Annotated in this window: 81 protein-coding genes and 1 pseudogene (1 of these 82 running past the window's edge); 43 read left to right on the plus strand and 39 right to left on the minus strand. The window is 71.0% G+C overall.

Translation table 11 applies throughout. The annotated features are described in order from the left end of the window. Window positions 1-2817, plus strand: partial view of an RICIN domain-containing protein gene (locus KCH48_RS07805; RefSeq protein ID WP_210571396.1) — the 3' portion only. Its footprint begins 339 nt before the window's first position; 2817 of the gene's 3156 nt are visible here — the last part of the coding sequence; the start codon falls outside the window, past its left edge; it ends in the stop codon at window positions 2815-2817. Between the two features lie 1540 nt (window positions 2818-4357). On the opposite strand, the gene KCH48_RS07810 is transcribed toward KCH48_RS07805, so the two are convergent. The 3 genes from KCH48_RS07810 to KCH48_RS07820 all read right to left on the minus strand — a co-directional run bounded on the left by KCH48_RS07810 (window position 4358) and on the right by KCH48_RS07820 (window position 6266). Then, window positions 4358-4831, minus strand: a complete 474-nt coding sequence (locus KCH48_RS07810) for a hypothetical protein (RefSeq protein ID WP_210571397.1) — start codon at window positions 4829-4831, stop codon at window positions 4358-4360. 89 nt (window positions 4832-4920) lie between these two features. Beyond that, complete coding sequence (locus tag KCH48_RS07815) at window positions 4921-5658, minus strand: hypothetical protein (RefSeq protein ID WP_210571398.1); 738 nt, start codon at window positions 5656-5658, stop codon at window positions 4921-4923. A gap of 41 nt (window positions 5659-5699) precedes the next feature. Further along, window positions 5700-6266, minus strand: coding sequence for a TetR/AcrR family transcriptional regulator (locus tag KCH48_RS07820; RefSeq protein WP_210571399.1), 567 nt, complete (start codon window positions 6264-6266; stop codon window positions 5700-5702). A 95-nt stretch (window positions 6267-6361) separates the two neighbouring features. Between KCH48_RS07820 and KCH48_RS07825 the strand changes: the two genes are divergently transcribed. Together KCH48_RS07825 and KCH48_RS07830 are read left to right on the plus strand one after the other, a co-directional pair. After that, window positions 6362-7105: an SDR family oxidoreductase gene (locus tag KCH48_RS07825; protein WP_210571400.1), complete on the plus strand. Its 744-nt coding sequence runs from the start codon at window positions 6362-6364 to the stop codon at window positions 7103-7105. 318 nt (window positions 7106-7423) lie between these two features. Then, window positions 7424-8443 carry a LacI family DNA-binding transcriptional regulator gene (locus tag KCH48_RS07830; protein WP_210571401.1) on the plus strand — a complete coding sequence of 340 codons (1020 nt, stop codon included), beginning with the start codon at window positions 7424-7426 and terminating at the stop codon, window positions 8441-8443. A gap of 113 nt (window positions 8444-8556) precedes the next feature. On the opposite strand, the gene KCH48_RS07835 is transcribed toward KCH48_RS07830, so the two are convergent. Beyond that, window positions 8557-12477 (minus strand): glycosyl hydrolase, encoded by a 3921-nt coding sequence (locus KCH48_RS07835; protein WP_210571402.1) that lies wholly within the window; start codon window positions 12475-12477, stop codon window positions 8557-8559. Between the two features lie 207 nt (window positions 12478-12684). On the opposite strand from KCH48_RS07835, the gene KCH48_RS07840 reads away from it, so the two are divergent. The 4 genes from KCH48_RS07840 (at window position 12685) to KCH48_RS07855 (ending at window position 17707) form a co-directional block, all read left to right on the plus strand. Beyond that, on the plus strand, window positions 12685-13965 hold the full coding sequence (locus KCH48_RS07840) for an MFS transporter (protein ID WP_210571403.1): 1281 nt from the start codon (window positions 12685-12687) through the stop codon (window positions 13963-13965). A gap of 49 nt (window positions 13966-14014) precedes the next feature. Then, window positions 14015-15499 carry an L-fucose/L-arabinose isomerase family protein gene (locus KCH48_RS07845; protein WP_210571404.1) on the plus strand — a complete coding sequence of 495 codons (1485 nt, stop codon included), beginning with the start codon at window positions 14015-14017 and terminating at the stop codon, window positions 15497-15499. A 144-nt stretch (window positions 15500-15643) separates the two neighbouring features. Beyond that, window positions 15644-16375 (plus strand): ferritin-like domain-containing protein, encoded by a 732-nt coding sequence (locus tag KCH48_RS07850; RefSeq protein ID WP_210571405.1) that lies wholly within the window; start codon window positions 15644-15646, stop codon window positions 16373-16375. 126 nt (window positions 16376-16501) lie between these two features. After that, entirely contained in the window at window positions 16502-17707 is a 1206-nt protein-coding gene (locus KCH48_RS07855; protein WP_210571406.1) for a cysteine desulfurase-like protein, read from the plus strand. 78 nt (window positions 17708-17785) lie between these two features. On the opposite strand, the gene KCH48_RS07860 is transcribed toward KCH48_RS07855, so the two are convergent. Continuing rightward, window positions 17786-18076, minus strand: a complete 291-nt coding sequence (locus KCH48_RS07860; protein ID WP_210571407.1) for a hypothetical protein — start codon at window positions 18074-18076, stop codon at window positions 17786-17788. A 355-nt stretch (window positions 18077-18431) separates the two neighbouring features. Between KCH48_RS07860 and KCH48_RS07865 the strand changes: the two genes are divergently transcribed. Continuing rightward, the gene (locus tag KCH48_RS07865) at window positions 18432-18686 is read left to right on the plus strand and encodes a hypothetical protein (RefSeq protein ID WP_210571408.1); all 255 of its coding nucleotides are present in this window, start codon (window positions 18432-18434) and stop codon (window positions 18684-18686) included. Window positions 18687-18899: 213 nt separating this feature from the next. Here the strand turns inward: KCH48_RS07865 and KCH48_RS07870 are convergent, their stop codons facing one another. Further along, window positions 18900-20519, minus strand: coding sequence for a DEAD/DEAH box helicase (locus KCH48_RS07870; RefSeq protein WP_210571409.1), 1620 nt, complete (start codon window positions 20517-20519; stop codon window positions 18900-18902). 100 nt (window positions 20520-20619) lie between these two features. Next, a complete protein-coding gene (locus tag KCH48_RS07875; RefSeq protein WP_023544341.1) occupies window positions 20620-20823 on the minus strand; it encodes a cold-shock protein in 204 nt (67 codons plus the stop codon). 253 nt (window positions 20824-21076) lie between these two features. Here KCH48_RS07875 and KCH48_RS07880 point away from each other — a divergent pair, with 253 nt between their 5' ends. Continuing rightward, window positions 21077-21982, plus strand: coding sequence for a helix-turn-helix transcriptional regulator (locus KCH48_RS07880; protein WP_210571410.1), 906 nt, complete (start codon window positions 21077-21079; stop codon window positions 21980-21982). 25 nt (window positions 21983-22007) lie between these two features. Here the strand turns inward: KCH48_RS07880 and KCH48_RS07885 are convergent, their stop codons facing one another. Further along, window positions 22008-22823, minus strand: a complete 816-nt coding sequence (locus tag KCH48_RS07885; protein ID WP_210571411.1) for an SAM-dependent methyltransferase — start codon at window positions 22821-22823, stop codon at window positions 22008-22010. 423 nt (window positions 22824-23246) lie between these two features. Here KCH48_RS07885 and KCH48_RS07890 point away from each other — a divergent pair, with 423 nt between their 5' ends. The 4 genes from KCH48_RS07890 to KCH48_RS07905 all read left to right on the plus strand — a co-directional run bounded on the left by KCH48_RS07890 (window position 23247) and on the right by KCH48_RS07905 (window position 28138). Beyond that, entirely contained in the window at window positions 23247-23735 is a 489-nt protein-coding gene (locus KCH48_RS07890) for a hypothetical protein (protein ID WP_210571412.1), read from the plus strand. 59 nt (window positions 23736-23794) lie between these two features. Then, window positions 23795-25228 (plus strand): tol-pal system YbgF family protein, encoded by a 1434-nt coding sequence (locus KCH48_RS07895; RefSeq protein WP_210571413.1) that lies wholly within the window; start codon window positions 23795-23797, stop codon window positions 25226-25228. Between the two features lie 135 nt (window positions 25229-25363). Beyond that, window positions 25364-27166 carry a serine/threonine-protein kinase gene (locus KCH48_RS07900; RefSeq protein ID WP_210571414.1) on the plus strand — a complete coding sequence of 601 codons (1803 nt, stop codon included), beginning with the start codon at window positions 25364-25366 and terminating at the stop codon, window positions 27164-27166. Window positions 27167-27349: 183 nt separating this feature from the next. Then, a complete protein-coding gene (locus KCH48_RS07905; protein ID WP_210571415.1) occupies window positions 27350-28138 on the plus strand; it encodes an FHA domain-containing protein in 789 nt (262 codons plus the stop codon). A 15-nt stretch (window positions 28139-28153) separates the two neighbouring features. On the opposite strand, the gene KCH48_RS07910 is transcribed toward KCH48_RS07905, so the two are convergent. After that, window positions 28154-30061, minus strand: a complete 1908-nt coding sequence (locus KCH48_RS07910; RefSeq protein WP_210571416.1) for a serine/threonine-protein kinase — start codon at window positions 30059-30061, stop codon at window positions 28154-28156. A gap of 276 nt (window positions 30062-30337) precedes the next feature. On the opposite strand from KCH48_RS07910, the gene KCH48_RS07915 reads away from it, so the two are divergent. Both KCH48_RS07915 and KCH48_RS07920 read left to right on the plus strand, forming a co-directional pair. Further along, a complete protein-coding gene (locus tag KCH48_RS07915) occupies window positions 30338-31123 on the plus strand; it encodes a polysaccharide lyase family 7 protein (protein ID WP_210571417.1) in 786 nt (261 codons plus the stop codon). 214 nt (window positions 31124-31337) lie between these two features. Next, on the plus strand, window positions 31338-32816 hold the full coding sequence (locus KCH48_RS07920) for a glutamate-cysteine ligase family protein (RefSeq protein WP_210571418.1): 1479 nt from the start codon (window positions 31338-31340) through the stop codon (window positions 32814-32816). Between the two features lie 5 nt (window positions 32817-32821). Here KCH48_RS07920 and KCH48_RS07925 read toward each other — a convergent pair whose 3' ends face one another. From KCH48_RS07925 to KCH48_RS07935, 3 genes are all read right to left on the minus strand, one after another. Then, window positions 32822-33934, minus strand: coding sequence for a Gfo/Idh/MocA family protein (locus KCH48_RS07925; protein WP_210571419.1), 1113 nt, complete (start codon window positions 33932-33934; stop codon window positions 32822-32824). After that, a complete protein-coding gene (locus tag KCH48_RS07930; RefSeq protein ID WP_210571420.1) occupies window positions 33904-34614 on the minus strand; it encodes a ThuA domain-containing protein in 711 nt (236 codons plus the stop codon). The genes KCH48_RS07925 and KCH48_RS07930 overlap by 31 nt, the downstream gene beginning before the upstream one ends. Window positions 34615-34725: 111 nt before the next feature. Continuing rightward, on the minus strand, window positions 34726-35565 hold the full coding sequence (locus KCH48_RS07935; protein ID WP_210571421.1) for a class I SAM-dependent methyltransferase: 840 nt from the start codon (window positions 35563-35565) through the stop codon (window positions 34726-34728). A 73-nt stretch (window positions 35566-35638) separates the two neighbouring features. On the opposite strand from KCH48_RS07935, the gene KCH48_RS07940 reads away from it, so the two are divergent. From KCH48_RS07940 to KCH48_RS07955, 4 genes are all read left to right on the plus strand, one after another. After that, window positions 35639-36082, plus strand: a complete 444-nt coding sequence (locus KCH48_RS07940) for a helix-turn-helix domain-containing protein (protein WP_210571422.1) — start codon at window positions 35639-35641, stop codon at window positions 36080-36082. A gap of 22 nt (window positions 36083-36104) precedes the next feature. Further along, complete coding sequence (locus tag KCH48_RS07945; RefSeq protein WP_210571423.1) at window positions 36105-36281, plus strand: hypothetical protein; 177 nt, start codon at window positions 36105-36107, stop codon at window positions 36279-36281. Between the two features lie 244 nt (window positions 36282-36525). Continuing rightward, window positions 36526-36876, plus strand: coding sequence for a hypothetical protein (locus tag KCH48_RS07950; RefSeq protein ID WP_210571424.1), 351 nt, complete (start codon window positions 36526-36528; stop codon window positions 36874-36876). Between the two features lie 64 nt (window positions 36877-36940). Next, window positions 36941-37408 carry a DUF6069 family protein gene (locus KCH48_RS07955; protein ID WP_210571425.1) on the plus strand — a complete coding sequence of 156 codons (468 nt, stop codon included), beginning with the start codon at window positions 36941-36943 and terminating at the stop codon, window positions 37406-37408. A 63-nt stretch (window positions 37409-37471) separates the two neighbouring features. Here the strand turns inward: KCH48_RS07955 and KCH48_RS42870 are convergent, their stop codons facing one another. From KCH48_RS42870 to KCH48_RS07975, 4 genes are all read right to left on the minus strand, one after another. Next, window positions 37472-38173 carry a CPBP family intramembrane glutamic endopeptidase gene (locus tag KCH48_RS42870; RefSeq protein ID WP_210571426.1) on the minus strand — a complete coding sequence of 234 codons (702 nt, stop codon included), beginning with the start codon at window positions 38171-38173 and terminating at the stop codon, window positions 37472-37474. A 41-nt stretch (window positions 38174-38214) separates the two neighbouring features. Then, entirely contained in the window at window positions 38215-39021 is an 807-nt protein-coding gene (locus KCH48_RS07965; RefSeq protein ID WP_210571427.1) for an SAM-dependent methyltransferase, read from the minus strand. 84 nt (window positions 39022-39105) lie between these two features. Continuing rightward, the gene (locus KCH48_RS07970) at window positions 39106-39357 is read right to left on the minus strand and encodes a DUF397 domain-containing protein (protein ID WP_210571428.1); all 252 of its coding nucleotides are present in this window, start codon (window positions 39355-39357) and stop codon (window positions 39106-39108) included. Next, window positions 39354-40229 carry a helix-turn-helix transcriptional regulator gene (locus KCH48_RS07975; RefSeq protein ID WP_210571429.1) on the minus strand — a complete coding sequence of 292 codons (876 nt, stop codon included), beginning with the start codon at window positions 40227-40229 and terminating at the stop codon, window positions 39354-39356. The genes KCH48_RS07970 and KCH48_RS07975 overlap by 4 nt, the downstream gene beginning before the upstream one ends. 269 nt (window positions 40230-40498) lie before the next feature. Between KCH48_RS07975 and KCH48_RS07980 the strand changes: the two genes are divergently transcribed. The 3 genes from KCH48_RS07980 to KCH48_RS07990 all read left to right on the plus strand — a co-directional run bounded on the left by KCH48_RS07980 (window position 40499) and on the right by KCH48_RS07990 (window position 42285). After that, window positions 40499-40939 carry an ATP-binding protein gene (locus tag KCH48_RS07980; RefSeq protein ID WP_210571430.1) on the plus strand — a complete coding sequence of 147 codons (441 nt, stop codon included), beginning with the start codon at window positions 40499-40501 and terminating at the stop codon, window positions 40937-40939. A gap of 48 nt (window positions 40940-40987) precedes the next feature. Continuing rightward, on the plus strand, window positions 40988-41695 hold the full coding sequence (locus tag KCH48_RS07985) for a class E sortase (protein WP_210571431.1): 708 nt from the start codon (window positions 40988-40990) through the stop codon (window positions 41693-41695). 89 nt (window positions 41696-41784) lie between these two features. After that, window positions 41785-42285, plus strand: coding sequence for a hypothetical protein (locus KCH48_RS07990; RefSeq protein ID WP_210571432.1), 501 nt, complete (start codon window positions 41785-41787; stop codon window positions 42283-42285). A gap of 18 nt (window positions 42286-42303) precedes the next feature. Here KCH48_RS07990 and KCH48_RS07995 read toward each other — a convergent pair whose 3' ends face one another. The 3 genes from KCH48_RS07995 to KCH48_RS08005 form a co-directional block, all read right to left on the minus strand. Beyond that, window positions 42304-42759, minus strand: a complete 456-nt coding sequence (locus tag KCH48_RS07995; RefSeq protein WP_210571433.1) for a (2Fe-2S)-binding protein — start codon at window positions 42757-42759, stop codon at window positions 42304-42306. Between the two features lie 10 nt (window positions 42760-42769). Next, window positions 42770-44836: a molybdopterin cofactor-binding domain-containing protein gene (locus tag KCH48_RS08000; protein WP_210571508.1), complete on the minus strand. Its 2067-nt coding sequence runs from the start codon at window positions 44834-44836 to the stop codon at window positions 42770-42772. 178 nt (window positions 44837-45014) lie between these two features. After that, window positions 45015-46529, minus strand: coding sequence for a protein kinase (locus KCH48_RS08005; RefSeq protein ID WP_307840833.1), 1515 nt, complete (start codon window positions 46527-46529; stop codon window positions 45015-45017). A 206-nt stretch (window positions 46530-46735) separates the two neighbouring features. Here KCH48_RS08005 and KCH48_RS08010 point away from each other — a divergent pair, with 206 nt between their 5' ends. The 3 genes from KCH48_RS08010 to KCH48_RS08020 all read left to right on the plus strand — a co-directional run bounded on the left by KCH48_RS08010 (window position 46736) and on the right by KCH48_RS08020 (window position 52287). Continuing rightward, window positions 46736-48349: an FAD-dependent oxidoreductase gene (locus tag KCH48_RS08010; RefSeq protein ID WP_210571434.1), complete on the plus strand. Its 1614-nt coding sequence runs from the start codon at window positions 46736-46738 to the stop codon at window positions 48347-48349. Continuing rightward, window positions 48346-48987 (plus strand): Rid family hydrolase, encoded by a 642-nt coding sequence (locus KCH48_RS08015; protein WP_210571435.1) that lies wholly within the window; start codon window positions 48346-48348, stop codon window positions 48985-48987. The genes KCH48_RS08010 and KCH48_RS08015 overlap by 4 nt, the downstream gene beginning before the upstream one ends. 117 nt (window positions 48988-49104) lie before the next feature. Then, window positions 49105-52287, plus strand: coding sequence for an amidohydrolase family protein (locus KCH48_RS08020; protein ID WP_210571436.1), 3183 nt, complete (start codon window positions 49105-49107; stop codon window positions 52285-52287). Here the strand turns inward: KCH48_RS08020 and KCH48_RS08025 are convergent, their stop codons facing one another. Both KCH48_RS08025 and KCH48_RS08030 read right to left on the minus strand, forming a co-directional pair. After that, entirely contained in the window at window positions 52288-53007 is a 720-nt protein-coding gene (locus KCH48_RS08025; protein WP_210571437.1) for an FAD binding domain-containing protein, read from the minus strand. It abuts the gene before it with no gap. A 123-nt stretch (window positions 53008-53130) separates the two neighbouring features. After that, on the minus strand, window positions 53131-54036 hold the full coding sequence (locus KCH48_RS08030) for a MurR/RpiR family transcriptional regulator (protein WP_210571438.1): 906 nt from the start codon (window positions 54034-54036) through the stop codon (window positions 53131-53133). A 111-nt stretch (window positions 54037-54147) separates the two neighbouring features. On the opposite strand from KCH48_RS08030, the gene KCH48_RS08035 reads away from it, so the two are divergent. The 9 genes from KCH48_RS08035 to KCH48_RS08075 all read left to right on the plus strand — a co-directional run bounded on the left by KCH48_RS08035 (window position 54148) and on the right by KCH48_RS08075 (window position 62821). Beyond that, complete coding sequence (locus KCH48_RS08035) at window positions 54148-55305, plus strand: C45 family peptidase (RefSeq protein ID WP_210571439.1); 1158 nt, start codon at window positions 54148-54150, stop codon at window positions 55303-55305. Between the two features lie 76 nt (window positions 55306-55381). After that, window positions 55382-57025 (plus strand): ABC transporter substrate-binding protein, encoded by a 1644-nt coding sequence (locus tag KCH48_RS08040; protein WP_210571440.1) that lies wholly within the window; start codon window positions 55382-55384, stop codon window positions 57023-57025. A 6-nt stretch (window positions 57026-57031) separates the two neighbouring features. Then, a complete protein-coding gene (locus tag KCH48_RS08045; RefSeq protein WP_210571441.1) occupies window positions 57032-57985 on the plus strand; it encodes an ABC transporter permease in 954 nt (317 codons plus the stop codon). Beyond that, window positions 57982-58833 carry an ABC transporter permease gene (locus KCH48_RS08050; RefSeq protein ID WP_210571442.1) on the plus strand — a complete coding sequence of 284 codons (852 nt, stop codon included), beginning with the start codon at window positions 57982-57984 and terminating at the stop codon, window positions 58831-58833. The genes KCH48_RS08045 and KCH48_RS08050 overlap by 4 nt, the downstream gene beginning before the upstream one ends. Window positions 58834-58839: 6 nt before the next feature. After that, a complete protein-coding gene (locus KCH48_RS08055; RefSeq protein ID WP_210571443.1) occupies window positions 58840-59862 on the plus strand; it encodes an ABC transporter ATP-binding protein in 1023 nt (340 codons plus the stop codon). A gap of 5 nt (window positions 59863-59867) precedes the next feature. Then, complete coding sequence (locus KCH48_RS08060) at window positions 59868-60668, plus strand: ABC transporter ATP-binding protein (protein ID WP_210571510.1); 801 nt, start codon at window positions 59868-59870, stop codon at window positions 60666-60668. Between the two features lie 181 nt (window positions 60669-60849). Then, on the plus strand, window positions 60850-61482 hold the full coding sequence (locus KCH48_RS08065; protein ID WP_210571444.1) for a hypothetical protein: 633 nt from the start codon (window positions 60850-60852) through the stop codon (window positions 61480-61482). A 128-nt stretch (window positions 61483-61610) separates the two neighbouring features. Then, window positions 61611-62294 carry a class F sortase gene (locus tag KCH48_RS08070; protein WP_210571445.1) on the plus strand — a complete coding sequence of 228 codons (684 nt, stop codon included), beginning with the start codon at window positions 61611-61613 and terminating at the stop codon, window positions 62292-62294. 113 nt (window positions 62295-62407) lie between these two features. Beyond that, entirely contained in the window at window positions 62408-62821 is a 414-nt protein-coding gene (locus KCH48_RS08075; RefSeq protein ID WP_210571446.1) for a VOC family protein, read from the plus strand. A gap of 17 nt (window positions 62822-62838) precedes the next feature. Here KCH48_RS08075 and KCH48_RS08080 read toward each other — a convergent pair whose 3' ends face one another. The 4 genes from KCH48_RS08080 to KCH48_RS08095 form a co-directional block, all read right to left on the minus strand. Continuing rightward, window positions 62839-63522: a DUF4328 domain-containing protein gene (locus KCH48_RS08080; RefSeq protein ID WP_210571447.1), complete on the minus strand. Its 684-nt coding sequence runs from the start codon at window positions 63520-63522 to the stop codon at window positions 62839-62841. Between the two features lie 96 nt (window positions 63523-63618). Continuing rightward, window positions 63619-65064, minus strand: coding sequence for a glyceraldehyde-3-phosphate dehydrogenase (locus KCH48_RS08085; protein ID WP_210571448.1), 1446 nt, complete (start codon window positions 65062-65064; stop codon window positions 63619-63621). Between the two features lie 140 nt (window positions 65065-65204). Next, window positions 65205-66272 carry a glycerophosphodiester phosphodiesterase family protein gene (locus KCH48_RS08090; protein WP_210571449.1) on the minus strand — a complete coding sequence of 356 codons (1068 nt, stop codon included), beginning with the start codon at window positions 66270-66272 and terminating at the stop codon, window positions 65205-65207. Window positions 66273-66376: 104 nt separating this feature from the next. Further along, complete coding sequence (locus KCH48_RS08095; protein WP_210571450.1) at window positions 66377-68608, minus strand: cation-translocating P-type ATPase; 2232 nt, start codon at window positions 68606-68608, stop codon at window positions 66377-66379. A 165-nt stretch (window positions 68609-68773) separates the two neighbouring features. Here KCH48_RS08095 and KCH48_RS08100 point away from each other — a divergent pair, with 165 nt between their 5' ends. Then, window positions 68774-69706: a hypothetical protein gene (locus KCH48_RS08100; protein ID WP_210571451.1), complete on the plus strand. Its 933-nt coding sequence runs from the start codon at window positions 68774-68776 to the stop codon at window positions 69704-69706. 54 nt (window positions 69707-69760) lie between these two features. Here the strand turns inward: KCH48_RS08100 and KCH48_RS08105 are convergent, their stop codons facing one another. Genes KCH48_RS08105 through KCH48_RS08120 form a run of 4 tightly spaced genes read right to left on the minus strand, consistent with a single transcriptional unit; the run spans window position 69761 to window position 75744 of the window. Beyond that, a complete protein-coding gene (locus KCH48_RS08105) occupies window positions 69761-70822 on the minus strand; it encodes an iron-siderophore ABC transporter substrate-binding protein (protein WP_210571452.1) in 1062 nt (353 codons plus the stop codon). After that, window positions 70822-72633 carry an ABC transporter ATP-binding protein gene (locus KCH48_RS08110; protein WP_210571453.1) on the minus strand — a complete coding sequence of 604 codons (1812 nt, stop codon included), beginning with the start codon at window positions 72631-72633 and terminating at the stop codon, window positions 70822-70824. The genes KCH48_RS08105 and KCH48_RS08110 overlap by 1 nt, the downstream gene beginning before the upstream one ends. Next, window positions 72630-74324: an ABC transporter ATP-binding protein gene (locus tag KCH48_RS08115; RefSeq protein WP_210571454.1), complete on the minus strand. Its 1695-nt coding sequence runs from the start codon at window positions 74322-74324 to the stop codon at window positions 72630-72632. Before KCH48_RS08115 ends, KCH48_RS08110 begins: the two co-directional genes overlap by 4 nt. A gap of 52 nt (window positions 74325-74376) precedes the next feature. Further along, window positions 74377-75744 (minus strand): lysine N(6)-hydroxylase/L-ornithine N(5)-oxygenase family protein, encoded by a 1368-nt coding sequence (locus KCH48_RS08120; RefSeq protein ID WP_210571455.1) that lies wholly within the window; start codon window positions 75742-75744, stop codon window positions 74377-74379. Between the two features lie 85 nt (window positions 75745-75829). On the opposite strand from KCH48_RS08120, the gene KCH48_RS08125 reads away from it, so the two are divergent. Continuing rightward, window positions 75830-76777 (plus strand): methionyl-tRNA formyltransferase, encoded by a 948-nt coding sequence (locus KCH48_RS08125; RefSeq protein WP_210571456.1) that lies wholly within the window; start codon window positions 75830-75832, stop codon window positions 76775-76777. Between the two features lie 15 nt (window positions 76778-76792). Here KCH48_RS08125 and KCH48_RS08130 read toward each other — a convergent pair whose 3' ends face one another. Genes KCH48_RS08130 through KCH48_RS08140 form a run of 3 tightly spaced genes read right to left on the minus strand, consistent with a single transcriptional unit; the run spans window position 76793 to window position 79789 of the window. Further along, window positions 76793-77674, minus strand: a complete 882-nt coding sequence (locus KCH48_RS08130; protein ID WP_246884927.1) for an ABC transporter ATP-binding protein — start codon at window positions 77672-77674, stop codon at window positions 76793-76795. A gap of 4 nt (window positions 77675-77678) precedes the next feature. Next, window positions 77679-78761: an iron chelate uptake ABC transporter family permease subunit gene (locus KCH48_RS08135; protein WP_210571457.1), complete on the minus strand. Its 1083-nt coding sequence runs from the start codon at window positions 78759-78761 to the stop codon at window positions 77679-77681. A gap of 2 nt (window positions 78762-78763) precedes the next feature. Next, window positions 78764-79789: an iron ABC transporter permease gene (locus KCH48_RS08140; protein ID WP_210571512.1), complete on the minus strand. Its 1026-nt coding sequence runs from the start codon at window positions 79787-79789 to the stop codon at window positions 78764-78766. A gap of 186 nt (window positions 79790-79975) precedes the next feature. Between KCH48_RS08140 and KCH48_RS08145 the strand changes: the two genes are divergently transcribed. After that, a complete protein-coding gene (locus tag KCH48_RS08145) occupies window positions 79976-101884 on the plus strand; it encodes a non-ribosomal peptide synthase/polyketide synthase (RefSeq protein ID WP_307840834.1) in 21909 nt (7302 codons plus the stop codon). Beyond that, window positions 101881-102090: an MbtH family protein gene (locus KCH48_RS08150; protein ID WP_210571459.1), complete on the plus strand. Its 210-nt coding sequence runs from the start codon at window positions 101881-101883 to the stop codon at window positions 102088-102090. The genes KCH48_RS08145 and KCH48_RS08150 overlap by 4 nt, the downstream gene beginning before the upstream one ends. A 2-nt stretch (window positions 102091-102092) precedes the next feature. Here KCH48_RS08150 and KCH48_RS08155 read toward each other — a convergent pair whose 3' ends face one another. Beyond that, window positions 102093-103928 carry a glycoside hydrolase family 15 protein gene (locus KCH48_RS08155; RefSeq protein ID WP_210571460.1) on the minus strand — a complete coding sequence of 612 codons (1836 nt, stop codon included), beginning with the start codon at window positions 103926-103928 and terminating at the stop codon, window positions 102093-102095. A gap of 112 nt (window positions 103929-104040) precedes the next feature. After that, entirely contained in the window at window positions 104041-104820 is a 780-nt protein-coding gene (locus tag KCH48_RS08160) for a DeoR/GlpR family DNA-binding transcription regulator (RefSeq protein WP_210571461.1), read from the minus strand. Window positions 104821-104944: 124 nt separating this feature from the next. Here KCH48_RS08160 and KCH48_RS08165 point away from each other — a divergent pair, with 124 nt between their 5' ends. Both KCH48_RS08165 and KCH48_RS08170 read left to right on the plus strand, forming a co-directional pair. Beyond that, window positions 104945-105826 (plus strand): SIS domain-containing protein, encoded by an 882-nt coding sequence (locus tag KCH48_RS08165; RefSeq protein ID WP_210571462.1) that lies wholly within the window; start codon window positions 104945-104947, stop codon window positions 105824-105826. An 11-nt stretch (window positions 105827-105837) separates the two neighbouring features. Then, complete coding sequence (locus tag KCH48_RS08170) at window positions 105838-106692, plus strand: class II fructose-bisphosphate aldolase (RefSeq protein ID WP_210571463.1); 855 nt, start codon at window positions 105838-105840, stop codon at window positions 106690-106692. On the opposite strand, the gene KCH48_RS08175 is transcribed toward KCH48_RS08170, so the two are convergent. Both KCH48_RS08175 and KCH48_RS08180 read right to left on the minus strand, forming a co-directional pair. After that, window positions 106667-107431, minus strand: coding sequence for a class I SAM-dependent methyltransferase (locus tag KCH48_RS08175; protein ID WP_210571513.1), 765 nt, complete (start codon window positions 107429-107431; stop codon window positions 106667-106669). The two genes, KCH48_RS08170 and KCH48_RS08175, sit on opposite strands and share 26 nt — an antisense overlap. 11 nt (window positions 107432-107442) lie before the next feature. Continuing rightward, on the minus strand, window positions 107443-108576 hold the full coding sequence (locus KCH48_RS08180; RefSeq protein WP_210571464.1) for a methyltransferase: 1134 nt from the start codon (window positions 108574-108576) through the stop codon (window positions 107443-107445). A 152-nt stretch (window positions 108577-108728) separates the two neighbouring features. On the opposite strand from KCH48_RS08180, the gene KCH48_RS08185 reads away from it, so the two are divergent. Further along, the gene (locus KCH48_RS08185; RefSeq protein ID WP_210571465.1) at window positions 108729-109370 is read left to right on the plus strand and encodes an alpha-ketoglutarate-dependent dioxygenase AlkB; all 642 of its coding nucleotides are present in this window, start codon (window positions 108729-108731) and stop codon (window positions 109368-109370) included. A gap of 223 nt (window positions 109371-109593) precedes the next feature. Continuing rightward, a complete protein-coding gene (locus tag KCH48_RS08190) occupies window positions 109594-110838 on the plus strand; it encodes an ROK family protein (protein ID WP_210571466.1) in 1245 nt (414 codons plus the stop codon). Between the two features lie 113 nt (window positions 110839-110951). Here the strand turns inward: KCH48_RS08190 and KCH48_RS08195 are convergent. From KCH48_RS08195 to KCH48_RS08205, 3 genes and pseudogenes are all read right to left on the minus strand, one after another. Continuing rightward, window positions 110952-111454, minus strand: a pseudogene (locus tag KCH48_RS08195) (leucine zipper domain-containing protein); the annotation flags it as partial. A 17-nt stretch (window positions 111455-111471) separates the two neighbouring features. Further along, window positions 111472-112644 (minus strand): 4-hydroxybenzoate 3-monooxygenase, encoded by a 1173-nt coding sequence (locus tag KCH48_RS08200; protein WP_210571467.1) that lies wholly within the window; start codon window positions 112642-112644, stop codon window positions 111472-111474. A gap of 126 nt (window positions 112645-112770) precedes the next feature. Then, window positions 112771-113556: a helix-turn-helix domain-containing protein gene (locus KCH48_RS08205; protein ID WP_210571468.1), complete on the minus strand. Its 786-nt coding sequence runs from the start codon at window positions 113554-113556 to the stop codon at window positions 112771-112773. A gap of 134 nt (window positions 113557-113690) precedes the next feature. Here KCH48_RS08205 and KCH48_RS08210 point away from each other — a divergent pair, with 134 nt between their 5' ends. After that, window positions 113691-114482, plus strand: coding sequence for a siderophore-interacting protein (locus tag KCH48_RS08210; protein ID WP_210571469.1), 792 nt, complete (start codon window positions 113691-113693; stop codon window positions 114480-114482). The last annotated feature ends 58 nt before the right edge of the window (window positions 114483-114540 follow it).

Below are 114540 nucleotides of genomic sequence, written 5' to 3' on the forward strand. Positions count from 1 at the left end.
TTCTGGAAGGCCCCCGCGGGCACCACCAGGGAAGACATGGACTGGTGGAACCCCGGCGACCCCGACCACTGGAACTGGGCGGCCGACACGAACCAGCGCTGGTGGGTGGACCAGATCAAGGACAAGGTGACCCGCTGGGAGGCGTTCAGCAACTCGCCGCCGTGGTTCCAGACGGTCAGCGGATACGTCTCGGGCGGCTTCGACGCGAGCGCGGACCAGATCCGCGCGGACCGCGTCGACGAGTTCGCCACCTACCTGACCCGGGTGACGGACCACCTGGAGAAGAAGCACCGCATCAGGTTCGACACCATCGCCCCGCTCAACGAGCCCAACACCAACTACTGGGGCACCCAGTTGGGTCCCGACGGCCAGCCCGTCGGCGGCCGTCAGGAAGGCGCGCACGCCGGGCCCGAGCTCCAGCAGAAGGTCGTCCAGGCCCTGAGCCGGGCCCTGGCCGACGCCAGGACCCGCGCGACCGTCTCCGCGATGGACGAGACGAACCCGGGCATCTTCGTCCAGAACTGGAACGCCTACGACAGCGCCTCGCGCGCCGCCGTCGACCAGCTCAACGTGCACACCTACGGCACCGGCATGCGCACCAGCGCCCGGGACAGTGCCAAGGCCGCGGACAAGAAGTTCTGGATGAGCGAGGTCGAGGGCACCTGGGGTAGCGGCACCGACTTCACCGGCATGGAGCCGGGCCTCGGCATCGCCACCCGGATCGTCGACGACATGCGGGAACTGGAGCCTTCCGCCTGGGTGTTGTGGCAGCCCGTCGAGGACTCGATACCGCAGGCGCAGGCGGGGAAGAACTGGGGCAGCATCCACATCCCGTTCAACTGCACGTCCACGGACACGCCGGAGACCTGCCCGATCCGCACCAACACCAAGTTCCACACGATCCGCAACTTCACCCACCACATCCGGCCCGGCGACCACTTCGTGAAGGTCGACGACCGGTCGAGCGTCGCCGCGGTCCGCGGGTCCGGGCGCGGAGCGACCGTGGTGCACGTCAACAACGGCACGACCGAGCGCGCCGTGACCCTGGACCTCTCCCGCTTCCGGCACATTGCGCCCGGCGCCAAGGTGACGCCTGTGGTCACCAGCGCCGACGGGGCGCTCGTCCGGGGTACCGCGGTGAAGGTGACCGACGACTCGGCCACGCTCACCGTGCCGGCGAAGTCGGTGACGTCGTTCCTCGTCGACGGTGTCTCCGGCACCGACAAGGACGCCGCGCTCGTCCAGCCCGGCCACACCTACCGGCTCCAGGGCGCGCACAGCGGCAAGTCCCTGGCCGCGTCCGACGACGGCAACGGCGTCGTCATCCGCACGAGCGACCCGAACGCCGAGTCCCAGCTGTGGTCGGTGCGCAAACTGACCCGCGGTGACGGCAACCGTGAGCGCTACGCCCTGGTCAACGCGGCGACGGGCAAGCGCCTCGCCGTGCGCGACAACGAGGCCGTCCTGGAGGACACCGGCGACTCAGGGCCACAGGCGCAGTGGATCATGTCGACGACCGGCGACGGCACCTGGACCTTCGTCAACGCCGCCACCGGCCGCCTGATCGACGTCGTCGGGCAGTCCACCGCGGACGGCGCCCGCGTGTCGGCGTACCTGCCCACGTCCAACGCCAACCAGCGGTGGACCGTGATCGACGAGACCGCGCTCCGCACCGAGCCCGCGACGGCGTTCACCGTCCCCGGCCGCGCACCCGAACTTCCCGAAACCGTCACGCCCGTCTACCGGGACGGCGCCCGTGGTGCCCTCCCCGTCCAGTGGCAGGTCCCGTCCGACTCGCGGTGGCGCACGCCCGGCACCGTCCGCGTGAAGGGCGAGGCGATCGACGTACGCGGGCGCACCATCCCGGCCGAAGCGGTCGTCACCGTCGACACGATCGCCGCCACCCTCCCCGCCCGCGCCAAGACCTACACCGGCGGACGGCCCGACCTGCCCGCCACGGTCGTCGGCGTCGGCAGGCACGGCGGCGCCCCCGACCTCCCCGTCACCTGGGACCCGGCACCCGAGGGCGCCTTCGACGGCGCCGGAGTGACGACCCTGCGCGGCACCGCCCGCATCCCCGACGGCACCACCGTCCCGGCGACCGCACGTGTCCAGGTCACGGAACCCCGTCACACGAACGCCGCGCGCGACGAGAACGTGACCGTCGGCGCCACGTTCACCGAGAGTGGCTACTCCGCCGACCGCCTGCGCAACGGGGACCTCACCGAGAAGGCCTGGTCGAACTGGAAACCGGGCACGAAGAACCCGTCCGACACCGTCACCTTCACGTTGCCTCAGGCCCGCGACGTGACCCGCGTCGTCACCCATTTTCACCGGGACGGTGGCAACGCCAGCTTCGCGCAGTCCCTGAAGGCGCAGGTACGGCAGACCGACGGCACGTGGGTCGACGCGAGCGACTCCGTCGAGGTCGGCACCGAGGGCACACCCGTCGTCGACGTACCGGTGCAGGCCGACGGACCGGTGAACGCGGTGCGCGTGGTCATGACGGCACCGCCGGGCGGTTACATCACCCTCGGCGAGATCGAGGTGTACGCCAAGGCGCCCGGCGCCTCCTCGGACGCCGCGGCCGCGTCGATCGAGGTGGCCGGAGTCCCTGTCACCGGCTTCGACCCCGACCGGACCGACTACCGCGTGACGGCCGAACGCCCGGATCGGGCCCAGGTCACAGCCACCGCACGCGACCCGTATGCGACGGTGACGGTCCGCAAGGAGGCGAGGACGACGTACGTCGCCACTGTGACCAGCGAGGACGGCTCACGGACACAGGAGTACAAGGTCACACTGACCCGCGGCTGACCCAGGCAGGGTCTAGGGTCTCATCGGCCGTGACATGTCGATCTTGTATGACCTGGACATTTGCTGTTTGTCTCACGGGATGCCGTACCGGCCGAGTCTCACTTCGGTGGCATTTCTTCGGTGGCGGTGCTTCTCCGCGGTCTCGTGTTCGCCTTGCTGGGCTGACCCCGTCCGGGGCGAGCCAGGCGCGGGATGCTCGGCCCGCTGTCGCGGCGGAGCGGGAGCCGGAGTCCAGTTGTGGAGCCAGGACCGGGCGTACCGGCGCCTCGTCAAACAACAGTGATCACATAGGCGGGTTCTCGGATGGGTGCGTTGTCCCGAACCCGGGACCGGTCACGCCGTAGATGCTTGGGCAGCGTGAAGCAACGCGGGAGACGGCGGCGGACGGTGGCCGTCCCCGAACGCGACTCCGCGCACGTAGTACCGCCTGGTGTTCCGCTTCAGACCTTCGCAACACTGACTGTCCCGGCAGCGAACACTGGCTCTGACCTGTGGAAAAGAGCGATCTCGTGGGGTGGGAGGGTTGGGTTCCCGGAACTTCACGGCCGATCCCGCAGGGCGGGCACCCGGCGACAACGTCGTGCCCACCTGCGGACATCCCCGAGACCATGCAAATCCTGCGCGACCCCCAGTCACATGCGCCTCACACACCCCGAAAACCGCCAGCATCTCCGTCCTCCACATCAGCCGCTTCCGAGTCGCCTTCACGTGGCGTCCGGCGCGACCGGCCGGGCGGGGGCGTCTGCCCCCGCTGCCGGAGCGGCGTCCGGTGGGGGTCGCGGCGCATCTGCCGCTTCAAGACGTCGCCACTACCACCTGTGCACTTGTCCCATCCGGGCCGGGCGAGACCTTCTGCCACCAGTCCAGGGGACAGCCTCTGACGATGTAGCCGAAGGTGTGGAGGTGCATCGGTAGATCTTCTGACAACCACGCGGCGTTGCCGCTCGCTGATGCGATGCAGTGGGCCGTTCTTCCAACGTCGATTCATGTCCGAATGGCACCTGGCACAGAGGGGAGGGGAAGGCACGCCTCCATGCAGCCTCTGGGACCGGTACTCGTAGACCTTCGCGACTTGCTTCCTGAGCTTCGGCCAGGCCCAATCGACTTGCGCGTAGACCTCGGGCCGCCCCGAAGGCGGTCCGGGGATGTGCGTCTTAACACAGGACAAGAATCGAGCAGTGGCTCTCACCACCCCTACAAGCTCTTGAGCTACTGCCTCCAGGTGGGCTTCGCCGCCCGCTTCAAGGAGCTGCGCCGCCAGAGTCGGCTTCTCCTGGAGGAACAGTAACGGGTCAAATAACCATGAACCTTTCCCGCAAGGGTGAGGAACGCTCGCTTCCGTCCTGAAAGATCCCAGGTAACTTGACCGAAAAGCGCTTCCTCCACCTGCCGATGGTCCCGCCACCTGCCACAACGCCTGTTACTGACGGGCAGGAACGGCCGCAGGCGTTCCGACTCCGCATCACTCAGATCACCCCGCCCCATGACAGGAAGGACGACCCGGACACACGCCGGTCACAAGATCACACGAGCCCTGACCCTACTCCGCGATGAAAGGTGTATATCCAACCGGGACTTCGCTCACCTGAAGGTCGGAGAAGAGCAAGGTCAGGTTGTGTGCGTTGGTCTCAATGCGTACCTCGTGGAAGTCGATGCCGAGGGCGTTCGACCAGCGTCGGGTGGCCTCCGACTCGGGGAGGAGCTTGGCTCCCGGGTAAAGGCAGTGCCACTTCACGCCCCAGACGTATCCGTCGAGGTCGGCACCGGTTTCGTGGTCGATGAGCCGGTCGTCCAAGGAGACCCGCCAGGTCTCGGCCGGCACTGATGTCTCGCACCGCGCCTCAACGCAGTACCTGAAGAGATACCGCAGGTGGGACGGCGTGATGCCGGTACGGGGATCAGCCGTCGCGTAGACGATGACCTCGTAGTCGCGCATGTAGTTGGTGTATCCGTGGTGCACGACAGCGTGATCGAAGGTCTCATCCAGCATCTGTTCAAGAACGGCAGCATCCATGCCGCCCTTCTACCTCACTCGGCGAGACCTTCGGCAACGAGATTCACGAGTGTCAGGCGCCGTTGCGTCAGAGATCGCCCGGACAAGTCCTAGGCGCCATGGTCACCAGCTCGCAGTGCGGGGAACCCCTTACTTGCGCAGGGCGAGGCGAACGGCGGCGCGGCTGACGTGTGCACGGCCGGCGATGGCCTGTAGGGACAGGCCGTCCTTTCGTACCAGATCCGCCATTGGAGGGCGCGCCGGGCGGTGTTCTGGGTTTGGAGGAAGCGCGGAGGGCTCCAGTCGACGGGGTGTTCCGCGAGCAGGTAGCGGGCGTGGGCTGTGGTGGCGCCCAGGTCTTTCGCGAGACGGGCGATGGAGAAGGCTCCTGTCGGGGCGAGCCGTTGGACCTGGTCGGGCGTGATGCTGGACGGGTCCGGGCCAGGCAGAATCAGCTCTCCCATGAGGTGGCCGGGCAGTTGGGGACTCCACCGCGCCGGTTCGTCGAGACGGTGCGGGTCCAGGAGTTCAAGTGCCCGCTGGTACAGGAGGTCTGCTTCGGCGGGCAGCAGGTGCCAGCGGAAGCGCTGGCAGTAGCCGTAGTCGGCGGCGGTGGCCGGGGCGAGTGCCGGATGGGCGAGGCGGATGGTAGATCCGGTGAGGGTCTCGAAGAGCCAGCGTTGGGCGTGCAGGTGCGTGCCAGCCGGGTTGGAGCGCAGCGTCTTCTGCAGGCGCGTCCACCGCTGCCGGTCGAGGAACGTCTCGCGGGAGCCGAACAGGGCTCGCCGGCGGGCGTAGTCGATGGGCGAGCCGTGGACGTCAAGGTCGTCGGCCAGGGCGGTGATCACGTGCAGGACGTCGGCGCAGTCGTCGCGGCTGGTCAGGTCGGTCAGGAAGTTCGATCCGCGTCCTGTCGGCGAAGGCCCTCGAGGATGACGTTCATCAGAGGCCGTGCTGTTGGTTCCCATTCATCTCGGTCCAGTCGGCCGAGGTAGGCGATGAGTAGGAGGACTCCGCGGGCGTCCACGTCCGTGCGGATGGAACCAGCTGCTTTCCCGGCGTCCAGCAGGTGGCTGAGAGCGCCTTCGATGGGGTTCTGGCTGTGGGCGACAAGGTCTTGCCACGCTGTCGGCTCGAGCACCGCCAGGACGCCGTACTTGATCTCGGCGTAGTCGATCACTCGGTCGAGCCAGTGACGCAAGGCTTCCACGGGCTCGTGTTCCGCCAGGAGAGCGGAGGCGGCGGTCACGAGTTCTTCGACGTCGCGCCGGTAGACCTCGGCGAGGAGCGCTTCGCGGTTGGGAAAGTTCCGATAGAGCGTTCCCTGTCCCACACCGGCGCGCTTGGCGATCTCCTTGAGGTGGACGTGGTCGGACTCGGCGAGGGCTGCGCGGGCGGCCTCCACGATGCGGGTCCGGTTCTGCGCCGCGTCCGGACGGCGTGCCGGTGTGTTCATAGGCGTCCCCTGACGTTCCGTCCATCACAAGTGGACACGAGTCCGGTAGGGTGGGTCACGCACCGGACACGTGTCCACTTTATCTGGAGGCAGTAGTGCCCTCTCTTCATGACAAGATCGTCGCGGTCACCGGAGCAAGCGGCGGCATCGGCGAAGCCACGGCCCGTCTCCTCGCCCGGCGCGGTGCCGCAGTCGTCCTCGCAGCGCGCCGCAGCGAGCGCATCGGCGCCATAGCGCAGGAGGTCCGGGAGCAGGGCGGCCGTGCCGTCACGTGCGTCGTCGACGTCACCAAGGCCGAGGACCTGCAGCGCCTGGTCGCCACCACCATCGACCAGTACGGCCGTATCGACGTACTGGTGAACAACGCCGGCATCGCCCCGATCAGCCCGATGGCCGACCTCGACACCGAGAGTTGGTCGGCCATGATCGATGTCAACCTTCGCGGCATGCTCAACGGCGTCGCCGCCGCGCTGCCCGCCTTCCGCGAGCAAGGCTCGGGCCACCTGGTGAGCATCGTCTCCGTGGCCGGCCTGTCCGGCGTGTCCCCCTCGATGGCTGTCTACGCTGCGACCAAGAACGCGGTGCGTACCGTCCACGAGGGGCTGCGCGGGGAGTCCACCGACGGGGTGGTGCGCACGACAGCCATCTCGCCGGGATACATCCGCACCGAGCTCGCCGACTCCATGGCAGACCCGAACATCCGCGAGCAGACGCGCAAGAACATGGACGCGGTGGGCATCCCTCCGGCGGCGGTCGCCCGCGCGGTGGCCTTCGCCATCGAGCAGCCCAGCGACGTCGAGATCGGCGAGATCAACGTCCGCCCCACCGTCCAGGCGTGACACTTGCCGTCACCGGTCAAGTGAGACGGCCGCCAGCCGCTTGCACAACGCCGCTGTCTGGCCGGGCGTCCCGACGAGCAGAACACAACTCCGGACCTGGCTCCCGGCCTCAACGGGAGCGGCGCCTCCCGGTGAAGTGAGTCATCGGTCGTGAGATTCGGCCACGGGATCTGAGATCCCACACAGAGGGCCGGCACACCGGCCCCCTCCACCGGGAACGAACCCGTGCGGAAAATCGTTTTATGCGCAGCCGCGCTATACTTGCGTCGCCCATGAGGACCACTGTCGTGCCTGGTCGCACGCGCTCATAGCGAGGGGGTGGACGCCATTTCGGCACGCCCCGCCCGCATCCAGGAGGTCGCCGCCGCGGCCGGCGTCTCGGTGTCCACGGTGTCGAACGTGCTCAACCGGCCCGAGCGGGTCAACGCCCAGACCGCCGAACGCGTCCGCAGTGTGATCGCGGCGCTCGACTACGTCCCCCATCCCGGCGCCTCCGGCCTGCGCAGCGGGCACTCGTCCTCGATCGGGCTGGTCCTGCCCGACGTGGCCAACTCCTTCTACGCGCGCATCGCACGGGGCGCCGCCGACGCGGCGTACGACCACGGCTATGCGCTCGTGCTCTGTCACAGCGGGGACGCGCCGGAGCGCGAACAGGGCTACTTCACCATGCTGGTCGAGCAGCGAGCCGTCGGCGTCGTGGTCGTGCCGCTCAGCGCCGACCCGGGACGGCTGACCCGGCTGCGTGATCGTGGCATCCCGCTGGTCCTGGCCGATCGCGCGATGCCGGAGCGGGAAGGCTGCTCCGCCTCCGTCGACGACATCGCCGGCGGGCGCATCGCCGTGCAGCACCTGCTGGACCGCGGGGCGCGGGACATCCTCGTCGTCAACGGAGAGCGCGGGATCCGCCAGTGCGCCGACCGCTACCAGGGCGCCCGGCAGGCGGTGCGCAGCCGACGGGAGGCGCGCTGTGACCAGGTCGTCGCCCAGGAGATGACGGTGGCGTACGGCATGAAGATCGCGGACCAGCTCACCGACCTCCCCGACGGGGTCTTCTGCACCAACGACTTCCTCGCCGCGGGACTGTGCCGCGGACTGACCGACCGGGGCGTGCGCATCCCCGAGGACGTTCAGGTGGTCGGCTACGGCGACCTCGACATCGCGAGCTTCGGGGCGACGACCCTCACGACGGTCCGGCAGCCGGTCGAGGAGCTCGGCCGGGCGGCCGTCGAGATGCTGCTCGACGAGATCGAGGCCCGCGCCGAACACGTCCACGAAACCCGGGTGTTCGCGCCCGGCCTCGTCGTACGGGACTCGACGCTGCCGCCGGCCGACCTCTGATCACGAGTGCGCGGTCGGCAGCGTCACCCGGTCCGGTACGGTGCGCGTCCGGCGGCGCCGGGCAGTGGCAGGCGTACGGCGCGCAGGACGCCTGGCCGACCGCCGGCTGCTGATCACGGGCCCGCGGTCCGTAGCGTCACAGGTCCCAGCAGACCCGACGGGAGCTGGGACGGGAAGGCCCAGGCGGTCGGTGTCGCCTCGGCAAGATACGGCGCCAGGGTGTTGTAGACGGTCACCTCGATCCGCACGGTACGGCTGGCGGCGCCGGGCAACGCGAAGCGGTACGGCGCGCAGAACGCCTCGCCGACCACCTCACCGTCCAGCGCGACCTCGACGCTGCCCCGCGCCCGCCCCAGATCCAGCACCGGGTCCGGCCCCGGCGGCACATCGAGCACCCGCGCATAGGCCACGCCCCCGCTCCAACTGCCAAGTCCCCGCACGCCCCAGTCCCCGAGAGCCAGCGGCGCCGGCACCGTACGCACCCGCGCGGGCCCGCGCCACGCGGAGCCCGCGCGCAGGAGGGCCGTCGGCGCGGTGACGACCTCCAGCTCCGTGGGTTCCCCCAACGGCCGGTCCAGCGTGAGCACGTGGCCTTCGAGGGGGCGCTCCGCGCCGTTGCCGACCCGCACCCGCGCAGGAATCTCCAGCGGCAGATCGATCGAGACCGTGCCCGCGGGCACGGTGAACCGGAAGCGTTGCGCTGAGGCGTGCACGTCGTCGGTGGACCGCATGGGGGGCATGCGGCTGCCGAGCACCGGCGGGCCGCCGAGCCACTCGGTGTCCGGCAAGGGGTGCGACCGTACGGCGGCGTGGCAGTGCAGCAACTCACCGCGTCTGACGGTGTCTTCGACGGTACGTCCGTGCCAGGCACCCGACTCCGCCTCCCAACCGGCGCCACTGACCAGTGCCGTCGACTGCGCCACCAGATCGACGAAGACCGCCTCCCGGTCGCCGTCGGTCACCACGTCGAGCACATGCTCGCCCGCCCCGAGCGCCACCTCGTGGCGGAAGAACATCGGCACAGCGCCCCAGTCCGCCTCGTAGTACTCCACCTTCTCCTGCCGCGCCACGACAGCGCCGTCGAGCAGCACGGTGACCGCCGCCGCGGCACCCACGACGAGCACCGCCCGCACTCCCTCCCGGGGCAGACGCAGCCGTGCGCGGTACGTCACCGGGCCGTCCGGCCCCACTCCGTCAGGCAGACGCATGAACCGCGGGCGCGCCGCGAATCCGTCCGGCTCTGACAGGCAGAAGTAGCTCCCGAGCGGTGTATCGGCGGCGGCCCCAATCGTCGACGGCCGGCCCTGGGCGCCGGACAGTTCGTACTCCAGCACATGGCGAGCGCGGGCCACCGTCACCGCCGCGGAGGCCACATACCCGCGGCCCGTGTCCAGCAACTCGCCGTCCCACCAAACGCGCTTGACCGCCTCCGCGGCGACGTGCAGGTCGGCAGGTCCCCGGTGACCGGTCTCCACGATCGCCCGGACCCGGGCGACCGATCCGCCGCCGGGCACGGGGACGCGTACGAACTCCTCGTTCACCAGGCCCTTGGTGCCGAGCAGCCCGCCCGGCTCCGGGATCCCACGGCTCGACGAATACACCGCCACGTCCCACCCCGGCGCGAGGGGCAACTCGCCGTCCAGAACCCGCTTGACGGACTCGGCGTCCAGCGGCTCGGGGGCGTCGCCGGCGGGAACCGGCGGCAGGACGCGGACCCGGTTGCCGTAGGTGGCCCGCGTCCGCCGCCACACCGCGTCCGGCGCCTCGGTCTCCGTCCACGCCATGTCCCAGATCTGCGGCTCGGCCACGGACGACCCCGCGGGCAGCGCCAGGTCGCCCCACCGGTTGTCCATGGTGGGGATCAGGCGACCCTGCCAGCCGGCAGAGACATCGATGACCGCCTCGTCCGACCCCGGAGGTACGGCCGCGCGGCTCGTCGGCGGGCCTTCGCGCCATACGACGAGCACGGCGGGGGCGCCGTCCAGGCGTACCTCGATGGTCGACACGCCGTCCTCGGAGACGGTGACGTGTGCCGGGTTCCGGGTGCCGTTCGCCGGGTTCCAGACCTCGGCCTCGGCGACCGGGGTGCGCACGGTGACGGACGAGGTGCGGGCGTAGCGGGAGGGGTCGGTGGTGTGGTTCCGGGCGCCCCGTTCACGTACGCAGGCGTCGGGGAAGGCCCCCGTCACCAGGGCGACCGCCGCGTTCCCCTTCCTCCTGACCAGCAGCGGCACGTCGCCGGTGGCATGTCCGGCCGAGTCGGCCACCGCCGCCGCGCCGGCCTCGGCGTCGCACACCCGCTCCAGCCGTGGATGGGACACCAGCGCCGCTACGACCGAGTCGTCACCGGCCACACCGGCGGCCGTCGCCGGAGGCCGCCCCACGACCACGACCCGCCCGCCGGCATCGAGCAGTTCGGTCAGCCGGCGTGCCGTCTCCTCCTCCAGGACGCTCGCCGAAGGCAGCAGCACCGCGCTGTACGCCAGGTCCCTGATCCGCAGGGCGCCGTCGGCGGCCTTGGCGCGCTGGAGGGAGTCGTCGTCGACGACGTCGAACGAGACGCGCCGCAGATCCAGTGCCCCTGCGCGGGGGCGCCGCCAGTCGTTGGTGCCGCACAGGTCCAGGTAGTGCCGCTGTGTCTCGTCGGCGTCGGCGTGCGGGGCGCCGAGCCAGCCGTCGCCGAAGTGGTGGACGGGCGCGTCCAGGGGGAGGAGGGACTGCATGGTGGCGGTGGGGTGCAGGACCGCCACGTCGGCCTCGTAGCTTCCCCAGGACATGATCGAGCAGATCCGGGCCACGGCCCGGGAGAAGGCCGGGTACTGCTTCCAGTACGGCTGTCGCCAGTCGGTGGAGGGCGGTGCCCACTCGAACCAGCCGCCCGCGGTGCCGAAGTAACTGGCGTGCGGGTTGTAGAGGTTGGCGCCGCTGCGCAGGAACGGCAGCAGCCAGTCGTAGGTGTCCTCCAGGGTGCCGCCCCAGCCGGAGGAGTGGAACGCCTCGATCCAGACGCGCTCGTGGCCGTAGAGGTGCGCCATCGAGGAGTGGACCTTGGCGTCGCCGTGGTGGTCGCTGCCCGCGGCGCTGTACCAGCGGTGGGTACGGAAGTAGTCCGTGTAGAGCTGCGTCGACTGGGCCGGGTAGCCCGCGCGGGCCGGGTTGCTCTGGTCGCAGCCCAGGAGCAGGCCGCGCTCGCGGTGCCAGTCGGCGAGCGGGCGGAACAGGGCCTCTTCGGTGAGTTCCGCGCGGACCGCGTAGTAGTCGGCGCGGATCTTCGCCGCGTCGTCCGTGGTGCGGGTGCCGAAGAGGGCCGGCAGGTGGTCGAGCAGGTCGTAGCCGCGCCGGGCGCGGAACTCCGCTGAGAAGCGGCGGCTCCAGGAGTTGGTGCCCGGCAGTTCGTCCTGGAAGCTGCCCGCGATGACGGTGCCCAGGTACTTGGGCACACGGCGGTCGTACTCGTGATGGACGGCGTCCATCAACGCGCCGACGGCATGCGGGTCCAGGTAGTCGAACGCCGTGGGCACCGCGGTGACCAGCTGCACCTGGGTGCCGTCCGCGACCCCGACCGGATCAGGCAGGCGTCCGCCGTCGGCGTCGTAGGCGCCCACCAGGGTCTCGCCGTCCCGGAGAGCGACCGTCCCCCCGTGCACGGTCGCCGTGCGGGTGCGCAGGGCCAGGCCCGCGGCCTCGGGGTGCCGTCGGGTGACGCCGCCCTGGACGTTGGCGCCGGAGAACCCGATCTGGTCGTAGAACCACAGGCGCGTGCCGAGTCGGGCGGCGATCTCGCAGGCGTCGGTGAAGCGGGCCCACCACTCCTCGCCGAACCACGCCGGTTCATCGGCGCGGGCGCCGAAACTCGGTCCCGTCGGTGCCAGGTTGATCACCACGAGGTTGTGGACGCCGCCGTCCGCGAACGCCCGCATCTGCCATTCCAGGCGGTCACGGGTGACCTCGGCGCCCGACCACCACCACAAGGGGGTGGGGCCGAAGTCGCGGGGCGGATCCTCGAAGAGCTGCTGAAGTTCTGGGGAGAGCACGGGTGCGGTCCTTCCCCTAAAACGTTTTTAGATGGCCAATACGGTAGGGGACATGGAAGGTTCGCGCCATGGCCGTGGGGGCGCCGGGCGCAGTCGGCGGACATGCCACGGATATCTGCGCGGCATCTTGTTGGAACGTTTTTCGCGCCCTATATTCTCTGCGATCCGGCCCGGAACCGCGATGTCACGAGACGACGGAGTCGCATCATGGCCGAAGAACCCGTCCCCAAGCACCTGTGGAAGGCCGCGGCCCTGTCGGGCATGGCCTCCTACCTCGACGCCGGACTGATCGTCAGCATCTCCGTGAACCTGGCCATCTACCGCGACAGTTACGACATGGGCGTGTGGATGGCCGGCGCGATCAGCGCGATCGTCACCATCTGCATCGCCGTCGGATCCCTCGTCGGCGGATGGCTCGCCGATCTGTTCGGGCGTCGCCGTGTCTACAACTGGGACATCTTCTGCTTCGCGGTGGGTGCGCTCGTCATCACGCTGGCGCCCGACGACATCGTCCTCCTGGTCGGCGTGCTCATCGCGGGACTCGCGGCGGGCGCCGACCTGCCGACCTCCCTGGCCGTGGTCTCGGACGCCGCCCCCGCCCGGGCCCGCGGACGTCTCGTGGCCTTCACCCAGGTCATGTGGATGCTGGGCATCACCGTGGCCATCTTCCTCGGCTTCGTCCTGTCCACCACGGGCATGACCGGAGCCCGCATCATCACCGGCCAACTGGCCCTCGCCGCACTGGTCACCTGGCTCCTGCGCGCCCGGCTGAAGCTGTCGCCCGAACAGGTCGCGGAGGAGGACCGGACCGCCGCACAGCAGACGGAGGACGCGCCCGGCCCGCACGGCATCGCGTTGAAGAACGTGTGGACGCGTGCCGCCCTGCTGCCGATGGCCGCGACCTTCGTCTTCTACGTCACCTGGGGGCTCGGGGCCAACACCTTCGGCCAGTTCGGCACCTATCTCCTGGTCACCGTCAGCGACGCCTCACAGAGCCTGGCGACCGGGATCAACCTGGCTTTCATCCCGATCGGGGTACTGCTGACCATCGCCTTCGTCCGCGTCGCCGACAGCCCCTGGCGCGACCGGCTGTTCTACGTGGCCGCCGCCGTGCAGGTCCTCGCCTTCGTGATCGCGTCCCTGACCGCCGGTGCCCTGGTCGGCATGCTCGTCTTCTTCGTCCTCTACCAGCTCTCCAACCCCTTCGCCGGCGAGGCGAATTACAAGGTCTGGTCGCAGCTCACCCTGCCCGCGGACACCCGCGGCACCACCCAGGGCCTCACCTACGCCCTGTCGCGCGGAGTGTTCGCGGTCGCGGCGTTCTTCACCCCTGCCCTGCTCGACTACAGCCCGGCCGTCCTGCTCTGGTCCATCACCGCCTGCATGGCGCTGGCCGCCTTCGCCGGCGCCTACATCGTCCGTGTCCTCGTCCCGCGTTCACCCAGCGCCGCCCGCACCCGGAAGGACCTGCGGATCGCCAGCGCCTGAGCCGGGGCCCACCCCGTCGGCGTACAAAGGAGCAAAGGAGCACCAGCCAATGGCTACGACCGCCCCCACGACGGCAACGACCAGGGGCCGCACCGCCGAACGGGACGCCCGGCTGCGCGAGTTGCTTCCCCCGGTGGCCCGGCGCCGCACCCGGATCGGACTCGTGGCCGGCGGACTCGGCACCTACTGGCCGCAGTTCCCCGGGCTCCTCCCGCAACTGAAGGAGTCGGCGAGTTACGTCGCCGACCGCTTCCGGCAGATGGACGCGGAGGTGACCGACGTCGGGTTCATCTCCGACGCCGGGGAAGGCGCGGCAGCGGCCGAGAAGCTCCGCCAGGCGGACTGCGACCTGATCGTGCTGTTCCTGACGACGTATCTGACCTCGTCGATGGTGCTGCCGATCGCCCAGCGCTCGCACGCCCCCGTTCTGGTCATCGACCTCCAGCCGACCGAGCGGATGGACCACGCGTCCTTCGACACCGGCGCCTGGCTGGCCTACTGCGGACAGTGCCCGGTGCCCGAGGTCGGCAATGTCTTCCGCCGGGCCGGTATCCCGTTCCGGTCGGTCTCGGGCTGGCTGCGCCAGGAGAGTGCCTGGCGGCGCATCGAGCAGTGGATCCGGGCCGCCCACGTCCGCGCGGCCCTGCGGCACGCCCGGCACGGCCTCATGGGCCACGTGTATCCGGGAATGCTCGATGTGTCGACCGACCCCACGCTGCTGTCCACGACGTTCGGCTCGCACACGGAGGTGCTGGAGTTCGACGATCTGCGGCACCGGGTGGAGCAGGTGACGGAGGCGGAGACCCGCGAACGCATGGCGCTCGCACGGCAGGTCTTCACCCTCGACGACAGTGTGGTGGACGAGGACTTCGCCTGGGGAGCGACCGTGTCGGTCGCCCTCGACCGGCTCGTGGACGACTTCGGCCTCGACACCCTCGCCTACTACCATCGCGGCCTCGGCGGGGAACTCCACGAGCGGCTCGGCGCCGGCATGATCCTCGGCGCCTCCTTGCTGACCGCCCGGGGCGTGCCCGCGGCCGGTGAGTACGAACTGCGCACCAGCGTCGCCCAGTTCGCCTCCCAGAGCGTGGGCTCCGGCGGCTCGTTCACCGAGATCCAGGCCCTGAACTTCGAGGACGGCGTGGTGGAGATGGGCCACGACGGCCCCGGCCACCTCGCCGTCAGCGCCCGCGACCCGCTGCTGCGCGGGCTGGGCGTCTACCACGGCAAGCGCGGCTGGGGTGTGAGCGTGGAGTTTGACGTCCAGCCCGGCCCCGTCACCCTCCTCGGCCTCGGCCAGGACGCCGACGGCAGCCTGTCCTTCGTCACCTCCGAGGGCAACGTCGTCCCCGGACCGCTCCTGGAGATCGGCAACACCACCAGCCGGGTCGACTTCGGCCGGGACCCCGGCGAGTGGGTCGACGCGTGGAGCGCCACAGGCGTCGGCCACCACTGGTCCCTGTCGGTCGGCCACCACGCGGCGGACTTCAGGGCCGCGGCGAGTCTGCTGGGGATCGATCACCGGGGGGTGTGATCGGGGGCGGGTGCGTACGTCCGCGGGACCGGCCCGGATCGTACGTGTCCATCGCCGTGCGGCCTTCCAGGGAACGGTTCGGTGCCCGCCAGGCGTCGTCCCTCTTCAGGGCACGGTGGCCGTGTCCGGAAGAGGAGTGACCGGGTGCATGCGGATGGATTCGCCAAGTGGACGCAGCGGTTCGAGGACGAGCGGGAGCGCCGGGACGCCGAAGGGGACCCGGACTGGGGGCAAGGGGCGACACTGCATCCGGCGCTTTCGGCGAGCGTTCAGCGCTTCCAGGTCGGCGAGGACGGTGACGGCGCCAACCTCGTCGCCAAAGCGGACCAGGCCGGCGACGCCGACTACGCGCGGGCTGTCCGGCTCTTCGTCGCCGAGGAACAGAACCACGCCCGTCTGCTGGCCCGGTTGCTGGCCGCGGGTGGCGTACCGACGCTGACCGGCCACTGGAGCGACACCGTCTTCGTACGCTTGCGGCGCCTCATGGGCCTGCGCCTGGAACTGCTGGTGCTGATGATCGCGGAAGTGGTGGCGCTGCGCTATTACCGTGCCCTGCGCGACGGCACCGATGACCCGCTCACGTCGGAGGTGGCGGGACGGATCCTCGCCGACGAGGAGCGCCATGTCCCGTTCCACTGCGAGCGACTGCACACTTCCCTGGCCGAACTGCCGCGCCCGATACGCCGCCCGGTGATGGCCCTTTGGCGGGTGCTCCTCCTCGCGGTCTGCCTCGTCGTCGCCGTCGACCACGGCCCGGCACTGCGCCGACTCGGCATCGGCCGCCTTCGTTTCGTGTCCGACGTCATGGCATCGGCCGACGCCGTGGTCTCCGCGGTGCTGGCGCCCCGCCCGGACGCGTGGTCGAGCGCGCGCTGACACCCAGGCTGCTCCTCGGGGAGCGGCGGTTCGCGCCGGCGGTGTCGTGAACTACCGTCGTCATCGCCTCGACGAGGTCCCGGTCGGCCGAACCCCCACCGTGCCCGAGCAGCGACAGGAGCTTCCGTGACGTACGACGTAGCCGCTCTCCGTGCGCAGTTCCCCGCCCTCAGTGCCGGGATCGCGCACTTCGACGGTCCCGGCGGCACACAGACACCCCGGCCGGTCATCGAGGCCATCGCCGACGCGCTGGCGCGGCCGCTGTCGAACCGGGGCCGGATCACGCCCGGGGAACGCAATGCCGAGACCATCGTCACAGAGAGCCGCCGGGCCCTGGCGGACCTGCTGGGCGCGGAACCGGCCGGGATCGTCTTCGGCCGCAGCGCCACCCAGCTCACCTACGACGTCTCCCGCACCCTCGCCAAGACCTGGTCGCCCGGCGACGAGGTGATCGTCACCAGGCTCGACCACGACTCCAACATCCGCCCCTGGATCCAGGCCGCCGAGCAGGCCGGGGCGACCGTCCGGTGGGCCGACTTCAATCCCGCCACCGGTGAGCTGGGCGTCGAGGACATCCGTGCCGTGCTCTCCGAGCGGACCCGGCTCGTCGCGGTCACCGCCGCCTCCAACCTGATCGGCACGCGGCCCGCGATCACCGCGATATCCCGTACGGTGCACGAGACCGGCGCGCTCCTTTACGTCGACGGAGTGCACTACACTGCCCACGCCCTGGTCGACGTCGAGCAGCTCGGCGCCGACTTCTACGTCTGCTCCCCGTACAAATTCCTCGGCCCGCACCACGGCGTCCTAGCCGCCCGGCCCGAACTGCTGGAGAGCCTGCACCCGGACAAACTGCTGCCCTCGACGGACGCCGTCCCGGAACGCTTCGAACTCGGCACCCTGCCCTACGAGTTCCTCGCGGGCACCCGCGCCGCGGTCGACTTCCTCGCCGGCCTCGACACCGGCGCCACCGGAACTCGCCGCGAGCGGCTGGCCTCCGCGTTCGCGGCGCTGGAAGAGCACGAGAACGTCCTGCGCGCGCGGATCGACAAGGGACTGTCCGCCCTGGAGCAGCAGGTCACGGTGCACTCCCGCGCCGCCGACCGCACCCCCACCCTGCTGCTCACCTTCGAGGGCCACAGCACCGCCGACGCGTACGACTTCCTGGCGCAACGCGGTGTCCAGGCGCCCGCCGGCTCCTTCTACGCCCTCGAAGCGTCCCGCCGACTCGGCCTCTCAGACACCGGCGGCCTCCGCGTCGGCCTGGCGCCCTACAACGACACCGAGGACGTCGACCGGCTCCTGGAGGGCCTGTCGGACTTCCTGAAATGAAAGATCCCGGCACCGGGCCTGAGGCCCGGTGCCGGGATCTGTTCTCTGCTCTCGGCCGCCTGCGCGACCGTACGGTGCCTAGAAGGCGCTGTTGCTGCAGCCCATCTCCGAGCCCAGGTGGGTGCCCTGGCTGCCCGAGGTGCCCTCGCCGTTGAGACCCTGGCCCAGCAGGCCGTTGAGGATCCCGACCTGGCCGAGGATGTCGAGGTTCAGGTCGTGCGACTTGCATTCGGTGCTCTGCAGGACGCTGTAGTTCCCGCCGCCCTTGCCGTGACCGTCGCCGCCGTTGGCGCTGGCGGTGCCCGCGCCCAGGAGCCCGACGCTGCTGAGAGCGGCGACCAGGACGGCAGCCTTGTGAAGCTTGTGCATGTCATCTCCGGTGAGTGAGGTGAGTACGATCCGTGGAAGATCGACTTCGTACTGTGACCGAAGATTAGAAGGAAAAGTGATTGACCAGCCGGTGTGGCACGCCGGACTTCGCGATCTCGCGGCGAAAGCACTCTGACGCCGTAACGCGTGAGCGACCCTCGACTGCGCTCTCCTGACGGGTTGTCAGTTCGCGTCGGGCGTCGATGTCCGGCCCGCTGGCGGCACTTGGGGCTCGCCCTCGATCCGACACGGCACGCGGAGGCACCGGAGATCCAATACCGCAACGTTTTGTGTGCTTATGATCACATTACGTAACCAAGCGAGGGCAACTGCCCACGTAAGAAAGGGTCTAACTATGCGCAAGATTCAGCGAGTTGCGGTCGTGGCGGTAGCGATCGCGGGGCTGTCCACCCTCGGTGCCGGCGTCAGCTTCGCGGGCGGCCACGAGAAGGAGAAGGACGCCACGGACATCACCGCGGTGGCCGTCTCGCAGTCCAACGCCGTCGCTTCGTGGGACGCGCCGAACGGTGGCAAGCACGGCGACAAGGGTGGGCACGACACGCCGGAGCAGGCCATCGACCAGTTCGCCCTTCCCTACATCGCCCGCTAGACAGGCGGGGCGGGTGGCTTCGTACTCCGCCGCGTAGCGGCCCCGTAAGTCGCGACACCCCCGTCAGCTCGGCCTCGACGGCCATCGCAGCCCGGACGCGCAACAGCAGCCCCACCAGGGCGCGCGCCCGGGCTGCAGCTGTGCCGGGGGCCCGCTCGCCCGATGGCGCGCGGCGACGGTCGCACAGCGCCGGCGCACGCCGGCGCCACGTGGTCAGCGGGGTGAGCGTTGCCGGCTGCTCCGGGGTGCGGGGACGCGGCGGGCGCCGGAGGCTCCGGTCGCGGTGGTGCCAGTGGTGGTACCGGTCGGCGTCGACCGGCGGCCCGATCGGCGGGGGGTCTTGCCGGAGGCGGCACCGGTCGAGGCGGTGTCCGTGGCTCGGCGGTCCGGGGTCCGGCCGCCGGTCGTGCCGGGGGCAGCGCCTTTCGCCGCTCCGGCCGCGCCGTTGCCGTTTCCGCGGCGGCGGTTGGAGCGCTTGCCGGGCTCGGTGCCGGGCTTGCGGTTCGGGCGGGAGGCCGTCGGCGCCTCCTGCTGGGGGACCGGGAGGGTGACGGCGATGCCGGACGGCTCACGGGCGCCGGTGATGGTGGACAGGTGGGGGTCACTGGACGTTATGCGGGCGGTACGGGCGCGGATGCCCGCGTCCGACAACAGGCGGGTGACGTCGCGCTTCTGGTCGGGCAGGACCAGGGTGACCACGCTGCCGGAGCCGCCTGCGCGGGCCGTGCGGCCGCCGCGGTGGAGGTAGTCCTTGTGGTCGGTGGGGGGATCGACGTTCACGACGAGGTCGAGGTCGTCGATGTGGATGCCCCGGGCCGCGACGTTCGTCGCGACCAGAGCGGTGACCTGGCCGTTCTTGAACTGATCCAGGGTGCGGTTGCGTTGCGGCTGGGACCGGCCGCCGTGCAGGGCCGCCGCGCGGACACCGACGGCCAGAAGCCGCTTGGCGAGCCGGTCGGCGGACCGCTTGGTGTCGAGGAAGAGGAGGACCCGGCCGGCACGGGCGGCGATGCGCGTGGTGACCGCCTTCTTGTCGGTCTCGTCCAGGAGGTGGAGAACGTGGTGCTCCATCGTGGTCACCGCTCCCGCGGACGGGTCCACGGAGTGCACCACGGGATCGGTCAGGAACCGCTGCACCAGGCGGTCGATGTTGCGGTCCAGGGTGGCCGAGAAGAGCAGTCGCTGCCCGTCGGGCCGTACCTGCTGGATCAGCTTGGTGATCTGCGGCAGGAAGCCCATGTCGGTCATCTGGTCGGCTTCGTCGAGCACCGTGATGCCGACGCTGCCGAGCACACACTCCCCGCGTTCCACCAGGTCGTTGAGGCGGCCGGGGGTCGCCACGAGGACCTCGGCGCCGCGCCGGAGCGTACCGGCCTGCTTGGTGATCGACAGTCCGCCGACCACGGTGGCCAGCCGGAGATTCACCGCGGTCGCGTACGGAGTCAGCGCCTCCGTCACCTGCTGGGCGAGCTCGCGGGTCGGCACCAGCACGAGGGCGAGAGGCGCCTTGGGCTCCGCGCGCTGCCCGGCCGTACGGGCCAGGAGCGCGAGCCCGAACGCCAGGGTCTTGCCGGAGCCGGTGCGTCCACGGCCCAGCAGATCGCGGCCGGCGAGCGAGTTGGGCAGGGTGGCGGCCTGAATGGGGAAGGGGGTCGTCACACCCTGCGCGGTAAGGGTCTTCAGCAGCCCCGCGGGCATGTCCAGACCGGCGAAGTCCTCGACGGCGGGAAGTGCGGGAGTGGTGTTTTCCGGCAGCCGGAATTCCCTGGGCGACGCCGCGGGCTGCGGGGGTGTAGACGAGCGCCGGTTCGGCTTATTGGGCCTGCGGGACATTGCGGTTGCCTGCCTTCCTGGAAAACACACTGGAAACAGCACTCACCGGGGTCCGCACCGTGACGGTGCGGACCCCGGTGAGCCGATACGCGTGCGGCGATCAGGCGGGGACGATGTTCTCCGCCTGCGGGCCCTTCTGGCCCTGCGTGACGTCGAAGGAGACCCGCTGGCCCTCCTGCAGCTCACGGAAGCCCTGGGTCGCGATGTTCGAGTAGTGGGCGAACACGTCCGGGCCGCCGCCGTCCTGCTGAATGAAGCCGAAACCCTTTTCGGCGTTGAACCACTTCACAGTTCCCTGTGCCATGACTTTCTCCTTCTGTAGGCAGAGGCCCCATCCGGAGATGCCGGGAAAACAACTAATGCGCCTGAAGGAGAAACATTCCCGTCAGGCGCACATAGGTTCATGGGTACCACAACTGCAACGCGGAAACCGTAGCACAACCCGGCGGCCGTGCCACTTGGCGCGATCCGGAGATCATGTACCGGACAGGCCCTAGGATGGCTGGCTGCCGCGCTCGTACGCGTGCAGAGTTGCGTTCACCGCAGGGAGAATGCCGATGGGCAGTAAAGAGGCCGCACGTACCCCGTCCGACAGTGCGGTGGGGGGCGGCGGGTCGGCCGGCCCCCTGGTGCCGCGGCTGGTGCTGGGCGCACGGCTGCGCGGGCTGCGGGAGGGGCGGCACATCTCGCGTGAGGCCGCGGGACATGTCATCCGCGCCTCCCGGTCCAAGATCAGCCGGCTGGAGGGTGGGCGCCACGGGTTCAAGCCGCGGGACGTGGCCGATCTGCTCACCCTCTACGGCGTCACCGACGAGGCCGAACGCGCCACTTTGCTGGCGCTGGCCGAAGAGTCCAACACCCCCGCCTGGTGGCAGCACTACAGCGACGTGGTGCCCTCCTGGATGCAGACCTACCTCGGGGCCGAACAGTCGGCGAGCGTCATCCGCTGCTTCGAGGTCCAGCGCGTTCCCGCCCTGCTGCAGACCCCCGACTACGCGCGTGCCGCCGTCCGGCTCGCCCACCCGGGCGCCGGTACGGAGGAGATCGACCGGCGAGTCGGACTACGCATGACCCGCCAGCGGATCCTGCACCGCCGTCCCGGGGCTCAGTTCTGGGCCGTGATCGACGAGGCGGCGCTGCGTCGCCCGGTGGGCGGCATCGGCACGATGCGCGCCCAGCTCAGGCATCTCATCGAGATCTGCGGACTCCCGCAGGTCACGGTCCAGATCATGCCGTTCCACGCCGGCGGCCACGCCGCGGAAGGCGGTCCGGTCACCATCCTGCGGCTGCCCGGCGGCCGGCTGCCCGACGTGGTCTGCCTCGAGCAGCTCACCACCGCGCTCTACCCCGACAGGCCCGCCGACATCGAGTGCTACTGGGATGTCATGAACCGCCTGGTGGTAGAGGCCGAATCACCGGACGAGACTCCGACGACCCTCCATCGCATCCTCCAGGAAACCTGATCCACGGACCGGCAGCCGGCAGGTGTCAGCGCTTGAGGGCGACACCGCCGTACTGGTGCACCTCCGCGGGCAGGCCCAGGGCCGCGGCGTCGGGGCGCCAGCGCGAGCATGACGCGACGCCCGGCTCGAGCAGTTCCAGCCCGTCGAAGTAGCGCTGGATCTGCTCGGGGCTGCGAAGGATGTAGGGGATCGAGCCACCCTCGTTGTACTGCTGGATGGCCTGGACATACGACTCACTGGTGCTGGTGCTGTCGTAGTGCACGAGGTAGCTGCCGGCTGGCAGCGCGTCCACCAGCTGCCGCACGATCGAGCGTGCCTCGTCGAAGTCCTCGATGTGGCCCAGGATGCCCATCAGCATCAGAGCGATGGGCTGGTCGAAGTCCAGTGTCTTCCCGGCCTCCCGCACGATGGTGCCCGGCTCGCGCAGGTCGGCGTCGACATAGTTGGTGACCCCTTCCGGGGTGCTGGTGAGCAGCGCGCGGGCGTGTGCCAGCACCAACGGGTCGTTGTCGACGTAGACGATCTTGCAATCGGGAGCGACCCGCTGGGCGATCTCGTGGGTGTTGTCGACGTTGGGCAGCCCGGTGCCTATGTCCAGGAACTGCCGGATGCCCTCCTCGGCGGCCAGGTGGCGCACGGCGCGGGCGAGGAAGTACCGGGCGGCGCGGGCGCCGGTCTCGATGCCGGGGAAGATCTCGCGGAAGGCGTCACCGGCCACCCGGTCGACTTCGTAGTTGTCCTTCCCGCCCAGCCAGTAGTTCCAGATCCGGGCCGACTGCGGCACGGTGGTGTCGATCTTGGAGAGCGTCTCCTGCTCGGAGTTCGCTGCCTCATCAGTCATGGACGCTCCTGTGCGCACGTAGGGACAACCACGAAACCGTCGAACATCAGTCGTGGCTGCCCACGCTATTCCTCGGGCCTCGTCCCCCGTGCGCCCCCACCCCCAACCTGCCCGTGTTTTAACGCCTGTTGGCTGGATTTCGTCCCCTCACCGGCGGACGGTACGGGGCCGCGCCGACCGGAAGTACGCGCGGCTCGGAGACACGGGCCGTGCGCCCGCCGCGGCAGAAGCGGAGGACGCACCGATCGTGATGAAGAGCAGGAGATACACGAACTGGGTCATCGCCGGGTCGTTCACGGCGATGGTGGCGCTGATCAGTGCGGAAAGGATGTGCGGCCGGAGCCGGCGGCGCCGGTCCGTGCCCCGGATCGTCCGGCCAGGGTCCCGGGACCCCTCCCGGACGGGACACCGCATCGTGATGGCATGCCTAAGGTCATGCGTGTCGTAGCCGCCGTCATGGGGCTGGTGGTGCCCGTCGTCGCCGGCTGCTCCTCCGAACCGGGTTCACCGAAGGAGGAGTTGATCCGGAGCGCCGACGAGACCTGCCGTGAGATCACCGAGCGGTTCACCGGCGACCTGGCGTACGGCGCGGGCGTCGGCGTTGGCGACGTACCGAAGTTGCGTGAACGGGTCGCCCTGCTGAAGGACTTGCGCGCGCAGGTCCGCAAGATGCCGAAGCCGGAGACCGGCCAGAAGGACCTGGACGCCTGGCTGGGCAAGCTCGGCCTCTACATCGGCGACCTCGAGGACCTGAGTGGCCAGTTGGAGAACTACCGGCCCGGACAGGACTTGCTGATCGCGATGCAGATGTCCATCAACAAGGCGGCGGCGAAGGAGATCGCGTCGCCTGCGAAGCGCTTCGGGTTCGAGGACTGCGCGGCCACCAAGAAGTGGGAGTACATCGCTTCCTGACGCGTCAGCGCAGGGATGGGGCCACTCCAGGCCACCTCACGGAACGGGAGGAGATCAGCATGGATGAACCGACCTACCTCGTGCGGGAACCCGAGCCGTACGGAGCCAGGGCGCGCGATCCGCTGGCCGTCGCGATCGGCAACGCCTCGCTGCTCGGCGTCGGCTATCTGATGCTGCGGCGGTGGGGCTTCGCCGTGTTCTCCGTCGCCGGCACCGTCGTGGTCGTCTCGTTGGTCGCGTCGACCGCCCGGACGTCGTACGAGATCGTGGCGCTGGTGTGGTGGGTGGCCGTCACCGTCCACGGCTGGTTCCTGGCGCGCAAAAGCGCCGGCCAGGGCGGTTCGGTGCGCGGTCAGCGGCTGGTTGCGCTCGCGGTGACGCTGCCGGTGCTGCTGGCGGCGGGACTGCTGCGGTACGACGCGTCGAGGATCGGCGACAGTGTCACCGAGGCTCGCGAGAGCGGTGACTGCGCAGAGGTGTCGGCCGCCCAGGACAGGGTGTGGTTCGGGCACCGGATTGCCGACGCCCCGCTGTCCGCCCGTGGCGACGAGGTCGTTGAGGACTGCCGTCGGCTGGACACGGCCCGGGCGCAGCTCGCCTCCTCGCTGACCGGTGACACCGACGCACTGGAGCGGGGCTTCAAGACGCTCGCCTCCGTCCTCGCCGAACCCGGTAACGAGAAGACGGTCGAGGCGACCCTCAACGGCTTCCTGCGCGCCCTGCCCGCAGAGGACCCCTGCGACACCGTCACCCTCACCTACTGGCTCCGCGACCGCGAGAGCAGCAACGACATACTCGACCGGTCCGCCGAGACGGCCCGGCGGACCGCGCCCGCCGCGCTCGTCGAATGCGGCGACGATCTGATGGGCACCGAGGACTGGAGGCAGGCCCGCGCGCAGTACGAGCGGCTGCTGGACGAGTACCCGGACGACGGGCTCGCGAGCAGGGCCCGGAAGGGAGCCAGGAAGGCCACGCTGAGCATCGAGCTGGACAACGTCCGCAGTCTCCTCGCGGGAGGCGACGACTCACAGCCCGAGTACTGCTCCAACCCGGCGAAGTACAGCGGCGCCAAGCCCCTGAGCAAGGGCGCCAACCGCGCCCTCTACTACGGTCACGACGAGTACAGCGAGGACTACGCGGCGAAACTTCCCGGCTCCTGGAAAGCCAAGGACCCCACCGACGCCGTCCTGGTGGTCTGTATGGGCGAGGAGACCTTCGGCAGTTCCGTTGAGACCTGCCCGTACCAGGCCCGGTCCTCCGGGAAGACCACCTATGTGACCTTCTACAAGATCGCGCTCCCGGTGAAGGTCTACGAGCTGCGCACCGGCAAGCTCGTCGCCAACCGCAAGATCCAGATCAGCGGCAGCAGTTGTCCCGCGGTCATCACGTACTACACCAGCGGGGATACCGACCCGGGCCCGTCGTCGGCCAGGTACGTCAGCGAGTCGACGTCCGATGTGCGGGCCGCGTTCCGCTCCTTGATCAATAGGTGAGGGGCGCACAGGACCTGACGCTCCGTCATCGGCCGTGGTTCGTGCCGTATTTCGGGAGGGCTCCCGGGCGGACGGGGTGAGCATGGCGGGGCGCTCTGTGAGGTGGCGCGCGCACGGCCGAGGGGAGAGACGCTGGTGGCAGGGGAGCGGGAGCAGGTCATCGCCGGGCGGTACCGGCTGCGGCAGCGGCTAGGTTCCGGCGGTGGCGGAAGCGTGTGGCTGGCCGAGGACCAGGAACTGCGGGTGCAGGTCGCGGTCAAGGAGATCGACGTACCGCAGACCGCGGAGGCCGGCCTCGGCGACCCCGCCGGCAGGGGCCGCAAGGAGGCCCTGAAGGCGGCGCAGTTGCGCGAGCACCCGAACGTGATCACGGTGTACGACGTCGTGGAGGCCGACGACCGGCCGTGGATCGTGATGGAGTACCTGCCGGGGACGCGCGACCTGAGCGCCGTACTGACGGAGCGCTCCCCGCTGCCGAGCGACGAGGTGGCCCGGATCGGAGCCGCCGCGCTCGACGCGCTCTCCGCCGGACATCGGCTCGGCATCATCCACCGTGATGTGAAGCCCTCCAACATCCTTTTGGCGCCGGACCATTCGGGCGTCGCCGACCGCCGGGTCCTGCTCACGGACTACGGCATCTCGCTGCGGCTGCGCGAGACCCGGATCACCCAGAGCGGCATGGTCGTGGGCACGCCGGGCTATGTGGCGCCGGAGCGGCTGTCCGGCGGTGAGGCGACCGCCGCGTCCGACCTGTTCTCGCTCGGCGTCACGCTCTACGCCGCCGTCGAGGGCACCGCCCCGTTCGAGCGGGACACCCTCGACGCCACCCTTCTCGCCGCGCTGAACTCGGAACCCTCCGTGCCGCAGCGGGCCAGCGATCCGCTCAGCCGCGTGATCATGGGCCTGCTGGCGAAGGACCCGGCGGACCGTATGCCGGTCGCGGAAGCGGCCGAACTGCTCGCCGAAGCCGAAGCGGCAGCGACGGGGACGGGGACGGGGACGGGGAGCGTGCCGCCGCCCGAGCCGTCCGCGAGCGAGACTCAGGAGCCCCGCACCCCTGCCTCCCGCAAGCCGGCGGGGCGCACCACCGTGGTGCTGGCGCTCGCCGCCGTGCTGGTCGGCGCCGGAGGGTTCGCGCTCGGCGCCACCACGTTCCGCGACACCGGGGACCCCGTGAAGAAGCCCGACGTCGAGGCGAAGGTCGCCGCGACTCCCTCCCCGTCGGTCACCCGTGGCGCATACCCGTACGGCAAGCAGGTGCGGCTGCGCGAGGAGCTCACGCCGGGCCGGTGCGTGGACGCCGACTGGAAGAAGGGCGAGGAATACCGGGGACGGCCCGGCCTCAAGCTCGTCGACTGCTACGACGACGACCCCGAGGGACAGGTCATCACCACGGTCGCGGCGGACAGCACCGAGGACGTACGGGGCGAGTGCACCCGGCGCACCGCGGAGCTGCGCGGCACCATGGCCGATCCGGTGCTGTACGTCCTCACGCCCGAGAGCGGGCAGAGCGAGCCGCCTGCCGCGGCCTGTCTGCTCTTCCTCAAGAACGCCACGATCGGCGGCCCGCTCGGCCACTTCCGCAAGTTCGGCGACCAGGTGTACGTCACCCAGCTGGGCCCGGGGGACTGCATCAACTCCAAGGAGGACGACGACGGTTCGGTCACCGACACCCTGGTGAACTGCGACGAGCCGCACCATGAGCAGGTCGTCGGCTGGACCTGGGCCTCGGGCGACGGCTCGGCGGACAGCGTCGACAAGGGAGACCTGTGCCAGGAGAAGTACGGCGTCAACTGGGCGCGCGGGGAGGGACACGAGATGTGGGGCTGGTACTCGACGGACGAGGAGTGGGAGGCCGGGTTCCGCCATGTGCTGTGCACTGTCGCGCGGGAGGACGGCAAGAAACTCCCCGGCGGAGCGGTGAAACCGGCGTACTGACCCGTGCCGTCGCCCACGCATGCGCGCTGGTGGACGACGGTTCCGCTCCCTCCCCGGAACCGTCGTCCTTGCACGCTCCCTTTATACGGGGGCAGTTTGGGGAGGGGTCCCGGAGGTGATGCCGGATCCTGTAACAGCGCCCGTACGCGTGTCGAGAACACCCCCGATCCAAGGAGCACCGCGATGACCCTCTCCGCCAGCCTCGCGCGCGGAGTCGCGCCCACCCAGCCCGGCACGCTGCATGTGCGCTCGGTCACCGGCGACCTCAGCGCCCCGCCCCGGCCGGGCCTGACGATCTCCTTCGGCCGCGGCGAGAAGCCGGACGTGGACCTGGGCGTCGGCGTGGACGACCTGCGGGTGAGCCGCCGGCACGGCGAGCTGACGTACCGCCAGGGGTACTGGTGGCTGCGCAACATCGGACAGCAGCTCGTCCGGCTGCCCCGCGGCCGGATGATGCACCTCACCACCGAGCCGATCCCGCTCGCCACCGGCTACACGCCCCTGTTCGTGAAGGGCTCCGGCTACCGCGAGCACCTGGTCGAGCTGTATGTGGCGAGCCACGACGACCAGGGGCCGGTGTCGCGGCGCCGCGCCGAGACCGCGCGGCCGGAGACCTGGGCGCTCGACGACGACGAACGGCTGCTTCTGGTCGTGCTCGGCCAGAGGTATCTGCTCTACGAGGAGGATCCGCGCCCCCTGACCTACGCGATGGCGGCCAAACAGCTCGCGTATCTGCGTCCGGACGCGCGCTGGAACGACCGCAAGATCGAGTACCGCGTCGAGGCCGTACGCCGCCGCCTGGACCGCACCGGCTTCAAATACCCGCTGATGCACGACAAGGCGCAGGGCCGCCCCGCGGACAACGGCCTGCTGCACAACCTGCTCAAGGGGCTGGTCGAGTCAACCACCCTCGTCCCGCCGGACCTGGACCTGATGGAGGACGAGGCGACCTGGCCGGACTGCCCGCACTGAGCCCCGCCCTCCGTGTCATCGCGCGGGGAGAGCGCCGGCGGCGGAGCCGGCGAGCCGGGTGGCCATCTGGCAGAGCTGGTCCGTGGAGCGCTCGCCGCCGACGTCCAGGCGCACCATCTCGGCCGCCGTCTCGGCGTCCTGGCCGCTGTACTGGCGGTACTCGACGAAGGCGGAACAACTGTCGCCGTCGTCGTCCGGCTCGACGACCGTGCGGTATCCGCTGAGCGTGACCTCGTCGCCGCCGTCCGCAGCGGACCTCGGCTGGTCACGGAAGAAGGCGATCTCCGCGTCCAGGTCGTCGACATCGCTCGACCACTCGCAGCTCCAGTCCGCGACACCGACGACCGGTACGTCGACCTTGAGGCCGGGAACGACGGACAGCGCCTTGGCGTCGAGCAGTTCGCAGGCGTTCATCCACGCCAGCGACGTCCGCTTGTAGCCGGGGTCACGGCGGGCGACCGGACCCTCGTTGAGGACGTTCGCGACGCTCTGAGCGGTCTTGGTGGCGACCGTGCACAGCGTCGCGTTGCCGCCGTTCACGGACCCGTCGCCCATGTTGACGCGGATCCCGACGAGGGTGTCCTCGGTGTCGCCGCCGGCCGTCAGCAGCAGCTTGCACTCGTCGCTCTCAGCCTCCTCCTCCCGGATGCCGATCCTGCCGATGGTGCTGGAGGGTTTCGACGTCTCGGGCGGCGAGCCCCGGCGCAGTTGGATCGACACATCGATCCGGGTCTTGGAGTCGACGGTCACGAGCATGTCGCAGCGGTCGAAGTTCCCGTAGTCCACGTCGATTTCGGCGGTGCCGAACGGGTCGAGGGAGTCCGTGTCGGCCAGGGCGCACACGTCGGCGGTGTGCGGATCGCCGATCAGGGCCGACGCTTTGGCGTTCGCGGCCTCTTGCGCCACCTTGCTCGGGCCGGCCCCGTCGGCGGCGGCCCCGCCGTCCCCGTCGTCGGGGAGGGCGACGAGCGCCAGGGCCAGCGCGGCACTGAGGCCGAGAGCGGCGGCGAGCGCCCGGCGGCGCCGGTGCGGGAGCCGGGCGGTGTCCTGCGTGGTGTCCGACTCCGGTCCGGCGACGGCCTCCAGGAGCCGCTTGACCTCGACGGCGTCGGGGCGCTGCCGGGGGTCGCGCTGCAGCATGGCGGTGAGCACGGGGTACAGCGGTCCCACGGCGTCGGCGTCCATCTCGACGACGCCCTGCTCGGCCTTCCAGTACCGCAGGCGGTCGGTGTCCTCCGAGTCCGCGCCCTCCCAGCGGTCACCATCCTGCTCGGTCTGGCCGCCGCGTGGGGGCGAACCGGTGACCAGCGCGTACAGGGTGGTGGCCAGGCAGAACACATCCGAGGCGGGCCGAGGCACATTGCCCCGCGCCAGCTCGGGGGCGGCGAAGTCCGGAGTGAAGCTGAAGGGCCCGTTGGCCGTGATGGTGTCGGTGCCGCCGACCCGGTACGCGGCACCGAAGTCCAGCAGCTTCGCCGCACCACGGCGGCTGAGACCGATGTTGGCGGGTTTGACGTCGCAGTGGACGATGCCTTCTTCGTGTAACGCGGCGAGCGCGTCGGCGAGTTGGGCACCCATACGGGCCACCCGCACCGGAGAGACCGGGGGCAGTCGGTCCAGGCCGCCGCCGGGAACGTACTCCATGACGAACCAGTAGGTGTCCGAACCCCCGCCGTCCGCCGGGACCTTCACGACGTCGAACAGGGTCACCACGTGCGGATGGTCGCGGAACTTGCCCATCGCGCGCGGCTCGCCCAGCAGATGCCGGACCGCGGTCTCACGGTCCTCGTCGACCCGCTCCGGTTTCAGCGCGACGTCCTGCCCCACCACCGAGTCATGGGCCAGCCACACATCGCCGCTCCGCCCCGCGCCGATGACCTCCCTCAGCACATAGCGGCCGGCAAACTCGTCCCCGGAACGCACGGATCTTCCCCCTCGTTCGAGTCCAGAACGCATACGACCGTGGCCGTGCGCATAGATCGAACCTACTGCGCCGGACGGGCCGTACGCAGTGTCTACCCAGAGCCTTCATCAGTCGCACGCAAGGGTAGAGCCGACGAGGGGGAGGGAGGTGGGGTGGCCGGGGCTTTCGGCCATGGTCAACAGTGAAGCGGAGGCGCTTCGGGACCGGTCCCGACGACGACACATACGGTACGGGACGGCCAGAACCGAGCATCCGAGAGAGGGAGGAAACCCTCCATGCCAAGCACTCCGACCAGCGTGCTGGCGGGCGTCATCACGGCCTTGTCGACCGCCGCGCTCACGCTGTCCGCGCAGCCCGCCGCTCCGGCGGCCGCGCAGGAGCGGGCCGCCGACCGGTGCAAAGCCCCGTCCGACGTCCTCGACCTGTCCGACTGGAAGCTGACCCTGCCCACCGGCGAGGACGAGGACCCCACCGAGATCACCCAGCCCCAGCTGAAAGGATTCTCCGCGTCCCCGTGGTTCCGGGTCAGCGGCAAGTGCGACGCTGTCCGGTTTCGGGCCGCGGTCAACGGCGTGACGACCGGGGGCTCCAGTTATCCGCGCGCCGAACTGCGGGAGATGACCGACGGCGGCGAGGACGAGGCCGAGTGGTCCACGACGGAGGGCACCCACACGCTCGTGGTCGACGAGGCGTTCATGGCACTGCCCAAGGAGAAACCCCAGGTGGTCGGCGCGCAGGTGCACGGCGGGGACGACGACGTCACGGTCTTCCGTCTCGACGGCAAGAAGCTCTACATCACCGACGGCGACGACAGCCGCCACCACCTCGTCACCGACGACTATGAACTGGGCACGGAGTTCGAGGCCAAGTTCGTGGCGCAGAACGGGGAGATCGACGTGTACTACAACGGCGAGCTGGAGACCACGATCTCCCACGACGGCGACACCAACTACTTCAAGGCCGGCGCCTACACGCAGGCCAACTGCGACAACTCCGCTCCGTGCTCCAGCAAGAACTACGGTGAGGTCCGCATCTCCGACATCAAGGTCACCCACTCCTGACCTCACGGTGGTGCGCAAACGAACCTCGGCGCCGGTCGACGGGGCCGGGGTTCGGGCAAGCTCACCGTGTGCGCTGCGGGTGAGCACGCTCTGTGACCAATGAGGTGAAGTACGGCATCCGCGTCGACTGCGGCTGTGCGCTGACTGTCCGGGTTGCGTCTCAGGTGCGACGCTGGGAGCACAGGTATCCGCCGAGGGAACTCGGGAGGGCACGATGGGACGTGATGTGCCGGCCCTTGTGTTCACGCGGGAGGACCGGCGTCAATACCGGGAGAAGATGCACACCTGCCTCGATGTGCTGGCGCAGATGCTGCGCGAGTCGGCCTTCGAGAGCGAGCGCCCCCAGGTCGGGCTGGAGATAGAGCTCAACCTGGTGGACGGCGACGGGCGGCCGGCGATGCGCAACACGGAGGTGCTCCAGGCGATCGCCGATCCCGCCTGGGCGAGCGAGCTGGGCCGCTTCAACCTGGAGATCAACATCCCGCCCCGGCGACTGACGGCCGGCGGCCCCGGCGCCTGGGAACAGGCGATCCGCGACGCGCTCAACCACGCCGAGGAACGCGCCTCGGCGGTGGGCGCGCACCTGATCATGATCGGCATTCTGCCCACGCTGGGGGAGTCGGACGTGGGCGAGGCCGCCCTCTCCGGGGATCCCCGGTACCGGCTGCTCAACGAGCAGATCTTCGCGGCACGGGGCGAGGATCTGCGGATCAGAGTGGACGGCGTGGAGCGCCTGTCGATGTACGCCGACGTCATCACCCCCGAGGCGGCCTGCACCAGCACCCAGTTCCACCTCCAGGTCGACCCGAAGGAGTTCGCGGACTACTGGAACGCGGCCCAGGCCATCGCGGGCGTGCAGATCGCCCTGGCGGCGAACTCGCCCTTCCTCTTCGGCCGGGAACTGTGGCGCGAGTCCCGTATCCCCCTGTTCGAGCAGGCCACCGACACCCGCCCACAGGAGATCAAGGCCCAGGGAGTACGACCGCGGGTGTGGTTCGGAGAACGATGGATCACCAGCGTCTTCGACCTCTTCGAGGAGAACGTGCGCTACTACCCGGCGCTGCTGCCGCTGTGCGACGACGAGGACCCGCAGGAGGCACTCGACACGGGCGACGTGCCGCAACTGGGCGAACTGACGCTGCACAACGGCACGATCTACCGCTGGAACCGCCCCGTCTACGCCGTCACCGACAGCGGCCCGCATCTGCGCATCGAGAACCGGGTCCTGCCCGCCGGTCCCACCGTGGCCGACGTCATCGCCAACGGCGCCTTCTACTACGGCATGACGCGCGCCCTGGTCGACGAGGACCGGCCGGTCTGGACGCGGATGTCGTTCACGGTCGCCGAGGAGAACCTCCACACCGCGGCCCGTGACGGCATCGACGCCCGTCTGTACTGGCCCGGGATGGGCGAAGTGCCGGTCACGGAACTGGTGTTGCGGCGCCTGCTGCCTCTCGCCCATCGCGGCCTGGAGCTGGCCGGCATGGACGCGACGTGGCGCGAACCCATGCTGGGCATCATCGAGCAGCGCTGCGTCACCGCCCGCAACGGCGCCCTGTGGCAGGCGGAGACGGTGCACCACCTGCAGAAGGGCCTCGCCTCGGACCGGGGGGAAGCGCTGCGGCAGATGACGACGACGTACATGGACTACATGCACCTGAACGCGCCCGCGCACACGTGGCCCGTGGACTGACGGTCTCACCCAGCCGGGGCTCTCCGCCACTCGTCGGCGGCCGTCAGCGGAACCAGGACGGGTGGCTCCACGGATGTCGTCAGCTCGATGCGCCGCCCCTCGGCGGACGAGCGGAGCAGGGCACTCATCGTCTCCAGCACGTGCAGGGCGAGATCGCCGTTCGCGCGGGGCGCCCGCTGGCCGTCGGCGGCGATGAAGTCGAGCAGACCGATGCCGCGTGCGCCGGCGGCGTAGCCCGCGGACGGCGGGAGCGGGTGCCACTGGGTGCCGCCGAGTTCGTGGAGCCGCACCTCGCCGTCGAAGTGGTTCGGATCCGGGACCGTGAGGGTCCCCGTCTCGCCGTGGACCTCGATCGGCGCGGCGGTGGTGGCCACGCCGTCGAAGCTCGTCGTGAGCGTCGTCAGGGCGCCGCTCGCGTGCTCGAGGACACCGGAGACATGGGTGTCGACCTCGACGGGGATCCGCTCGCCCGCGCGCGGACCGGAACCGATCACGCGCTCGGCGCGCAGCCGGCCGGCCGCACCTATCACGGCACGCACCGGACCCAGCAGGTGGACCAGGGACGCCAGGTAGTACGGGCCCATGTCCAGCAGCGGGCCACCCCCGGCGGTGTAGTAGAAGTCGGGGTGCGGATGCCAGCGTTCGTGCCCCGGTGTGACCATGACCGCCGAGGCGGACAGGGGGCGTCCGATGGTCCCCGCCTCGACCGCCGCCCGCGCCGTCTGGATGCCGGTGCCCAGGACGGTGTCCGGGGCGCACCCCACACCGACACCGGCCTTCGCGGCGGCCTCCAGCACGGCGTGCGCGTCGGCGAACTCGGCGGCCAGGGGCTTCTCCCCGTAGACGTTCTTCCCGCGTCCGATGGCGCCGAGGGCTATCTCGGCGTGCGCGGCGGGAACGGTGAGGTTCAGCACCGTGTCCACGTCCGGGCTGCTCAGCAACTCCTCGACGGTCAGCGCCTCCACGCCGGGCTGTTCGGCGGCGACCGCGGCCGACCGGGAGGCGTCGAGGTCGGCGACCGCGGTGAGGCGCACGGCGGGATGGCCGGCGAGTGTGTCCAGGTACGCGCGGGAGATGACGCCGAGCCCTATGACGCCGATGCGGTGCGCGTCGCCCACAGCATGCCCCTCTCGATGACGGTGCGGACGTTCGGGTTCTCCAGCACGTCGAGGCTGTGCCCCGGTGTCGTCACCACGATCCGCCCGGCGCCCCAGCGGCGGGTCCAGACCGCGGGCGAGGTGACCGGGCGGTCCCAGGGCTGCCACGGCCGGGTGGGATGGGTGGTGGTGGCCAGTACGTCGATGAGGTCGTCGTGGAGCACCCAGTACTGCTCGGTGCAGAGGTCGAAGTCCTCGATGCCGGCCGTGACGGGGTGTTCCCGGCCGAGTTCCGTGAGGGTGACGGTGTGGGGAAGGTAGTTGTCCTCCTGAACTCCCTTGCGTTCGCAGGGCTCTTTGCCCGGGTGCGTCGCGAACTGCCCTCCCACCAGGTGGAGATAGTCGGAGGAGGCACGGAACGAGTCGGCGATGCCGCCGTGCCAGCCGGTGAATCCGGTGCCGGCCTCGACCGCCGCGCGCAGTCCCGCCAGCTGCTCGGCGGTGATCTCCGACATCGTGATGCACTGCACGACGAGATCGGTGCCGGCCATCACGGCGGTGTCGGCGTACACGTCGGTCGATTCCTCGATCCGGACGTCGTATCCACTGCCTTCCAGGAAGGGCAGGAACAGCTCCGTGGCCTTGACCGGCTCGTGCCCCTCCCATCCGCCTCGGACGATCAGGGCGTTCTTCCGCGTCATCTGGTTCCTTCGTCGGGCCCGTAGAACAGCGCCATCACTATGCGTCAACCGCCCGGGTCCCGAAAAGGGTTGGTGGATACACGAAACTTTTCGCGGTGACCGGCCCCGACATCAGGCTTGGGCGCCGACGAACCAACAGGCCCCGGTGAAGCGGACTTCCGTGCCGTGCACAAAGGGGTCGAAGGCGGCGCGCACCGTCTCGACGACCTGGGCGCGGGTCTGCTCGTCCACCTCGGGCAGAACCTGGCCGACGGGACCGAGGCGGGTGAAGTAGGGGACCAGTTCGCTCTCCGGCAGGACGCATTCCACGTCGATCGGCCGGATGTCGATGCCGGTCCACCCGCTCTCCTCCAGGATGCGGTGGACCCGGTCACGGTCCGCGAAGGCGAACTGTCCCGGCTGGTCCGGCAGGCGGGCGGGGAGGTTCGGCAGGAACGGTGCCGCGGCGCATTCGGCGGTCGTCATGAACGGGTTCTCTGCGGGGCCGCGCCACGCGATGCACCGGAGCTCGCCCCCGTCCCGGACGGCACGCCGGAGATTCGCGAAGGCGCGGACGGAGTCGCTGAAGAACATGACGCCGAAGCGCGAGACAACGGTGTCGAAGATGGCCGGTTCGAACGGGTGCTCCTGTGCGTCGGCGTGGATGAAGGAGGCCCGTGTGCCCTCGCGCTCGACGCGTGCCCGGGCGGCGGTGATCATCGGTTCCGAGATGTCGATGCCGACGCAGTGGCCTTCCGGGCCGAGGCGTCGTGCGACGGCCAGCGTGGTGCTGCCGGTGCCGCAGCCGACATCGAGCACACGGCCGCCGCGCTCGGCGGACACCGCGTCGACGAGCAGATTCTCATAGGGCCTGAGCAGCTCGTCCAGCACCGCCTGTGCCTCGACCCAGGCGTGGCCGGAGGATCCGCTCCAACGCGCCGCCTGTTCGTCGGTCCTGCGCGTGACGTCCATGATCGTCTCCTCTGCTTGCCTTCGTCGGACCGGGATGACAGCGTTCTACTTCAAGTCCACTTGAAGTCAAGGGGTGACAGACCTGGACATCGCCGAGGTGGCGCAGCGCGCCGGGGTCCCCGCCTCGACGCTGCGCTTCTACGAGGAGAAGGGGCTGATCGCCTCGGTCGGCAGACGGGGCCTGCGCCGCCAGTACGATCCCGGCGTACTGGAGCGCCTGGCGCTGATCGCGATGGGGCGCACCGCGGGGTTCTCGCTCGACGAGATCGCGCACATGCTCGCCCCGGACGGGCAGCCGCGCATCGACCGCGAGATGCTCGCCGCCAAGGCGGACGAGCTGGACCGGAAGATCCGTGAACTGGCTGTCCTGCGCGACTCCCTGCGGCACGCCGCCGCCTGCCCCGCGCCGAGCCACATGGAATGCCCCACCTTCCGTCGCCTCCTCAAGGCCGCCGTGTCGAGGAAGCGGGCGCATCCCTGGGGAACATCGCCGTATCGCCAGGAGTTGAACGGGTGAAGCTCGAAACGGGGAGGACCGGATGATCCAGGAAGAGACGAACGTGGACGCTGCCGAGACAGCGCGCAGGGCGCGGTTCGGCGCGCTGCCGGAGCGGGTTCGGTTGGAGGACACGGTCGAGGAGCACCCGGCCACGGCGCCGGATCCGGCGCGGGACGCGTACAACGAGGACGAGTGGCTCGTCCGCTACGCCCTCTGATCACCTCCGAACAGGACGTGGGCGGTTTCGTCACCCCCCGCTGACGGTACCCCCGCCCACCTGGTGTCGGACCGCACCGCTCCCGCGGCCCTGCGCCGAGGCCGACCTGCTGCCGTGGCCACACAGACGCGCACGCTGCCCGCGGTGGCGGCACGGGCCGGCAAGGTCGGCGTCGCCGCCCGCGGTACGGCTGCGCAGGCCGACAACGTGGGCGCCGCCCGCCTCCACACGCCCGTCACCGCGCGTGCCCGACCCGCTCCCGGGACGCCAACTGCCCGCCTACAGCGACGAGTTCGACGGTTCGTCCCTCTCGCCCGACTGGACCTGGGTCCGCGGCCCGGCCGCCGGCACCGCGACGGGCGACGGGGTGCTGTCCTGGCCGACCCAGAACGCCGAGCTCCACCTCGGCACCAACACCGCCTCCGTGCTCACCCGGCCCGCACCGCCCGGCGACTTCACCGTGGAGACCAAGCCTGTGGACGCTGCCCGACGAGCAGCCGCTCGGAATCGGCCTGGTCTCCCTGAACACGGCAGGAGCCACCGCACGCTTCGACTACGTACGCACTTCGCAGAACTTGCCCCGGTGACCGCTTAGTTCTGCGGGGCAGCGCGGTCTAACTCCATGAAAGGCACACCGAGCCCGAACAGGAGAACATCCCATGAGCGTGACCGCGTCCCAGGCCCAGACCCTCGCCCAGTCCCCGTCCCCGACCCGCATCGCCGGCACACGCCCCGTGTGGCTGGTGGGTGTCCTGGCGACCCTCGCGGGCGCCGTCGTGACCGAGGTGTTCGGCCTCGTCTGCCGGGCGGCGGGTGTCCCGATGGAGGCTGCCAGTCCCGGCGAGAAGGAGGCCGCGGCGATCCCGGTGGGCGGCTTCGCCGGGGGCGTGGTGTTCTGGGCGATCGCCGGGATCGTCCTGGCCGTGGCCCTCGCCCGCTGGGCCAAGCGGCCGGCCCGTACGTTCGTGGTGGTCACGGTGGTGCTCACCGCGCTGTCCCTGGCCGGCCCCGCCGCCGCGCCGCACACGGCCACCTCCACCCAGATCGTGCTGGCCGTGTCGCACATCGTGGCCGCCGCCGTGATCATCCCCCTGCTCGCGCGGCGCCTCGCCCGCCGGACCCGGTGACCCGTCCGAGGCCGACGCCCCCCGACCAGCCCCGCCCTCAGGAATCCACCGAGGGCGGGGCTGTCAGCTGTCGAGCCACCACCGCGCCGCCGCCCAGGCCAGCGCGTAGCCGAAACCGTTGACCGACCAGTGCAGGGCCATGGGCACCAGCAGGCTGCCCGAGCGGCGGCGCAGCTCGCACAGGACGACCCCCGCGACAGCGGTGACGACGACGGCCGCGGCGACGGTCGCCGCCACGGCCGCCGAGCCCTCCCCGAAGGCGGCGCCGACAGCGGCATTGGAACGGTTGAGGCCGCGGGAGGGCATCACGTGCCAGAGCCCGAACAGCACCGATGACACGGTCGTGGCCCACGCCGTGCCGTGGCGGCGCCGGATCATGGCCCACAGCACGCCACGGAACGCGGCCTCCTCCAGCAGCACGGTGCCGAACGGCACCCGTACCAGCACCCCCCACAGCAGCCGTCCCACGGACAGGTCGGCCGCCCGGGCGTCCCGGAATGCCTCCCGGCCCGCCGGAACGGCCAGGACGACCAGCAGGACGAGGAGCACGACTGAGGCGAGGACAGGGGCCCAGCGCAGTCCCCGGCGGATCCCCGCCTTGTCCAGTCCCAGCTCGGCCGGGGTGAGACCGTCCCAGCGGGCGATCATCAGCAGGACGGCCGTGGCGGTCACGCAGGTGATCACGTACATGACGGGGTTCCGCGCGAGCCAGTTGTTGAGCAGGTTCGCGACGGCCAGGACGGCAAGGGCACCCACGATCGGCATCGGCTACAGAATCCACCACAGCGGTGCCGCCCGCCGCACGGTCACGGCTTGATGCCCACCCCGGTCCACAGGCTGACCTCGGCGTCCGAGGCGCTCGGCTCGTCGTCCGGGCGCCAGCGGTGGCCGACCGTGATGCCGGGTTCCAGCAGGTCCAGGCCGTCGAAGAAGCGGGCGACGTCCTTCTGGGTGCGGAACCGCACCGGCGTGCCGGCGTTCGTGTAGATGTCGGTGACCTTCTGCCAGGTGTCCGGATCGAAGTCGGGGGTGCAGTGACTCAGGGCCAGCGCGCTGCCCGAGGGGAGAGCGGCCAGCAGACGGTTCACGATGCCGTACGGGTCCTGGGCGTCCGTGACGAAGTGCATCAGGGCGTTGAGCGACAGGGCCACGGGCCGGTCCAGATCGAGGACTTCGGCCAGCTCGGGGGCGCTCAGCAGCGCGTCCGGGTTGTTGACGTCGGCCTCGATGTACGTGGTACGGCCCTGGGGCGTGCTGCGCATCAGGCGCTCGGCGTACTTGAGGACGAGGGGATCGTTGTCGGCGTACACCACCCGCGCCTCGGGGACCGCGGCCTGGGCCACCTGGTGCAGGTTCGGCTCGGTGGGGATGCCGGTGCCGATGTCCAGCCACTGGCGGATGCCGTGCTCCTGGGCGAGGACGCGGGTGGCGCGGTGCATGAAGGCGCGGTTCTCGCGGGCGCAGACGAAGATGCCGGGGTAGGCCGCCGCGACGGTCTCGGCCGCCTTCTTGTCCACCTCGAAGTGGTCCTTGCCGCCGAGGTAGTAGTCGTACATCCGGGCAGAGTGGGGCCTGCTGGTGTCGATGTCCCGGGCGGCGTGGGGGGTGTTCATCCTGTCCCTTTCGGTGTGGTGCGTGGGGGTGCCGGGCAGGTCGTGGCCGGGGGCGGCTCGGGTCCTTCCCGCTGGTGAGAGGGTTCAGCCGGCGGCCAGATGGTCGGCGAGGCCGCGCTTGACTCCCGCGACGAACGCGGCGATCTCGGCCGGGGTGTAGATCAGGGCGGGACCGGCGGGATCGGTCGACTGCCGCAGGGCCACGCGGCCGTCGGCGAGCTGCTTCGTCTGCACGCACTGGCCCCCGTTGGGGCCGCTCCACGGAGACTCCCAGCCCTGCTCGCCGAGGTCCGAGGCGGGCATTCCGTTGTAGACGCGACCATCGACGGTCGTCATGAGTACTCCTTGCGCATGCGGTTCAGGAGTGCCCTGCTGTCCGCGTCGGACGTGAGCAGGGACATGCGGTTGTGCGCCTCGAGATGCGCCGCGACATCGGAGCGCTGGTCCAGGTACATGGCACCGGACAGGATCTCCGTGTAGACGATGTCGGGCAGTTCCGGTTCCTCGAACCGGAAATACGTGTACGGGGCGCACACCCCGACATGGGCACCGGCGGTGAAGGGCACGACATCGACGCTGACGTGCTCCAGTTCCGAGACCTCCAGGAGCCGTTCGATCTGCTCCCGCATGACCTCGGGGCCGCCGACCACCCGGTGCAGTACGGCTTCCTCCATGACCACCCACAGCGTGGGCGCGTCGGGTCTCTCCAGCAGGCCCTGGCGACGTAACCGCAGGTCCACTCTGCGCCGCAGGTCCTCGTCGCCGGCGCCCGGGAAACCCCCGCTCAGCACTTCGCGCGCGTAGCGGCCGGTCTGCAGCAGCCCCGTGACGTAGTGCGGCTCATAGGTGCGCAGGGTCTTGGCGCCGGTCTCCAGGCTCACGTAGGCGCTGAACCAGTTGGGCAGCACATCGCGGTACGCATGCCACCAGCCGGGCTCGTTGGCACGCTCGGCGAGGACGACGAACTCGTCGATCTCCTGCCGGTCGGCCCCGTAGGTCTCGAGCAGCTTCTCCACGTAGAGCGGCTTGAGAGCGACCTCGGCCTTCTCCAGCCTCCTGATGGTCAGCGGCGTCACGCGCAGGGCCTTCGCGGCGTCCTCCAGCGACGCGCCGGCCCCCAGCCGGCGCTCTTGCAGTCGTCGGCCGAGGATCATGCGGAGAACGGTGGGGGCACCCGTGGTGCTCGCGCCCGAACGGCCTTCGCTCACGCCCTACCTCCTGAGGGACTGTCACCAGTCCGAGTCTGACAGTGACTTGATGATGCGGCCAGACCGATACCGGCTGACTGAAATTATCAGGGAGCCGGTTGCAGCTTGAACTAGGGTGCGAGCATAGTTACTTGTGTGAATCGTCTCGCCACCCGTGAGGCGCTTCATCACCGATCTCCCATGCTCCCCACGGGAGTTGGTACGCGCCGGTACCCACGGCGACCTTCCTCCGCTCCTCGCGGCGCCCGCCCCCCACGGAAGGCGAACCCGTGTCCCCCCACACGACCTCCTCCCCCCAGTCCTTGGACGCCGTCGGCCCGGACCGGACCCACTGGCTCGAACTCCCGGCGCACCGTTCCAGCGTCTCAGTGGCCCGACGCTCGATGAGTGAGCGGCTGACCGCGTGGCAGTTGCCGGGCGAGCTGTGCGCGGACGCCGTCCTGCTCCTGTCCGAGCTGGCCACCAATGCCGTACGGCACACCCTCAGCACCCGCTTCCTGTGCGGCGTCGGGCTCATTGAGGACGGGTGCCTCCGTGTCGAGGTGCACGACCGCAACCACGCCCGCCAGGGTCTGCCCCCGTGCACGCCCGGCCCCGACGACGAGGGAGGCCGCGGACTGTTCCTGGTGGATCAGCTGGCCGAGACCTGGGGAGTCGATCGGTCCGCACTCACCGGCGGCAACGCGGTGTGGGCGACGTTGCGGGTCTGAGCGCGCGGCGGGAACGACTGGGCGGCCCTCGTTCGTTTTCCGGGTGCCATGGCCCGTTCCCGAGTTCGTCCCGCCTTCCTGACCGGCGTCGGCATCGCCGTGATCCTCGGCTGCTCCGGCGGCGGGGGCACGACCGGCGAGTCCACGCGAGCCAGGGAGACGACGCCGCCCGCGACGAAGTCGGCCCAGCCCTCATCGCCGTCCCCGTCGGACCGGCCCGCCGCCCCCAAGCCCGGTGACCGGCGTCAGCACGCGTGGCTGACCATCGAGGCCATCGGCGTCAAGAACCTGCGCGTCGTCCCGTACGAGGGCACGACGGACGACTGGCCGGGCACCCGCATCCAGAACCGCGGCTTCGCCGCCAGCCCGTACGGCAAGCAGGGCGGGGTCGGCCCCGGCGAGATCGGCAACTACCTCGTCACGGCCCACCGCCTCTCCGCCGGCGGCCCACTGCGCCTGCTCCCGAGCCTTGACGAAGGGGAGCGGGTCTCCGTCGTATCGGCCGGAACGCGTTACGAGTACGAGATCACCGACACGCGGGAAACCTCCTTCCGCTCGGCGCGCTCGCTGGCGGAACAGCGGGCAGCCGTGCCGGGCCGCCCCGGTGAGCGCCCCACCCAGGCCGTGATCACCGTCTCGACCTGCCTGACACCCGAGGACAACGCTGCCGGGAACTACTGGCGGGACGCCAAGGGCAACCCGGAACACCGCGTCGACAAGATAGGCGTGCTGACGTCCGCACAGCCCACTCAGTGAGGGGAGCGGCACAACCCTGGGCCCCACTCGGGTGTCACCACTGATGAGAATCCTGTTTTGTCCCCTTAAGAGAAAGATCGGGGGGCGTCATGTTCAACCGTCCAAGAGGTACCGCCCTAGCCGTGGGCGTCCTGCTCACCGCCGCCGGCACCACGATTCCCGCCTCGGCCTCGGCGGCCCAGGCACCACCCATCGCACTCGTCGTCAACGCACGATGGGGCGGGCACTGCACCTACGACCGGGTGGTCATCGACGTCCGGGGCACCATGCCCCCGGTCACCGTGAAGCCGGTGAAGGAACTCCGCTACGACGGCTCAGGGAAGAAGGTCCCGCTCGCCGGGAAGTACTTCCTCGAGATCAAGCTCTCTCCCGCGGCAGCCCACAACGAGGCGGGCCAGTCGGTCTACCGCGGGCCCAAGCTGCTGAAGATCTATCTGCCCAAGCTCAAGGGACTCGCCCTGACCGGTGACTTCGAAGCCGTGGTCAGCTTCGGAGCCGCCTTCAACTCCAAGCCCGTCTACAAGACCTCCAAGCTGCACTCCCCGGAGCGCTTCGTGCTCGACATCAAGCACGCCAACCGGTGCGCCTGAGCAGGGCGCCGGCCGCGGTCAGCCCTCGGTGGCAGCCTTCTTGATCGCTTCGCGGATCCGGGAGTAGGTGCCGCAGCGGCAGACGTTCTCGATCCGGTCGATGTCCGCGTCGCTCGGATCGGTCGTCCGCTTGAGCAGGGCGGCCGCGGTCATGATCTGGCCAGGCTGGCAGAAGCCGCACTGCGCCACGTCCATGTCGAGCCAGGCCTGCTGGACGGGGTGCAGCCGGTCGCCGTCCGCCAGGCCCTCGATGGTGGTGACCTCACGCTGCGCGCAGTCGGCCACGGGGACGACGCAGGGCTGGATCTCCGCGCCGTCGAGATGGCTGGTGCAGGCACGGCAGACGCCCACCCCACAGCCGTACTTGGGGCCGGTCACGTCCAGCAGATCGCGCAGCACCCACAGCAGCGGCATGTCGGCCGGTGCCTCGACGGTGACCGGCTTGCCGTTGAGGACGAAGGAGTAGGACGGCATCGGCACCTTCTCAGAAGTTGATCGGGAAGCGGCGGGGCCGGGTCCCGGTCGCGCGGGCGTAGGCGTTGGCGACGGCGCCGGCCGCGGCGGGGACACCGAGCTCGCCGGCTCCGCCGGGCTCCCGGCGGGAGGGCAGGATGTGCGCCTCGAAGTGGAGTGGGGCGTCCCGCTGGCGTGCGTAATGGAAGTCGGCGAAGCTGCCCTCGCGGACGGCGCCCCGGTCGATGTGCAGTCCGGCCCGCAGCACGGTGGAGATGCCGTCGATCGCGGTGCCCATGAGCTGGGCCTCGAGACCGCGCGGGTTGACGGCCGTGCCGACGTCTGCCGCCATGACGACCTTGGTCACCCGGGGCCGCTTCGGATCGGTGGCGTCGATCTCGACCAGACAGGCCACGCAGGAGCCGTACTCCTCGTGCACGGCCACCCCCTGCGCCCGGCCGTCCGGCAGGGACCGGCCCCAGTTCCCGGCGGCGGCGACCTTGTCCAGTACGGCTCTGACGGACTTGCTCCTGAGTGTCGTACGACGGAAGGCGACCGGATCCTTGCCCAGGCTCCGGGCGATCTCGTCGACGACGATCTCCTCCGCGGTCCGTGTCGTCCCGGAGTCCACCGAGCGCCAGGCGCCCAGCGGCATCGCCAGCTCCACCGAGCCCGAATCCCCTGAAACGCGCCCGAAGTTGTAGAGGCCGCTGTCGCTGGGGAGCGGGGCCGCGGCGCCCTGCGCGGAGAGTCCGTCGTACGACTCGCTCACCGAGGCGGTCGCATGGGCGAAGGCCACCACCCGGCCCCGTGCGTGGCTGGCGCGGATCCGGTGGTGGGAGGCCGGGCGCATCCTGCCGTGCCGCAGGTCGTCGGCGCGGCTCCACATCAGCTTCACCGGCCGGCGGGCGGCCTTCGAGATCAGGGCCGCCTCGATCGCGAAGTCGTAGTTGAGCCGCCGCCCGAACGAGCCGCCGCCGCGCACGACATGGACCTTGACCTTCGACGCGGGAAGTCCGACGGCGGAGGCGATGCTGTCCCGTGCGTCCATGGGGGTCTGGGAGGAGAACCAGAGCTCGGCGCGATCGGCCCGTACATCGGCCACCGTGGTCAGTACCTCCATCGGCGCATGGCCGACGAAGGCGAACTCGAACTCACCCGTCACCTGCGTCGATCCCCGCGGCGGCGCCCCGATCGCGGGGACGGCGGCCCGCAGCCGGGCGCGGATCGCGGCGTCGGACAGCCGGGCCAGCGGACCGGGAGCCCAGGTGATGCGCAGGGCGTCCCTGGCCTTGAAGGCGTGATGGAAGGAGTCCGCCACGACGGCGACACCGGTGTCGACCTTGACGACCTTCAGGACCCCCGGCATCGCCCGCGCCGCCCGCGAGTCCACCGAGACGACCTTGCCGCCGAGCGTCGGCGGGCGGGCCACCACGGTCGGCTTCGCTCCGGCGACCGACAGATCCCCGGTGTACTCCGCCTTGCCCGTGACGATGTCCCGCGCGTCGATCCGGGTCGCCGGCCGCCCGATCACTCGGTGCCTGGACGCCGGTTTCGGCTTGCTGGAGACCGCCGGCCGACGGATTCCGGCCGCGCTCGCGGTCAGGGAGCCGTACGTGGCGGTACGTCCGTCCGGTGCGACGACCATGGTGTTCCACGTACGCAGGGTGCGGGCCGGAAGGCCCCAGCGGCGGGCGGCCGCGGTCACCAGCCGGGCCCGTGCGGTGGCGGCCAGGTTGCGCGCGGGGCCGTACAGCGAACTGACCGAGTTCGAACCGCCCGTGTACTGGTTGCCCCGGCTGCGGGCGTCGGCGAGCGGGATGCGCACATCCATCAGCCGGGCGTCCAGTTCCTCGGCGATCATCATGGCGACCGCGGTCGTGATGCCCTGGCCGACCTCGACCCGAGGCAGCCGTACGACCACCTTGTTCGCCTCGGTGACCTCCAGGACGAGCATCTCCTCGTCGGTGCCGCGCACGACGACATCGGAAGCCCCGCGCGCGCCCTGAGCCTCTTGCTCCGCACCTTCGGCCCGCGGCGCGTCGCAGCCGAGGGGAGCCGCGACGGTCAGCGTGGACGCGGCGAGCGAATAGACCATGAACCCCCGGCGCGACACCCCCTGCCGATCCGGCCCGTCCTCGGACACGTCGGCGCCCATGGCGGAAGCCTCGATACCGTCCAACGAACACTCCTCTCCATGCGCTCGCCCTCTGCCCTGGTATGAGGGTCCGGATCGCCGGGAGGTTGCATGCCGGGGGAGTCGATATCGCGGCCCGTCAGCCGGAGGCGCGGGTGCAGCGGCCCGTAGGGCTTGTCGCCGGTGGGCGGCACTGGAGGGCGAAGTCGGACGGGCTGGTGCTCAGGTAGCGGCCCATGCAGGTGCTCGGCGTCGTCCGCCCGCGCTCGGCGCAGAAGGACAGTGCCGCGCGGCCGTCGTCGAACGGGCCCGGGGCGTAGAACACCCAGTAGCCCGGGCGCAGAGAGGCGAAGTCGTCACTGCGCACGTAGACGGCCTCCGGCACCGACTCGCGGATCACGGCGAGGCGTTGATCGCGGGCCGCGGTGCCCGAGGAGAGCGGTTCGGAGTGCAGCTGGGCGACCCAGCTGCCGCTGCCGGCCGGTGTGTCGGGCGACGCGGACCCGGGCGGCGCGGCTGAAGGTGTCCCTTCGGGCGTCGGAGCAGGGCTCGGCGTGGTGCGGGCTTCCGGAGCGGAGGGCGTGCTCGCGGTGGGGCCGCGCTCCGCGCCCGCCTTCTTCTCCTCGTCGCCGGAGCCGGAGCCGGGCAGGAAGAGGGTGACAGCCACCGCCGCTCCGGCGGCCACGACGGCGGCCACCGCGACGAGGACCGGCGTGCGGCGGCGGCCCGACGGCACGGGGCGCGTGGTGTTCTGCTGTGCGGGCGTCACCACAGGAGCGGGCGGATGTGGGGTTGAGGCAGGCGTCGGTGTCGGTGGGGCGGTGAGCGTCGGCTGCGTCCAGTGCGGTGCGGTGCCGGACTCGACCTGCGCCAGCATCGCGTCCAGGTGCTCGGCGCGGGGCCGTGCCGCCGGGTCGCGTACCAGGAGGGACTGGAGCACAGGCGCGAGCGGGCCGGAGCGCACGGGCGGGGGCACCGGGTCCTCGAGCACCGCGGCCAGCGTGCCGAGCGTGCTCGTGCGGCGCAGTGGACTCACGCCCTCCACGCACACGTACAGGACCAGCCCGAGGGACCACAGGTCGGACGCCGGGTCGTTGTCGCGCCCGCGGAGGCATTCGGGAGCGATGTACTCGGGTGAGCCGACGAATTCGCCCGTGACCGTCAGCGCGGTCGCCCCCTGGAGGGCGGCGATGCCGAAGTCGGTGAGCACGGCGGTGCCGTCGGGGGAGAGCAGGATGTTCGCGGGTTTGACGTCCCGGTGCCGGATGCCGGCCGTGTGCGCGGTGCGCAGTCCGGAGAGCACCTGACGGCCGATACGCGCCGCCTCCACCGGGCCCAACGGACCCTCGGCCAGCCGCTGTTGGAGCGAGATGCCCGGAATCAACTCCATCACGATCCACGGGTGGGGGTCCGCCTCGATGATCTGATGGACCGTCACCACGTGCGGGCTGTTGAGCCGCGCCAGTGCCCGTGCCTCGCGCATGACCCGCTCGCGTACGACGGGGGAGTCCTCGGCGTCAGGGCGTACGGCCTTGAGGGCGACCTCGCGGTGCAGCACGGTGTCCCGGGCCCGCCATACCGTGCCCATCCCGCCGCTGCCCAGCCGCCCGAGCAGTTCGAAGCGTCCGTCGACCATGTCCCCTGGTGCGTTCACCCGCCAAAGGTTAAGGCAGTGGCCGGCTCCCGATCGCGCCCGCCCCAATCACATGCTCATGCCACAGATACGTCATCGGTATTGCCCCGTAACACTCCTGACGGACGCTCATCTCGCACCTCCGGTCCCATCAGTAGCTCACCCCCCACGGGCCGGGTTGATCGGATGTCGCGCCCGGGCACACGGGCGCGGGTGAGGAGGAGTGGATGGCTGCTGCGGAGAGATCCACGGCATCTCGGCGGGACTTGCTGCGTTCCGTCGGGATGGCGGGCGGCGCGGGAGTGCTCTACTCGGCGATGGGAGCACTGGGCCTCGCGCCAGTGCCGGACGTACGGGCCGCGGACTACCGGGCGCCGGGCAGGAGCGACTTCGCGCTCAGCGGGCGGAGTGCGAGGAAGGTCTTGATACTCGGCGGCGGCATCGCCGGCCTGGCCACCGCCTACGAACTCGGCAAGGCCGGCTACGACTGCCGGATCCTGGAGGCCAAGGACCGGCCGGGCGGCCGCAACTGGACGGTCCGCGGCGGCACTTCGCTGACCGATCTGGACGGGCGCAAGCAGACCGCGTCGTTCTCCAAGGGCCAGTACATGAACGCCGGGCCCGCCCGGCTGCCCCAGTCGCACGTCACGCTCGAGTACTGCAGGGAACTCGGCGTCCCCGTCGAGGTGTTCACCAACCAGAACGCCAACGCGTACATCTACCACGAGAACAGCGCCGCGCTCGCCGGACAGCCGATGCGCTGGCGTACCGCGAAGGCCGACGTCTTCGGCTACGTCTCCGAACTCCTCGCCAAGGCCACCGACCAGGGCGCCCTGGACGCACAGCTCACCGCCGCCGACAAGGAGGGGCTGATCGCCTTCCTGCAGAACTTCGGCGCCATCAAGGGCAAGACGGACGGCTACGCCTACACCGGCAGCGACCGGCGCGGCTACTCCGTCGAGCCGGGGGCCGCGTTCGAGGAGGGCACAGTCCTGGGGTCGGTGCCCTCACTGTCCGACGTCATCGCAAGCGGTGTCGGGCAGCGCTTCTCCTTCGAGTTCGGCTATGACCAGGCCATGCTCATGTTCCAGCCCGTGGGCGGCATGGACGCCATCCCGCACGCCCTCGCCGAGGCGATCGGCCGGGACCGGATCACGTACGGCGCCGAGGTGCTGGAGGTGAAGAACCTGGCGGGCGGCGCGGACGTCACCTACAAGGACGCGCAGGGCCGTACCCGCACCCGCCACGCCGACTTCGTGGTGGCCGCCGTACCGCCCATGGTCATGGCCCGCATCAAGCACAACCTCGGCGCGGATGTCACGGCCGCGCTGAAGTACCCGGTCCCGACACCGGTCGGCAAGGTGGGCCTGGAGTACCGCAGCCGCTGGTGGGAGACCGACGAGCACATCTACGGAGGGATCACGCCCACCGACACGGACCTGGCCACCATCTGGTACCCGTCCCACGGCCACTTCGGCCGCCGCGGCACCCTCATCGGCTACTACAACTTCGGCGCGAACGCCCTTGCGTACAGCGCCCTGCCGCACAAGGAGCGCGTCGCGCGGGCGGTGAGCCGGGGTGTGAAGATCCATGGCGAGAAGTACCGCACCGAACTCGACCGCTCTTTCAGCGTGGCCTGGCACCGCACCCCGCACATCGAGGCCGGCTGGGTGGGCTGGCCCTCGCAGAACGGACCCGAGTACCGGCTGCTCAACCGGCCCGCAGGACACGTGTACTTCGCCGGCGACTGGCTCAGCCACGTCATCGCCTGGCAGCACGGCGCGTTCACCTCGGCCCGCAAGGTCGTGACCGACATCCACGAGAGGGTGATGGCCGCATGAAGCGGCGTACGAAGGCAGTCATCGGTACGGCCCTGACCGCGTCGCTCCTCACGGGCGGCACCGCGCTCGCCGACGCCCGGGGCTGGTGGCCCGGCGCGAAGGAGGTGCGCGTCATGCTGCCCGAGGGCCAGTCCAACCCGGCCATCGCGAACGGCGTGGCGACGGGCGGGGAGGTGGCCGTGTACCAGAGCAGCGGTCTCGGGCCCTCCGCGCTCAACCCCTCGGCGCCGCAAGGCACCCCGGAGTACTACACCGACCCGTCCCTCACCGAGGGCGCCGAAGGGGTCACGGTCACCGAGGCACAGGCGCTCGTCGTGCTGCGCAACATCAAGACCAACCTGGCGACCGCGGGGCTCACTCCGGCCGACGTCATCACGATGAAGGCCTATCTGATGAAGGCGCCCGGCACCGAGACCGCCGATTACGCGGGCTGGAACCGCGCTTACCGGCAGTATTTCGCCAACATCGATCTGACCACACATCAGGTGGTGCCGGTGCCCATGGGCACCTCCGCCCCGAAGCCGCCTCTCCTCGCCAACAAGGCCCGTCCGGCGCGCGCCACGATGGAGGTGGCCTCCCTCGCCGTCAAGGGCTGGCTGGTGGAGGTCGAGGTCACCGCGGCGTACAAGAAGCGCTGAGGAGTGAAGATCGGCCGAGATACGTCGGGGCGGGATCCGCGAGCGGGTGCCGCCCCGTACGTTGCTCACAGTGGTCTCTCCTGTCCGGCACACCAACTCCGTGCACTGGGAGCTCTCTTGGACACCGAAGACACCTCGGACGCCCCCCGTTCCGGCCCGCTCTCCCGCCGTAGATTCCTTCAAGCCACCGCCACGGCCACCGCGCTCGCCACCGTCACCGCGCCCGCCGCGACCGCCGCATCCGGTGGTACGACGGCCCTCTCCTTCACCGCGGCGACAGGCGGTTCCGCGACCCTCGCCCCCTCCGGGGACCGGCTGATCGCCGAGGTCCAGAACGTTCTCTGGTCCGTCCCCCGCGCCTCAGGCCCCGCCGTCGCCCTCACCCCGCCCGGCCTAGAACCCACGCGCCCGCAGTACTCGCCCGACGGCAGCCGCCTCGTCGTGTGCGCCTACCGGGGCGGCGGCTTCCACCTCTGGACGCTGCGCCCCGACGGCACCGGGCTGCGGCAGCTCACCGACGGGCCGTGGGACGACCGGGGTCCGGCCTGGTCGCCGGACGGCACCCGGATCGCGTTCGCCTCCGAGCGCGGCGGCGACACCGTGAGCGGTGCCCCGTACCGCATCTGGGTCGTGGACGTGCGCTCGGGCGCGCTGACCCGGCTCACCGGCCGCCCCGGCCAGGAGGGTCCCGGACAGGGCGCCCGCTGGGAGGACTTCGACCCGACCTGGTCGGCGGACGGCGAGCGGGTGCTGTTCGTCCGTGCGGCCGTCACCGAGGCGGGCACCCTCCGCGCGGACACCGTCGCGTCGGTGGCCGCCGACGGCTCGGGCCCGGTCACCGCCGAGCACACCGACGACTCCGGCGCCCAGCTGATGACCCCCGCCGTCTCGCCCACCGGACGGCTGGCCTACCTGCGCACCACGGCAGCGCCCGCGGCCTCCTGCACCCTGGTCGTCGACGGCGAACCGGTCGCCCTCGCGGGCGACGTCCTCCCGGCGCCGCCCCGCTGGACGGAAGGCGAGCGCCTGCTGCTGAACATCGACGGCCACTTCCGCCTGGTCGACCCGGCCACCCCGGGCGACGGCGAGGAGATCCCGTTCACGGCCACGCTGCCCGTGGACCGGCCCCGCTACCGCGGAAAGTCGTACGACTTCGACGGCGTCGGCACCCGTCCCGTGCGCGCGCTGCACCTGCCCGCCCTGTCCCCGGACGGCCGCTCGGTCGCCTTCGCCGCGCTGAACGCGCTGTGGACCGCCAACACCACAGGCGGCCGCGCACCGCGCAAGGTCCTCCAAGTCCCCGCCACCAGCTATGTGCTGGCGCCGACCTGGACGCCCGACGGCAGGGCGCTGGTGTACTCCGACGACCGGGACGGCCTGCTCGCCGTACGGCGCCACGACCTCGGCTCCGGCGAGGAGACCGTGCTCGCCGAGGGCGGCCGGGTCTTCCCGGCGCTCTCGCCGGACGGGACGCGGCTGGCCTGCCTGGACATGTCCGGCAACCTGGTGGTGCGCGACCTGCCCGACGGCGCCGAACGGGTCCTCGCCGCCCCTCTCGGCGCGGGTGGACTGCCCGGCCGCCCCAGCTGGTCGCCCGATGGCCGGTACGTGGCGCTGTGCGACCGCAACCGGCTCAACCAGCGCTTCAGAGAGGGCTACAACCTCATCCGGGTCGTCGACACCACCACCGGGACCGCCGTCCTGCACGCCCTCGCCCCGCACACCTCGCTCGCGGACCGCTACGACTCCGGGCCCGTCTGGTCCCCGGACGGCCGCTGGATGGCCGTGGTCGCCGAGTCGGCGCTGTGGCTGCTGCCGGTCCGGCCCGACGGCACCCCCGACGGCGAGCCGCGCCAACTCACCACCGAGCCCGCCGACCACCCCTCCTGGTCCGCAGACGCGCGCACCCTCCTCTACCTCTCCGCGGGCACCCTGCGCCTGATCGACATCGGCACCGGAAAGGCCCGTACCGTCCGCGTCCCTCTCGACTACCGCAGACCGCGCCCGGCCGACACGGTCGTGCACGCGGGCCGCCTCTGGGACGGCACCGGGTCCGACGTGCGCGAGGACATCGACGTCGTGATCCGCGACGGCCGTATCGCGGAGGTCTCACCGCACCGCGGCGGCCGCCCGGCCGTACGCCGCATCGACGCGAGCGACCGCACCGTGATCCCGGGCCTGTGGGACGCGCACACCCACCCCTGGCAGTCGACGTACGGGGGCCGCCAGACCGCCCTCCAAGTCGCCTACGGCGTCACGACGGCCGTCTCGCTGGGCGGTTTCGCCTACGAGCAGGCCCGCGTCCGGGAGGCGGTCGCCGCCGGTGCCCTCGCCGGACCCCGGCTGCTGGCCACCGGCGAGCTCCTGGACGGGCCGCGCGTCGCCTACAGCATGGGCCGGGCCCACCGCACCCCCGAGGGCCTGCGCCGTTCACTGGCACGCGGGGCCGCGCTGGACTGGGACTTCGTGAAGACGTACGTACGGGCCCCGGGCTGGGTGATGAAGGAGGCCGCGGACTTCGGGCACGACCGGCTCGGGGTGCGCAGTGGCAGCCATCTGTGCACGCCTGGTGTGCAGTTGGGCCAGGACCTGACGACCCATCTGCAGGCCACGCAGCGGCTGGAGTTCGGGCATGCGACATCCGCCTCGGGGCGTGCCTACCAGGACGTCGTGGAGATCTACACCCGCGCCGGCTTCCACCTCGTGGCCACGCCGTTCACGGCCGCGCCCCTGCTCGGCGCCGACCCCGCGCTCGCGGACGACCCGCGCGTCACCGCGATGATGCCGCCGTGGGACACCGCGCTGGTACGGCAGCAGGCGGGGCTGCCGCCCACCGACGCCCAACTGGCAACGCTGGCACGGGAGATGGACGTCTACCGGCGCATCCTGGCGGGTGGCGGACTGATCGCGCTGGGCACGGACCAGCCGCTCGTCCCGGTCGGGCTGCATCTGCACCTGGCCCTGCGCGCACTGCACCGCTCCGGCCTGTCACCGGCCGACGCGCTGCGTACCGCAACCCTGCTGCCCGCACGGGTCTTCGGCGCCGACGACGATCTGGGCACGGTGGAGGAGGGCAAGCTCGCCGACCTCACCCTCGTCGACGGCGACCCGTTCACCGACTTCGCCACCCTGATCCGCACGGTCGCGGTCCTGCGCGGCGGCATCCTCTTCGAACAGGCGGACCTGGTCGACGCCTTCGACTCCGCGCAGCCGTACCGGGCGTCCGCTGCCCAGGACTGGCTGGAGGTCAGCCGTCAGATGCGGCGCGAGGGGTGCTGCGACCCGGAGAGCGGGGCCTGATCAGCCGTTTACGGAACGGGTCAGCAGTTCGGTGACGTGCCGGCGGACCGTCTCCCAGGCGGTGGGGTCGAGTGTGCCGAGGTCGGTGCGGTGCAGGGCGTCGAGCACGTCCGCGCTGTCTTCGGCACACGGGACGCTGCCGCTGAGGACCTCGTAGCCGTCGCGGACGGCGACGCGCAGTCGGGTGCCGTCGTCGTCGGCGTGCAGGGCGGAGGCGACGACGAACGGAGGTGGTCCGCCCGCTTCGGCCTCCAGCTTGCGGTAGCCGCTGATGACCGGTGCGTTCCAGCGCAGGCCGACCAGCAGTTGGTGTTTGGCCAGCACATCGGAGAGGTCGGTCTCGAAGAGCCCCTCCGGTTCCAGCACCACCGCGCGGGCGTCCAGTACGACTGCGGCGGGCAGCAGACAACGCAGCGTGCTGCCGACCAGGTTGCCGCCGACCGTGGCCGCCCGGCGCACCGCTCCCGTCCCGACTCCGGCCGCCGCCCGGTGCAGCACCTCCGGCACCCGGTCGTCGATCTGATGCAGCACGACGGCCGCGCCCAGTTCCTCGGCCCCGATCGTGTTGGCCTCCGGCAGATCGCGCAGCGACACGGCCAGTTCGGGGAAGCCGTCCCGCTGCCAGGCGGCCCACACCAGAGTCGCCCCGCCGATCGGCACCGCCCCGTCGGCCAGGCACTCCTGCACTTCGGGTATGGACGTAGGCAGACGCAACTGCACGGCAACCGACCTGCTTTCCCGGAAAGTTGGCGGCGGTGGAGGCGCCAGGACACCTCAGCCACATGATCACTTCTATGGCGCATTCTTACCCACATACGCGGGGCGCATACAGGGCTCAAGGTGTCAGCGCGTGCGCCCCCCTGGGTTGAGCAACTGACCGCGCAGGGCGTCGAGCTGGTGGGCGTGCTCGACCGCTGACGTCTCGTCGAGCGTGGTGAGGGCGAGCAGGAGGACGTCCGCGACGACGAGGCCGGTCAGCGCCTCATTGGTGCTTCCGGTCGGGGTGTAGGGGGCGAGGAGGACCGAGTCGACGCGGTCCCCGAAGGCCTCGCTGAGTTCGTCGGTGACGAAGACGACCCGGGCGCCGACCGCGCGGGCCCGTTCGACGAGCACGGTGAGTTCGGACAGCGGCCGTCCCGGCTGGAAGATCACGACGGCGTCGCCCTGGCCGAGAGCGAGCAGCGCGTCGGCGAGGGCGAAGCCGGTGTCTCCGACGAAGCGGGCCCGGCGGCCGATGCGGCCGAGGGAGCGGGACAGGTGGCGTGCCGCCAGTTCGCAGGCGGCCACTCCGTAGCAGAGCACCTCGCGGGCCTCGGCCAGGACCGTGACCGCTCGCTCCAGGGCCTTGGTGTCGGCGAGCCGGCGGCACTGGTCGACGCGTTCCTGCGTCTCGTCGAAGACGTCGTTCCAGATCTTGTCGAGGTCCTTGCCGACATGGGCGATGCGCTGGGCGAGCCGGACGTCGGGGGCCTGTGCGGCGGTGAAGTCGGCGGCCAACTCCCGCTTGAGCGCGGGCAGTCCGGCGTATCCCAGGCGCTGGAGGGCGCGTACGACGGTGGCGTTGCTGGTGCCGCTGGCGGTGCCCAGCTCCTGGGTGCTGGCGAACATCACCTGTTCCACCGGGGCGCTCACCAGATACTGCGCGACCGTCCGCTCGGAGGCGGACAGCTCGTCCCACAGCTCACGGACGGTGGCCCGCAGCCGGGTCAGGCCTCCCGGGGCCGCACTGCCTGCCTGTGAAATTTCCATTACGACTCTTGACTCCCGTGGCATCGTCGTTACGTTCTGAACAACTCGTTCCAGGAACGTGAACACCTGGAACGAATGTTACGGCACGTCGGTCCTTCTAGGAGCCTCTCAATGAAACGCAGCCTTCCGGTCGTTGACATCTCCGGGACCCCGTCCCAGAGGGGCCGGCAGTACGGAGAGGCCGTGGCCCCCCAGCTGGGCGCCGCCCTCGGTTACTACGCGGAGGCCTTCGGGGTGTCCTCGGGCCTGACCTGGCCGCAGGTCACCGCGCGTGCCGCCCGCTGGCTGGAGCCCGTCCGTGACTACGCGCCCGACCTGCTGGAGGAGATGCAGGGCATCGCCGACGGTGCCGGCGTCGACCTGCTCGACGTGCTCGCGCTGAACGCACGCGGCGAGGTCATCTACGACGACTCCTTCGCGCGGATGCGGGAAGGGCGTACGACCGTACCCGCGGAGGAGCCGGCCGAGGGCTGCACCTCGTTCGCCGCCTACGGCCCGGCGAGCGGCGACGGCCATGTGTGGGCGGGCCAGAACTGGGACTGGCGGGCGGGGGTCGGCGACACCGTCGTCATGCTCCGGATCGTCCAGCCGCCGAAACCCACCCTGATCATGCAGGTCGAGGCCGGGCAGATCGGCCGCCAGGGCGCCAACTCCGCGGGCATCGCCCTCAACGCCAACGGCCTCGGCGGACGCTTCGACGACGCCGTGGGCCTGCCGCAGACCGTGATCCGGCGCAGCGTCCTGGACCAGTCGAGCATCACGGACGCACTGGAGGTGCTCTGCCGGACCCGTGCGCACATCGCCAGCAACGCCCTGCTGACCTGCCGTGAAGGCTTCGCCGTCGACATCGAGACCACCCCTGCAGGGCACGGCTGGATGTATCCGACCGACGGACTGCTCGTGCACGGCAACCACTACCAGGCCGGTGTCCCCGCCGCCCTCGCCGCGGACTACCGGCCGATCTCCCCCGACTCGCTCGTCCGCGTCCCCCGCGCCGAGGACGGTCTGCGTCTGCTGCGCGAGGCCACCGGCCCGGACGAGTCCCGCAAGCTGATCAAGCAGGCGATGTCGGACCACCTCGGCTTCCCCGAGTCCCTCTGCACCCACGCCGATCCCCGCACGCCCGAGATCAAGCACTGGACCACGCTCGTGTCCTCCTGCGTGGACCTCACCGCGGGCGACTACCACGTCACGGCCGGCACCCCCTGCGACCGCGAGTACCAGCACCTGCCCTGGAACCTCTACGACGGCCCCCACGCCCCGAACTGATCCGGTCTTCCGGCACCCCGCACATGCCGAAGCTCCCCGCCCTCCTCCCAGCCCCGCCCCGCCCAGGAGCCCCGCCATGAAACTCTCGACCTGCCTCGCCGCCGTCGGCCTCGCCGGCGCGATGACCCTGACCGCCGCGTGCAGCGGTGCCGACACCGGTTCCGCCGAGGGCACCGCGAACGTCGACGTCTCGAAGCTGAAGCTCACCCCGACCACCGCGGCGGCCGACGGCGCCGTCGACTCGGTGAACTGGCTGCTCGAGGACGAGCCCGAGTCCCTCGATCTCGACACCCAGGGCGGCAGCGCCGGCCGCACCGTCCTGAGCAACGTCTGCGAACGCCTCTACCAGCTCCAGCCCGACATGTCCGTGAGCCCCTCCCTCGTGGCGAAGGAGACCAGGCCGGACGCCAGGACCCTCGTCCTGACCCTGCGCGACGCCGTCACCTTCCACGACGGTTCCGCGATGACCGCCGACGACGTCCTCCACAGCCTGCGACGTCACGCCGAGCCGGAGATGGAGCAGTCCGACGAGTTCGCGAACGTGAGCCGGATGACCAAGACCGGCGACCACGAGATCACCGTCGCGTTCAAGCAGCCCGACGCCCTGTTCACCAAGGCGCTCGCGGGCGACGCCGGGCTCGTCTACAACCGCGAGCAGGTCGAGAAGGCGGGCGACGACTTCGGCACACCCGGCCAGGGCGACGCCTGCTCGGGACCGTACGAGCTGACCGGCTGGAAGTCCGGCGACTCGATCACCCTCACCCGCTCCGACGACTACTGGGGCGAGCAGCCGCTGACGAAGCGGGTCGTCTTCCGCTGGGCCGCGGACAGCGCGATGGTCAACGCGCTGAGCACCGGCGCAGCCGACGGCGCCTACCTCGACACCGTCTCCTCGGCCGCCGCCCTGCGCGGCAAGTCCGGCCTCGACCAGCACTACGGACCGAGCACCGCCGCCCTCGCCCTCATCCCCACCGAACGCGGCGGACTCGCCGACCCCGACGTCCGCAAGGCCCTCTCCCTGGCCCTCGACCGCGAGGGCATCGCCAAGTCCGGCTACGGCGGACTCGTTCAGCCGTGGGCCACCGCCGTCGGCTCCGGCGCCTGGGGCTACGAGAAGGCCGCCTTCGAAGCCGCCCAGAAGCAGCTCACCGGCGCCCCCGCCAAGCCCGGCGCGGAGGATCTGGCCGCGGCGAAGGACCTCGTCAAGAACGCCGAGTCCGCGCCCGACACCCCCATCGTGATCGGCACCGACAGCACCCAGGGCCGCCTCGTCATCGCCAACGCCGTACGCGCCGCCCTGACCCAGATCGGCCTCAAGTCACAGATCAAGACGGTCCCCTCCGCCACGTACGGAGAGTTCTACGGCGACAAGGAGGCCCGCGCGGACATCGACGTCCTGGTGGCCGACTGGTACATCTCCAAGAGCGATCCGGCCGGCTTCTACGACAACGGCGTCTCCGACAGCTCCAACAACTGGGTCGGCTTCAGCAGCGCCGACTTCGACAGCAAGATCGAAGAGGCGTTGCGCACGATCGACGACCGCAAGCGCGCCGCCCTCGTCATCGACGCCCAGCGGCTGTTCAGCGAGGCCGCGGTGTGGATCCCCGTCGCCCAGATGCCGGCCGTCCTCGTCCTGAACGACGAGCTGACGGGCCCGCCGGCCTCCATGGCGTACCTCTACTCGCCGTGGGCCGCGCGGCTCGGCGCGAAGAAGGGCTGAACAACCATGATCGGCGCCCTTGGACGGCGGATCGCGGGACTGGTGGCCACCCTGCTGGCGGCATCCTTCGTGATCTTCGCCGCCGTGTACGCGGCACCCGGCGACCCCGCCGTCTTCCTGGCCGGCGGACGCGACAAGCTCACCCCGGAGCGGCTCGCCACGGTCCGGGAGCAGTACCACCTCGACGAGCCCCTGGTCGTCCAGTACGGCCGCTGGCTCTGGGACTGCGCACACCTCGACCTCGGCCGCTCCTTCCAGTACAGCGACCAGGTCACCGACCTGCTCGGGGCGCGCGTTCCCACCACGCTCGCCCTCGTCGGCTACGCCACCGTCCTGTTCGTCGTCCTGGGCGTCGGCGCCGGCATCCTCGCCGCCGTCCGGCGCGGCACCTGGGTCGACTCGGCCGTGGTCGGCGGCACCACCCTCGCCGCGTCCGTGCCGTCCTTCGTCGGCGGCATCGCCCTGGTCGCCCTGTTCGGCGTCGAACTCGGCTGGTTCCCGGTGACGGGCGGCGGCGAGGGCTTCGCCGGAACCCTGCACCACCTGACCCTGCCCGCCGTGGCCATGGCCCTCGGCGCGCTCGCCGTCATCAGCCGGGTCACCCGCCAGGCCATGGTGGACGCGGGCACCGCCGAGCACGTGGCGGTGGCCCGGGCCGCCGGACTGCCCGAACGGGAGATCATCCGCAGGCATGTCCTGCGCAACGCGCTGGGCCCGATCGTCACCATGTGCGGTCTGGTCACCGCGGGCATGCTCGCCGGCACCGTCGCCATCGAGACCGTCTTCGGGATCAGCGGCATCGGCTCCCTGCTGGTCGGCGCCATCAACAGCCATGACTTCCCGGTCGCCCAGGCGGTCCTGCTGCTGATGGTCACCTCGTACATCGTCGTCACCACCGTCGTGGACCTCGCGCACCCCCTGCTCGACCCGCGCCTCAAGAGCATGAGGAGCCCCGCATGACCGCCGTCGCCGCCGGCGTCCTTCTCCCTCTGCGAAAGCGCCCCCGCCGCCCCCTGGGTGTGCTCGTCTCCGGCGCCTTCCTCGGGCTGGTGGTGCTCGCCGCCGTCCTCGCCCCCCTCCTCGCGCCGTACGCGCCGGACGCCGTAGACCTGTCGTCGTCCCTGGTCGGCACCACCGGCGCCCACCCCCTCGGCACCGACGCCTCCGGCCAGGACCTGCTCTCCCGCGTCCTCTACGGAGCCCGCACGAGCCTGATCGCGCCGCTGCTGCTGCTCCTGCTGGCCGCCGTCCTCGGCGTCACCCTCGGCACGGTCGCGGCCTGGCGGGGCGGCTGGGTGGACACGCTGGTCTCCCGGATCACCGACGTCATGTACGCGTTCCCGGGCCTGCTGTTCGTCGTGCTGATCATCGCCGTGTTCGGCACCGGCATGACGACGTCCGTGATCGCGCTCGGGCTGGCCTTCGCCCCGACGATCGCGAAGTACACCCGCAGCGTCGCCCTGGCCGAACGGTCCAAGTCCTACATCGACGCCTACCGCGTCCAGGGCATGAGCGGCGCCCGGATCTGCGTGGCCCACCTCGTGCCCAACCTCGCCCGCTCGATCGCCGGCTATCTGGTGGTCCTGTTCGGCGAGTCCCTGATGAGCCTCGCCACCCTCAGCTACCTCGGCTTCGGCGCCCAGCCGCCCAGCTCCGACTGGGGGCTCATGGTGCAGGAGGGACAGGCCGCGATCGTCCAGGGTGCCCTGCTCCCGGCACTCGTGCCGGGCACCGCCATCGCCGCCGTCGTGGTGGCCTTCAACGTGGTCGGCGTCTGGGCCGCCGACCGGCTCGGCGCCAGGAGGTAGCCCGCCATGCTGCTCGACATCGAGAACCTGACCGTGCTGCTGCCCGGCGCCGCCCGGCCCTTGCTCGCGGACGTGTCCCTGCGGGTCCGCAGCGGAGAGGTCGTCGGCCTCGTCGGCGAATCCGGCTCCGGCAAGTCCACCACCGCCAAGGCCGTGCTGAACATCCTCCCCGACGCCGCGCGGGCCGAGGGCCGCGTCCTGGTCGACGGCACCGACGCCCTGTCCCTGACCGGCGCACGGTTGCGCGACCATCGCTCCAGTACGGTCGCCATGGTCCACCAGGACCCGCGCTCCGCGCTGAATCCCGTACGCCGGATCGGGGACTTCCTGACCGAACGGCTGGCCCGCACCGGCACCACCGACAAGCGCGCCGCCCGCGACCGCGCCGTCGAACTCCTCGACGCCGTAGGCCTCCCGGACCCCGAACGACACGTCCGGCAGCATCCCCACGAACTGTCCGGCGGCATGCTGCAACGCGTCGTCATCGCCGGCGCCCTCGCCACCGAGCCCGCGCTGCTGCTCGCCGACGAGGCCACCAGCGCGCTGGACGTCACCACGCAGGCCGACATCCTCGCCCTGCTGCGCACCCTGCGCGAGCAGCGCGACCTGGGGCTGCTGTTCATCACCCACGACCTGCACCTGGCTGCCGCCTACTGCGACCGCGTGTACGTCATGTACGCGGGCCGCGTCGCCGAGGAGCAGGACGCGCACCGCCTCTTCTCCGACGCCCGCCACCCCTACACTCGCGGGCTGCTGGCGTGCTCACCCGAACTGGGCGAGACGACCCGACCCCTGGCCCCGATCCCGGGCCGCCCGCCCTCGCTCGCGGACACGTTCCCCGGCTGCCCCTTCGCCCCCCGGTGCGCACACGCCGAACCGGCCTGCGACACCTGGCAGCCGGAGCCGCTCCCGGTCCCGGGCGGCGGCGTGGCAGCGTGCCGCCGTCTGCCCGACCTGCCGGACCTCGACGTCCCTGCCCCGTCCGACCAGCTCGATCCGGCCGCGCAGGCCACCGGGAGTACACGGTGAAGGACATCGCCACGCCCCTGCTCGTCGTCGACGCCGTGCGCAAGACCTACCGGCTGCCGGACGGCGACCGGCTCACCGCCGCCGACCAGGTCTCCTTCACCGTTCCCCGCGGCGGCTCCGTCGGCATCGTGGGCGAGTCCGGGTCGGGCAAGAGCACCGTCGCCCGGATGCTCGTCGGCCTGACCCGGCCCGACTCCGGCACGATCACGGTGAACGGAAAGGACCGCACACCCGGCCGCGGACGACGCACCCGGCGCGACCGGCTGGCCCGGGCACGTGAGATCCAGATGGTCTTCCAGGACCCCTACGTCTCACTCGACCCGCGGCTCACGGCCCGTCAGTGCCTGCGCATCGCGCTCGGGCTGCACGGCCACCTCTCGACGGACACCCATATCGCCGCCCTGCTCGACCAGGTCGGCCTGGGCACCCGCGAGGCGGACGCCAAGCCGTACGAACTCTCCGGCGGCCAGCGGCAGCGCCTCGCCATCGCCCGGGCACTCGCCGTCGAACCAGAGATCCTGGTCCTCGACGAAGCGGTCGCCGCGCTCGACGTGTCGATCCAGGCCCAGATCCTCCAGCTCCTCGGTGACATCCGACGTGACACTGGCGTGGCGCTCGTCTTCGTCAGCCATGACCTGGCCGTCGTGCACCACATCACCGACGAGACCGTGGTGATGCGCCGGGGTGTCGTGGTCGAGCAGGGACCGACCCCGAGCGTGCTCAGCGCCCCCGAGCACGCCTACACCCGGCGGCTCCTCGCCTCGGTGCCCCGCCAGGGCTGGGACCCGGCCGACGCCCGGCTGTAGGGGCCCGGCGGGCGGTGGGGGAAGGCGCGCCCGGGATACCGCCGTCCGGGGTCCCGGGGTAACCCGTGTGATCGCCTCGAATGGTGGGACCGTCCGGTTCGGCTGACGGTGGATCACGTCAAGGCCGGGTCACCCAGCTGGCGAAACGTCAGCTGCCCGGGTGTGACGGAAGGATTCACAGATGCGCTCTGCACGCATGCTGGCCGCGACAGCCGCGGCCACGGCCGCGCTCGCGATCGCCGCACCCGCCTACGCCGACTCGACAGGTGAGTGGGACCGCGACGACTCCTCCTACGGCAAGGAGAAGGACCACGACGAAGACTCTTCCTACGGCAAGAAGCACGACAAGGACAGCAGGCACGACATGCCGCGCGGCGGGATGCACACGGGTGGCGGAGCGCTGGCCCTGGTGAACCAGGACGACTGGGGCTCGGCCAGGGACCCCAAGCACGACCCGAACACCTACCGGGACGACCACGGCCGGAGCGACGAGGACTCCTGGGGCCACCGGCACGACGGTGAGCACGGCAAGGACTCGGAGCACAACGATCACGGCCGGGAGTCGGGGCGCGGCGATCACAACGATCACGGCAGGGAGTCGGGGCACGACGAGCACGGCCACGACTCGGGGCGCGGCGAGCACCACGACGAGTCCGGGAAGCCCGACCACCACAAGCCGCGCGGCGGCGTGCACACCGGCGGCGGCGCGCTCGCCTCGCCGGGCGTGACGGCCGCCGGGCTGGCCATGCTGGGCGTGGCCGGGACCGGCATGTACGCGCTGCGGCGCAAGAAGGCCCCCGAGGGCGCGGCCTGACTGCCCGGTGCCGACGACATGACCGCCGAGGCCGCCGCACGTCCCCCTCGCGTCGCGGCGGCCCGGCTCGCCCTTCCCGCGAGATCGCGAGATGAGTCCGCTGCCGTGCCCGAGTGAGGTGGTGTCCGATGGCAGCCAGCCCTCCTTCCCCTACCGACGCCGAAACACCGCCCACGTCGCTGGGATCCCGCAGACTCGCGACGATCTTCTGGAGTGGGGTCGCCCTGGTCGTCGTGGCAGTGAGCCTGTTCGGCGGTGAGGACGAGCCGTCCCGCACCGGACACGCGCACCATGCCGCACCGGCCGCCACATCGTCCCCGTCCCCGTCCTCTTCCGCGACGCCCCGAGCCGGAAAGCACCTGCCGCGATCCACACCGATCCGACTGCGCATCCCGAAGATCTCGGTCGACGCGCCCTTCACCCCCCTCGCCATCGGCCGCTCGGGACAGCTCGAGGCCCCACCGGCGGACGAGGTCAATCTCGTGGGCTGGTACGCCAAGGGGGTGTCCCCGGGGGAGGCAGGTACGTCGATCATCGCCGGGCACGTGGACACGGCGACGTCGCCGGCGGTGTTCACGGAACTCGGCGAGCTGGAGAAGGGCGACCGGTTCCGGGTGAAGCGAGCCGACCGGCGCATCGCGACGTTCGTGGTCGACAGCGTGGAGACCTTCGAGAAGGACAGCTTCCCCGACGAGCGGGTGTACGCCGACACCCCGCAGGCCCAGGTCCGCCTCATCACCTGTGCCGGGGACTACGACCGCAGCGCCAAGGACTACACGGAGAACCTCGTCGTCTTCGCCCACCTCGTCTGACGTAGGCCCGTGTGCCCGTGTGTGCTCCATGTGGGCCCGCGCGACGGGCCGTTGTCAGTGCCGCGCGCTAGCGTCCTTGGCATCGGCTTTCAGCCACATCTCCGGGAGGATCCATGGCCTCGCGCCTCAACCCGTACCTCAGCTTCGACGGCGACGCCAGGCAGGCGTTGGAGTTCTACCAAGAGGTCTTCGGCGGCACGCTGAAGCTCAACACCTACGGCGAGTTCGGGCAGTCGGACGCGCCGAACGCCGACAAGATCATGCACGGCATGCTGGAGACCCCGAGCGGCTACACCCTGATGGGCGCCGACGCCCCGCACGGAATGCCGAACAACCCGGGCAACAACTTCTCCGTGAGTCTGAGCGGCGACGACGACGCCGAGCTGCGCGGGTACTGGGAGAAGCTGTCCGACGGCGGCACCGTGTCCGTGCCGTTCGAGAAGCAGATGTGGGGCGACATCTTCGGGATGTGCACGGACCGCTTCGGCATCCCGTGGATGGTCGACATCGTCCAGCAGAGCGGCTGACCGATCGGCCCGCAGAGCTACTGACCCCAGCCGCCCACCGCCGGCCCCTCTGTAGCGGGCCGGCGGTCTTCCTGCGCCGAGGTGAGGGCACGGACCATCAGGGCGCCCGCCACGGCCGCACCCACCATGGCCGCGTCGGCCGCCAGCAGCACCCCGACATCGGAGTAGGCACGCGCGATGACCTCGTCCTTGGAGTCGGTGTACATCAGCCCCACTCCGCTGACCAACCCGACCAGCCACAGTGCCCACCACCAGTTCACGACACGCGGCAGCGGCCGATCCGGGACGCCGGTGCGGTGAATGTCGGCGACGAGGCCGCGGGGGATCCACAGGTTCGCGATGGGGATGATCCAGCCGAGGTAGATCCACGGCCAGGAGTAGCGGGGCCGCTGTCCCGAAAGGACGTAGGCGTTGTCCCGGACGCGCCACAGCCAGGTGATGAAGGCGATGGCGCAGACCACCGTGGCCGCGTCTCCCAGGGAACTGACGATGTGGTAGGCGTCCTCGAGGCCGGTCAGCGGGCGGTGTACGCCGTCGCCCTGGTCCGGTGGTCCCGAAGCCGGCTGTCCCGCTGCCGCGAGCCGGATCTGCCAGACGGCTCGGGCCGTCCAGGCCGCACCGACGAGGACGAGGGCGGCGACGGCACAAAGGGCGGTTCCGCGGACCGGGCGCAGGGCCGGCTGGGCTATCTGATCTTTCACCCGGACATCCTGTCGTGCGGGGAGCCGCGCCCGCCAGATACCCAGAGTGACGGTGCCGTGCGCAACCGGACACGGCACCGTCACGAAGACGGGTGGTCAGACCGCCATGGCCGGGTAGGTCGGGTACTCCACCCCGGAGACGTGCTGGACGACGCGGATGACCTGGCAGGAGTAGCCGAACTCGTTGTCGTACCAGAGGTAGAGGATGGCGTTGTCCCCGTCGACCTTCGTGGCGCCGGCGTCGACGATCGAGGCGTGGCGGGAGCCGATGAAGTCGCTGGAGACGGCGTCGGGGGCGCTGGTGAAGTCGATCTGGCGCCGCAGGGGCGAGGTGAGCGACACGTCGCGGAGGTGGTCGAGGACCTCCTCGCGGGTGGTCTCGCGGCCGAGCCGCAGGCTGAGGATGGCGATCGAGACGTCCGGGACCGGGACCCGGATCGAGCTGCCGGTGATCGGCGCCTTGAGGTCGGGCAGCGCCTTGGCGACGGCGGAGGCGGCGCCCGTCTCGGTGATCACCATGTTGAGCGGCGCGGAGCGGCCACGCCGGTCGGCCTTGTGGTAATTGTCCAGCAGGTTCTGGTCGTTGGTGAACGAGTGGACGGTCTCCACGTGGCCGCGCAGCACGCCGTACTCGTCGGCCATCGCCTTCAGCGGCGGGACGATCGCGTTGGTGGTGCAGGAGGCGCAGGACAGGATCTGCTCGTCCGGTTTGATCATGTCGTGGTTGACGCCGTGCACGATGTTGGGGACGTCGCCCTTGCCCGGCGCGGTCAGCACGACCTTGTCGATGCCGGGGCGCAGATGCTGGGACAGGCCCTCGCGGTCGCGCCACTTGCCGGTGTTGTCGATGAGGATGGCGTCCTTGATGCCGTACGCCGTGTAGTCGACCTCGGACGGGTCGCTCGCGTAGATCACCTTGATCTCGTTGCCGTTGGCGATGATCGTGCTGTTCGCCTCGTCGACGGTGATCGTGCCCTGGAACTGACCGTGGATGGAGTCGCGGCGCAGCAGCGAGGCGCGTTTGACGATGTCCTGCTCGCCGCCCTGGCGCACGACCACGGCGCGCAGCCGCAGACCGTTGCCGGAGCCGGCCTTCTCGATCAGCAGCCGGGCGACGAGGCGGCCGATGCGGCCGAAGCCGTAGAGGACGACGTCACGCGGTTCGCGGCGCTCGATCTTGTTGGCTCCCGTCGCGCCGGCGACGGCCTCGGCGGTGAACTCGGCCACCGACAGACCCCGGTCGTCGGCCCGGTACGTCTCCGCCAGCATGCCGAGGTCGATCTGCGAGGGGCCGAGATCGAGCGCGGTGATGGCCCGCAGGAACGGCAGGGTGTCCGTGACCGACAGTTCCTCGCCGGCGATCTGCCGGGCGAAGCGGTGCGTCTTGAGGATGCTCACCACCGACTTGTTCACCAGAGAGCGGCTGTGCAGCAGGACGGTCACGTCCCGCTCGCGGTGCAGCTTCCCGATGATCGGGATCATCGACTCCGCGATCTCCTCGCGGTTCTTCCAGTTGGTGAACGAGTCCTCGGTGACAGTCACAGGATCCATCTCTTTCGAGCTAGGTAGCGCTCAGATGGTAACGGCACGCTCGTTCGATCGGCGGAGGCGGGTCGACGGGTGTCCGGTATGTGTAGTTCCTTGGGTGCCGGAGTTCGCGGCCGGGATCGGCACCGTGACGATCAGCGAGGCCCGTACGCCTTGGGCAGCCGCATGCCGCGCTCGGCCATGATCTCCCGCACCTTGTCGGGGTAGTTGGTGATGATGCCGTCGATCCCGAAGTCCATCAGCGCCTCCACGGTCGCCGGGTCGTCGCAGGTCCACGGGACGACCTTGAGGCCCCGGGCGTGCGCCGCGTCGACCATGGCCTGGTCGGCGTAGAAGCGGAAGCCCGGGTCGCCGACCTTGCCGCTCTGCGGGAAGCCGTAGTTGGGGGAGAGGGTGGTGACTCCGGCGATGCTGTCGGCGGCCTTCACGAAGTCGCCGTCGTAGTCGTCGGCGTCGATCCCGCCGAGCCAGGGGGAGGCGCCGGGTTTGCCGACCTGGAGGAAGTCGTAGTTGGTCAGGGCCACCAGCGGCCACCTCGGCGCGAGTTTGTGCATCGCCTTGAGGGCGCCCCAGTCGAAGGACTGGATGGTGACCTGGCGCTCGATGCCGGAGCGGCGGATCTCCTCGTGGACCCGGCGCACGAACAGCTCGCGCGGCGCGGTCTGTTCGGGGGCGCCCGCCTCGACCTTCGCCTCCACGTTCAGGGTGACCTGCCGGGCCTTGTAGCGCTTGACCAGGTTCAGGACGTCCCGGAGCTCGACCATCTTGAGGCCCTTGATCTGCTCCTGCTCGGGGAAGCCCGGCAACTGCTGGTAGCCGCAGTCCATGGTCTTGATCTGGGCCAGCGTCAGGTCCTTGATGTACTTGCCGACGTACGGGTACATCGAGTCGCCCGGCGTGAGCGGCGCGGTGTCCTTGCACTTCTGGGCGCTGACCTGCCGGTCGTGGGTGACGACGACCTTCTTGTCCTTGGTGATCTGGGTGTCCAGCTCCAGCGTGGACACACCCAGGCGCAGGGCCTTGCCGAAGCCCTCCAGGGACGACTCGGTCGTCATGCCGAGGCCGCCGCGGTGCGCCTGGAGGTCGAAGGAGGGCTTGTGGTGCGGCCCCTCGGAGGTGTGCGCGGTCGTCGCGTGAGCGGCTGCCGGGAAGGCGAGCGCCGGCACCAGGGCCAGGCCGGCGAGGACATGCCTTGAGGACATCGAAACCTCACTCTTGTTCGGTTCGGGGGGCGACCCGAAGACGCTAGTGCGGCCCTGGGGAGCCTACGACGACCTGAGTGTGAGGGGGCTGTGAACGCTGGGCGTCATCCGAGGGGGCGGAAGGCCCGCAGGCGCAGGGAGTTGGCGACGACGAACACCGAGGACAACGCCATCGTCCCGCCGGCGATCATCGGGTTGAGCAGTCCGGCCGCGGCGAGCGGCAGGGCGGCGAGGTTGTAGGCGAAGGCCCAGAACAGGTTGGACCGGATGGTGCCGAGGGTCCGTCGGGCCAGCCGGACGGCGTCGGCCGCGGCCCGCAGATCGCCTCGTACGAGCGTCAGGTCGCTCGCCTCGATCGCCGCATCGGTTCCGGTGCCCATGGCCAGCCCCAGGTCGGCCTGCGCGAGCGCGGCCGCGTCGTTGACGCCGTCACCGACCATGGCGACGGAACGGCCCTCGCCCTGAAGGCGCTTGACGACGGCGGCCTTGTCCTGCGGCAGCACCTCGGCGAAGACGTCCTCGGGCGCGATGCCGACCTGGCGTGCGACCGACTCGGCCACGGTCCGGTTGTCGCCGGTCAGCAGGATCGGGGTCAGACCGAGGCCGCGCAGCCGCTCGATCGCCTCCGGGCTGGTCTCCTTGACCGCGTCGGCGACTTCGAGGACCGCCCGCGCCTCCCCGTCCCAGGCGACGGCGATCGCGGTGCGCCCGGCCGCCTCGGCCTCGGACTTGGCCCGCTTCAGCTCCTCGGGCAGCTCCAACGCCCAGTCGGCGAGCAGCCGTTCACGCCCGACGAGGACGGCATGACCGTCGACGACGCCCTGCACACCCAGGCCGGGCACGTTCGCGAAATCCTCGGGCGCGGGGAGCGCGCCCAGCTTCTCCAGCGCTCCGTCGGCGACGGCTCGGGCGATCGGGTGCTCGGACGCGTGCTCCAACCCACCCGCCAGCCGCAGGACTTCGGACTCGTCGGCTCCCTCGGCCGTGTGCACGGCGAGCAGCGTCATCCGGCCCGTGGTGACCGTGCCCGTCTTGTCGAGGACGACGGTGTCGACCTTGCGCGTCGACTCCAGCACCTCAGGGCCTTTGATCAGGATTCCTAGCTGGGCGCCCCGCCCCGTGCCGACCAGCAGCGCGGTCGGGGTGGCGAGCCCCAGGGCGCACGGGCAGGCGATGATCAGGACCGCGACGGCGGCGGTGAACGCGGCCGTCAGACCCGCACCGTTGCCCAGCCAGAAGCCGAGGGTGCCGAGGGCGAGCGCGATCACGACGGGCACGAACACGGCGGAGATCCGGTCCGCGAGCCGCTGCGCGGCGGCCTTCCCGTTCTGCGCGTCCTCCACCAGGCTGGCCATCCGGGCGAGCTGGGTGTCCGCGCCGACCCGCACGGCCTCGACGACCAGCCGACCGCCCGCGTTGACCGTGGCGCCGGTGACCGGATCGCCCTGGCCCACTTCCACCGGCACGGACTCGCCGGTGAGCATGGAGGCGTCGACGGCGGAGGAGCCCTCGACGACCGTCCCGTCAGTGGCGATCTTCTCCCCGGGACGCACCAGGAAGCGGTCACCGACCTTCAACTCGGCGACGGGGACGGTCTGTTCGCGGCCGTCGGGGCGCAGCACGGTGACGTCCTTGGTACCCAGCTCCAGCAGCGCCTTGAGCGCGGCTCCCGCCTTGCGCTTCGAACGGGCCTCGAAGTAACGCCCTGCCAGGATGAACATGGTGACGCCGGCCGCGGCCTCCAGGTAGATGTTCCCCGCGCCGTCACCGCGGGCGATGGTCAGCTCGAAGGGATGCGTCATCCCCGGCGTGCCGGCGGTCCCGAAGAACAGCGCCCACAGCGACCACAGGAACGCCGCCGACGTACCGACCGAGATCAGCGTGTCCATGGTGGCCGCACCATGGCGGGCATTGGTCAGCGCCACCTGATGGAAGGGCCATCCGGCGTACGTCACCACGGGCGCCGCCAGCGTCAGGGAAAGCCACTGCCAGTTCTCGAACTGCAGGGCGGGGATCATGGCCATCGCGATCACGGGGACGGCGAGGGCGACCGAGGTGAGCAGCCGCTGCCGGAGGGACCGGAGCTCATGGTCGGCCTGCTCGGGCTCGGGCTCGGCCCGCGCGGGCTCCTGCGCGGTGTACCCCGTCGCCTCGACCGTGGCTATCAGATCCGGGACGGAGATCTCGCCGGTGTAGCTGACCCTGGCCTTCTCGGTGGCGTAGTTGACGGTCGCCATGACCCCGTCCATGCGGTTGAGCTTCTTCTCGACGCGTGCCGCGCACGAGGCGCAGGTCATGCCGCCGATGACGAGTTCGACCTGGTGACTGGCCATCATCGCTCCTGGACTTCATACGGGGCAGGGGTATCCTTCTCTCGTCGTCATGTATACCCCTGTGGGGTATCGAGAGCAAGTGCGAGCAAGCCTTGACTTCATACCCCCTGGGGGTATGGTCGGAGCCAGAGAAACGGACCCATAGCAATCCGGAGATCGGAGAACACCATGCGCACCGCACTGAAGCTCACCGCGTTCGCCGCCGCGCTGGCCGCCACCTTCGGCACCGCCTACGGCGTGGGCCAGGGCGTCGCCCCGGTCGTGGAAGACCGCCCGCCCGCACGGCACGACACGCACACCGAAGCGGCGACGGAGGGAGGGGACGACCACGGCGGCCATGAAGCGACACCGGCCGGCGGACTGCAGATCTCCGAGGGCGGCTACACCCTCGACCTGAAGACCCCGCGCGTCACCGCGGGGGTGCGGAGCGAGCTGCGCTTCACGATCCGGGACGCCGGCGGCGACGCCGTCACCGCCTACCGCCGCGAACACGACAAGGAACTGCACCTCATCGTCGCCTCACGCGACCTGATCACCTACCGCCATCTGCACCCCACCCGCGCCGCCGACGGCACCTGGAGCATCCCCGTCGACCTGCCCCGCGCGGGCGGCTACCGCGTCTTCGCCGACTTCACCCCGGCGAAGAAGGGCGCGAAGAACCTCACCCTCGGCGCGGACCTGGCGGCACGGGGTGCCTACGAGCCGAAGCAGATGCCCGCGCCCAGCAACGTCACGAGGATCCACGGCTACGAGGTCGCGCTGTCCGGCGGCCTGCGCCCGGGCGCCGAAAGCGAGCTGAAGCTGACGGTGTCCCGCAACGGCAGGCCGGTCACCGACCTCCAGCCCTACCTGGGTGCCTACGGCCATCTGGTCGCCCTGCGCTCCGGCGACCTCGCCTACCTCCATGTGCACCCCACCACCGCGACGAAGCCGGGCCCCGACATCTCCTTCGCGGCCACGGCACCGAGCGTCGGGACCTACCGGCTGTTCCTCGACTTCAAGCACGCGGGCACCGTCCACACCGCGGCCTTCACGGTCCACGCCGGACAGGCGACGGCGGAAGAGCCCGCGCACGAAGACACAGAAGGGCACGGGCACTGAGACGGAGGCCGGTCGGCTGCTGCGACCGGCCTCCGCGCACATCCGGGCCGAGCGTCAGGACGTCGGCTCGGTCACCTTCGTCGAGGTCTCGCCGTCGACCGCCGCGGCCAGCTGCGGCACCAGACGCTCGAGCATGTAGGGCAGGCTCAGCACCGACACGAAGGAGACCGAGTTGCCGTAGTCGCTGCTCTCCTTGACGAAGACCTCGCGGTCCTCCTTCGCCACCGTCAGATCGGCGTACAGGGAGTTCTTGCGCAGCGCGGCCTTGTCCTTGGCGGTGTCGGAGACGATCCAGACGACCGCGTCGGTGTCCAGCAGATCGGTGCGCTCCTTGCTGATGTTGGCACCGAACTCGTCACCGATGACCTTGTCCAGGTCCTTGGGCAGGGTGAAGCCGAGGTCCGTGAGCAGACGCGAGCGCGGGTCCTGGCTGCCGAAGACGAAGATGCCCTCGTACGGCGTCGCCATCACGGCGCTGGACTTCGCGAACTGAGGGTTGTCGTCGGTCGCCTTCTTGAAGTCGGCCTCGACGCCCGCGACGAGGTCCTTGGCCTCGGCCTCCTGGCCGAGCGCCTTGCCGATGATCTCCGTCTGGTTCTGCCACGGCACGCCGAAGTCGTTGTACTCCTTGGGCTGGGCGACCACCGGGGCGAACTTCGACAGAGTGTCGTACTGCTCCTTGGTCAGGCCGCCGTAGACGGCGAGGATCAGGTCCGGCCTGAGCGCGGCGATCTTCTCCGTCTGCGGACCGGTGCCGGTGTCCTTGAGGACCGTCGGGGCCGCCGCGCTGCCCAGCTTGTCCGTGGCCCAGGGGCCGATCGCGCCCTTGTAGCCGCCGAGCCACTCGGTCGTGCCCACGGGCACCTTGCCCAGCGCGAGCACCGCGTCCTGGTCGGTGAGACCGACCGTGACGATCCGCTTCGGCTCGGACTTGATGGTCGTACTGCCGTACTTGTGCGGGAGGGTCACCGGGAAAGCGGTGCTCGAGGACTCGGTGGCTTCCGAGCCCGCCGTGTCGGAGCCGTCGTCGGATCCGCAGGCCGTGGCGGTGGCGAAGAGGAGCAGCGCGGAGGCGAGTGCCGCGGCGAGCCGGGTGCCTCTGAGAGAGCCGAGCATCAGTGGTCCTTCTTGGTTGTGTCGGTGCTGGGACGGGGCGTGGGGGGCTCGTCGACGGGTGTGCGGGTGCCGGACCACGCCTGCCACAGGGAGGCGTACGGGCCGGCGGTGGCGCACAGTTCGTCGTGGGTTCCGCTCTGCACGATCCGGCCGCCGTCCATGACGACGATCCGGTCCGCGTCGGCGGCCTGGGTGAGGCGGTGGGCGACGACGAGCGCGGTGCGGTGCTCGATCGCCCGGTCCGCCGCCTTCTCCAGCAGACGGGCGCCGGTGCTGCCCGCCTCGGCCGTGGCCTCGTCGAGCACGGCCACCGGCGGATCGGCCAGGACCAGCCGGGCCAGGGCCAGTTGCTGCACCTGGGCGGCGGTGAGGCGGTGTCCGCCCTCGCCGACGACGGTGGACAGACCCTCCGGCAGCGCCTCGGCCCAGTCCAGCGCGTCCACCTCCGCGAGTGCCGCGCGCAGGTCCTGGTCCGTGGCGTCGGCGCGCGCCAGGCGCAGATCGTCGGCGAGCGGCCCGGCGAAGACATGCGTCTCCTGGGTCACCAGGGCAACAGGCAGGCCGTCCGTGGGAGCGTTCAGCTGTACCGAACCGGCGGTCGGCCGGTGCACGCCCGCGATCAGCTTGGCCAGCGTCGTCTTGCCCGCGCCGCTCGCGCCGACGAGGGCGACGCGTTCGCCGGCCGCGAGGGTGAGGTGGATGTCGTGCAGGACGGGGCGGCCGGGCTCGTACGCGTGATGGACGCCCGTCACCGTCACCGCGCCGGACCCGGGACGGTCGTACGGACTCGGTGTTCCGGTTGATGCCTCGGTCGCCGGCCCGTCTGCGACTCCGACCAGCCGGGCGAGCGCCGCCGTCGCCGACTGGGCGTCGTCCAGCAGGACGAGGGCCGAGTTGATCGGGGTGAACAGGCTGTGGAAGTAGAGCGCGGCGGCCGTGGCGGTGCCGATGGAGACGGAGTCGGCGCGCACCAGCAGGAAGCCGGTGACGAGGACGGCGGCGAGGCCGGTGTACTCGGCGATGTGCAGCCGGTTGTAGAAGTCGAGCACCAGCCGCACCCCGCGCATGGTCAGCGCGACCGCGGCCGAGGAGCGCTTGGTCACGTGCGCGGTGTGCTGCTCCTCCATCCGGAACGCCCGTACGGTTCCGGCGCCTGCGATGGTGTCCAGGAGCTGCTGTTGCTGGGACCCCATGGCGATGCGCTGCTCGGCGTAGAGGGGGACGGCATGGCGTACGTACCAGCGTGCGGTCCCGGCCTGGATGGGCACGGCGAGCAGGGCCGCCAGCAGGAACCGCCAGTCCAGCGCCGCCATCGCTGCCAGGGTCAGCACGATGGCGAGCAGGGAGCGGGCCAGTTCGGGCAGCGCGTTGCGCACCGCCTCGCCGACCACCGAGACGTCCCGGGTGACCCGGGCGTTGAGGTCGCCGGAGCCTGCCTTCTCCACCTGTTCCAGGGGCAGTCGCAGGGCCCGCTCGACGAACCGCTCGCGCAACTGCGCCAGTACCGTCTCACCGAGCCGGGAGACCAGCGACAGACCGAGCGCGGTGGCACTGCCCTGCACGACGGCGACCAGCACCAGCAGGACCACGGGGAGGGTGAGATCGTCGGCCGACCGGTGCTCGGCGACCACGTCCACGATGCGGCCCAGCAGTGGCTGGACGATCAGCCCGACCCCCGTCGCCGCGATCATCACGGCGAAAGCGGTGAGCATCAGGCGGCGGTGCGGACGGACGAGTTCACGGACCGCGGCGCGCGTACGGACCGGCGTCGCCGTGGGCAGCAGTTCGCGGGTGGGGGTCGGGTCGGTCATGCCAGCACCGCCGCTCGGTAGGACTCATGACGGCGTATCAGGTCGGCGTGTGGAGCCGTGTCGGAGACCCGTCCGTCCTCCAGCAGCACGACCCGGTCGGTGACCGACAGGAGCCCGGGGCTGGTGGTCACCAGGATCGTCGTACGGCCCTTGCGGATCTCCCGGATTCCGGTGGCGATGCCCGCCTCGGTGACCGCGTCCACCGCGGTGGTCGGATCGTGGACGACCAGGACGGGCCGGTCGGCGGCCAAGGCGCGGGCCAGGGCGACCCGTTGGCGCTGTCCGCCGGACAGCGACCGGCCGCGTTCGCTGACCGCCGTGTCCGCGCCGTCCGGCAGGGACTGGGCGACCTGCGCGACCCCGGCCGCCGCCATCGCCGGCTCCGGATCGGCGCCGTCCGGGGCGGACGCCGTGACGTTGTCGTGGACGGTGCCCTCGAAGAGGTCGGCGTCATGCTCGGCGACCAGCATCGCCGTACGCAACTGAGCCGGATCCAGATCCCGCAGGCATACGCCGTCCAGCTCGACCGTGCCCGAGTCCGGGTCGGTCTGCCGGGCCAGGGCGCGCATCAGGTCCGTGGCCTGGGCTGGGTCGGTCGTGACCACGCCCAGCAGCTCGCCGGGCGCGACATCCAGGTCGACGTCGCGCAGCCCGCCGAGGCTGACGCCGCTGAGCCGGACCGCGCCGCGCACCGGCTGGGGGAGGGTTCCCTCGCCGGGGTCGACGGTGTGCGGGGCGGCGAGCACCTCGGCGATCCGGGAGGCGGAGGCGCGGCCCTGGGCGAGCTCGGCGTTGACCCACGCGAGGACCTCCAACGGGCCGAGCAGGAACAGCGCGAGCCCGACCGCAGACACCAACTGGCCCAGACTGATGGAGCCGTTGGCCGCGAGCCGGCCGCCGACCAGGGCGACGGCGGCGATCAGACAGCCCGTCAGGGTCAGCACCATGCCGCTCTGGAAGGCCTGCGCGCGGGCCGCTTTCAAGGTGGCCTGGAGGGAGTCGCGACTGGTGGTGCGGTAGCGGGATATGGCGGTCGACTCACCGCCGATGCCCTTGAGGATCCTCAGACCGGCCACCAGATCGGCGGCGACGGCCGAGGCGTGCGCGGCCCGTTCCTGCTCGGCCTCGCTGCGGGACTCCAGCGGCTTGCTGAGCAGGTGGCCGAGCCACAGCAGCACCGGCGTGCCGAGCAGGACGACCAGGCCGAGCGTCACCGACGCCCGCAGCAGGACGACGGCGCAGGCGAGGATGCCGGCCAGGGCCGAAATCCCCGCCATCAGCGCCATGTTGACGGCGCCGACCCGCTTGGCGTCCTCGGTGGCGACATTGGCGAGCGCGCCCGGCAGCCGGCCCTCCTCCGCCCCGCCGCGTGGATGAAGGACGCGTCGTACGAGGGTGATCCGCAGGTCGTGTTCGGCCTGCGCGGCGGCCCGGTCGCCGGACCAGGCGCCGTAGCGGTAGCTGAGCGCGAGTCCCGTGTAGACCACGGCGAGGACGGCGAGCCACCGCAGCAGGGCGCCGGTGTCGGAATCCGTGACGGCGCGGTCGATGACGACGCCGATGAGGACCGGCACCAGCGCCTCGCCCGCCTGGTGTCCCGAGCCGAGGAGCGAGCCGAGCGCGACATCACGCCGCTGCCCCTTGATCGACCGTCTGAGGACGTCACGTCCCGACGGATTTGAAGGACCCACCCGCACCCCTCCGGGATCGGACGACCGTTGAATCGCTCAACAGGCTGAAAACTTAGGTGAGGCTACTCTGACTTGACGAATCTTGCCCAACTGGGTCGTCGGCGTCGCCGCGCCGGTGAGTGAGCAGGGAGTCGAGGATCTCGCCGGAGCGTACGGCGGTCGTGGACAGGAGGGTGGATGTGAGGCCGTGGGTGTGCTCGGTCGCGCCTTGCAGGTAGATACCGGCGGTGACCTCGGGTGCGGCCTCCACGCGATGGTCGCGTCCGACGCGTACGGCGTCGTTGTCGTCCCGCAGGCAGAGCTTCGCGGTCCGGCCCAGCAGGGGGTCGAGCTCCCTCGGGCGGTACCCGGTCGCATGGACCAGGATGTCGCAGGCGATGACCTCCCGTTCCCCGGTGGGAAGGTACTCGACGGTGACCTCCAGGCGGTCGGGCAGTTGCCGCACGTCCCGGATGCGGGACACGTTCCGCAGCTGGAGGCGCTCGCGGCCCTGGACCTTCTCGCGGTACATGGTGGCGTACAGCGACTCGATCAAGTCCATGTCGACCACTGAGTAGTTGGTGCTGCGGTGGTAGTCGTACAGGGCCTGCTTCACCTCGGGCCGCGCCTGGAAGTAGACGTCCACGGCCTCCGGGTCGAAGATGCGGTTCGCGAACGGGCTGTCGTCGGCGGGTGTGTAGCCGTACTTGGCGAAGACCGCGCAGATCTCCGAGTCGGGGAACGAGCGGTGCAGGTAGTCGACGGCTTCGGCGCCGCTCTGTCCCGCGCCGAGGACCAGGATGCGCTGCACCGACTCGCCCCGGCCGGTCAACTCGCGGGTGCGCGGGATCAGTTCGCTGTTGTGCCAGATGCGGTCCGAGAGGGCTATGTCGGGCGGCACATGGGGTTCCAGGCCCACGGCCACCGAGATGTTGCGGGTGCGGCGGACCACCGTGCGCTGTGGATCGCCGGGCACGCGGCTGACTACGTCGAAGAAGCGGACCTCGCCGCCCTCGGCGGTGACCGGTTCCACGGCGAGGACTTCGGAGTCGTACGTGACCAGGTCCGCGACCCGGGCGGCCGCCCACTCGAAGTACTCGTGGAACTCGATCCGCAGCGGGAAGAGCGTCTTCGCGTTGAGGAAGTCGACCAGTCTGCCGCGCTCGCGCAGGAAGCACAGGAAGCTGAAGTCGCTTGTGGGATTGCGCATGGTGACCAGGTCCTTCAGGAAGGACACCTGCATGGTCGCGTCGTCGATGAGCATTCCGCGGTGCCAGCCGAAGCCCGTCTGGCGTTCCAGGAATCCGGCGCGGATCCGGTCCTGTGGAGCGGCACGGACGTTGTGTTCCTCGATTGCTATGGCCAGTGCGAGATTTGACGGCCCGAAACCGATTCCGAGCACATCGTGGACGGCGGCAGGTTCGTCGTGCAGTGCGTTCACCGCAACTTCCCTTCCCTTAGGCGCCACCGATGTTAAATAAGGTTAGCCTTACCTTGCAATGGTGTGTCCTACGAGAGGATCGACTATGCGGGTCGTCATGTTCGGCTATCAGACCTGGGGGCACCGCACGCTCCAGGCTCTGCTGGAGTCCGATCACGAGGTGGTCATGGCCGTCACCCACCCCAAGAGCGACCACGTATACGAGAAGATCTGGGACGATTCGGTCGCCGATCTCGCCGAGAAGCACGACATCCCCGTACTGCTGCGCAACCGTCCCGACGACCCCGAACTCCGCGCCGCCCTGCGGGACATGGAGCCCGATCTGATCGTCGCCAACAACTGGCGCACGGTGCTCCCGCCGGAGATCTTCGACCTCCCCACGCACGGCACGCTCAACGTCCATGACTCGCTGCTGCCGGCCTACGCGGGCTTCTCCCCGCTGATCTGGGCGCTCATCAACGGCGAACGCGAGGTCGGCGTCACCGCACACCGCATGAACGCCGAACTCGACGCGGGAGACGTCCTGTTGCAGCGGGCGATCCCGGTGGGCCCGCGCGACACGGTCACCGATCTCTTCCACCGCACCGTCGACCTGATCACCCCCGTGGTCCACGAGTCGCTGGACCTGATCGCCTCCGGCCGGGCGCACTGGATCCCACAGGACCGCGACAGGGCCACCTTCTTCCACAAGCGCTCGATGGAGGACAGCCGCATCGACTGGACCTGGCCCGCGGAAGCCCTGGACCGGCTGGTCCGCGCCCAGTCCGACCCGTACCCCAACGCCTTCACCCACCACCGCGGCGAACGCATCCGCATCATCGAGGCGGAGGTCTCCCAGGGCTGCTACGGCGGCACGCCCGGGCGCATCTTCATCCGCGAGGGAGACGGGGTGGTCGTGGTGGCGGGTGCGGAGGCGCGGACCGGGCGGCTGCACGGACTGCTGGTCAAGCGGGTGCGGACGGAGGACGGGACGGAGCTCGCGGCGTCGGAGTACTTCCGCACGATGGGCGGGTATCTGACCGCCCGCCCCTGACGGGCGTCCGCGTTCTCAGTCCGCCGCCTGTGCCATCGGCTGCAGCGGCGCGCCCTGGTGATGACGTCCCATCGGGATCACCATCGGCGTGCCGCTGACCGGGTCCAGGGTGATGCGGCAGTCCAGGTCGAACACGTCCGCCACCGTCTGAGCCGTGATCACCTCGGCCGGAGTTCCCTCGGCGGCGATGCGGCCGTTCTTCATGGCGACCACGTGATCGGCGTAGCGGCAGGCCTGGTTGAGGTCGTGCAGGACCATCACGACCGTGCGGTTCTCACGCCGGTTGAGGTCCGTGATCAGGTCCAGGACGTCGATCTGGTGGGCCAGGTCCAGATAGGTCGTGGGCTCGTCGAGGAGGAGGACGGGGGTGCCCTGCGCCACGGCCATCGCGATCCAGGCCCGCTGGCGCTGACCGCCGGACAGCTCGTCGACGGGGCGGTCCGCCAGGTCCGTCATACCGGTCGCCGTCAGCGCCTGTTGCACGGCCTGCTCGTCCGCCTTCGACCACTGCCGCCACCAGGTCTGGTGCGGTGAACGGCCCCGGTTCACCAGGTCGATGACCGTCAGGCCCTCCGGCGCCACCGGGCTCTGCGGCAGGATGCCCAGACGCTGCGCCAGTTCCCGCGTCGGTATGGAGTGCAGCGCCCTGCCGTCCAGATGGACCGCCCCTTCGCGGGGCGCCAGCAGCCGGGCCAGGGCGCGCAGCAGCGTCGACTTGCCGCAGGCGTTGGCGCCGACGACGGCGGTGATCCGGCCGGGCGGCACGGCCAGGTCGATGCCGTCCACCACCAGGCGGTTGTCGTACGCCAGACGCAGACCGCTCGCCCGCAGGTCCGGGTCGGCGGGGGGCAGCGAGTCGGCCGGCCCGGCATCGGTCTTCATACGGTCGGTCGACATGGGATCAGCCTCCTGAACCCGCGCGGTTGGCGCGGACGAGCAACCAGAGCAGTACGGGCGCGCCGAGCACGCCCGTGACGATTCCGACCGGCAACTCCGTGCCGGAGAACAGCGTACGGGCGATCAGGTCGCCGCCGAGGACCACCAGCGCCCCGGTCAGCCCCGAGGCCACGGTGGGCGGCCAGGCGGTGCCCGCCAGTCGCTGGGCGATCTGCGGTGCTGCCAGCGCCACGAACGCGATCGGGCCCGCGGCGGCGGTCGCGAAGGCGATCAGGCCGACCCCGCTGAGGAGGATGGCCAGGCGCACCGGTTGCACCCGCGTGCCCAGGCCGGTCGCCACGTCGTCGCCCAGCTGGAGGGTGCGCAGCAGCCGGCCGAGCAGCAGCGCCGTCGGCAGCAGGACCGCCAGCGCGATGGCGAGGGGGCCGACCTGGGACCACGTACGGCCGTTGAGGTTGCCCACCAGCCAGCCCAGCGCGGCCTGGGCCTGGAACCGCCCGCCCTTGGCCACCAGATAGTCGGTGGCGCTGGTGCAGATCCAGGCCACGCCGATGCCGATGAGGATGATCCGGTAGCCGGTGGTGCCGCGGCGCCAGGCCAGGGCGTACACCAGCAGGGCCGTGGTCAGCGCACCGAGCAGGCCGAGCGCCTGCGTGCCGAGGCCTCCGTCCCAGCCGAGCACGATGCCCGCGACCACGAAGGTGCCCGCGCCCTGGGTGAGGCCGATCATGTCGGGGCTCGCCAGCGGATTGCGGGTCATCGTCTGGAACAGCCCGCCGGAGACACCGAACGCGATGCCGGCCAGCAGCCCGACCAGGGAGCGGGGCAGCCGCAGTTCCTGGACGACGAGCACGGTGCCGGGGTCCCCGGAGCCGACCAGGGCCCGCACGACGTCGCCGAAGGCGATGGGGTAGTCGCCGATCGTCAGGCTCCAGCAGAAGACGAAGAAGGTGCCGGCGCCGAGGACCGCGCACACCGCCACCAGACGGGGGCGGATGATGCCGGACAGCGGCGGCACGGTCAGGCGGTAGGTCCGGACCGGCGCGGAACGGGTCTTCGCCGCAAGGGACTTGAAGGTCGTCGTCATCCTCATGCCTCCGCGAGCTTGCGCCGTCTGACCAGGGCGATGAAGAAGGGTCCGCCGATGAAGGCGACGACGATCCCGGCCTGCACCTCGGTGGGCCGGGCGATCATCCGGCCGATGATGTCCGCGGCAAGGAGCAGGCTCGGCGCGAGCACCGCGGACAGCGGCAGCAGCCAGCGGTGGTCCGGGCCGATGCCCGCCGACTGGGCCAGCGCACGGGCGACATGGGGGACGACCAGGCCGATGAAGACGACCGGCCCAATGGCCGCCACCGCCGCTCCGGTCAGCAGGGTGATCGCGGTGACGCCGCCGAGCCGGATGAGGCCGACCCGCCGTCCCAGGGAGGCCGCCACGTCCTCGCCGAGGGCCAGGCTGTTGAGGGCGGGCGCGGCGGCGAGGGCGAGTACGGCACCGACGGCCAGGAAGGGCAGGATCCGCAGTACGGTCGCCCCGTCCTGGTCGGCCATCGAGCCGGCGGTGAAGAAGCGGTAGCGGTCGAGCGCGTCCGGGTCGGTCAACGCGATCGCGCTGGTGAGGGAGTTGAGCAGCGCGGTCACCGCGACGCCGGCGAGCGCCAGCTTGACCGGCGTCAGACCGGAGCGACCGAGCCTGCCGAGCAGGAAGACCAGGACGCTCGCCACGAGCGCACCGGCGAAGGCGAACCAGACGTACCCGTAGAACGAGCCGAGGCCCAGCACGCCGACGGCCAGCACGATGGCGAAGGACGCACCCGCGGTGACCCCCAGGATTCCGGGGTCGGCCAGCGGATTGCGGGTCAGGGCCTGCATCAGCGCCCCGGCCAGCCCGAGCGCCGCCCCCGCGGTGAGTCCGAGCGCGGTGCGGGGCACCCGTGCCGACCAGATGACGTTGTCGACGAACCGGCTCGGCGCGTCACCGAACAGCGCGCGCACCACCTGGTCCGGCGGAATGCTGGCGGCGCCGAGGGCGAGCGACAGCAGACAGAGCGCGAGCAGCACCACGCCCAGCGATGCGACGAGGAGAACAGGGCGAACCCTTCTGCCCCGCGTCACCGTGCGGTCTCCAACGGGCAACTCCCTTAGGTTAGGCAGACCTTAATCCTAGTGGTCGATAACAGGTCGACCCAGACAGGGGTCTTTTGGTTAGGTAATGCTTACCTTAGTATCGCCGTGGTCCTCCGGCTGAGCCGGTTCCACACTCTGGAGGCGCGGTCACCAGTGTCCGGTTTCGAAGAACGTGTGTCCGGTACCGACGACGAAACAGCGGCCGCATTCTGGCAGCGGCAACTCGATCCCCTCCCGCTGGAGACCCCCCTCCCCGCCGATTTTCCTTACCCCGCCCGGCCCGACGCGGAACGCCGAACACTGAGCCGCCCGCTGGACGTCACGGCCGACGCACCGACACTCCTGGCCGCCTATGTCGCCCTGCTGCACCGCTACGGAGGCGGGCACGACATCACCCTCGGCCATGAGGGCCTGCCGCTCCGGATCGCCCTGGACGGCGGCACGCCCTTCGCGGAGCTCGTACGACGCGTGACCGAGGCGGCCGAGCAGGCCCGAGCCCACCGCATCGAACTCACCACGCTGATCGACCGGTTGCGACCGGAGCCCACCCGGGGCGGCGGACTGTTCTTCAACACGGCGTACGGCGGCATGCGCGACGGTTCCCTCGACGTGGCGCTCGACGTCCGCGCGGGGGACATCCTGGTGACGTACCGGCCGGATCTCTTCGAGGCCGACACCGCCCGGCGCATGGCGGACCACTACGCCACCCTGCTCGCCGACGGCCTCGCCCGACCGCACGTCCCCGTCGGCGAACTGGCGCTCCTCGGCGCCGAGGAGACCCACCGCGTCCTGCGGGAGTGGAACGACACCGCCCACGACGTCCCGCCGCGCACCTGGCCTCAGATGTTCGCCGAGCAGGTCCGCGTCCGCCCGCACGACATCGCGCTGGTCTTCGAGGACACCGCGCTCACCTACGCCGAACTCGATGAGCGCGCGGCCCGGTTGGCCCACGCTCTGATCGCTCGCGGCGCCGGACCCGAGCGCGTGGTGGCCCTCGCGGTGCCCCGCTCCGCCGAACTCGTCGTCGCCGAAGTCGCCGTCCTGAAGTCCGGTGCCGCCTATCTGCCCGTGGACACCGACTACCCGGCCGACCGCATCGCCTACATGCTGACCGACGCCACCCCGGTCTGCCTGGTCACCACGGCCGAGGTCGCGGCGGACATCCCGCCCTGCGACGGCATGGACGTCGTGGTCCTCGACGCCCCGGAGACCGTACGGGAGTTGGCCCAGCACCCGGCGCAGGGACCGGACACCAGCACACTGTCCGTGACCAACGCCGCCTACGTGATCTACACCTCCGGCTCCACCGGCCGCCCCAAGGGCGTGGTCCTCACCCACGCGGGCGTCGCCAAGCTGGTCGCCACGCAGACCGAACGGTTCGGGATCGGTCCGCACAGCCGGGTGCTGCAGTTCGCCTCGCCCAGCTTCGACGTGGCGTTCTGGGACCTGTGCCTCGGCCTGCTGTCCGGCGGCCGGCTCGTCGTCGTACCGAGCGAGCTGCGGGTGCCCGGCGCGGTGCTCGCCGACTACGCCCACGCACACGGCATCACCTTCATGATCCTCCCGCCGGCGCTGCTCGCCGCCATGCCCGAGGACGTCGAACTGCCGCCCGCCACCCTGCTCGCGGGCACCGAACGGGTCTCGCCGGAGCTGGTGGGCCGCTATGCCCGCGGCCGGATGATGTTCAACGCGTATGGCCCCACCGAGGCGACCACCAACTCCACCCTCGGCCTGTGCGACCCCGACATCCCGGCCGGCTCCATTGTCCCCATCGGCATCCCCGACCCGGGGACGCGGGCCTACGTCCTCGACGCCCGCCTGAAGCCCGTCGCGCCCGGAGTCCCCGGCGAGCTGTACCTGGGCGGCGCCGGGCTCGCCCGCGGCTACCTCGGACGGCCCGACCTGACGGCGGAACGCTTCGTCGCCGACCCGTTCGGGGCACCCGGCGAACGCCTCTACCGCACCGGCGACCTGGTGCGCTGGAAGGCCGACGGACGCTTGGAGTTCCTCGGCCGCGCCGACTCCCAGGTCAAGATCCGCGGCTTCCGCATCGAACCCGGCGAGATCGAGTCTGTTCTGCGCGCCCACCCGACCGTGGACCAGGCAGCGGTGGTGGTCCGCGAGGACCGCCCCGGTGACCGGCGGCTCGCCGCGTACGTCGTCCCCGCACTGGACGGCACCACGGTCCCCGACATGACCGAGCAGGTACGGGAGTGGAAGGACCTCCACGAACTCCTGTACGCGGCGGCCGGATCCGAGGGCGACCACGAGCATGGTGTTCGCGAGAACTTCGCGGGCTGGAACAGCATGTACGACGGACTGCCCATCCCCGTCGAGGAGATGCGCGAGTGGCGCGCGGCGACCGTCGCCCGCATCGAGGAACTCGCTCCCCGCCGGGTCCTGGAGATCGGCGTAGGCAGCGGCCTGATCCTCAGCCGTGTCGCGCCGGGCTGCGCGGAGTACTGGGGCACCGACCTCTCCGAAGAGGCCGTACGCGCCCTGCGGGCCCAGGTCGAGGCCGTGCCGGAACTCGCCAACCGGGTCCGCCTGAGCGCGCGGCCCGCACATGACGTCAGCGGACTGCCTGAGGGCCATTTCGACACCGTCGTCCTCAACTCCGTCGCCCAGTACTTCCCGAGCGCCGACTACCTCACGGACGTCATCCGCGCCGTCGACACCCTGCTCGCACCCGGCGGCACCCTCTTCATCGGCGACGTGCGCAACGCCCGCCTGCTGCGCTGTCTGCGCACGGCCGTCGAGACCCGGCGTGCGGACGACCCCGAGGACAAGCAGGCCCTGTGGGCGGCCGTGGAGCGCTCGATCAGCTGGGAGGGCGAACTCCTCCTGGACCCCGACTACTTCGCCTCCCTCGACGGCTTCGACGCCGAGATCCAGGTCAAGCGGGGCGCCCACCACAACGAGCTGACGCGGTACCGGTACGACGTGGTGCTGCGCCGACGGGCCCAGGCCCCGGTGCGGGCAGACCTCGACGAGATCCCGTGGAGCGGGCAGGCGGCACTCGAAGCCCGGCTCGCCGAAGGCGGCGCCACCCCGCTCAGGGTCACCGCCGTCCCCAACGCCCGCCTCGCCGAGGACCTGGCCGCGCTGTCCGCCCTCGACGACAGCAGCCGTACCGCCGACGCCCCGGACCCCGAGGCCTTCCACGCGCTCGGCGCCCGGTACGGCTACCGGACCGCCATCACCTGGAACGGCGCCGCCGACGACGGCAGCCTGGACCTCGTGTTCGCCCCGGGCGACCTGCCGGGCGGCACCCTGTACCGGCCGTCCGGCACCGCCCCCCACGCCAACCGCCCCGCGCCCTTCCGCGAGGTCAACTCCCTGATGCGGGCGCTGCGTTCATACGTCGCGGAGAAACTGCCCGAGTACATGGTCCCCGCGGCCGTCGTCCCCCTCGACCGCCTCCCGGTCACCCCCAGCGGCAAGCTCGACGCCTCCGCGCTCCCGATCCCCGACTACGGCGCCGCCAGCGCCGGCCGTCCGCCCCGGGACGCCCGCGAGGAACTCCTGTGCGCGGCCTACGCCGACGTGCTCGGCCTGCGCTCGGCCACCATCGACGACGACTTCTTCGCCCTCGGCGGCGACAGCATCACCGCCATCCAACTCCTCGTCCACGCCCGCCGGGCCGGGCTGCGGCTCAGCTCCCGCGACGTGTTCCGGCACCGCACGGTCGCCGCACTCGCCGAGGCGGCGGGAGAGGTCGTACAGCAGAACACCGACGACCACGCCCCGCTCGTCCACGTCACCGCCGACGAACTCGCCGAACTCCAGGGCGAGTTCCCGCTCACCGTCGAGGAACTGCTGCCGCTGGGCCCGCTCCAGCAGGGCTTCTACTTCCACTCCGTTCTCGACGGCGCCGACCGTGACGCCTACGTCGTCCAGCAGGCCCTCGAACTGTCGGGACCGGTGGACGGTGAGCAGCTGCGCCGGGCCGCCCAGCGCGTCCTGGACCGGCACGCCCCACTGCGCGCCTGCTTCCGCCGGTGCGGCGACGGGCAGCCCGTGCAGATCGTCGCCGGAGGGGTGGAGCTGCCGTGGCAGGAAGTGGACCTCTCCGCCCAGGCCGCCGACGTCCGCGAACAGCTCGCCGAGGCGGTGGCCGCCGACGAGCGTGCCCGCCGCTTCGACCTCGCCCGTCCGCCCCTGATGCGCTGCGCACTCGTCCGTCTCGACGGCGACCGCAGCCGACTGCTGCTGACGTTCCATCACATCGTGGCCGACGGCTGGTCGTTGCCCGTGCTGCACCGCGAGCTGATGGCCTGCTACGGGGACACTCCGGCCGAGCTGCCGCAGCCGGCGCCGTACCAGGCCTATCTGCGCCGCCTGGCCGCCGCCGACCGGGATGCCGCGCGTGCGGCCTGGCGTACCGCGCTGGCCGGAGTCGAGGAGCCCACCCGGCTGGTCGAGACGCCCGCCGACGGGGCGCCCGTCGAGCCCGCGCAGATCCGCGTCGAGCTCTCCGAGCAGGTCACCGCGCGACTGGCGGCCCGCGCCCGGGAGCACGGGGTGACACTCGGCACCGTCGTCCAGGGCGCCTGGGGCCTGCTCGTCGGCCGGCTGACCGCCCGGCAGGACGTGGTGTTCGGCACCACCGTCTCCGGCCGCGACGCCGAGGTCGAGGGCATCGAGTCCATGGTCGGCCTGTTCATCAACACCCTGCCGACCCGGTTCCGTTGGGACCCCACCGACCCCCTGGCCGACCTGCTCACCCGCATGCAGGACGAACAGTCCCGCCTGCTGGACCACCAGCACCTCGGCCTCGCCGAACTCCAGCGCCTCGCCGGCCTCGCGGGCGCGGGCGACCTCTTCGACACCCTCGTCGTCTTCGAGAACTACCCACACGCGAACGGCCTCGCCGACCCGAGCGGCACCCTGCGGCTCACCGGCCACGAGTTCCACGACGCCGTCCACTACCCGCTCGCCCTCATCGTCAAGCCCGGCCGCCGACTCGACCTGCGCCTCAAGTACCACGCGGGCCGACTCGACTCCGAGGCCGTACGCCGGATCGCGGACCGGCTCTCCCGCATCCTGCACGCCGTGGCCACAGACCCGCGACAGACCGCCGCCGGCCTGGAACTCCTGTCGGCCGAGGAGCTCTCCGACGCCGACCTGACCGGCGAGCGGCGTCAGGTCCCCGACACGACACTCGCGGCGGCCTTCGAAGCGCAGGCGGCCCGCACCCCGCAGGCCCTCGCGGTCGTCTACGAGGCCGAGACCCTCAGCTATCGCGAACTGGACGCCCGTGCAGGCGAGTTGGCGTGTCGACTCGCCGCGCGGGGCGTCGGTCCGGGCACAGTCGTCGCCGTCGCCGTACCGCGCTCGGCCGAGCTGATGGTCGCGCTGCTCGGCGTGCTGAAGTCCGGCGCGGCCTATCTGCCGGTCGACGTGGACTACCCCGCCGACCGCGTGGCCCACATGCTCACCGACTCCGGCGCCACGACGGTCATCACCGTGACCGGCGCCCGGCTCCCGGATGTCCCCGGCCTCGAAGCGCTGCTGCTCGACGGCCCGGCGGGGGATGTGCCCGATGCGCGCCCGGCCCTGGCGCACCCCGAGGTCCGTGGCGTTGATGGGCTGCTGTCCGAGGGCCCGGCGGGGGATGTGCCCGAAGTCCGCCCGGCCCTGAAGCACCCCGAAGTCCCTGGCCTCGCAGCCCTGCTGCCCGACACCCCGTCCGGGGACACGCCCGACGTCCGCCCCACCCCCGCGCACCCCGACGACCCGGCCTACCTGATCTACACCTCGGGCTCCACCGGCCGTCCCAAGGGTGTCGTCGTCACTCACCGGGCCATCGTCAACCGGCTCGCGTGGATGCAGGGCCAGTACGGGCTGACCGCCGACGACCGGGTGCTCCAGAAGACCCCGGCCAGCTTCGACGTCAGTGTCTGGGAGTTCTTCTGGGCGCTGTGCGAGGGCGCCACCGTGGTCCTCGCTCGCCCGGACGGACACCGCGACCCGGCCTATCTCGCCGGGCTGATCCGGGAACAGGGCATCACCACCCTGCACTTCGTGCCGTCGATGCTGGAGGCCTTCCTCCAGTCCGAGGAGATCACCGCCGATCCGGTCTGGGCCGCGTCCCTGCGGCGCGTCTTCAGCAGCGGCGAGGCTCTGCCCGGCGCCGCCGCCGCCCGCTGGCGGGAGCTGACCGGCGTGCCGCTGCACAACCTGTACGGCCCCACCGAGGCCGCGGTCGACGTGACGTACCACGCGTACGACGGCGCCCCCGGCATCACCGTGCCCATCGGCCGCCCGGTGTGGAACACGGGCCTGCGTGTCCTCGACTCCTGCCTGCACCCGGTGCCCGACGGACTACCGGGCGAGCTGTACCTGACGGGCGTCCAACTCGCCCGCGGCTACCACGCCAGGCCCGGCCTGACCGCCGAGCGCTTCGTGGCCGATCCGTACGGCGAACCCGGCACGCGCATGTACCGCACCGGCGACCTCGTGCGCCGCCGCGCCGACGGCGTGATCGAGTACCTGGGCCGCACCGACCGCCAGGTCAAGATCCGCGGCAACCGCATCGAACTCGGCGAGATCGAGGCCGCGTTGGCCCGCCACCCCGACGTGGCCCAGTCCGCGGTCACCGTCACCGGCGGCGCGCTCGTCGCCTACGTCGTCCCGGCCCGGGACGCCCAACCCCTGCCCGCCGATCTCCAGGCCGCCCTCTCCGCCGAACTGCCCGCCCCCATGGTGCCCGGCGCCTACGTCGTCCTCGACGTCCTCCCGCTCACCCCCAGCGGCAAACTCGACCGAGCCGCGCTGCCCGCACCACAGGCCGTACGGGCGGAGGCACGCGGCCCGCGCAACGCGAACGAACGTGTGCTCACCGAGATCTTCGCCGCCGTGCTGAAGCTCGACGAGGTCGGCATCGACGACGACTTCTTCATGCTCGGCGGCGACAGCATCACCTCCATCGGCGTCTCCAGCCGCGCCCGCCGGGCGGGCCTGGACCTGGGCCCGCGGGACGTCTTCGAACACCGCACGCCCGCCGCCCTCGCCGCGGCGGCCACACCGGTCACCGCCGCGCGGGAGCTGAGCTCGTCCTTCGCGCTCACCGCCGACGAGACCGAGCGCGTCCACCGGCTCAGCCCCTACCCGGTCGAGGACATCTGGCCGCTGGCCCCGCTCCAGGAAGGCCTGTTCTTCCACTCCACGTACGACGACAGCGTCCTCGACGTCTACACCGTCCACGAGTCCTTCGACCTGGCCACGCCCCTGGACACCGACCGGCTGCGCACCGCCGTACATGTGCTGCTGGAGCGCAACCCCAGCCTGCGTGCCGGATTCACCAGCGAAGGACTGCGCCAGCCGGTGCAGTTCATCGTCCGCGATCCCGAGATCCCGCTCGAAGAGATCGACCTGTCCGAGCTGACTGCCGCCGAACAGGACGTACGCCTGCGGGAGTTGACGGACGCGGAGCGCACCCGCCGCTTCGACCTGACCCGGCCCCTGCTGTTCCGGATGCTCCTCGTCCGGCTCGGCGCCGAGCGCGGCGACCGGCTGATCGTCGGCCGGCACCTCCTGCTGTGGGACGGCTGGTCCGCGTGGCTCTTCCTCGACCAGCTCTTCGCCCTGTACGAGTCCGCGGGCGACGCGAGCGACCTTCCGGCACCCGGTTCCTACCGTGACTACCTGACCTGGCTGGAGGTCCAGGACACCGCCGTCGCCACCGATGCCTGGCGGACCGCCCTCGCCGGACTCGACGAACCCACCCTGCTCGCCGCCACCGACCAGGGCCTGGCGCCCGACATCCCGGAGAGCCTGGACGCCTCGCTCCCCGATGCGGTGGGCGAGCGGCTGCGCGAGATCGGCCGGCGGCACGGGCTGACCCTCAACACCGTCCTCAACGCCGCCTGGGGCCTGACCCTGGCGAGCGCCACCGGACGTACCGACGTGGTCTTCGGTACCACCGTCGCGGGCCGGCCGAGCGAGGTGCCGGAGATCGAGAACGTCATCGGCATGTTCCTCAACACCGTCCCCGCCCGGATCGCCTACGACCCCGCCGAACCGGTGCTCGTGCTGCTGCGCCGCATCCAGGACGAGCGCCTGGACGTGATGCCGTACGAGTACCTGGGCCTCGGCGTACTGCAGGCCGAGACCGGGCACCGGCGGCTGTTCGACACCCTCTTCGTGCTGCGCAACAGCGACACCGAGGAGCGGCTCGCCGAGCTGAGCGACCGGCACGGCGCGACGGCCGTCGCCAATGTCGACGCCACCCACTATCCCGTCAACCTCGTCGTCACCCCGGGCCGCTCCATCCAGGTCACCCTGACCCACCGGGCCGACGTCGTGGCCCGCCCCCAGGCCCAGAACCTGCTCGACCGCTTCACCCTGCTCCTGGACCGGCTCACCCAGGACCTCGATGCCGCGGTCGGCGGGCTTGATCCCCTACTGCCCGCCGAACACCGGGAGTTGGAGCGCGAGCGAGCCGAAGGCCGGGTGCCCGACCCCGAGGACACCATCGCCGACCTGCTGGCGGACCAGGCCGCGGCCACCCCCGACGCCACCGCGGTTGTCTTCGGGGATCAGACGCTGACGTATGCCGAACTCGACGCCCGCATCAACCGCATGGCCCATCTGCTGCTCGCCCGCGGCGCCGGACCCGAGCGGGTCGTCGCCCTCGGTCTGCCCCGCTCCGTCGAGATGGTCGTCGCGCTGTTCGCGGTGCTGCGCACGGGCGCCGCGTACCTGCCGCTGGAGCTGGACTACCCGGACGACCGGCTCACCGCGATGCTCGACGACGCCCGTCCGGCCATGCTGCTGTCGAACGCCGAGGTGTCCGCCCGACTGACCTCCTCCGACACTCCGCGGGTCCTGCTGGATGACCCGGCGATCGCCGCCGAACTGGCCGCCTGCCCGGGCGACTTGGCCCGCCGGACCTTCAGCCTGGAACACCCGGCGTACGTCATCTACACCTCCGGCTCGACCGGCCGCCCCAAGGGTGTCGTCACGCCCTACCGCGGGCTGACCAACATGCAGCTCAACCACCAGCGGGAGATCTTCGAACCGGCCATCGCCTCGGCGGGCGGACGGCGGCTGCGCATCGCCCACACCGTGTCGTTCGCCTTCGACATGTCGTGGGAGGAACTGCTCTGGCTGGTCGAGGGACATGAGGTGCACATCTGCGACGAGGAGCTGAGGCGCGACGCCGAGGCTCTGGTCGCGTACTGCGAGGCGCAGCGGGTCGACGTCGTGAACGTCACCCCGACCTACGCCCATCTCCTCATCGAGCAGGGCCTGTTGGAGGGGCACCGCCCGCCGCTCGTGCTGCTCGGCGGCGAGGCCGTCTCGGAGACCGTGTGGAACCGGCTCCGCGACACGGAGGGAACGTACGGCTACAACCTCTACGGACCCACCGAGTACACCATCAACACGCTCGGAGGCGGCACCCTCGACAGCGCCACCCCCACCGTCGGCCGACCGATCCGCGGCACCCGCGCCCACATCCTGGACGCCTGGCTGCGCCCGGTGCCCGAGGGAGTGCCCGGCGAGCTGTACATCGCCGGTATCGGCCTGGCCCGCGGCTATCTCGACCGGCCCGCGCTGACCGCGGAGCGGTTCGTCGCCGACCCGTTCGGCGCACCCGGCGAGCGCATGTACCGCACCGGAGACCTGGTCCGCCGCCGCCCCGACGGCAACCTCGACTTCCTCGGCCGCACCGACGACCAGGTCAAGATCCGCGGCTACCGCGTCGAACTCGGCGAGATCGAGACCGCGCTGGCCCGGCACCCGCACGTCGCCCACGCCGCCGTGCTCGTCCGCGACGAACGGCTCGTCGGCTATGTCGTCCCCGCCCGGCTCACCGGCGACGACCGCGACGCCGCAGAGCGCGACCAGGTCGGCGAGTGGCAGGAGATCTACTCCGACGAGTACGAGGAGATCAGCACCGCCGTCTTCACCGAGGACTACGCCGGCTGGGACTCCTCGTACGACGGCCGGCCCATCCCCTTCGAGGAGATGCACGAGTGGCGTGAGGCCACCGTCGCGCGGATCCGCTCGCTGCGGCCCCGCCGGATCCTGGAGATCGGCGTCGGCTCCGGCCTGCTCCTGTCCAGGCTGGCCCCCGACGCGGAGACCTACTGGGCCACCGACTTCGCCGCCCCCGTCATCCGCAAGATCGGCGAAGAGCTGGGCCAGGACCCGGAACTGGCCGCCAAGGTCACCCTCCGAGCCCAGCCCGCCGACGACTTCAGCGGCCTGCCCGACGACGGCTACTTCGACACGATCGTCATCAACTCCGTCATCCAGTACTTCCCGAGCGTCGACTACCTGACCTCGGTGATCCAGGGCGCCATGCGCCTCCTGGCCCCCGGCGGCGCCCTGTTCGTCGGTGACGTCCGCAACCTGCGGCTCGCCCGCACCTTCCAGACAGAGATCCAGCGGGCCAAGGGGGTCCCCGAGGACGGCCTGGAACGGGCCGTCGAGCGCGGCCTGCGCCTGGAGAAGGAACTCCTCGTCGACCCCGACTACTTCAGCACCCTCGGCATCGGCGTCGACCTGCGCACCAAGCGCGCCCGCCACCACAACGAACTCACCCGCCACCGCTACGACGCCGTCCTGTACGCCGGTGACCCGGACCTGCGGCTGCACGACATCCCGTCGGTCGAGTACAGCGCCGCCCTCGACCTGGCGGACCTGGCCCGCACGACCGAACCCTTGCGCCTCACCGGCATCCCCGACGCCCGCGTGGGAGCAGCGGGGGGAGTGGACCCGGAGACACTGCACGACCTCGGCGCGTGCGTACTGAGCACCTGGTCCCGCGAACCCGGCACCTACGACGCCGTGTTCCTGCCCCGCGCCGAAGGGGCGCCTGGCATCACCGCCGGGCTGTACCGGCCGGGCGGCGGGACCGCCCCGTACGCCAACGAGCCGACCGCCGCGCGCGACGCCAACAGCCTGATCCGGCGGCTGCGCGACGACCTCAAGCAGCAACTGCCCGACTACATGGTCCCGGCCGCGTTCGTCACCCTCGACCGGCTACCCATGAACGACAACGGCAAGCTGGACGTACGTGCCCTGCCGGACGCCGAACCGGCCGTGGCGCTCGGCACCGGCCGCGGACCGCGCACCCCGCAGGAGGAGGTGCTCTGCCGGCTCTTCGCCGAGGTGCTCGGCCTGCCCGAAGTCGGCGCCGAGGACGGCTTCTTCGACCTGGGCGGCCACTCCCTGCTGGCCACCCGGCTGATCAGCCGGGCCCGCACCGAACTGGGCGCCGAACTGGCCATCCGCGACCTCTTCGAGGCACCCACCGCCGAACTGCTCGCACTCCGCGCGGACGGCGGACGCCCAGCCCGCCCGGCCATCACCCAGGCGGCCCGCCCCGAGCGCATCCCGCTGTCCGCCGCCCAGCGCAGGCTGTGGCTCGTCGAGCGGATCACCGGCAGCGGCGTCGCCTACAACTTCCCCCTGGTCTTCCGCCTCCACGGCGACCTCGACCTCGACGCCCTCCGAGCCGCCGTACGGGACGTGGCGGGTCGCCACGAGGCCCTGCGCACGGTGTTCACCGAGCACGCGGGCGAGCCGTACCAGCTGATCGTCCCGGCGGCCGACGCCGAACCGGCGTTCTCCGTGACCGACTGCACCGAGGCGGAACTGCCCGCCCTGATCGAGACGGTCCAGCGCCGCCCCTTCGACCTCGCCCGGGAACTGCCCCTGCGCTGCGAGGTGTTGCGGCTCGGCCCGGCCGACCACGTGGTGGCCGTCGTACTCCACCACATCACCACCGACGAGTGGTCAGACCGCCCGCTCCTCGCCGACCTCACCACCGCATACAAAGCACGGCGGCAGGGCCAGGCACCGTCATGGGAGCCGCTGCCGGTCCAGTACGCCGACTACACCCTGTGGCAGCGGGACCTGCTCGACCGGATCGGTGAGACCCAACTCGCCCACTGGACCGACACCCTGCGCGGCCTGCCCGAAGAACTGCACCTACCGCTCGACCGGCCCCGCCCGGACGAGCCCACCGGGCGCGGCGGCAAGGTCCGGCTGGAACTGCCCGCCGACATGGACCGGGCGCTGCGCGAACTGTCCGCCACGACCGGCACCAGCATGTTCATGCTCTTCCAGGCGGCCACCGCCGCCCTGCTGCACCGTCTCGGCGCCGGCGACGACATCCCCCTCGGAGCGCCGATCGCAGGCCGCACGGACGACGCGCTGAACGACCTGGTCGGGTTCTTCGTCAACACGCTCGTGCTGCGTACGGACCTGTCCGGCGAGCCGACGTTCCGTCAACTCATCGGGCGGGTACGCGAGTCGGCTCTGGAGGCGTTCGAGTACCAGGATCTCCCCTTCGACCAGGTCGTGGAGGCCGTGAACCCGCCCCGGACGGCCGGGCGCAACCCGCTCTTCCAGGTCATGCTCGGCTACCACTACCGCCCCGACGGCGACCCCGACGTGCTCGGCATGCCGACCGACTGGTTCGACATGGACACCGGCATGGCCAAGTTCGACCTCCACTTCACCTTCGTCGACGAGTCGGACCGCCTGACGCTGCTGCTGGAGTACGCGGCCGACCTGTGCGATGAGAAGACAGCCGAGCAGTTGGCGGGGCGTCTGCTGCGGTTGCTGGAGCAGGTGGCGGCCGATCCGGATGTGCCGGTGCGGGATGTGGAGGTGTTGGGGGAGTCGGAGCGGCGGTCGGTCGTCGAGGTGTGGAACGACACGGCGCGTGAGGTGGAGACGAGCAGCCTTCCGGAGTTGTTCCGGGCTCAGGTGGCTCGTACGCCTGATGCGGTGGCGCTTGTCTTCGGTGAGCAGCGGCTGACGTATGCGGAGTTGGATGCGCGGGTCGAGCGCAGCGCGCGTGTGCTGGCCGGGATGGGGGCGGGGCCGGAACGCACGGTGGCGGTCGCGTTGCCGCGCTCGGTCGAGCTGGTCGTCGCGTTGCTGGCTGTGCAGCGTGCGGGGGCCGCGTATCTTCCGCTGGACGCCGATTATCCGGCGGAGCGGCTGGAGTTCATGCTGGCGGATGCTCGTCCGGTGTGTGTGGTGCGGGAGGAGTTGCCGGAGGAGGGGCCGGGCGGTGAACTGCCCTCTGCCTACGATCCGTTGAGTCCCGCCTACGTCATCTACACCTCGGGTTCGACCGGCCGCCCCAAGGGGGTCGTCGTCCCGCATGCGGGCATTGTCAACCGTCTGTTGTGGATGCAGGGCGAGTACGGGCTGACCGGCGACGACCGGGTGTTGCAGAAGACGCCCTCCAGCTTCGACGTCTCGGTGTGGGAGTTCTTCTGGCCTCTGATCACGGGTGCCACCCTTGTGGTCGCCAAGCCCGACGGGCACAAGGACCCGGCCTACCTGGCTGAGTTGATCCAGAAGCAGGGCATCACGACCGTGCACTTCGTGCCCTCGATGCTCCAGATGTTCCTGGAGGAACCCACTGCCGTGGCGTGCACGGGGCTGCGCCGGGTGCTGTGCAGCGGGGAGGCGCTTCCCGGGGCGGTAGTGGAGCGTTTCCGTGCTCTGCTGCCGGCTGAGCTGCACAATCTGTACGGGCCGACGGAGGCGTCCGTCGATGTCACCGCCGTCGAGGTGACGGACCGTGTCTCGATCGGCCGTCCGGTGTGGAACACCCGCGTGTACGTCCTGGACGCGGCCCTGCGTCCTGTTCCGCCCGGTGTGGCGGGTGAGCTGTACCTGGCGGGCGTCCAGTTGGCGCGTGGCTATCTGGACCGGCCGGGGCTGACCGCCGAGCGGTTCACGGCGGATCCGTTCGGCGAACCGGGCTCCCGCATGTACCGCACGGGCGACCTGGCCCGCTGGACTCCCGACGGCACGCTCGAATACCTCGGCCGCACCGACGACCAGGTCAAGATCCGCGGCTTCCGTATCGAACTCGGTGAGATCGCCGACGTGTTGCTGCGGCACGACAGCCTCGCCCATGCCGCGGTCGTCGCGCACGACCAACGGCTCGTGGCGTACGTCGTACCCGCCCCCGGACACACCCCCGACAGCGGCGAACTGCGTCGGCACACGGCCGCCGCGCTGCCCGATCACATGGTCCCCGCGGCCTTCGTCACCCTGGACACGCTGCCGCTCACCCCGAACGGCAAGCTGGACCGCAGGGCCCTGCCCGCCCCCGACTTCACGACCGGGACGAGCGACGGCCGACCGCGCACCCCGCACGAGGAGATCCTCTGCGGGCTGTTCGCGGACGTGCTGGGCCTCGAACGGGTCGGCGTCGACGACGACTTCTTCATGCTCGGCGGCCACTCACTCCTCGCCATGAGGCTGGTCAGCCGGGTCCGCACCGCGCTGGGCGTCGAACTGACGGTCCGTACGGTCTTCGAGGCGTCCACACCGGCCCGGCTCGGCGAGCGTGTGGCGGGTTCCGCGGGACGAGTCATGACGCGACCGGCACTCGCTCAGCTCGACCGGCCGGAGCCGCTGCCCCTCTCCTTCGCCCAGCAACGGCTCTGGCTGCTGCACCGGATCGAGGGCCCCGGCGCCACGTACAACATTCCCGCGGCCTGGCGGCTGACCGGCGATCTGGACCGCGATGCCCTCGCCGCCGCCGTCCGGGATCTCGCCGTCCGCCACGAGAGCCTGCGCACGGTCTTCCCGGAACACGAGGGAGTCGCCCACCAGCTCGTCCTGGACGGTGCCGAGGTCGCGGTGCCGGTGCACCACGAGCAGGTGTCCGAGGCCGACCTCCCCGACCGACTGGCCGAGGCCGCCGGGCGTGGCTTCGATATCGACCGCGAACTCCCGCTGCGCGTCCACGTCTTCGAGCTGACGCAGCAGGAGTACGTCCTGCTCCTGGTCCTGCACCACATCGCCGGCGACGAGTGGTCGGACGGCCCGCTGTGGCGGGACCTCGCCATCGCCTACCGAGCCCGCAGCGAGGGCCGTGAGCCGGAGTGGGCGCCGCTGCCGGTGCAGTACGCCGACTACACCCTGTGGCACCACCGGCTGCTCGGCGACGACACCGACCCCGGCAGCCTCCAGGCGCGCCAGATCGCCTACTGGAAGGAGACGTTGGCCGGACTTCCCGAGGAGCTGACGCTCCCGACCGACCGGCCGCGCCCACAAGAGGGCAGCCACGAGGGCGGAGCCGTCGGACTGAGCCTCGACGGTGAGCTGGAGCGGGCCCTGCGCGGCCTCGCGCACCGGCGTGGCGTCAGCATGTTCATGCTCTTCCAGGCGGCCACCGCCGCTCTGCTGCACCGTCTCGGCGCGGGCGACGACATCCCCCTCGGCGCACCCATCTCGGGCCGCGCCGACGAACGCCTGGAAGACCTGGTCGGCTTCTTCGTCAACTCACTGGTCCTGCGCACCGACCTCTCCGGCACACCCACCTTCGCCGACCTGCTCGACCGGGTACGCGACACCGACCTGGCCGCCTACGAACACCAGGACCTGCCGTTCGAACGGCTGGTGGAGGCCATCAACCCGGCCCGCTCACTGGCCAGGCACCCGCTCTTCCAGGTCATGGTCGTCTACCTCGGCGACCCCGGCAGCACCCCCGACCTCCCGGGCCTGTCCGCACGCCGCGAACCGCTCCGGCAGGAGAGCGCCAAGTTCGACCTGAGCTTCGACTTCATCGAGCAGCCGGACGGGTCCGGTATCCAGGGCTGGATCGAGTACAGCTCCGACCTGTTCGACCACGGAACCGTCGAGTTGCTGGCGGGGCGTCTGGTGCGGTTGCTGGAACAGGTGGCGGCCGATCCGGATGTGCCGGTGCGGGATGTGGAGGTGCTGGGGGAGTCGGAGCGGCGATCGGTCGTGGAGGGGTGGAACGACACCGCGCATGAGGTCCACGCGACCAGCCTTCCCGAGTTGTTCCGGGCTCAGGTGGAACGCACACCCGAGGCTGTTGCCCTGGTCTTCGGTGAGCAGCGGCTGACGTATGCGGAGTTGGATGCGCGAGTTGAGCACACCGCTCGTGTCCTGGCCGGAATGGGCGCCGGTCCCGAGCGGACCGTTGCCGTGGCCCTGCCCCGTTCGGTCGAGCTGGTCGTCGCCCTGCTCGCGACGCATCGCGCCGGAGCGGCCTATCTTCCGCTGGACGTCGACTATCCGCAGGAGCGGCTCGATTTCATGCTGGCGGATGCCCGTCCGGTGTGTGTGGTCCGGGACGGGCTGCCGGAGGAGGGGCCGGACGGTGAACTGCCCTCTGCCTACGATCCGTTGAGTCCCGCCTACGTCATCTACACCTCGGGTTCGACCGGCCGCCCCAAGGGCGTCGTCGTCCCGCATGCGGGCATCGTCAACCGTCTGCTGTGGATGCAGGACGAGTACGGACTGACCGGCGACGACCGGGTGTTGCAGAAGACGCCCTCCAGCTTCGACGTGTCTGTATGGGAGTTCTTCTGGCCCCTCATCACCGGAGCCACCCTTGTCGTCGCCAAGCCCGAAGGCCACAAGGACCCGGCCTACCTGGCCGAGTTGATCCAGGAACACGGCATCACCACCGCCCACTTCGTGCCGTCGATGCTCCGCGCCTTCCTGGACGAGCCCACCACCGCCGACTGCACCACCCTCCGCCGCGTCCTGTGCAGTGGCGAGGCGCTCGCCCCCGACCTCGCCGCCCGCTTCCGCGCCACCCTGCCGCCGACCGAGCTGCACAACCTGTACGGCCCGACGGAGGCGTCCGTCGACGTCACCGCCATCGAAGTGACGGATAGCGTCTCCATCGGCCGCCCGGTGTGGAACACCCACGTGTACGTCCTCGACGCGGCCCTGCGTCCAGTTCCGCCCGGTGTGGCGGGTGAGCTGTACCTGGCGGGCGTCCAGTTGGCGCGTGGCTATCTGGACCGGCCGGGGTTGACCGCGGACCGTTTCGTCGCCGATCCCTTCGGCGCTCCGGGTTCCCGCATGTACCGCACGGGCGACCTGGCCCGCTGGACCCCCGACGGCACGCTCGAATACCTCGGCCGCACCGACGACCAGGTCAAGATCCGCGGCTTCCGCATCGAACTCGGCGAGATCGAGTCCACCCTCGCCGGCCACGACACCGTCGCCCACGTCAGCGTCGTCGCCCGCGAGCAACAGCTGGTCGCGTACGTCGTCCCGGCCCCGGGCCGTACGCCGGATTCCGCAGTGCTGCGGGCGCACGTCGCCGCCGTGCTGCCCGATCACATGGCCCCCGCGGCCTTCGTCACCCTGGACGCGCTGCCGCTCACTCCGAACGGCAAGCTCGACCGCCGGGCCCTGCCCGCCCCCGACTTCGAGGCCGAGACCACCGACACCCTTCCTCGCACGCCGCGCGAGGAACTCCTGTGCGGTCTCTTCGCTGACGTGCTGAATCTGCGTCGCGTCGGAGTGGACGACGACTTCTTCACGCTGGGCGGAGACAGCATCGTTGCCATGCAACTGGTCGCTCGCGCGCGGGCGGCCGGGCTGGTGGTCAGCCCGCGGGATGTCTTCCGCCACAAGACCGCCGCCGGGCTGGCCGGCGCCGCCCGAGAGCTCGACGGTGACGGCGGGACGGTGTCGTCGGACGCCTCGCTGGTCGCGCTCACCGACGAGGAGCGGGCCGAGGTCGCCGGGTTCGGTGCGGCGGAGGTGCTGCCGCTGTCGCCGCTCCAGGCGGGGCTGCTGTTCCACGCCGCGTTCGACTCCGGGGACGCGGGGCCGGACGTCTACACCGTGCAGGTGTCGTACGACATCGACGGCCCGCTGGACGCCGTACGGCTGCGGCGGGCCGGGCAGGCGCTGCTGGACCGGCACGGGAACCTCCGGGCCGGCTTCCGGTACCTGGCCTCGGGCCGCCCGGTCGCCGTCGTACCGCATACGGCCGTACTGCCGTGGCGGCATGTGGATCTGAGCGAGCTGGACGCCGCCGTCCGTGAGGAACGGTGGACCTCCTTGCTGGCGCAGGAGCGGCGCCGGTTCGAGCCGGCGGAGCCACCCCTGCTGCGGCTGATGCTGGTCGAGGTCGGGCCCGAGCGGTACCGGCTCGTGCTGTCGCACCAGCACCTGCTGCTCGACGGGTGGTCGGTGCCACGGCTGTTGGCCGAGCTGTCCCAGCTGTACGCGGGAGTCGAACTCCCGGCCCCGGTGCCGTACAAGGACTATCTGGCCTGGCTCGGCCGGCAGGATGCCGGTGCCTCCTCGGCGGCCTGGGCGGAGGCGCTCGACGGGCTGGCGGAGCCGACGCATCTGGTGCCCGCCGACCCTGGCCGGGCACCGGCCGTTCCGGAGACGCTCACCACGCTGCTGACGCCGGAGGCGACCGACGCGATGACCGCGTTCGCCCGTTCGCGCGGCCTGACCGTCAACACGCTGGTCCAGGGCGCTTGGAGCATCGTCCTGTCCCGGCTCACCGGGCGCGACGACGTGGTGTTCGGTGCGACCGTCTCCGGGCGGCCACCGGAGCTGAGCGGTGTGGAGTCGATGATCGGTCTGTTCATCAACACCGTTCCCGTACGGGTCCGGATCGACGAGCGCGAGACGCTGGCGGCGTTCCTCGACCGGCTCCAGGACGAGCAGTCGAGGCTCATCGCCCACCAGCACCTCGGGCTCGCCGACATCCAACGGGGCGCCGGACTGGGGGAGTTGTTCGACACGCTCGTGGTCTTCGAGTCGTACCCCGACGGGGGCGGAACCGGACTCGGAGCCGAGGAGGGGTTGCGGACCGAGGTCCGCGACCACCGGGACTCGACGCACTATCCCTTCGCCTGGGCCGTCGAGCCCGCACAGCGGCTGCGACTGACCGCCGAGTACCGCACCGACCTGTTCGACACCGCGACGGCCGAACGGCTCTCCGCGGCGATGGTCCGGCTGCTGGAGGCGATGACCGCCGATGCCGGCCAGGCGGTGGGCCGCGTCGACATCCTCACCCCCGAGGAGCGGCACACCCTCCTGGAGACCTGGAACGACACCGCTCTCCCGGTCGTCGCCCCGACCACCGTGCCCGGGCTCTTCGAGGCCCAGGCCGCCGCCACCCCGGACGCCGTCGCCGTGGTCGCGGGCCCCGTGACGCTGACCTTCGCCGAACTCAACGACCACGCGAACCGGTTGGCCCGGCTGCTGGCCGAGCACGGCGCCGGACCCGAGCGGATCGTCGCCCTGGCGCTGCCCCGCACCGCGGACTTCATCGTCGCGATGCTCGCCGTGCTCAAGTCGGGCGCGGCCTATCTGCCGATCGACGCGGACCTGCCCGCCGAGCGCGTCCTCGCCATGCTGGACGACGCCGGGGCCCGGCTGGTCCTCACCACCGAGGCACTCGCCGCGGGACTGCCGGACAGCGAAGGCGTGGCCCGGCTGGCGCTCGACGCGGAGGAGACCGTCGTACGACTGGCCGCGCACTCCGGCCGTGGCAACCCGGTCGGCCCCGACCCGGACCACCCGGCCTACGTCATCTACACCTCGGGCTCCACCGGCCGCCCCAAGGGCGTCGTGGTCTGCCACCGCAGTGTGGTCAACCTCTTCCACAGCCACCGCCGCACCCTGCACGACCTCGCCAAGGCGGGCACCGGGCGGCGGCATCTGAACGTCGGGCACTTCTGGTCGTTCTCCTTCGACGCCTCCTGGCAGCCGCAGCTGTGGCTGCTGGACGGGCACGCGCTGCACATCCTCGACGACGAGACGCGACGCGACCCCGAACTGACCGCCGCCGCCATCCGCGCCCAGGGCATCGACTTCATCGAGGTGACGCCGTCGTTCCTGGCCCAGATGGCGGAGTACGGGCTGATCAAGGACGGTGAGTGCCCGCTCGCGGTGGTGGGCGTGGGTGGGGAGGCCGTGCCGGACGCGCTGTGGAGCGAGCTGGCCGCGCTGCCCGGCACGGAGGCCTTCAACCTCTACGGGCCGACGGAGGCGACCGTCGACGCGCTCGCCGCCCGGATCGGGGAGAGCGAGCGGCCGGTGGTCGGGCGCCCGGTCGGGAACACGCGGGCGTATGTGCTCGACGGCCGGCTGCGGCCCGTGCCGCCGGGCGTCACCGGCGAGCTGTACCTCGCGGGGGCGGGCCTGGCGCGCGGCTATCTCGGGCGTCCCGAGCTGACCGCCGAGCGGTTCACCGCGGACCCGTTCGGCGCACCCGGCTCCCGTATGTACCGCACGGGTGACCTGGCCCGCTGGACGGCTGAGGGCACGCTCGAGTACCTGGGCCGCGCCGACGACCAGGTCAAGATCCGCGGCTTCCGCATCGAACTCGCCGAGATCGAGGCCGTGCTGGACCGGCACGACACGGTCGGCCAGGTCGTGGTCGTCGCCCGCGAGGACCGGCCGAGAACCAAACAACTGGTCGCGTACGTCGTCCCGGCCGGCGGTGTGCCGAGCCCCGGCCCCGCCGAACTGCGGGCCCACACCGCGGCGACGCTGCCCGACTACATGGTCCCGGCCGCCGTCGTGCTCCTCGACGAACTGCCGCTGCTGTCCAACGGCAAGCTCGACCGCAGGGCGCTCCCGGCCCCCGAGTTCACGCTCGCGACCGGCGGCCGGGAGCCCGCGAACGACGTCGAGCGCACTCTCTGCGCCCGCTTCGCGGAGGTGCTGGGCCTGCCAGGGGTTGGAGCCGACGATGACTTCTTCGCCCTCGGCGGGGACAGCATCGTCGCCATGCAACTGGTCAGCCGGGTCCGCGCGGCCGGCCTGCGGATCACTCCACGGCAGGTCTTCCAGCACCGCACGGTCGGCGCGCTGGCCGCCGTGGCGGTGGAACTGGACGCCGCGCAGCTCACGCGGCCCGCCCACGACGACGGCTCCGGCACCGTGCCGCTGACGCCGATCATGCACGCGCTGCGGGAGCTGGGCGGTCCGATCTCCGGCTACCACCAGGCCGCGTTCGTACAGACCCCCGCCACCCTGGACGAGGCCGGGCTGCATGCCGTGCTCCAGGCCGTCACCGACCGGCACGACCTGCTGCGGGCCCGGCTGGAGCGGACCGGACGGTGGTCGCTGCACGTGCCGCCGCCGGGCAGCATTCCCGCAGCGTCCTGGGTGGTCCGCGCCGACGTCCGGGGCGCGGACGAGGCGGCGCTCCGGGAAACGGTCGCCGAACACGCCCGTGCCGCGCAGAGCCGCCTGGACCCGGATGCCGGGCGGATGATCCAGGGCGTCTGGTTCGACGCGGGTCCGGACACGCCCGGACGGCTACTGCTGCTGATCCACCACCTGGTCGTGGACGGCGTGTCCTGGCGCGTGCTGCTGCCCGACCTCGCCGCCGCCTGGCGCGACGTCAGCGAGGGCAGGACGCCCGCGCTCGCACCGGTCGACCTGTCGTTCCGGCGCTGGTCCGAACTGCTCGCCGCACGTGCCGTCGACCCCGCCCGCGAGGACGAACTGCCGCTGTGGACCAGGGTGTTGACCGACGAGGAACCCCTCCCGCTGCTGCGGCCCCTCGACCCGGAACGCGATGTCACCGCCGCCTCCCGGCACCTGTCCCTCACCCTGCCCGCGGACCGTACGGCACCCCTGCTCAGCCGGGTGCCCGCCGCCTTCGGGGCGAGCGTCAACGACGTCCTGCTGACCGCCCTCGCCCTTGCCGTCGCCGACTGGCGGGGGGCGGCGTCCGGTGGTGCGGTCCTCGTGGATCTCGAAGGGCACGGACGGGAGGAGGAGTTGGCGGGCGAGGCCGATCTGTCGCGCACGGTGGGCTGGTTCACCACCGTCGTGCCGGTCCGGCTCGACACCGGCACCCTGGACCTCGCCGACGCGCTCGCCGGGGGACCCGCTCTCGACACGGCCCTGGCACGTGTCCGCGAGCACCTGGCCGCCGCGCCGACGGGTGGCATCGGCCACGGCCTGCTCAGGCACCTCAACCCCGAGACCGGACCGGTCCTCGCCGAACTCGCGCGTCCGCAGATCGAGTTCAACTACATGGGGCGCTTCGGCGTCCCCGAGGCCACGGACTGGTCGTACGCCCCCGAGGCCGACGCGGCGGACCTGGAAGCCGACCCCGGCATGCCGCTGTCCCACGCCCTGACCGTCAACGCCCTCACTGAGGACCTGCCGGAAGGCCCCGAACTGACCGCCCACTGGACCTACGCACCCGGGGTACTGCCCGAGGAGGCCGTACGCGACCTGGCCGAGGGCTGGTTCCGGGCGCTGGGGGCTCTGGTGGACCGGGCTGCCGAAGAGCCGAAGGCAACGCACCCACACCGAAAGGAACCGGCATGACCAACCCCTTCGAGAACCCCGACGGCGTCTACTCCGTGCTCGTCAACGACGAGGGCCAGCACAGCCTGTGGCCCGACTTCGTCGACGTACCGGCCGGCTGGAGCGTCGTCCACGGCCCGGCACCCCGGCAGGAGTGCCTGGACCACATCGAGGCCAACTGGACCGACATGCGCCCCAAGAGCCTGGTGCGGCGCATGGACGGCTGACGTCAGCCGAGAGCGCGGTCGAGATTGAAGGCCGCGCTGATCAGCGCGAGGTGGGTGAACGCCTGCGGGAAGTTGCCCTGTTGCTCGCCGGTGTGGCTGATCTCCTCGGCGTACAGGCCGAGATGGTTGGCGTACGTGAGCATCTTCTCGAAGGCCAGGCGGGCCTCGTCGATCCGGCCGGCGTGGACCATCGCCTCGACGTACCAGAACGAGCAGATCGAGAACGTGCCCTCGTCGCCGCGCAGTCCGTCCGGGCTGGCCTGCGGGTCGTAGCGGTAGACGAGGGAGTCCGAGACCAGGTCGTGGGTGAGGGCGTCGAGCGTGGACAGCCACTTCGGGTCGGTCGGGGCGATGAACTTCGTCAGCGGCATCATCAAGACGGCCGCGTCCAGTACGTCGCTGTCCTCGTACTGCACGAACGCCTGCCGTTTCTCGGACCAGCCACGCTTCATGATCCGCCGGTAGATCGTGTCCCGGTGCCCGCGCCAGCGGACCAGGTCGGCGGGCAGACCGCGCCGGTTGGCCATGCGGATGGCCCGCTCGATCGCGACCCAGCACATCAGGCGTGAGTACAGGAAGTTCTTACGGCCGCCGCGGGTCTCCCAGATGCCTTCGTCGGGCTGGTCCCAGTTCTCGCAGACCCAGTCCACCAGGGCGCACACGTCGTCCCACTGGTCGCTGGAGATGGGCTTCGCCCACTTGTCGTAGAGGTAGATCGAGTCGATGAGCGCGCCGTAGATGTCGAGTTGCAGCTGCTCGGCCGCGCCGTTGCCGATCCGCACCGGCGCGGACCCCAAGTGCCCTTCGAGATGGTCGAGTTCCTGCTCGGTGAGGTCGGTGCGCCCGTCGACGCCGTACATGATCTGCAGCGGGCCCGAGGGTTTGCCGTCGCCCGGACTGACGTGCCGGGTCACGAACTTCATGAACGCCTCGGCCTCGCCGGTGAAGCCCAGCCGCAGCAGGGCGTACACGCAGAAGGCGGCGTCGCGCACCCACACATACCGGTAGTCCCAGTTGCGTTCGCCGCCGATCTGCTCGGGCAGGCTCGTCGTCGGCGCGGCCACGATCGCCCCGGTCGGAGCATAGGTGAGCAGCTTCAGGGTGAGCGCGGAGCGGTGCACCATCTCCCGCCAGCGGCCCCGGTACTGGGACTGGGACAGCCAGCGCCGCCAGAACGCCACCGTGACGTCGAACTGGCTCTCGGCCTCGGTGCGCGCACAGCCGCGCGGCTCCACCGCGCCGCCCACCTGGTCCAGCGCGAACACCGCCGACTCACCCTCGGCGAGCTTGAAGTCGGCGCGCGCGTCCAGGCCCTCGGCCTCCAGCGGCACGGTCGCGGTCAGCCCCAGCGACAGGCCGTCGGAGGCGAACACCGCCACGTTGCCCTCCATGCGCACGGTGTGCGGGACGCAGCCGTAGTCGAAGCGGGGCGCCACCCGCGCGCGGAACGGGATGGAGCCGCGGACGCACAGCACCCGCCGGATCAGCCGGTGCCGGGCTACTTCCTCGGCCTCGTGGCCGATCGGCATGAAGTCCTGCACCTCACCGACGCCTTCCTCGGTGAAGAACCTGGTGATCAGGACGTTCGTGTCCGGGAAGTAGAACTGCTTGGTGCGGGCCGGTACCGAGGCGGCGAGCTCGAAGGCGCCGCCCCGCTCCGTGTCCAGGATCGCGGCGAAGATGCTGGGCGCGTCGAAGGACGGGCAGCAGTACCAGTCGATGGTCCCGTCGGTCCCCACCAGGGCGACGCTGCGCAGATCGCCGATCAGCCCGTGCTCGGCGATCGGCAGATACCGCGAAGCCCCCGGTACGCCCTGATCGCTCGCTGTCCCGTCCATCACAGCCTCCCTGGCCCGGCCCCGTACCGCAGCCTCCCTGGCCCGGCTCGAACGGCGTCACAGTCAGCCTAGATCCGTCCGGCGCGCGCTGTCGGGACAATCGGCCATGGCGTCAGACGGCGATCACCTGGATCCCGGCCTCCTCGAACCGCCGCACCGTCTCGGGACCGGCCGCCGTGTCCGTGACCAGCGTGTCCACCGCGTCGGCCGGGCAGATCCGGGCGAACACCCGCCGCCCCAGCTTGCTGGAGTCGGCGGCGACGACCACGCGCCTGGCCCGCTCGCACAGCAGCCGGTTGATCGCGGCCTCCGCCTCGTCGTGCGCGGCAGCGCCGTGGGTGACGTCGAAGGAGACGACGCCGAGCACGGCCACATCGATCGTGATCTGGCCGAGCACACCGTCCGCGAGCGGCCCGATGAGCTCGTACGACTGTGCCCGCGCGACCCCGCCGGTCACCACGATCTTGAACTGGGGCCGGACGGCCAGCTCGTTGGCGATGTTGAGCGCGTTGGTGACGACGGTCAGCGCGGGGGAGCCGGACGTGAGATCACTGCGTACGGCCAGCGCGCGGGCCACCTCCGTGGTGGTCGTGCCGCCGGTCAGCCCGACCGCCTCGCCGGGCGCGACGAGACCGGCGACCGCCTTGGCGATCCGCTGCTTCTCGGTGGCGTGCCGGGCGGTCTTGTAGCGCAACGGCAGTTCGTACGACACCCCGTGCACGACCGCGCCACCCCGGGTGCGGACGAGCATCTGCTGCTCGGCCAGCTGGTCGAAGTCGCGCCGGATCGTCGCCGCCGACACCGCCAGCTCGGCCGCCGCCTCCTCGACGTCCAGCCGGCCGCGCTCGACGAGCAGCTCCAGCAGCGCCTTCCAGCGGGCGTCCCGCGACATCCGCACCCTCCGTCCCTCGATCTTCCGGCGACCCTAACGCACGCCCGTCCCGCGCGACTGCTTGATTGTGCTCGAAAACTGGATCTATCTTGCAAGAACAATCAAAGCGAGGGAGGGGTACGGCATGACCCATGTCGAGGACGAACTGACCAGCCAGCCCGAGTGCTGGACGCGGGCCGCGGCGGAGGCCGGCCGGTTCCGGGGAGTGCTGCCGGCGCCGGGGGAGCGGGTCGCGATCGTCGGGTGCGGCACGTCGTACTTCATGGCACAGGCGGCAGCGGCGCTGCGGGAAGGCGCGGGGCAGGGCGAGACGGACGCGTTCGCCGCGTCGGAGTTCCCCTACGGCCGCTCGTACGACCGTGTAGTCGCCCTCACCCGCTCCGGCACCACCACCGAAGTCCTGGAACTGTTTGGGCAGTTGAGGGGCCGCACGCGCACGACCGCTCTCACCGCCGACCCCGACACACCCGTCATGACGGCCGCCGACGACGTCGTGGTCCTCGACTTCGCGGACGAACGGTCCGTCGTGCAGACCCGGTTCGCGACCACCGCGCTGACCCTGTTCCGCGCCCACCTGGGCCTGCACACCCACTCCGTGGTGGCCGACGCCCGCACCGCGCTCGCCACCCCGCTGCCCGAAGGGCTCGTCGACTGCGCGCAGTTCACCTTCCTGGGCCGCGGCTGGACCGTGGGGCTGGCCAACGAGGCGGGACTGAAGATGCGCGAGGCCTCGCTGTCGTGGACCGAGGCCTACCCGGCGATGGAGTACCGGCACGGTCCCATCAGCATCACCACCCAGGGCACCGCCACCTGGATGCTCGGGGAGCCGCCCGAGGGCCTGGCCGAACAGGTGCGGGCCACCGGCGGGTTGTGGGTGGCCGGCGCTCTCGACCCGCTCGCCGAACTGGTCCGCGCCCAGCGGCTCGCGGTCGCCGTCGCCGCGGCGCGCGGCCTCGACCCGGACCGGCCCCGACACCTCACCCGCTCGGTGATCCTCGCCGACTGAAGGGACTCACCGTGCCCCTCACCACCACCGGCGAACTCGTCACCCGGGCCGCAGCGGCCCACTCCGCGGTCGCCGCCTTCAACATCATCACGCTGGAACACGTCGAGGCCGTCATCGCCGGCGCGGAATCCGTGGACGCGCCCGTCGTCCTCCAGATCAGCGAGAACGCGGTCAAGTTCCGCTACGGACGCCTGCTTCCGCTCGCCCGTGCCGCCGTCGCCGTCGCCGAACGGGCCGCCGTACCTGTCGCGTTGCACCTCGATCACGTCCAGAGCGACGACCTGCTGCGGCAGGCGCCGGGCGCCGGGTTCAGCTCCGTGATGTACGACGCGTCGCGACTGCCGTACGAGGAGAACCTCGCGGCGACCAGGGCCGCCGTCGACTGGGCGCACGCCCAAGGGCTGTGGATCGAGGCCGAGTTGGGACAGGTGGGCGGCAAGGACGGAGCGCCGCCGCTCGACGCCCACGCTCCCGGCGCCCGCACCGACCCCGCTCAGGCCCGTGCCTTCGTCACCGACTCGGGCGTCGACGCGCTCGCGGTGGCCATCGGCAGCTCCCACGCCATGACCACCCGCACGGCCACCCTCGACCACGCCCTCCTCGAACGCCTCGCCGCCGCCCTGGACGTCCCGCTGGTCCTGCACGGCTCCAGCGGCGTACCCGACTCCGAACTGACCGCGGCCGTCGCGGGCGGCATCGCCAAGGTGAACATCGGCACCGCCCTCAACCTCGCGATGACCGGCGCGATACGGGAGTACCTGGCTGCCCACCCCGACGCCGTGGACTCGCGGAAGTACCTGAGTGTCGGGCGTGAGGCGATGGTGCGGACGGTCGCGGAGATCATCCGGGTGCTGGGCGGGCGGTGAGCAGCGGCTGGTAGAACGAAGTGTGCCAAGTGACGTCCGTGAAACCGGACGCGGTCACCAGGTCGGTCAACTGCCCGCGAGTCAGCGCCCAGTAGGTGGTGCGACGCACGCGCACACTCCAGCCGTCGCCCGCCGGGAGGAGCTGGAAGTGTTCCAGGTCGTAGCGCTCGCCGTCCTCGTGCCAGTGCCACAGCTGAAAGGTGATCACCTCACCGTCCCCGGTGCGTGAGACCTGAGGAGGGGCCGCCGTGGGCCTGGTCCGTCGGGCCTCTTCGTAGTCCCGGACGGTGACCACCAGCAACCCGTCCTCGCGAAGTACCCGGCGGATCCCCGTCAGCGCCGCCTCGACGTCCCGCGCCGACAGCAGATGCGGCAACGCGTTGTCGGCGCAGACGACGACGTCGAACACGGACGGCGTGAACGGCAGCCGCCGCATGTCCGCGACGGCCACCGGAAGGCGTACGCCACGAGCGGCGGCTTCGTTGGCCGCGCGTGCGGCCGCCACGGGACTCAGGTCGCTGCCGACGACCTGATGTCCCAGCCGCGCCAGCCCGATCGCCTGGGTACCGATTCCGCAGGAGCAGTCCAGGACCCTGCGCGGCCCGGCTCCCGGGCGCGGCCGGATCACCTTGTCCAGCACCGCCGCCTGTCGCGCCATGCTCGCGTCCCAGTCCGGGAAGATCAGGTGGTAGTCGGGGGCCAGCTCGTCGTAGAAGTCCCGCACCGAATCCTCGGACACACCCACGGCTCCTACTCCTTGACGGCTCGCAGCACCACGAACTTCGGGTCGCCGGCGACCAGTTCACTGTTGCCGAACAACCGCCGCAGCTTCACGTGGTAGCCCAGGTGCCGATTGCCGATCACCCACAGCTCACCCCCGGACCGCAGCGCGCGCCGCGCCTCGCTGAACATCCGCCATGCCGTCGCGTCGGTCGTCGCCTGGTGGGAGTGGAACGGCGGATTGTTGAGCACGAGGTCGACGCTGCCCGCGGGCACCCCCACCAGCCCGTCCCCGACCCGGAACTCGGCATGCCCCGATACCCCGTTCGCCTTGTACGTCGCCTCCGCCGAGGCCACGGCCTGGAACGACTCGTCCGTGAACAGCACCTCGGCCTCGGGAGCGGCCAGCGCGATCGCCGTGCCGACGACACCGTTGCCGCAGCCCAGATCGACGACGCGTGCGCCGCCGGTGTCGTACGGCAGATGCTTCAGGAAGAAGCGCGTGCCGATGTCGAGCCGTTCGGCGCAGAACACGCCGGCGTGGTTGACGACGGTGGCACCGGAGGCCGGGCCGATGTCGTCGGGGAGCGTGTAGGTGTGCGGCCATGGGTTGGCGGACGGCGCCTGGGCGGCCTCGGGCGTGCAGAAGATGAGCCGGGCCTTCTTCTCGGCGAGCGAGGTGCGGGTCGGGCCCAGGATCCGCTCGAACAGCCGCAGCGTGGAGGTGTGGATCTCCTTCACCATGCCGGCACCGACGACGACCGTCCCTTCGTGCACCGCGGGCGCCAGCCTCAGCAACTGGTCCTCCAGCAGCGCCAGGCTCTTGGGCACCCGGACGAGGAGGACGTCGACCCGTGCGGGCGGCGGATCCTGCGTGGTGAGGAGGGTGACGGCGCCGGGCTCGACGTCGTTGCGCGCGAGGTTCGCGCGGGTCGCCTCCTGGCCCAGATACGAGTCCGTGATCTGCACCGGCCGCTGCGCCGCGAGCGCCGTGACCAGAGCGCCCCAGCGGTCGCCGAGAACCACGACCGCCCCGGACAGCGGAACCTCCTGGTCCGCGAGATGCCTCAGCAGATAGTCGTCGGAGGCATCCCACGCGCGCAGCCTCTCACGCGGGTCCTCAGGGAAACGGGCCAGCGCGAGCTCGCCCCAGGGTGTCGTCATACGGTCGTCCATCGTGCGCCCAGCCTAAGCGGCCCCTGGTGAAGTCAGCTGCGGTAGGGCAGCGCCCCGTAAGGGGCGCGGGGAACTGCGCGACCAGCCACAACGAGGCCCGCAGACGAAAGACGGCCTATCGCGGCGGCAAGATGGGGGGCATGGACGCCGAGCTGTTCCCCAGGGCCCGTACGGAGATCGCGCCCGGCGCGGTGCACGTCCCGGACTGGCTGGACGCGGAGCGCCAACGCGAGCTGCTGGAGGCCTGCCGCGACTGGGCCCGTCCGCCGGCAGGCCTCCGCACGGTCCGCACACCCGGCGGCGGCACGATGACCGCCCGGCAGGTCTGCCTGGGCCGGCACTGGTATCCGTACGGCTATGCCCGCACGGTCGTCGACGGGGACGGCGCGCCCGTGAAGCCGTTCCCGGAGTGGCTGGGCGAATGGGGGTGCCGGGCGGTGCGCGACGCCTTGAGCGAACCGGCTGTGGCGTACGACATCGCACTGATCAACTTCTACGACGCCGACGCCCGCATGGGCATGCACCGCGACAGCGACGAGAAATCCGACGCGCCGGTGGTCTCACTCAGCCTCGGCGACACCTGCGTGTTCCGCTTCGGCAACACCGAGACGAGGACCCGGCCGTATACCGACGTCGAACTGCGCAGCGGGGACCTGTTCGTGTTCGGGGGACCGTCCCGGCTCGCCTACCACGGGGTTCCGCGGGTGTACCCGGGCACCGCACCGCCCGAGTTGGGCCTGACCGGGCGGCTGAACGTCACGCTCAGAGTCAGCGGCCTGTAGGGCCCGTCCGGCGGATCATGCCGGCGTCGCGGGGGCCGACAACGCCGCTCTGCGGCGTTGTCGTCGGCCGCCGATTCCCCACGCTCGAGTGCGCTCGCGCGGGAGGCACCCCCATCGCCCCCCCGCTCACCCGCACTGACGGGGTGCCGTTCCGTGCAGCCGGCCTGATCCGCCGGACCGGCCCCAGCCCGCTCGACCTGCGGATCATGGGAGACTCGCCGTCATGAGCGGGAAGGCGGACCCCCGGCCGGCGGGGGAAGGGACCACCTCGAGGACGCGGTTGGACCGGGGGCGCGGTGCGCTCGGGCCCGCGCTGGAGCTCGTGCACACCGGGCGGGCGCCGACCAGGGCCGTGCTCACCGCCGAACTGGGGGTGACCCGGGCGACGGCGGGCGCGGTGGCCGCCGAGCTGGAGGCGCTGGGGCTGATCCGGGTCGACGCCCGGCCCGGCGCCGCGGCCGGTTCGCAGGGGCGGCCCTCGCACCGGCTGTCCGTCGCCGAGGACGGGCCCGTCGTCCTCGCCGCACAGGTGCACGCCGACGGATTCCGGGCGGCACTGGTCGGGCTCGGCGGCCGGATCGTCGCCACCGCGCCGGGCTGCGAGACCATCGACGCCGACCCCGCGAAGGTCCTCGGATCCGTGGTGGAGGCGGGCGCCGACCTGCTGCGCACGACCGGGCGGCGCTGCGTGGGCGCCGGGCTCGCCGTGCCGTCCGCGGTCGCCGAACCGGACGGTCTGGCCCTGAACCCGCTGCACCTGGCCTGGCCCGTGGGCGCGCCCGTCCGCCGGATCTTCGCGGAGTGCGTACGCGCCGCCGGGATCACCGGACCGGCGTTCGCGGGCAACGACGTCAACCTCGTCGCGCTCGCCGAACACCGGCACGGCGCCGGCCGCGGCGCCCGGCACCTGCTGTGCGTGGCCACCGGGCACCGGGGCGTCGGCGGCGCGCTCGTCCTCGACGGGCGTCTGCACACCGGCAGTTCGGGCCTGGCCCTGGAGGTCGGCCACCTCACCGTCAACCCGGAGGGCCGCCCCTGCCACTGCGGCAGCCGCGGCTGTCTCGACGTCGAGGCCGACCCGCTGGCCTTCCTCACCGCGGCGGGACGCGAACCCGGCCCCGAGATGTCGCTGGTGCGGCAGTCCGACGACCTGATCCGCAACCGGTACGACGACGTGTCCGTCCGTAGAGCCACCGAGGAGCTGATCGACCGGCTCGGCCTCGGTCTCGCGGGCCTGGTGAACATCCTCAACCCGGACCGCATCATCCTCGGCGGACTGCACCGCACGTTGCTCGAAGCCGACCCGGAGCGGCTGCGCGCCGTCGTCGCCGACCGCAGTCTGTGGGGCCAGAGCGGCGGCGTGCCGATCCTGGCATGCACGCTCGACCACAACAGCCTGGTCGGCGCGGCGGAACTGGCGTGGCAGCCGGTGCTGGACGATCCGCTGGGGGCTCTGGCCCACGAGTGACCGGGCGCGGGGCTGTGACATATGCGGCTCCGCCGCGGGGCGCGACCAGCCACGACGAGCCCGCAGACGATCGACGGCCCATCGGGGGCACTTCTCGCGGAGCGCCAGCTGTTTTGACCCGCAGGGTTGTTGACGCGGCTGATGGGTGGCTGGCCGTCGAGTGCTGTGTGGCACTCGTGGTGCGTTTGTGGATGGTGCCGCTGGCGCCGAGAACCTGGGCGAACAACCGGGACCGGTAGCAGGAACCGGACTGCCGCCCTTGCACGCGTCGGTGGTGGCCTGCCGATTGGCATTGGCCCTCTGGCGAGCGAACCGTCGAGGCGGGGATTCCCAGGATCGGGCCGATTCGCGCGCGGCCGAGCTTGCGTTCGCGCCGCAACTCGCAAATCCGGCTCTCGACATCGGTGGGGGTGCGGCGCGGCGTCGTTCGCGGACGGCGAGGTCGGTCATACAGTCCCGCGTTACCTTCGGCTCGGCAGCGCCGAACCCCCTTGTGGGCGGTGGCGTGGGAGATGCCCATTTCGTCGGCGACATGGGCAACGGGCCTGCCCGCGCGGCCCCGGTCGATCGGGAGCCGTCTGCCATGGACGGTGAGTCGGGCATTGGGGTGCGGCAAAGGGACCTCTGTTGTGGCTAGTTGGTTCCGGCGATGAGTTCACTGAACAGCTTGTTCGCCGCGTCCGAGGTGAACTGGCGCTGCAGTTCGGCGCGGGCGACTTGCTTGCGGAACTCGCCTTCGTAGCCGGTGAAGCCTGCGTTGTGCATGGTGTCGGTGATCCAGGTCGCGAACGCCTGGTAGTTCCAGATGTGCGGCAGACAGGTCTCGGAGTAGCTGTCGAGGAGGCTGGAGTCGCCTTCCTTGACCCGGCGGATAACGGCGTGGGCGAAGACCTCGGTGTCGTGAAGGGCGAGGTGGATGCCCTTGGCGCTCATCGGCGGAACGATGTGGGCCGCGTCGCCGAGGAGGAACAGCTTGCCGTAGCTCATCGGGTCGAACACCACGCTGCGCAGCGGCACGATCTGCTTGGTGACGATCTTGCCGCTCGATACGGGGCAGCCGAAGCGGGCCTCCAGCTCGCTCCAGATGCGCTCGTCCGGCCACTGCTCGGGGGTGTCGTCGATCGAGCACTGCAGGTAGATGCGGCTGGCCTGCGGGCCCCGGGGGATCATGCCTGCCAGGCCCAGTTCGTGGATTGCCATGCCGGACGGACTCGCCGGCACCGCGGCCAGGACGGTGAGCCAGGAGTATCCGTACTCGTGGGAGTACTCGGTCAGCGCGGAGGCGGGGATGGTGCCCCGGCTCACGCCGTGGAAGCCGTCGCAGCCGGCGATGAAGTCGCAGTCGATGGCCTTCGCTGAACCGTCCGCCTGCCGGTAGCGCACGACGGGGCGCTCGCCGGTGACGTCCTCCCAGGAGACAGCGGCCGCTTCGTAGCGGAGGTCTCCGCCGTCGCGCAGGAAGACGTCCGTGAGGTTGCGCACGAGTACCTGCTGGGGACAGTAGAGGCTTTCGTTGTTGTCGTCGGCCACGTCGATCGGCATCGCTTCGCCATCGATGTAGAAGCCGCCCTCGCTCTCCGGCATGGTGTCGCCGGCCAGGACCTCTTCCAGACCCCACTCACGGAACATCCGCACCCCGAAGGCATCGATGGTCCCGGCGCGCTGGCGCTGCTCTACATAGGCGCGGGGGTGCTTTTCCAGCACGATGCAGTCGATGCCGTTGCGCAGCAGGAAGTTGCCGAGCGTCAGGCCGGCGACACCGGCCCCGATGATGACGACGGTCGTGTTTTCGCGTGTCTCGGTCATGGCACCACTCTGGAACCCACACCATTCAGTCCACCACCGGTGAATGGACAGCAGATACGGAAAAGCCGCCAATCCCTTGGGGCGCGCGGCACCGAAGTGTTTCTCGAGCACTGGAAGCGGGTTCGGCTACTTGCTGGAGTTGCGTAGGTCCGCCTGATAGCGGCCGGGTGTCTGGCCGACGACCTCGGTGAAGGCGTCGATGAAACTGGAGGGGTTGGACCAGCCGCACGCCACCGCGGTCTCGGTGACGGACATGCCGTCGGCGAGGTGCGCCAGGGCGTGGTGGATGCGCAGGATGGTGCGCCAGCGGTGGAAGCTCATACTCAGTTCTGCATGGAACAGGCGGCTCAGGGTGCGCTCACTGGCCCCCACCATCCGTCCCAGCTCCGCCAGGGTGGCGGGCCGGGCAGGATCCTCATGCAGCAGATCGGTAGCGGAACGCAGCCGGTCATCACTGGCTTCGGGTAGGTGCAAGGACTGCTCGGCGGCGTCGGCGAGCTCGTCCACGATCACGGTGAGCAGTCTCCTGTGCGCACCGGGCCGCCTTTCCGGCCGGTCGGTGAATGCAAGGAGTGCCTCGCGCAAGAGGGGGCTCACCGCGAAGACGCTTGGATGATCCACGAGCTCCGCGCACAGGTCGAGCGGGACGGCGAGCAGACGGACATCGGTCTGGCCGTAGAAGCGGTGCGAGTGCGCGAAGTGCGGCGGCGTCCACGTGACACGGTTGGCCGGGGCGACCCAGGTACCGCGCTCCGTCGCGGTGGCCAGCGCGCCGGCAGCGGCGTACACGATCTGCCCCTGGGGGTGTGAGTGCGGATCGAGCTGGTAACCGTGCGGTAGCCACGCTGCCCCTTGCAGCGTCGCTTCTTCGGTTTCTGCGGGCGCTGTCGAAGGTTGGCGGTCTTTCGGCATAAGGCGTCAGTTTACCGGTGGCCTGACGGGCATCCTGGAGCTGACAGTGGGCGCATGAGCATTGAGACCCGCGCCCGCCGCCGTGAGAGCTGCCGGCGATGACTCCCCGAATCCAGCGCCCGCGCAGGCGGCGGATGCTGTCGCTGACGGTGCAGGGCAGTGAGCAGATCAGCCCTCATTTCATGTCCATCACGCTGGGTGGAGACGACATCCAGCACCTCGATCGGTCGGGGTTCGACCAGTCCGGTCGCCTCTTCTTCGCCGACCCTGACGATGACAACGTCTTCCTGCCGAGCAGTGAGCGGTGGATTCTCCAGCTCACCCTGCAAGGCTCCGCCAAGCAGCGCCCAAGGGTCAGGACGTACTCGATCCGGCGTTTCAGGCGCGACGCGCTGGCGTTCGACATCGAGATCGCGCTCCACGAAAGCAACGCATCCCACAAGCCCGCTGCCCCCGGGAGCCGGTGGGCGCTGGCTGCCGAGCCCGGGGCGAAGGTGGCCTTCTTGGACCAGGGATACAGCTACGCGCCCACCACTGGCGCCACTTGGCAGCTTCTTGTAGGTGACGAGAGCGCGCTGCCGGCAATTCTCGCCATCCTGGAACGCTCCACCGAGACCTCCGAGGCGCTGCCGGCCGAGGTGTTCCTCGAGGTCCCGGCCCCTGAGGACATCCGCAGTGAGATCACTGCGCCCCCGGGCACCGCCATCCACTGGCTGCCGCGCAGTGATCCCTCCGCGAAACCCGGCGCCCTCGCCCTTGAGGCGGTGAAGCAGGACCAGCTTCCCGACGGCCGCTTCTACGCCTGGACAGCAGGCGAATCCTCGCTGGCGACCGGCGTGCGCCGCCATCTCGTCGGCACCCGCCACATCCCCAAGTCCGACATCTGTTTCCGCGGCTACTTTACCCACGGCAGAGCCAGCCTCTGACCGCCTCGCGTCAGCCGGCAAGAACGCGGCACGAGGTCCCGGCAGCGACTCAGCAGGC

It is taken from the genome of Streptomyces sp. GESEQ-4 (genome assembly GCF_017948455.1).
Lineage (GTDB): Bacteria > Actinomycetota > Actinomycetes > Streptomycetales > Streptomycetaceae > Streptomyces.

Coding starts and splice junctions, on each gene's coding strand:
- KCH48_RS08095 (WP_210571450.1), bottom strand. CDS start 68,608: ATGATGGCCAGTCACCAGGTCGAACTCGTCATCGGCGGCATGACCTGC.
- KCH48_RS07875 (WP_023544341.1), bottom strand. CDS start 20,823: ATGGCACAGGGAACTGTGAAGTGGTTCAACGCCGAAAAGGGTTTCGGC.
- KCH48_RS07865 (WP_210571408.1), top strand. CDS start 18,432: ATGCGCAAGATTCAGCGAGTTGCGGTCGTGGCGGTAGCGATCGCGGGG.
- KCH48_RS08165 (WP_210571462.1), top strand. CDS start 104,945: ATGACCCATGTCGAGGACGAACTGACCAGCCAGCCCGAGTGCTGGACG.
- KCH48_RS08110 (WP_210571453.1), bottom strand. CDS start 72,633: ATGACCGACCCGACCCCCACCCGCGAACTGCTGCCCACGGCGACGCCG.
- KCH48_RS08030 (WP_210571438.1), bottom strand. CDS start 54,036: ATGGAAATTTCACAGGCAGGCAGTGCGGCCCCGGGAGGCCTGACCCGG.
- KCH48_RS07905 (WP_210571415.1), top strand. CDS start 27,350: ATGACCCTCTCCGCCAGCCTCGCGCGCGGAGTCGCGCCCACCCAGCCC.
- KCH48_RS07965 (WP_210571427.1), bottom strand. CDS start 39,021: ATGAACACCCCCCACGCCGCCCGGGACATCGACACCAGCAGGCCCCAC.
- KCH48_RS08035 (WP_210571439.1), top strand. CDS start 54,148: ATGAAACGCAGCCTTCCGGTCGTTGACATCTCCGGGACCCCGTCCCAG.
- KCH48_RS07840 (WP_210571403.1), top strand. CDS start 12,685: ATGGCCGAAGAACCCGTCCCCAAGCACCTGTGGAAGGCCGCGGCCCTG.
- KCH48_RS08135 (WP_210571457.1), bottom strand. CDS start 78,761: ATGACGACGACCTTCAAGTCCCTTGCGGCGAAGACCCGTTCCGCGCCG.
- KCH48_RS08065 (WP_210571444.1), top strand. CDS start 60,850: ATGCGCTCTGCACGCATGCTGGCCGCGACAGCCGCGGCCACGGCCGCG.
- KCH48_RS08190 (WP_210571466.1), top strand. CDS start 109,594: ATGAGCGGGAAGGCGGACCCCCGGCCGGCGGGGGAAGGGACCACCTCG.
- KCH48_RS07930 (WP_210571420.1), bottom strand. CDS start 34,614: ATGACGCGGAAGAACGCCCTGATCGTCCGAGGCGGATGGGAGGGGCAC.
- KCH48_RS07810 (WP_210571397.1), bottom strand. CDS start 4,831: ATGGATGCTGCCGTTCTTGAACAGATGCTGGATGAGACCTTCGATCAC.
- KCH48_RS08125 (WP_210571456.1), top strand. CDS start 75,830: ATGCGGGTCGTCATGTTCGGCTATCAGACCTGGGGGCACCGCACGCTC.
- KCH48_RS08050 (WP_210571442.1), top strand. CDS start 57,982: ATGACCGCCGTCGCCGCCGGCGTCCTTCTCCCTCTGCGAAAGCGCCCC.
- KCH48_RS07990 (WP_210571432.1), top strand. CDS start 41,785: ATGTTCAACCGTCCAAGAGGTACCGCCCTAGCCGTGGGCGTCCTGCTC.
- KCH48_RS08185 (WP_210571465.1), top strand. CDS start 108,729: ATGGACGCCGAGCTGTTCCCCAGGGCCCGTACGGAGATCGCGCCCGGC.
- KCH48_RS07885 (WP_210571411.1), bottom strand. CDS start 22,823: ATGACTGATGAGGCAGCGAACTCCGAGCAGGAGACGCTCTCCAAGATC.
- KCH48_RS07870 (WP_210571409.1), bottom strand. CDS start 20,519: ATGTCCCGCAGGCCCAATAAGCCGAACCGGCGCTCGTCTACACCCCCG.
- KCH48_RS08210 (WP_210571469.1), top strand. CDS start 113,691: ATGCTGTCGCTGACGGTGCAGGGCAGTGAGCAGATCAGCCCTCATTTC.
- KCH48_RS07845 (WP_210571404.1), top strand. CDS start 14,015: ATGGCTACGACCGCCCCCACGACGGCAACGACCAGGGGCCGCACCGCC.
- KCH48_RS08205 (WP_210571468.1), bottom strand. CDS start 113,556: ATGCCGAAAGACCGCCAACCTTCGACAGCGCCCGCAGAAACCGAAGAA.
- KCH48_RS08160 (WP_210571461.1), bottom strand. CDS start 104,820: ATGTCGCGGGACGCCCGCTGGAAGGCGCTGCTGGAGCTGCTCGTCGAG.
- KCH48_RS07935 (WP_210571421.1), bottom strand. CDS start 35,565: ATGGACGTCACGCGCAGGACCGACGAACAGGCGGCGCGTTGGAGCGGA.
- KCH48_RS08015 (WP_210571435.1), top strand. CDS start 48,346: ATGAAGCGGCGTACGAAGGCAGTCATCGGTACGGCCCTGACCGCGTCG.
- KCH48_RS08150 (WP_210571459.1), top strand. CDS start 101,881: ATGACCAACCCCTTCGAGAACCCCGACGGCGTCTACTCCGTGCTCGTC.
- KCH48_RS07915 (WP_210571417.1), top strand. CDS start 30,338: ATGCCAAGCACTCCGACCAGCGTGCTGGCGGGCGTCATCACGGCCTTG.
- KCH48_RS08130 (WP_246884927.1), bottom strand. CDS start 77,674: ATGTCGACCGACCGTATGAAGACCGATGCCGGGCCGGCCGACTCGCTG.
- KCH48_RS08010 (WP_210571434.1), top strand. CDS start 46,736: ATGGCTGCTGCGGAGAGATCCACGGCATCTCGGCGGGACTTGCTGCGT.
- KCH48_RS07945 (WP_210571423.1), top strand. CDS start 36,105: ATGATCCAGGAAGAGACGAACGTGGACGCTGCCGAGACAGCGCGCAGG.
- KCH48_RS07970 (WP_210571428.1), bottom strand. CDS start 39,357: ATGACGACCGTCGATGGTCGCGTCTACAACGGAATGCCCGCCTCGGAC.
- KCH48_RS08105 (WP_210571452.1), bottom strand. CDS start 70,822: ATGCTCGGCTCTCTCAGAGGCACCCGGCTCGCCGCGGCACTCGCCTCC.
- KCH48_RS08075 (WP_210571446.1), top strand. CDS start 62,408: ATGGCCTCGCGCCTCAACCCGTACCTCAGCTTCGACGGCGACGCCAGG.
- KCH48_RS07985 (WP_210571431.1), top strand. CDS start 40,988: ATGGCCCGTTCCCGAGTTCGTCCCGCCTTCCTGACCGGCGTCGGCATC.
- KCH48_RS08200 (WP_210571467.1), bottom strand. CDS start 112,644: ATGACCGAGACACGCGAAAACACGACCGTCGTCATCATCGGGGCCGGT.
- KCH48_RS08180 (WP_210571464.1), bottom strand. CDS start 108,576: ATGACGACACCCTGGGGCGAGCTCGCGCTGGCCCGTTTCCCTGAGGAC.
- KCH48_RS08055 (WP_210571443.1), top strand. CDS start 58,840: ATGCTGCTCGACATCGAGAACCTGACCGTGCTGCTGCCCGGCGCCGCC.
- KCH48_RS42870 (WP_210571426.1), bottom strand. CDS start 38,173: ATGCCGATCGTGGGTGCCCTTGCCGTCCTGGCCGTCGCGAACCTGCTC.
- KCH48_RS07890 (WP_210571412.1), top strand. CDS start 23,247: ATGCCTAAGGTCATGCGTGTCGTAGCCGCCGTCATGGGGCTGGTGGTG.
- KCH48_RS07955 (WP_210571425.1), top strand. CDS start 36,941: ATGAGCGTGACCGCGTCCCAGGCCCAGACCCTCGCCCAGTCCCCGTCC.
- KCH48_RS08040 (WP_210571440.1), top strand. CDS start 55,382: ATGAAACTCTCGACCTGCCTCGCCGCCGTCGGCCTCGCCGGCGCGATG.
- KCH48_RS07920 (WP_210571418.1), top strand. CDS start 31,338: ATGGGACGTGATGTGCCGGCCCTTGTGTTCACGCGGGAGGACCGGCGT.
- KCH48_RS08070 (WP_210571445.1), top strand. CDS start 61,611: ATGGCAGCCAGCCCTCCTTCCCCTACCGACGCCGAAACACCGCCCACG.
- KCH48_RS07995 (WP_210571433.1), bottom strand. CDS start 42,759: ATGCCGTCCTACTCCTTCGTCCTCAACGGCAAGCCGGTCACCGTCGAG.
- KCH48_RS07860 (WP_210571407.1), bottom strand. CDS start 18,076: ATGCACAAGCTTCACAAGGCTGCCGTCCTGGTCGCCGCTCTCAGCAGC.
- KCH48_RS07895 (WP_210571413.1), top strand. CDS start 23,795: ATGGATGAACCGACCTACCTCGTGCGGGAACCCGAGCCGTACGGAGCC.
- KCH48_RS08000 (WP_210571508.1), bottom strand. CDS start 44,836: ATGGTCTATTCGCTCGCCGCGTCCACGCTGACCGTCGCGGCTCCCCTC.
- KCH48_RS07820 (WP_210571399.1), bottom strand. CDS start 6,266: ATGAACACACCGGCACGCCGTCCGGACGCGGCGCAGAACCGGACCCGC.
- KCH48_RS07880 (WP_210571410.1), top strand. CDS start 21,077: ATGGGCAGTAAAGAGGCCGCACGTACCCCGTCCGACAGTGCGGTGGGG.
- KCH48_RS08045 (WP_210571441.1), top strand. CDS start 57,032: ATGATCGGCGCCCTTGGACGGCGGATCGCGGGACTGGTGGCCACCCTG.
- KCH48_RS08090 (WP_210571449.1), bottom strand. CDS start 66,272: ATGTCCTCAAGGCATGTCCTCGCCGGCCTGGCCCTGGTGCCGGCGCTC.
- KCH48_RS08155 (WP_210571460.1), bottom strand. CDS start 103,928: ATGGACGGGACAGCGAGCGATCAGGGCGTACCGGGGGCTTCGCGGTAT.
- KCH48_RS08100 (WP_210571451.1), top strand. CDS start 68,774: ATGCGCACCGCACTGAAGCTCACCGCGTTCGCCGCCGCGCTGGCCGCC.